The organism is Lewinellaceae bacterium (assembly GCA_020636135.1).
GTDB lineage: Bacteria > Bacteroidota > Bacteroidia > Chitinophagales > Saprospiraceae > JAGQXC01.
Map to the genome: position 1 here is coordinate 346,030 of JACJYK010000003.1, position 115,343 is coordinate 461,372.

At 47.3% G+C, this 115,343-nt stretch carries 101 protein-coding genes and 1 tRNA gene; 50 read left to right on the forward strand and 52 right to left on the reverse strand.

Annotation, left to right across the window (positions count from 1 at the left end; all coding sequences use genetic code 11):
* Positions 1-255: 255 nt before the first annotated feature.
* From H6570_20730 to H6570_20885, 32 genes are all read right to left on the reverse strand, one after another.
* Positions 256-1,206: an SDR family oxidoreductase gene (locus H6570_20730; protein MCB9321718.1), complete on the reverse strand. Its 951-nt coding sequence runs from the start codon at positions 1,204-1,206 to the stop codon at positions 256-258.
* 20 nt (positions 1,207-1,226) lie between these two features.
* The gene (locus tag H6570_20735) at positions 1,227-1,412 is read right to left on the reverse strand and encodes a four helix bundle protein (protein ID MCB9321719.1); all 186 of its coding nucleotides are present in this window, start codon (positions 1,410-1,412) and stop codon (positions 1,227-1,229) included.
* Positions 1,390-1,596 carry a four helix bundle protein gene (locus H6570_20740; protein MCB9321720.1) on the reverse strand — a complete coding sequence of 69 codons (207 nt, stop codon included), beginning with the start codon at positions 1,594-1,596 and terminating at the stop codon, positions 1,390-1,392. Before H6570_20740 ends, H6570_20735 begins: the two co-directional genes overlap by 23 nt.
* A gap of 85 nt (positions 1,597-1,681) precedes the next feature.
* Positions 1,682-2,776, reverse strand: a complete 1,095-nt coding sequence (locus H6570_20745; protein ID MCB9321721.1) for a hypothetical protein — start codon at positions 2,774-2,776, stop codon at positions 1,682-1,684.
* Positions 2,777-2,851: 75 nt separating this feature from the next.
* Positions 2,852-3,898, reverse strand: coding sequence for an NTP transferase domain-containing protein (locus tag H6570_20750; protein MCB9321722.1), 1,047 nt, complete (start codon positions 3,896-3,898; stop codon positions 2,852-2,854).
* Positions 3,895-4,530 carry an acetyltransferase gene (locus H6570_20755; GenBank protein MCB9321723.1) on the reverse strand — a complete coding sequence of 212 codons (636 nt, stop codon included), beginning with the start codon at positions 4,528-4,530 and terminating at the stop codon, positions 3,895-3,897. The genes H6570_20750 and H6570_20755 overlap by 4 nt, the downstream gene beginning before the upstream one ends.
* Before the next feature lie 66 nt (positions 4,531-4,596).
* Entirely contained in the window at positions 4,597-5,847 is a 1,251-nt protein-coding gene (locus tag H6570_20760) for a GTP-binding protein (protein MCB9321724.1), read from the reverse strand.
* A 75-nt stretch (positions 5,848-5,922) separates the two neighbouring features.
* On the reverse strand, positions 5,923-6,273 hold the full coding sequence (locus H6570_20765; GenBank protein MCB9321725.1) for a four helix bundle protein: 351 nt from the start codon (positions 6,271-6,273) through the stop codon (positions 5,923-5,925).
* A 45-nt stretch (positions 6,274-6,318) separates the two neighbouring features.
* On the reverse strand, positions 6,319-7,221 hold the full coding sequence (gene cysD, locus H6570_20770) for a sulfate adenylyltransferase subunit CysD (protein MCB9321726.1): 903 nt from the start codon (positions 7,219-7,221) through the stop codon (positions 6,319-6,321).
* 75 nt (positions 7,222-7,296) lie between these two features.
* Positions 7,297-8,322, reverse strand: a complete 1,026-nt coding sequence (gene cysC, locus H6570_20775) for an adenylyl-sulfate kinase (protein MCB9321727.1) — start codon at positions 8,320-8,322, stop codon at positions 7,297-7,299.
* A 128-nt stretch (positions 8,323-8,450) separates the two neighbouring features.
* Positions 8,451-8,729, reverse strand: a complete 279-nt coding sequence (locus H6570_20780) for a DUF2061 domain-containing protein (protein ID MCB9321728.1) — start codon at positions 8,727-8,729, stop codon at positions 8,451-8,453.
* Positions 8,730-8,820: 91 nt separating this feature from the next.
* Positions 8,821-10,113, reverse strand: a complete 1,293-nt coding sequence (locus H6570_20785; protein ID MCB9321729.1) for a nucleotide sugar dehydrogenase — start codon at positions 10,111-10,113, stop codon at positions 8,821-8,823.
* A 12-nt stretch (positions 10,114-10,125) separates the two neighbouring features.
* Positions 10,126-11,436, reverse strand: a complete 1,311-nt coding sequence (locus H6570_20790; GenBank protein ID MCB9321730.1) for a hypothetical protein — start codon at positions 11,434-11,436, stop codon at positions 10,126-10,128.
* Positions 11,433-12,401 carry a Gfo/Idh/MocA family oxidoreductase gene (locus H6570_20795; protein ID MCB9321731.1) on the reverse strand — a complete coding sequence of 323 codons (969 nt, stop codon included), beginning with the start codon at positions 12,399-12,401 and terminating at the stop codon, positions 11,433-11,435. The genes H6570_20790 and H6570_20795 overlap by 4 nt, the downstream gene beginning before the upstream one ends.
* Positions 12,402-12,473: 72 nt before the next feature.
* Complete coding sequence (locus H6570_20800; GenBank protein MCB9321732.1) at positions 12,474-13,172, reverse strand: N-acetyltransferase; 699 nt, start codon at positions 13,170-13,172, stop codon at positions 12,474-12,476.
* Between the two features lie 326 nt (positions 13,173-13,498).
* Positions 13,499-14,626: a DegT/DnrJ/EryC1/StrS family aminotransferase gene (locus tag H6570_20805; protein ID MCB9321733.1), complete on the reverse strand. Its 1,128-nt coding sequence runs from the start codon at positions 14,624-14,626 to the stop codon at positions 13,499-13,501.
* Between the two features lie 24 nt (positions 14,627-14,650).
* Positions 14,651-15,955: a UDP-glucose/GDP-mannose dehydrogenase family protein gene (locus tag H6570_20810; protein ID MCB9321734.1), complete on the reverse strand. Its 1,305-nt coding sequence runs from the start codon at positions 15,953-15,955 to the stop codon at positions 14,651-14,653.
* Positions 15,956-15,982: 27 nt separating this feature from the next.
* Positions 15,983-16,339, reverse strand: coding sequence for a four helix bundle protein (locus H6570_20815; GenBank protein MCB9321735.1), 357 nt, complete (start codon positions 16,337-16,339; stop codon positions 15,983-15,985).
* 116 nt (positions 16,340-16,455) lie between these two features.
* Positions 16,456-17,010, reverse strand: coding sequence for a UpxY family transcription antiterminator (locus H6570_20820; protein ID MCB9321736.1), 555 nt, complete (start codon positions 17,008-17,010; stop codon positions 16,456-16,458).
* Entirely contained in the window at positions 17,003-17,536 is a 534-nt protein-coding gene (locus tag H6570_20825; GenBank protein ID MCB9321737.1) for an ArsR family transcriptional regulator, read from the reverse strand. The genes H6570_20820 and H6570_20825 overlap by 8 nt, the downstream gene beginning before the upstream one ends.
* Before the next feature lie 45 nt (positions 17,537-17,581).
* Positions 17,582-18,673: a hypothetical protein gene (locus H6570_20830; GenBank protein MCB9321738.1), complete on the reverse strand. Its 1,092-nt coding sequence runs from the start codon at positions 18,671-18,673 to the stop codon at positions 17,582-17,584.
* Positions 18,674-18,686: 13 nt separating this feature from the next.
* Positions 18,687-21,389: an SLBB domain-containing protein gene (locus tag H6570_20835; protein ID MCB9321739.1), complete on the reverse strand. Its 2,703-nt coding sequence runs from the start codon at positions 21,387-21,389 to the stop codon at positions 18,687-18,689.
* 81 nt (positions 21,390-21,470) lie between these two features.
* Positions 21,471-25,178 carry a methionine synthase gene (gene metH, locus H6570_20840; GenBank protein MCB9321740.1) on the reverse strand — a complete coding sequence of 1,236 codons (3,708 nt, stop codon included), beginning with the start codon at positions 25,176-25,178 and terminating at the stop codon, positions 21,471-21,473.
* 3 nt (positions 25,179-25,181) lie between these two features.
* Positions 25,182-26,972, reverse strand: coding sequence for a hypothetical protein (locus tag H6570_20845; GenBank protein ID MCB9321741.1), 1,791 nt, complete (start codon positions 26,970-26,972; stop codon positions 25,182-25,184).
* Positions 26,917-27,987 carry a tetraacyldisaccharide 4'-kinase gene (lpxK, locus tag H6570_20850; GenBank protein ID MCB9321742.1) on the reverse strand — a complete coding sequence of 357 codons (1,071 nt, stop codon included), beginning with the start codon at positions 27,985-27,987 and terminating at the stop codon, positions 26,917-26,919. Before lpxK ends, H6570_20845 begins: the two co-directional genes overlap by 56 nt.
* A complete protein-coding gene (locus tag H6570_20855; protein ID MCB9321743.1) occupies positions 27,984-29,273 on the reverse strand; it encodes a DUF2851 family protein in 1,290 nt (429 codons plus the stop codon). The genes lpxK and H6570_20855 overlap by 4 nt, the downstream gene beginning before the upstream one ends.
* Positions 29,270-29,767: a dihydrofolate reductase gene (locus tag H6570_20860; protein MCB9321744.1), complete on the reverse strand. Its 498-nt coding sequence runs from the start codon at positions 29,765-29,767 to the stop codon at positions 29,270-29,272. The genes H6570_20855 and H6570_20860 overlap by 4 nt, the downstream gene beginning before the upstream one ends.
* Positions 29,764-31,602 (reverse strand): penicillin-binding protein 2, encoded by a 1,839-nt coding sequence (gene mrdA, locus H6570_20865; protein MCB9321745.1) that lies wholly within the window; start codon positions 31,600-31,602, stop codon positions 29,764-29,766. Before mrdA ends, H6570_20860 begins: the two co-directional genes overlap by 4 nt.
* Before the next feature lie 5 nt (positions 31,603-31,607).
* Positions 31,608-32,126 (reverse strand): rod shape-determining protein MreD, encoded by a 519-nt coding sequence (gene mreD, locus H6570_20870; protein MCB9321746.1) that lies wholly within the window; start codon positions 32,124-32,126, stop codon positions 31,608-31,610.
* Positions 32,116-32,949: a rod shape-determining protein MreC gene (gene mreC, locus H6570_20875; GenBank protein ID MCB9321747.1), complete on the reverse strand. Its 834-nt coding sequence runs from the start codon at positions 32,947-32,949 to the stop codon at positions 32,116-32,118. Before mreC ends, mreD begins: the two co-directional genes overlap by 11 nt.
* 12 nt (positions 32,950-32,961) lie before the next feature.
* Positions 32,962-33,993, reverse strand: a complete 1,032-nt coding sequence (locus H6570_20880; GenBank protein MCB9321748.1) for a rod shape-determining protein — start codon at positions 33,991-33,993, stop codon at positions 32,962-32,964.
* Between the two features lie 173 nt (positions 33,994-34,166).
* Positions 34,167-35,423 (reverse strand): insulinase family protein, encoded by a 1,257-nt coding sequence (locus H6570_20885; GenBank protein MCB9321749.1) that lies wholly within the window; start codon positions 35,421-35,423, stop codon positions 34,167-34,169.
* A gap of 123 nt (positions 35,424-35,546) precedes the next feature.
* On the opposite strand from H6570_20885, the gene dnaN reads away from it, so the two are divergent.
* A complete protein-coding gene (gene dnaN / locus H6570_20890) occupies positions 35,547-36,662 on the forward strand; it encodes a DNA polymerase III subunit beta (GenBank protein ID MCB9321750.1) in 1,116 nt (371 codons plus the stop codon).
* Positions 36,663-36,669: 7 nt separating this feature from the next.
* Positions 36,670-37,245, forward strand: a complete 576-nt coding sequence (locus tag H6570_20895) for a nicotinate-nucleotide adenylyltransferase (GenBank protein ID MCB9321751.1) — start codon at positions 36,670-36,672, stop codon at positions 37,243-37,245.
* Here H6570_20895 and H6570_20900 read toward each other — a convergent pair whose 3' ends face one another.
* Positions 37,246-39,963, reverse strand: a complete 2,718-nt coding sequence (locus tag H6570_20900) for a prolyl oligopeptidase family serine peptidase (protein ID MCB9321752.1) — start codon at positions 39,961-39,963, stop codon at positions 37,246-37,248.
* A gap of 45 nt (positions 39,964-40,008) precedes the next feature.
* Between H6570_20900 and H6570_20905 the strand changes: the two genes are divergently transcribed.
* Complete coding sequence (locus H6570_20905; GenBank protein MCB9321753.1) at positions 40,009-40,617, forward strand: ribonuclease HII; 609 nt, start codon at positions 40,009-40,011, stop codon at positions 40,615-40,617.
* Between the two features lie 104 nt (positions 40,618-40,721).
* Here the strand turns inward: H6570_20905 and H6570_20910 are convergent, their stop codons facing one another.
* Positions 40,722-41,360 (reverse strand): MBL fold metallo-hydrolase, encoded by a 639-nt coding sequence (locus H6570_20910; GenBank protein MCB9321754.1) that lies wholly within the window; start codon positions 41,358-41,360, stop codon positions 40,722-40,724.
* A 159-nt stretch (positions 41,361-41,519) separates the two neighbouring features.
* On the opposite strand from H6570_20910, the gene H6570_20915 reads away from it, so the two are divergent.
* Entirely contained in the window at positions 41,520-44,735 is a 3,216-nt protein-coding gene (locus H6570_20915) for a hypothetical protein (GenBank protein MCB9321755.1), read from the forward strand.
* 2 nt (positions 44,736-44,737) lie between these two features.
* Here H6570_20915 and prfA read toward each other — a convergent pair whose 3' ends face one another.
* The 4 genes from prfA to pdeM form a co-directional block, all read right to left on the reverse strand.
* Entirely contained in the window at positions 44,738-45,802 is a 1,065-nt protein-coding gene (prfA, locus tag H6570_20920; GenBank protein ID MCB9321756.1) for a peptide chain release factor 1, read from the reverse strand.
* 46 nt (positions 45,803-45,848) lie between these two features.
* Complete coding sequence (locus tag H6570_20925; protein ID MCB9321757.1) at positions 45,849-46,085, reverse strand: hypothetical protein; 237 nt, start codon at positions 46,083-46,085, stop codon at positions 45,849-45,851.
* Positions 46,086-46,187: 102 nt separating this feature from the next.
* Positions 46,188-46,817 (reverse strand): sigma-70 family RNA polymerase sigma factor, encoded by a 630-nt coding sequence (locus H6570_20930; protein MCB9321758.1) that lies wholly within the window; start codon positions 46,815-46,817, stop codon positions 46,188-46,190.
* 105 nt (positions 46,818-46,922) lie between these two features.
* A complete protein-coding gene (pdeM, locus tag H6570_20935) occupies positions 46,923-47,573 on the reverse strand; it encodes a ligase-associated DNA damage response endonuclease PdeM (GenBank protein ID MCB9321759.1) in 651 nt (216 codons plus the stop codon).
* A gap of 157 nt (positions 47,574-47,730) precedes the next feature.
* Between pdeM and H6570_20940 the strand changes: the two genes are divergently transcribed.
* The 7 genes from H6570_20940 (at position 47,731) to H6570_20970 (ending at position 59,500) form a co-directional block, all read left to right on the forward strand.
* Positions 47,731-48,933, forward strand: coding sequence for a low temperature requirement protein A (locus tag H6570_20940; protein MCB9321760.1), 1,203 nt, complete (start codon positions 47,731-47,733; stop codon positions 48,931-48,933).
* A 119-nt stretch (positions 48,934-49,052) separates the two neighbouring features.
* A tRNA-Val gene (locus tag H6570_20945) sits at positions 49,053-49,127 on the forward strand.
* A 418-nt stretch (positions 49,128-49,545) separates the two neighbouring features.
* The gene (locus H6570_20950) at positions 49,546-51,267 is read left to right on the forward strand and encodes an SAM-dependent DNA methyltransferase (protein MCB9321761.1); all 1,722 of its coding nucleotides are present in this window, start codon (positions 49,546-49,548) and stop codon (positions 51,265-51,267) included.
* A gap of 17 nt (positions 51,268-51,284) precedes the next feature.
* The gene (locus H6570_20955; protein MCB9321762.1) at positions 51,285-52,574 is read left to right on the forward strand and encodes a restriction endonuclease subunit S; all 1,290 of its coding nucleotides are present in this window, start codon (positions 51,285-51,287) and stop codon (positions 52,572-52,574) included.
* Positions 52,575-52,584: 10 nt separating this feature from the next.
* A complete protein-coding gene (locus H6570_20960; GenBank protein MCB9321763.1) occupies positions 52,585-55,578 on the forward strand; it encodes a type I restriction endonuclease subunit R in 2,994 nt (997 codons plus the stop codon).
* A 29-nt stretch (positions 55,579-55,607) separates the two neighbouring features.
* On the forward strand, positions 55,608-57,605 hold the full coding sequence (locus H6570_20965) for an AAA family ATPase (protein ID MCB9321764.1): 1,998 nt from the start codon (positions 55,608-55,610) through the stop codon (positions 57,603-57,605).
* A 5-nt stretch (positions 57,606-57,610) separates the two neighbouring features.
* Positions 57,611-59,500, forward strand: a complete 1,890-nt coding sequence (locus tag H6570_20970) for an ATP-dependent helicase (GenBank protein ID MCB9321765.1) — start codon at positions 57,611-57,613, stop codon at positions 59,498-59,500.
* Positions 59,501-59,537: 37 nt separating this feature from the next.
* On the opposite strand, the gene H6570_20975 is transcribed toward H6570_20970, so the two are convergent.
* Complete coding sequence (locus tag H6570_20975) at positions 59,538-59,762, reverse strand: helix-turn-helix transcriptional regulator (GenBank protein ID MCB9321766.1); 225 nt, start codon at positions 59,760-59,762, stop codon at positions 59,538-59,540.
* A 156-nt stretch (positions 59,763-59,918) separates the two neighbouring features.
* Here H6570_20975 and H6570_20980 point away from each other — a divergent pair, with 156 nt between their 5' ends.
* From H6570_20980 to H6570_20995, 4 genes are all read left to right on the forward strand, one after another.
* Complete coding sequence (locus H6570_20980) at positions 59,919-60,506, forward strand: hypothetical protein (GenBank protein ID MCB9321767.1); 588 nt, start codon at positions 59,919-59,921, stop codon at positions 60,504-60,506.
* A gap of 307 nt (positions 60,507-60,813) precedes the next feature.
* Positions 60,814-61,896, forward strand: a complete 1,083-nt coding sequence (locus H6570_20985; protein ID MCB9321768.1) for a Fic family protein — start codon at positions 60,814-60,816, stop codon at positions 61,894-61,896.
* A 149-nt stretch (positions 61,897-62,045) separates the two neighbouring features.
* Entirely contained in the window at positions 62,046-62,336 is a 291-nt protein-coding gene (locus H6570_20990; protein MCB9321769.1) for a type II toxin-antitoxin system ParD family antitoxin, read from the forward strand.
* 3 nt (positions 62,337-62,339) lie between these two features.
* Positions 62,340-62,630, forward strand: coding sequence for a type II toxin-antitoxin system RelE/ParE family toxin (locus H6570_20995; protein ID MCB9321770.1), 291 nt, complete (start codon positions 62,340-62,342; stop codon positions 62,628-62,630).
* A gap of 263 nt (positions 62,631-62,893) precedes the next feature.
* On the opposite strand, the gene H6570_21000 is transcribed toward H6570_20995, so the two are convergent.
* Entirely contained in the window at positions 62,894-64,540 is a 1,647-nt protein-coding gene (locus tag H6570_21000) for a carboxylesterase/lipase family protein (protein MCB9321771.1), read from the reverse strand.
* Between the two features lie 135 nt (positions 64,541-64,675).
* Between H6570_21000 and H6570_21005 the strand changes: the two genes are divergently transcribed.
* Genes H6570_21005 through arsB form a run of 3 tightly spaced genes read left to right on the forward strand, consistent with a single transcriptional unit; the run spans position 64,676 to position 66,750 of the window.
* A complete protein-coding gene (locus H6570_21005; GenBank protein ID MCB9321772.1) occupies positions 64,676-65,011 on the forward strand; it encodes a winged helix-turn-helix transcriptional regulator in 336 nt (111 codons plus the stop codon).
* Between the two features lie 57 nt (positions 65,012-65,068).
* Positions 65,069-65,692 (forward strand): protein-tyrosine-phosphatase, encoded by a 624-nt coding sequence (locus H6570_21010; protein MCB9321773.1) that lies wholly within the window; start codon positions 65,069-65,071, stop codon positions 65,690-65,692.
* A gap of 11 nt (positions 65,693-65,703) precedes the next feature.
* Positions 65,704-66,750: an ACR3 family arsenite efflux transporter gene (arsB, locus tag H6570_21015; GenBank protein ID MCB9321774.1), complete on the forward strand. Its 1,047-nt coding sequence runs from the start codon at positions 65,704-65,706 to the stop codon at positions 66,748-66,750.
* Between the two features lie 30 nt (positions 66,751-66,780).
* Here the strand turns inward: arsB and H6570_21020 are convergent, their stop codons facing one another.
* Complete coding sequence (locus H6570_21020) at positions 66,781-67,623, reverse strand: helix-turn-helix transcriptional regulator (protein MCB9321775.1); 843 nt, start codon at positions 67,621-67,623, stop codon at positions 66,781-66,783.
* A 156-nt stretch (positions 67,624-67,779) separates the two neighbouring features.
* On the opposite strand from H6570_21020, the gene H6570_21025 reads away from it, so the two are divergent.
* From H6570_21025 to H6570_21045, 5 genes are all read left to right on the forward strand, one after another.
* Positions 67,780-68,235, forward strand: a complete 456-nt coding sequence (locus H6570_21025; GenBank protein ID MCB9321776.1) for a cupin domain-containing protein — start codon at positions 67,780-67,782, stop codon at positions 68,233-68,235.
* Positions 68,236-68,286: 51 nt separating this feature from the next.
* Positions 68,287-69,144 (forward strand): aldo/keto reductase, encoded by an 858-nt coding sequence (locus tag H6570_21030; GenBank protein ID MCB9321777.1) that lies wholly within the window; start codon positions 68,287-68,289, stop codon positions 69,142-69,144.
* Positions 69,145-69,186: 42 nt separating this feature from the next.
* Positions 69,187-70,389: an esterase gene (locus tag H6570_21035; protein ID MCB9321778.1), complete on the forward strand. Its 1,203-nt coding sequence runs from the start codon at positions 69,187-69,189 to the stop codon at positions 70,387-70,389.
* A 51-nt stretch (positions 70,390-70,440) separates the two neighbouring features.
* Positions 70,441-70,836 carry a cupin domain-containing protein gene (locus H6570_21040; GenBank protein ID MCB9321779.1) on the forward strand — a complete coding sequence of 132 codons (396 nt, stop codon included), beginning with the start codon at positions 70,441-70,443 and terminating at the stop codon, positions 70,834-70,836.
* 232 nt (positions 70,837-71,068) lie between these two features.
* On the forward strand, positions 71,069-71,455 hold the full coding sequence (locus H6570_21045) for a DUF2255 family protein (protein ID MCB9321780.1): 387 nt from the start codon (positions 71,069-71,071) through the stop codon (positions 71,453-71,455).
* A gap of 84 nt (positions 71,456-71,539) precedes the next feature.
* Here H6570_21045 and H6570_21050 read toward each other — a convergent pair whose 3' ends face one another.
* Positions 71,540-72,445 carry a helix-turn-helix transcriptional regulator gene (locus H6570_21050; GenBank protein MCB9321781.1) on the reverse strand — a complete coding sequence of 302 codons (906 nt, stop codon included), beginning with the start codon at positions 72,443-72,445 and terminating at the stop codon, positions 71,540-71,542.
* A 150-nt stretch (positions 72,446-72,595) separates the two neighbouring features.
* Between H6570_21050 and H6570_21055 the strand changes: the two genes are divergently transcribed.
* The 4 genes from H6570_21055 (at position 72,596) to H6570_21070 (ending at position 76,657) form a co-directional block, all read left to right on the forward strand.
* The gene (locus H6570_21055; protein MCB9321782.1) at positions 72,596-73,447 is read left to right on the forward strand and encodes an aldo/keto reductase; all 852 of its coding nucleotides are present in this window, start codon (positions 72,596-72,598) and stop codon (positions 73,445-73,447) included.
* A 140-nt stretch (positions 73,448-73,587) separates the two neighbouring features.
* Positions 73,588-74,445, forward strand: coding sequence for an alpha/beta hydrolase (locus tag H6570_21060; GenBank protein MCB9321783.1), 858 nt, complete (start codon positions 73,588-73,590; stop codon positions 74,443-74,445).
* 12 nt (positions 74,446-74,457) lie between these two features.
* A complete protein-coding gene (locus H6570_21065) occupies positions 74,458-76,098 on the forward strand; it encodes a carboxylesterase family protein (protein ID MCB9321784.1) in 1,641 nt (546 codons plus the stop codon).
* Between the two features lie 103 nt (positions 76,099-76,201).
* Positions 76,202-76,657: a cupin domain-containing protein gene (locus H6570_21070; GenBank protein ID MCB9321785.1), complete on the forward strand. Its 456-nt coding sequence runs from the start codon at positions 76,202-76,204 to the stop codon at positions 76,655-76,657.
* Between the two features lie 32 nt (positions 76,658-76,689).
* Here the strand turns inward: H6570_21070 and H6570_21075 are convergent, their stop codons facing one another.
* On the reverse strand, positions 76,690-76,779 hold the full coding sequence (locus H6570_21075; GenBank protein ID MCB9321786.1) for a hypothetical protein: 90 nt from the start codon (positions 76,777-76,779) through the stop codon (positions 76,690-76,692).
* Between the two features lie 225 nt (positions 76,780-77,004).
* Complete coding sequence (locus tag H6570_21080; GenBank protein MCB9321787.1) at positions 77,005-77,838, reverse strand: AraC family transcriptional regulator; 834 nt, start codon at positions 77,836-77,838, stop codon at positions 77,005-77,007.
* Positions 77,839-78,143: 305 nt separating this feature from the next.
* Here H6570_21080 and H6570_21085 point away from each other — a divergent pair, with 305 nt between their 5' ends.
* The 4 genes from H6570_21085 to H6570_21100 are packed head-to-tail and all read left to right on the forward strand — an operon-like array spanning position 78,144 to position 81,916.
* Entirely contained in the window at positions 78,144-79,202 is a 1,059-nt protein-coding gene (locus H6570_21085; protein ID MCB9321788.1) for an aldo/keto reductase, read from the forward strand.
* 6 nt (positions 79,203-79,208) lie between these two features.
* Complete coding sequence (locus H6570_21090) at positions 79,209-80,315, forward strand: aldo/keto reductase (protein MCB9321789.1); 1,107 nt, start codon at positions 79,209-79,211, stop codon at positions 80,313-80,315.
* A gap of 8 nt (positions 80,316-80,323) precedes the next feature.
* Positions 80,324-81,373, forward strand: a complete 1,050-nt coding sequence (locus tag H6570_21095; GenBank protein ID MCB9321790.1) for a hypothetical protein — start codon at positions 80,324-80,326, stop codon at positions 81,371-81,373.
* Positions 81,374-81,400: 27 nt separating this feature from the next.
* The gene (locus H6570_21100) at positions 81,401-81,916 is read left to right on the forward strand and encodes a nuclear transport factor 2 family protein (protein ID MCB9321791.1); all 516 of its coding nucleotides are present in this window, start codon (positions 81,401-81,403) and stop codon (positions 81,914-81,916) included.
* A gap of 340 nt (positions 81,917-82,256) precedes the next feature.
* Here H6570_21100 and H6570_21105 read toward each other — a convergent pair whose 3' ends face one another.
* Positions 82,257-83,084 carry a DUF4249 family protein gene (locus H6570_21105; protein ID MCB9321792.1) on the reverse strand — a complete coding sequence of 276 codons (828 nt, stop codon included), beginning with the start codon at positions 83,082-83,084 and terminating at the stop codon, positions 82,257-82,259.
* Between the two features lie 40 nt (positions 83,085-83,124).
* Positions 83,125-85,845, reverse strand: coding sequence for a TonB-dependent receptor (locus tag H6570_21110; protein ID MCB9321793.1), 2,721 nt, complete (start codon positions 85,843-85,845; stop codon positions 83,125-83,127).
* 207 nt (positions 85,846-86,052) lie between these two features.
* Between H6570_21110 and H6570_21115 the strand changes: the two genes are divergently transcribed.
* Positions 86,053-86,796, forward strand: a complete 744-nt coding sequence (locus H6570_21115) for a hypothetical protein (GenBank protein MCB9321794.1) — start codon at positions 86,053-86,055, stop codon at positions 86,794-86,796.
* A gap of 43 nt (positions 86,797-86,839) precedes the next feature.
* Here the strand turns inward: H6570_21115 and H6570_21120 are convergent, their stop codons facing one another.
* Positions 86,840-87,838: a Gfo/Idh/MocA family oxidoreductase gene (locus H6570_21120; GenBank protein ID MCB9321795.1), complete on the reverse strand. Its 999-nt coding sequence runs from the start codon at positions 87,836-87,838 to the stop codon at positions 86,840-86,842.
* A 189-nt stretch (positions 87,839-88,027) separates the two neighbouring features.
* Here H6570_21120 and H6570_21125 point away from each other — a divergent pair, with 189 nt between their 5' ends.
* The 8 genes from H6570_21125 (at position 88,028) to H6570_21160 (ending at position 96,584) form a co-directional block, all read left to right on the forward strand.
* Entirely contained in the window at positions 88,028-89,455 is a 1,428-nt protein-coding gene (locus tag H6570_21125; protein MCB9321796.1) for an ankyrin repeat domain-containing protein, read from the forward strand.
* Positions 89,456-89,477: 22 nt separating this feature from the next.
* Positions 89,478-90,305, forward strand: coding sequence for a winged helix-turn-helix domain-containing protein (locus H6570_21130; protein MCB9321797.1), 828 nt, complete (start codon positions 89,478-89,480; stop codon positions 90,303-90,305).
* Between the two features lie 90 nt (positions 90,306-90,395).
* On the forward strand, positions 90,396-90,905 hold the full coding sequence (locus H6570_21135; GenBank protein ID MCB9321798.1) for an AAA family ATPase: 510 nt from the start codon (positions 90,396-90,398) through the stop codon (positions 90,903-90,905).
* Positions 90,902-91,903, forward strand: a complete 1,002-nt coding sequence (locus H6570_21140; protein MCB9321799.1) for a hypothetical protein — start codon at positions 90,902-90,904, stop codon at positions 91,901-91,903. Before H6570_21135 ends, H6570_21140 begins: the two co-directional genes overlap by 4 nt.
* A gap of 117 nt (positions 91,904-92,020) precedes the next feature.
* Complete coding sequence (locus H6570_21145; GenBank protein MCB9321800.1) at positions 92,021-92,794, forward strand: ThuA domain-containing protein; 774 nt, start codon at positions 92,021-92,023, stop codon at positions 92,792-92,794.
* A complete protein-coding gene (locus H6570_21150; protein ID MCB9321801.1) occupies positions 92,794-93,882 on the forward strand; it encodes an endo-1,4-beta-xylanase in 1,089 nt (362 codons plus the stop codon). Before H6570_21145 ends, H6570_21150 begins: the two co-directional genes overlap by 1 nt.
* An 81-nt stretch (positions 93,883-93,963) precedes the next feature.
* Entirely contained in the window at positions 93,964-94,425 is a 462-nt protein-coding gene (locus H6570_21155; GenBank protein MCB9321802.1) for a (2Fe-2S)-binding protein, read from the forward strand.
* A complete protein-coding gene (locus H6570_21160; protein MCB9321803.1) occupies positions 94,422-96,584 on the forward strand; it encodes a xanthine dehydrogenase family protein molybdopterin-binding subunit in 2,163 nt (720 codons plus the stop codon). Before H6570_21155 ends, H6570_21160 begins: the two co-directional genes overlap by 4 nt.
* A 9-nt stretch (positions 96,585-96,593) precedes the next feature.
* On the opposite strand, the gene H6570_21165 is transcribed toward H6570_21160, so the two are convergent.
* Entirely contained in the window at positions 96,594-97,826 is a 1,233-nt protein-coding gene (locus H6570_21165; protein MCB9321804.1) for a YcaQ family DNA glycosylase, read from the reverse strand.
* The gene (locus H6570_21170; protein MCB9321805.1) at positions 97,823-100,243 is read right to left on the reverse strand and encodes a glycoside hydrolase family 9 protein; all 2,421 of its coding nucleotides are present in this window, start codon (positions 100,241-100,243) and stop codon (positions 97,823-97,825) included. The genes H6570_21165 and H6570_21170 overlap by 4 nt, the downstream gene beginning before the upstream one ends.
* A 161-nt stretch (positions 100,244-100,404) precedes the next feature.
* On the opposite strand from H6570_21170, the gene mqnC reads away from it, so the two are divergent.
* Together mqnC and H6570_21180 are read left to right on the forward strand one after the other, a co-directional pair.
* The gene (mqnC, locus tag H6570_21175) at positions 100,405-101,541 is read left to right on the forward strand and encodes a dehypoxanthine futalosine cyclase (GenBank protein MCB9321806.1); all 1,137 of its coding nucleotides are present in this window, start codon (positions 100,405-100,407) and stop codon (positions 101,539-101,541) included.
* Between the two features lie 4 nt (positions 101,542-101,545).
* Positions 101,546-102,361: a purine-nucleoside phosphorylase gene (locus tag H6570_21180; protein MCB9321807.1), complete on the forward strand. Its 816-nt coding sequence runs from the start codon at positions 101,546-101,548 to the stop codon at positions 102,359-102,361.
* A 126-nt stretch (positions 102,362-102,487) separates the two neighbouring features.
* Here the strand turns inward: H6570_21180 and H6570_21185 are convergent, their stop codons facing one another.
* A complete protein-coding gene (locus tag H6570_21185; protein MCB9321808.1) occupies positions 102,488-103,078 on the reverse strand; it encodes a T9SS type A sorting domain-containing protein in 591 nt (196 codons plus the stop codon).
* 280 nt (positions 103,079-103,358) lie between these two features.
* On the opposite strand from H6570_21185, the gene uvrA reads away from it, so the two are divergent.
* The 5 genes from uvrA to crcB all read left to right on the forward strand — a co-directional run bounded on the left by uvrA (position 103,359) and on the right by crcB (position 110,457).
* Positions 103,359-106,235 (forward strand): excinuclease ABC subunit UvrA, encoded by a 2,877-nt coding sequence (gene uvrA / locus H6570_21190; GenBank protein MCB9321809.1) that lies wholly within the window; start codon positions 103,359-103,361, stop codon positions 106,233-106,235.
* Positions 106,236-106,996: 761 nt separating this feature from the next.
* Positions 106,997-108,487 (forward strand): hypothetical protein, encoded by a 1,491-nt coding sequence (locus H6570_21195; protein MCB9321810.1) that lies wholly within the window; start codon positions 106,997-106,999, stop codon positions 108,485-108,487.
* Positions 108,488-108,522: 35 nt separating this feature from the next.
* Positions 108,523-109,014, forward strand: a complete 492-nt coding sequence (locus H6570_21200; GenBank protein ID MCB9321811.1) for a hypothetical protein — start codon at positions 108,523-108,525, stop codon at positions 109,012-109,014.
* Between the two features lie 7 nt (positions 109,015-109,021).
* Complete coding sequence (locus H6570_21205; GenBank protein MCB9321812.1) at positions 109,022-110,083, forward strand: undecaprenyl/decaprenyl-phosphate alpha-N-acetylglucosaminyl 1-phosphate transferase; 1,062 nt, start codon at positions 109,022-109,024, stop codon at positions 110,081-110,083.
* Complete coding sequence (gene crcB, locus H6570_21210; GenBank protein MCB9321813.1) at positions 110,080-110,457, forward strand: fluoride efflux transporter CrcB; 378 nt, start codon at positions 110,080-110,082, stop codon at positions 110,455-110,457. The genes H6570_21205 and crcB overlap by 4 nt, the downstream gene beginning before the upstream one ends.
* Here crcB and H6570_21215 read toward each other — a convergent pair whose 3' ends face one another.
* Positions 110,458-111,147 carry a response regulator transcription factor gene (locus H6570_21215; protein ID MCB9321814.1) on the reverse strand — a complete coding sequence of 230 codons (690 nt, stop codon included), beginning with the start codon at positions 111,145-111,147 and terminating at the stop codon, positions 110,458-110,460.
* Between the two features lie 9 nt (positions 111,148-111,156).
* Positions 111,157-112,416, reverse strand: a complete 1,260-nt coding sequence (locus H6570_21220) for a HAMP domain-containing histidine kinase (protein MCB9321815.1) — start codon at positions 112,414-112,416, stop codon at positions 111,157-111,159.
* Positions 112,417-112,577: 161 nt separating this feature from the next.
* On the opposite strand from H6570_21220, the gene H6570_21225 reads away from it, so the two are divergent.
* The 3 genes from H6570_21225 (at position 112,578) to H6570_21235 (ending at position 115,269) form a co-directional block, all read left to right on the forward strand.
* Entirely contained in the window at positions 112,578-113,759 is a 1,182-nt protein-coding gene (locus H6570_21225; GenBank protein ID MCB9321816.1) for a DUF4271 domain-containing protein, read from the forward strand.
* An 18-nt stretch (positions 113,760-113,777) separates the two neighbouring features.
* Positions 113,778-114,554, forward strand: a complete 777-nt coding sequence (locus tag H6570_21230; GenBank protein ID MCB9321817.1) for a uroporphyrinogen-III synthase — start codon at positions 113,778-113,780, stop codon at positions 114,552-114,554.
* A 79-nt stretch (positions 114,555-114,633) separates the two neighbouring features.
* Positions 114,634-115,269: a CoA pyrophosphatase gene (locus H6570_21235; protein ID MCB9321818.1), complete on the forward strand. Its 636-nt coding sequence runs from the start codon at positions 114,634-114,636 to the stop codon at positions 115,267-115,269.
* The last annotated feature ends 74 nt before the right edge of the window (positions 115,270-115,343 follow it).

Genomic DNA, 115,343 nt, shown 5'->3' on the forward strand with positions numbered 1-115,343 from the left:
GTTGGAAAACTCAGGATACAAATTGCTGTTGACACAGATGTAACATGGAGTATCCGGAGCATCATGGTTAATGATATGTTGTAGGTATTCCTTGTGATGTCCTGATGACTGGATGTCGTAAAATAAAATAGAACCTTTGGAGGAATGCTGGTTCAATGGAGTTAAATCAGGAAAAAAGGTTAGGTGTTTATTAGGACACAGATTAACGCAGATAACACAGATGGAAGGTGTTTATAATCAGCGTAAGGAATAACCTCATACCATCACCGCATACTCCGGAGCTAATATTTCCAATCCCTCCCGGATCTTTACCAGGGGCACAAAACCCAGACCCTGCTTGATCTTCGAAATATCTGCAAGGCTGTGCTGCACATCGCCCAGACGACCGGGGCCATGTTTTGCCTGGAGGGAGGAGCCTGTTATTGCGGTGATGTAATCCCACAGCTCATTCAGACTGGTCTGCTCGCCGCAGGCTACGTTGTAGACCTGGTTGACAGCATTGGCATCCGTAGTAAACAGGGCCAGTTTATTGGCCTCTACGGCATTGGCGACATAAGTGAAGTCACGGGTCTGGCTACCATCGCCATTGATGGTCGGCGCGATGTTTTCCTGGACGGCCTTAAAAAACAACGGAATAACCGCTGCATAGGCGCCATTCGGATCCTGCCGGGGTCCAAAGACATTAAAGTAGCGCAACCCGATAAACTCCATGGCATATAATTTGGCAAATACCTGAGCATACAGCTCATTCACCAGCTTGGTGACCGCATACGGGGATATCGGGGAACCGATGATCTCTTCCTTCTTCGGCAGCTCCTTACTGTCTCCATAGGTGGAAGATGAAGCTGCATAAACAACCCGCTTGATCCCCAGATCCTTCGCCGCGGTAAAGATGTTCAGCGTGCCGCCGATGTTTACATTATTCGTCGTGAGCGGCTGTTTGATCGAGCGTGGTACCGATCCCAACGCCGCCTGGTGGGTGATCAGGTCGATATCTTTGCACGCATCAAAACACGTATTGTATTCCCGGATATCCCCCCACATGAACTCAAATTTGGGGTTGTTCATGAAGGGCTCGATGTTCAGCCGGTTGCCTGTGGCCAGGTTGTCCAGAACCCGGACATGAGAAACGCGGGGATCAGCAAGTAGCGCTTCAACAAGATGGCTGCCGATGAATCCGGCGCCGCCGGTGATTAGGATACGCATGATATAAAGGTGTTATGGTATTATGGTTTTTTGGTTTGAGGGGAATGACGAGTTTCGATCAACTTATACAACATGTGTGAAACATGCCGGTATTCTTCAATCAGAGATGGTACAATGTCTCGTTCGAGATATCCAATATCTTCATCAAGGACAAGAAAAGTTATCACCTCAGCACAGGAACCTTTAACAATGTAAAAATGCCTCACACTTTGTGCATTCGTACAACTCATCTCCTTCAACAATATTAGCCGCAATTGAAACAGCTGCACTTCTGAGCTGATCGCGGAAACGGAAATCTTCATTAATGGGAGAAGAATTCGTCAATCGGTAAATAATAGCAACAAGTTCCCTTGCTTTTTGCCATACCAATAGCTTTGTGAAATCTCCCATAATTTCTAAAGGCAATATCCATACCAAAACACTCCATCGGCCACAACACCATTATACCATAATACCGCAACACACTATTCCCTATCTATCCATACAACCTCATCCATTGCCCCAGCACCTGATCCCATCCGGACAATTGGCCTATCTCCGCTTCGAAATTTTGAGCCTTGGATTTACTCGCAATCAAATGATGAAGAATAGGAACAATCTCATCCAGGGTATCCACTTCATTCCAGGAAATACCCAGGTTCTTAAGATCCTGATACTCCAGCCAGCGACCGGCAATCACATGGGAGCCACAGAACAGGGCTTCCTGAAAGACAGCCGATAACTGATCGGTAACCGGAACATGAATCAGAATGTCGGTCACCATCCTCAACCGGGCGACGTCCTCGTGGCTGAGGTAATCGGTGAAAACACTGGATGTAAAGGGCGCTTCGGACAATAATTCTTTAATTTCTTCCACATAAGCATCCGAGGTGCTCCCATACGTTAATGTCAGGACCACATGATAAGCCGTGTCCGGGCGGTACGATTGGATCATCTGCCGCAGAACGGGAATATGCTGGTGAGCAGGGGTTGCATTGTATCCCAGGCAGACCACTGGTAAGTCGCGGGGCAAGCCCAGCACTTTCCGGCTCTCATATTCATGCTCCTGTGATCGTATTTTTCGGATGATATCCAGACTGATCAAACCAAAGCGGGCGAGATGAAGACGGCCTGCCAGCGTGGTGTATTTTTGAGCAAAAGCCTGCAGCGTACGGCTATTGGCAAATGAAATTTCATTCATCTTGCCGTAAAAGAGTCGAAAGATGCGATGTCTCCAGGCTGCAGTCCGGTAAAAATCACTGCCCCAGATCGTATGGACGAATGCAGAAGAAAAACGACGCCACCAATAATAAACCGGAAGATACACGATATGGGAATAGTGAAAATGCAGGGCATCAAAACCTTGCATTTTCTTTAGCTTGTTGCTGATGGCAAAAAAGCGCTTCAATAATTTGTCAGGACGCCTGTTTGAAACCGCCGGACTGGCCACTTCTCCATTGTGCTTAAGTTCCCCCGTTGCAATCAGGTAGTGATATACGTCATAGTCCTGTTGATGGAGCAGATAAGCCAATTGCGACAGATAAGGCCGGTCAACGATAAAAGACACCAGTAAAATGCGCTTTGACGGCATGGGTTAGACGTTCTGATATCAGAACGCGTGGTAAATTATTTATAGTATAGTGAGCAGGTATCGGATATCCGTCTGTTACAATCGTAAACGACCGATATCGTTCTGAGCTTTCTCAAAATCCTGATGACGTCCTATATCCAGCCAATAGCCCAGGATGGGGAAGTGCAGCACTTTTTTGCCATTTTCAATCAAAACATTCATTAAATCGGTTGCATCAAAATGCTGATTGGGAGGAATGAATTCCGTCATTTCTTTCCGGAACAGATAAATTCCCGCATTGGAATAATAGGTGTAGGTGGGTTTTTCCCGGAGCGACTTAATGTGATCACCTTCCGGTTCGATAACACCATAAGGAATCTTGACTTGGTAGGGTGTGGTAGCAATAATCATGTCACCTGATTTTTCTACCAGTTCACGATACAAATCTTCGAAATTTATATCCGTAAGCAGGTCTGAATTCATGACCAACACATAATCGTGTTCAAAGTGTTCCACCATTCGGATAGCTCCAATAGTACCCAGCGGTTCTTCTTCTTCGTAATACCGGACCTGGATCTTGCGGGAAGATCCATCTCCCAAATGATCCCGGATCTGCTGACCAAGGTATTTGATGGTTAACGTATAATTCCGGACACCATAAGAGATCAAACGTTCAATGTTGTAATCAATGATTGGCTTTCCGGCAACTTTTAATAATGCTTTGGGTGTGTTCAGGGTTAAGGGTCTCAGGCGCTGACCCATTCCACCAGCCATAATGACAGCATCAATCGGCAGATAGGAACGCTGGATCCTGAAATTTATAATATCAATAATGTGGTTGTCGTCGTCGAGCACCGGAATAACCCGGTAATTTTGTTCCCGCCAACTTGTCATTTGCTCCAATGTAAATTCTTTCCGCTTGAAATAACGCGGATTGGGTTGGAGGAAGGACAGGATTGGGTCTTCAAGCCCAAGTCCGCGGATAAGGCCTCTCCGGATATCGCCATCGGTCAGTGACCCCAGCAAACGGTCATTCCCGTCCACTAAAAAAAGAATGGCATCGGAGCCTAACTTTTCCAGTTTCTGAAGTATTTCCCGGATACTCAGGTCGCCGTGGATAAGATGTTTCTGGTAGTCGTTCATGGTAATATTCTGGCGGGGTTCCCTGCAATTTTTACTCCATCAGGTACATCGTGAAGGACAACCGAGCCTGCTCCGACGATCGCCCTGCGTCCAATGGTAACACCCGGGATAATCGTACTGCCGGCACCAATGAATGTTCCGTCTCCGATGGATACATTCCCGCATAATACCGATCCGGGTCCGATATGGACAAATTTATGGATTTGGCATTCGTGATCGATCTGGGCGCCGGTGTTTATGATCGACCCAATACCTACTGAACAGCCTGGTTGTATGATAGCTCCCGCGCCGACCACACAGCCGGGGTCAATTTGACTTGACGGTGAAATATGAGCGGATCTGGCAATGGCTTTTACCGGATGGAAATGAATCATGTCGTAGACATAGTGACTGACTTGTTCCCGGATTTTGTTGTTGCCAATGGCAACGAAATAACCGTTTTCCATCAATCTTGAAATTGAATTTTGATCCTGTTCCCAACCCCAATAGGGCAGATTCAAATAGCGGTTTTCTTCCGACTTTGGCGCCATATAAGCTACCGGTTGGAATCCCTGGGAGGTCAGTATCTCAAATATGACCAAAGCATGACCGGAATAACCGATAAGTATGATATCCCGATGATCGGCAGTCAAGGCTATTTATTGTTTAATCGGGGTAACAAACAACATCCGGAGTGGAATCAATTGCTTAATTACAAATCAAATAACCATTCCCGCCGCAACCGTATTGTTCGTTCCTTCGTCGACGAGAATGACACTGCCGGTAATGCGATTCTGGCGGTAGGGGTCCGAGAACAAGGGTTTGGTGGAGCGAATGGCTATGCGGGCAATGTCATTCATCTGTATCTGCGGTTGCTCCATGTCGCGGTGCAGCGTATTGATGTTCAGCCGGTACCGGATCTCTTTAACGACGCAGCGTGCCTCCTGGGTGGTATGGCGAATAAGGTATTTACCGCGTAATTGCAAAGGCTTCGACTGATCAAACCAGCAGATCATCAGGTCGAGGTCCTGGGATACTTCCGGTTGGTTGTTGACACGGACGATCATGTCACCCCGGCTGACGTCGATGTCATCCTCCAGGAGCATGGTCACACTCATCGGCGGGAAAGCTTCATCCACCTCCCCATCGAAGCTGTCGATCCTGGCGATGCGCGAGGTAAAGCCGGAAGGCAGGACGGCAATGTCGTCACCCTTGCGGAATACCCCACCGCCTACCCGTCCTGCATAGCCGCGGTAATCGTGGTATTCATCGGTGTTGGGCCGGATGACCTGCTGCACCGGAAATCGGCAATCGATGAGGTTGTAGTCGCTGGCGATGTGGACATTCTCCAGGTAATACATGAGGGTTGGTCCCTCGTACCAGTGCATGTTGACCGACCGGTCAACGACATTATCTCCTTTCAATGCCGAGATGGGCACAAACTGCATATCATTGATGTCCAGGCGACCGGCAAAATGTTCAAACTCATCGCGGATGGCCTCATAGACGTCCTGCTGGTAGTCCACCAGGTCCATTTTATTGATGCAGACCACCAGGTGCGGTATCTGCAGTATGGATGCGATGATGGCATGACGGCGCGTCTGTTCGACCACGCCGTGGCGCGCATCGATCAGGATCAGGGCCACATTAGCGGTGGAAGCGCCAGTCACCATGTTACGCGTGTACTGGATATGCCCGGGCGTATCGGCAATGATGAATTTGCGTTTGGGTGTGCTGAAATAGCGGTAGGCTACATCGATGGTGATGCCCTGCTCGCGTTCGGCCCGCAAGCCATCCGTCAGCAGCGCCAGGTTGACACCTTCTTCACCCCGGCGGGCACTGGCCTGCTCGATGGCTTCATACTGATCCTGAAAGATCGATTTACTGTCAAATAATAACCGTCCGATCAGGGTCGACTTTCCATCATCGACAGAACCAGCGGTGGTAAAACGGAGAAGTTCGGTACTCATAAGCTATATGGTATACGCTATTCGGTATACGCTATACGCGATTCGCCAAGGTAAAATGAAGAGCGTATTTGTTAATTAATTTAAACGGTTTATGAAGCTGGATACTTTCCTTTGCTCTTTATTGATGAGTTCAAATAATTCATCAAAATCAAGGTTTTCAATAGTATACCGTTGTTTCGTTAGAATTAGCTGAGTTTCGAGTTCATACAATGATCCTAGTGCAATTTCCAGAAATCTTTTAAATTCTTTTTCGCTTGATCTACCAGCCCCTTCTGCGATATTTGAAGGGACTGAAATTGCACTTCTGATCATTTGGCTTTGCAGGTTATACCTTTCAATTGATGGCATTTGGTCAACCAATTCATAAATAATACTGGCGATCTCCATTCCCAATCTCCATATTTCCAAATTTTTGTAATCTCGCATTTGATCACTATGCGAATCGCGAAAAGCGTATTGCGAAAAGCGGCCTTAAAAATAACCCTGCTTTTTCCGGTCCTCCATGCTCGTCTCACTCCGTTTATCATCGGCGCGGCCACCGCGTTCGGTGAGGCGGGTGGTAGCTACTTCCTCGATGATGTCTGCAATGGTGGACGCCGAAGAACGCCATACGCCGGTGCAGGTCATGTCGCCGATGGTGCGGCAGCGAACCAGTTCGGTGAAGGGCATTTCTTCCGGTTTTTTAGGTATGAAATCGCAGTCCGCCAGTAATATGCCATCGCGCTCCAGCACGGTACGCTCGTGGGCGAAGTACAGGGAAGGCAGCGGCACCTCTTCCTGGGCCAGGTATTGCCAGACATCAAGTTCTGTCCAGTTGGAGATGGGGAATACCCGGAAATGTTCGCCATGATGTTTGCGACCATTGAACAGATTCCAGAGTTCTGGACGCTGATTCTTAGGATCCCACTGACCGAATTCATCACGGTGTGAGAAAAATCGTTCTTTGGCCCGTGCTTTTTCTTCGTCACGACGGCCTCCACCCAGGGCGGCATCAAATTTGCCCTGCTCGATGGACTCCAGCAATACATGCGTCTGCAGGCTGTTGCGGCTGGCGTTATACCCTTTCTCCTCTGTCAATTCTCCCCGGTTGATGGCGTCCTGCACCGACCCGACCAATAATTTTAGACCATAATGTTCTACCAGCCAATCCCGGTAATCAAGGGTCTCCTGAAAATTATGTCCGGTATCGATGTGAAGTAGTGGAAAGGGCACGCGTGCAGGGTAAAACGCTTTCACCGCCAGATAGGTCATCAGGATGGAGTCCTTACCGCCAGAAAAGAGGATGACCGGATTTTCAAACTGTGCCGCGACCTCCCGGATGACGTAGATGGATTCAGACTCGAGTTCCTGTAAGTGTGTTATTTGGTAATTCATTAGTTAATTATTGAGGTGTGGTATGGGGTGTGTGGTATGGGGTATGAGAAAAGAAATCAAAATTGTGAAAATGATTCAGAACCCATGAGATTTTCGATATTGGATTAATTTTCCCAATTGCTGTAGTAACACAGATAAATCATTCAATATAGCATCGAGATCATTGAAAGTATATAATTCTTTAACGAACAATAGCTGTGTATGCAATTCAGATGCGGAGCCTTTTGCAATGAATAAATAACGAATAAATTCTTTATTACTTCCTCGATTATATCCTTCTGAGATATTAGATGCAATAGATACCGAAGACCTGATAATTTGATCCCTAAGACCGAATTCTTTAATTTCTTCGACCATTTTCAAAATTCGTGAAGTTATTTGCATAGCCTTCTGCCAGACGATGAGATTTTGAACACTTTTTTTATTGTATGGGGCATAGAAATCACTGGCTATTTTTTCCTCATCTTCCGTTAACTCCTCACTGCGCACCTCATACCCCATACCTCTCACCTCATACCCTGTGCTTCTCACTTCTGCCATTAATGCCTCCACCGCCTCCTTTACCTCCACCGCAGTTGTATCGATGCGGATCATAGGATTAACGGGTGCTTCGAATGGACTATCGATGCCGGTAAATCCCATGATCTCACCTTTACGAGCGCGCGCATACAGACCTTTGACGTCGCGTTGTTCACAGACTTCGAGGGGCGTATCCACAAAAACTTCAATGAAGTCGTCCGGACCAATGATGTTACGTGCTTGTTCACGCATGGCGATGGTCGGGCTGATGAATGAACAGATGGTGATGATGCCATTCTGACAAAATAATTTGGCTACTTCTGCGATGCGACGGATGTTTTCGGCGCGATCGGCTTCCGTAAAGGACAGATTGTTGTTGAGGCCGGTGCGAATGTTATCACCATCCAGCACTTCCACGACATACCCGTACTCGTACAGCGTCCGTTGAAAGGCTGTGGCTATGGTGCTCTTACCGGAACCTGACAGGCCGGTGAACCAGAATACCATACCACGTTGTACCAGCAGGTTTTCTTTTTCCTGCCGTGAAACGAGTGAATCGTGGATGGGATGAAGATTATTCACGGTTTCGAGGTATTAAGGTGTAATGTCACGATTTCAGAGTGTCAGATTTAAAATCCATCCCTTAATCCCCTCCGGAGGTGGGGACTCCGTTCCAAATAAATGGATATTCTTGAAACTCATTAATTGATCTACTTTTCCTTGCTGCCCCGCTTCATCCAACTCCTGATCGTACCGCGAGGTACCAGCATCCAGGCGCGTTCGTGGAGGTAATAGATGAATATCTTTCCGATGAACTCCAGGGCACCGACTTTTATGGCCGTATCGACCTTGCCGGTGATGAAATAGGTAATGGCAATGGTGGTGGAGGTAGCGACAATACGCCACGTAAATCCTTTCAGGATACTGCGCGCATGCGACTCTGTTCTGTATTCAGCCAAGAGATAATGATTTGATAGCCAGCCGGTCATGGCTGATGACGGAGAACCGGATGTTCAGATGCAGGTACAAATTAAGCCAGAATAGAAATTCAAATCAGGATCAGACCCGGAGTATTATCTATCAAAGTCTCCAGTAGACCAGATTGGGATCGGTAGGCCGGTCAAAGACCCCTTTAAGATCATACAGGATGGGCTGACCATTCATCAATGATCGCAGGTATTCCAAGGTCATCGTCCGGTACTCTTTATGACCCACGGCGACAATGATCGCATCGTAATTGCTGGACAACTCTTCCATCATCATCAGCTTGTATTCATGAGCCACCTCATTCGGTGAGGCGTGCGGATCCATCAAATGGACATTGATCGAATAATCCATCAACTCACGCACCAGGTTTACCACCTTGGAATTGCGGATATCGGCTACGTCTTCCTTGAAGGTTACACCCAGGACCAGTACTTTGGAATTACCGGGGTTCTTACCTTTCTGGATGATGGTCTGAACCAATTTTTTAGCGATAAAGTTAGGCATGTTGTCGTTGACCCTTCTTCCACTGGCGATCACCTGGGGTTCAATACCCAATTCGCGGGCACGGTGCAGCAGATAATAAGGATCTACCCCGATGCAGTGGCCGCCAACAAGTCCGGGATACAATTTCACGAAGTTCCACTTGGTACCGGCAGCCTCAATAACCTCTTTCGTGTCTATGCCCATGCGATCAAAAATGATCGACAATTCATTCATCAGGGATATGTTGATATCCCGCTGGGTGTTTTCAATCACTTTAGCCGCTTCGGCGACTTTTATGCTGGACGCCGGATAGACACCTGCTTCAATGATGTGTCCATACGTCTTGGCAATCTCACTGCGGCTTTCTTCGTCACATCCGGAGACGATCTTGAGGATCTTGGTCAGCGTCCGTACTTTTTCACCGGGCACGATGCGCTCAGGTGAATAGCCCAGTTTGAAATCCTGTCCCATTTTTAACCCGGAAAGCTGTTCCAGAATCGGCAGGCAATCTTCTTCGGTACATCCCGGATATACGGTGGATTCATATACGACATAATCGCCGGCTTTGAGGGCTTTCCCCACTGTTTCTGATGCCTTCTTCAGCGGGGTGAGGTTAGGAACCCGGTGCTCGTCGATGTCAGTCGGAACGGCAACGATAAAGAAATTTGCCTTTTTGAGCTCTTCAGGGTCGGCAGTAAAAGTAATGCTGGTATTGTCAAATGCAGAAGACTCCAATTCCTGGGATGGGTCGATGCCTTTTTGCATGAGACTGATCCTTTTTTCATTGATGTCGAAGCCAATGACGTCAAAATGGCGGGCAAATTCAAGCGCAATCGGTAATCCCACATAACCTAACCCGACTACGGCAATCCGTTTTTCCTTATTCAGAAGTTGCTGATACATGACACGATTGAATTAAAAGCTGTAAACTGCTTCAAAGACGGCATCGTAAGGTTTCCATTCCGGCAAATAAAAAGACGAGTTATGCCATAAAAAAACATAATCACCCTGGTACTTGCAGGTGGTTTCCCAAATAGATTGAACCAACCTGGTCGCAGTTTCGGTCGTCAAATTTTTCTTCGTCAAATGCCTATCCATCCAAAGCAATGGAAGCTCCCGGACCGGTATTTCGATGCCCTGCTTAAAGTCAAAAACAGGAAAAGCGGTACAACAACTGCACCGGAATCCCGGCTCCTCGGAATAGGCCATTGAACTATCTTCCTTTATGCAAGCATCGTGCCAATAGCGCCAGGTATCGGGGACGGTAAAATTTAAATAATGGGTACGACCGGCATCCACCCTGACCGGTAGAATTGTGTTTAGTTTTTCCAGCTCACGCAAAAATATTTCTTCGTTGCTGGCAGCGGCAATACCCGGATGAAATCCCAGCCGGTGACCGGCATTGACGATGCGTTTTAACCATTGCCGTAGGGTATTATCCTGCAGGGAATAGTCCACTTCATCGCTTCGTATGTAAAATGTCGCTGTCACATTTCTCACAGCCGCTTTTCCAATAAGCCGTTCAAGCGTGTGGTACGGATTGGATTTCAGTTTGCTAAATTCTTTCCACATCCAGCGGGTAAAGGTTAAATCACGCCGGACCAGGATATCACCGCCAATGGTACGCAGGCGGTGGTACCAGGTAGGCCATAATGAGATGTAATCGATGTCGTGGGAAGGTAAAAACCGAACCTCACGGGCAGGCAATTCCACCGGATAGCCGAGGGAACGAAGCACCTGGGCCAAAAAGAAGGCATATTCATTGACCAATGGCCGGTATTGCAACTCAAACCGGCAATTTACGGAAGCAGAAAAAGGGAATCTCCCAAACGCATCCCGGGTATCCACAACGTTTTCTTCCCACCGGGTCAGCATAAAAAACACCGAAGCAGTAATGTCCAGATGGCAATCCACCCGTTGCTCGGTAGAGCTTATTTTCGGAGACCCGTACAACGTAATCAGATCGCCTTCGGGAGCCAGCGGATGATTCAGGCGCACCGCTTGGACTGGTAGATTTTCAAAGGTATAAAGATGGTCAATGGTTTGGCTGCGGATAAAAAATGCATCGGCAAGCCAAAGCGTTCCCTGATCAAAGTGCAGCAGGTATCCGGATTGATCCTCGCTGACCTCAAATCGCACAGGCAATTGCAGCAACTCGCCCAGAAGATAATTCCAGACGTACTTTTTTTCTTCAATAAAATAAGGATTTAGCCGAATAACAATCACCGATAAAAAGGATGCGAGGGCACATCTTTTGCCGCAAAGGGATGTGCCTGATCCGGGATGTACCCGGCCGGTTTTGAATTACGAATGCTATATACCATGTTGATGGCCTGTCTGCAATCTTCCAGTCCAAAGCCGCCACCTGACAAGACATCCTCGTAACTGCGGGTGTGCAATTCGGTAAAGCCTTCACTGAATTCGAATTCCTGTCCATCGATCGTGATGGAACGGTAAGTCCTTTTACCGGAAGCTTTTACGTCTTCTGGCAGAGTATCGTAATTGATACTCAGAAACCACCGGACTTTGGCTTTTTCAAATTCAAGGTATCCGGCGGCCCGGTCATAAGCATGAATGTGCACGACGTTTTCCTGCAGTGCTCCGAAGAGCCAGTGGAGCATGTCAAAGAAATGAACACCAATGTTGGTGGCGATACCACCGGACTTGTTAACATCACCTTTCCAGCTGGTATAATACCAGTAACCACGGGAAGTGATGTAAGTCAGGTCGATCAGGTGTTTTTCCTTGGATGGATTGGCATCAATGTGTTTTTTCAGATTGATCACACTGTCGTGCAACCTCAGCTGAAGAATATTATAAATTCTTTTTCCGGTCTCCTCTTCGATTTCCTGTAGCGCATCCAGGTTCCATGGGTTAAGGACCAGTGGTTTCTCACAGATGACATCCGTCCCATGACGCAGCCCAAAACGGATGTGAGCATCATGGAGGTAGTTGGGTGAACAAATGCTGACGTAGTCAATCGGATGGTTGCGACGTTTTAATTTCTCAACATGCCGGTCAAAGCGCTCAAATTCGGTAAAAAAAGCTGCTTGCGGGAAATAGGAATCAATGATACCTACTGAATCATTGGTGTCCAGGGCGGCAACCAGGTCGTTGCCGGTATCTTTGATGGCTTTCATGTGCCGTGGTGCGATATACCCGGCAGCGCCAATCAATGCAAATGACTTCATATTAAAATTTAGGCGTTATTGGATCTGGGTAAAATGATCGGATTCCCAGTTTCCAGGTAGTAGTCTCAAATCTTATACCGGTTTTACGGTTCCCTCGTCCAACAGATAGGTGTCACCTGATCCGGGACAGATGGCTTTGTTATCCGGGCCAAAGTTAAGGCGATGGCCATGAGCGCTCATCCAGCCAATCTGACGGGCCGGATTTCCAACCAGCAAGGCATAATCAGGCACTTGTTTGGTCACCACAGCGCCGGCGCCAATAAATGCATAACGGCCAATATCATGTCCGCACACGATGGTGGCATTCGCACCAATAGAGGCTCCTTTTTTCACCAGAGTCCTGAGAAACTCATTCTTTCTGCTAACCGCACTGCGCGGGTTGGTTACATTGGTAAAGACAACAGAAGGGCCGATGAAGACATCATCCTCGCAGATCACCCCGGTATAAATGGAGACATTATTCTGGACTTTTACATTATTTCCCAGAATGACATCATCGGAAACCATCACATTCTGACCCAGGGAGCATCCTTTACCAATCACCGCCCGGCCCATAATATGGGAATAGTGCCAGATCCGGGTGTCTTTGCCAATGGATGCGCCTGCATCGATGGTAGCCGTCGGATGGAAATAGTAATCCAGTGCCTGAGGAGCAGTATCCGGATCGGGAGCATAACCGATTAAACTACTGGATAATTCCTTTGTCAGCTGGTTGATCTCATTAAGTCCGGCCAACAGTGAAGTATGAACATCGAAGGAAATGAAGTCCATCTGGTAGGCCAATTCGACCAGGCAAATGGCCTCCATGCAGTAATGACTGGCCTGCTTTAAATAGGGTAGCTTATCCTCATCAGGAATGTCTGAAGAAGCCTCCGCTAAGCTTGCAGTGGTGGAAATAATCGTTTGCCGTAGTTGTGCCGCCAATCCGGTCGATTCGGAAGTCGGGAAAGAACTGGTCAACACATAAATTTCCTTAGCAATCGCGGTCGATTTTTGCCATGCTACCATTTTCTCAATAGAACCGGTATATCTCATATTAATTAGAATACGTGAACACAATAGTCAGAAGATATAATTCAACAGCTAAGGTCACGTACTCAAAAAAAATTATTGACCACGCCTGAAATGTATTTTACCATGCTTTCGTCCATTTCGGTATGGATGGGTAAAGATATGACGGATTTACAAAGTTGGTCGGTCACCGGCAAGAAATCCACCAGACCCCGGAAGGGAGAAAATGCATTCTGTTTATACAATGGTACCGGGTAATAGATGGCGTGTGGTATGTGCTGTTCAGTCAGATATTTATCCAGAGCGTCCCGCTGGCCGTTGTTTACCTTCAGCGTATACTGATGATAGACATGTGATGTATAGGGCGCCTCATACGGCGTCGTGAGATGGGGATTACCTTCAAATTGGCGATGGTACCACTGCGCTGCCTGGTACCGGGCGTGACCATATTCATCCAGGTGGGCCAGCTTCACCAACAGGATCCCGGCCTGAAGAGCATCCAGACGAGAGTTAACCCCAATCACTTCATGATAATATCGTTGACTTTGTCCGTGGTTGGCAATCATTTTTATTTTTTTTGCCAACTCTGCATCACGGGTAAAGATGGCTCCACCGTCTCCATAACAACCGAGGTTCTTGGAAGGGAAGAAGGAGGTGCAGCCGATATGTCCCATGGTACCGGATTTCATCGTGCGACCATCCCGGAAGGTATAGTCTGCACCGATGGACTGGGCAGCGTCTTCAACCACCCAGATATTATGACGGCGGGCTAATTCCAGGATCGGTTCCAGATCAACATTCTGGCCGAATAAATGGACAGGAACGATGGCTTTGGTTCGGGGTGTGATGTGTGGTTCGATGAGTTCAGCGGTCACATTAAACGTATCAGGCTCCACATCGATCATGACCGGTGTAAGCTGTAGCAAAGCAATGACCTCGGCGGTGGCGACGTACGTAAAGGATGGTACTATAACCTCATCTCCCGGCTTCAGGTCCAGCGCCATCAGGGCAATCTGTAATGCATCGGTACCATTGGCACAGGGAATGACATAATCACAGGAGAGGTAATTGGCCAAAGCATCCGCAAACCGGTCTACCTTGGGGCCATTGATAAACTGAGTGGTATCCAGTGTTTCCTGGATCTCGGCCTGGATTTCATCCTGGATCCTGGCATATTGACCATGGAGGTCAACCATATGAAGGTTCTTAACCATTATGCTGTTTTATTGAAATTCAAATTATGGCCGGCCGATGCTTTCATAATGATAGCCCAAAGAATACATCTCTTCCGGATCAAATACATTACGGCCATCGAAGATCACTTTTCCTTTCATCAGGGATTCCATGCGTTCAAAATCGGGTGTGCGAAAGGCGTTCCATTCGGTGACCACCACCAGGGCATCTGCACCGTCAAGCGCCTCGTATGCCGATTCCGCAAGATGGATCCGGTCCTGATAACGCCTGCGGACATGGTCCATGGCTTCCGGGTCGTAAGCCCTGATCCTGACTCCCTGCTTCAGCAGGCTGTCAATGATCGATAAAGCTGGCGCTTCCCGGATGTCATCCGTGTTTGGCTTAAAAGCCAATCCCCAGATGGCTATGGTCGTATCATCAATTTTTGAGCCAAAATAATCGATGATTTTGGAGGCAAACCGCTCCCGCTGGTTTTGGTTAACCGCCATAACTGCATTGAGGATGGAGAAGTGGTATCCGGATGTTTCGGCAATCCTGGCCAAGGCTTGCACATCTTTCGGAAAACAACTACCCCCATAGCCGACGCCGGGAAATAAAAATCGCTTTCCGATCCGGGTATCGGTGCCTATGCCCCGTCGTACATGATCCACATTGGCGCCCACCTGCTCGCAAATATTGGCGATCTCATTCATAAAGCTGATGCGGGTTGCCAGATAAGCGTTGGCAGCATATTTGGTCATCTCTGCCGAACGGATATCCATATAAAGTATGGGATTGCCCTGTCTCACAAAAGGCTGGTACAAGGTATCTATGCGTTTTCTTGCCCGTTCTGAATCGGTGCCGATCACCACCCGGTCGGGTTTCATAAAATCATCGACAGCAGCTCCTTCGCGGAGAAACTCGGGATTGGATACGATATCAAACAGGTCTGTTGAGAGCTTCTGACTCATGAGTTCCTTTACCTGATCGGCCGTACCTACCGGAACGGTACTCTTATCCACGATAACCTTGTAGGTATCGATGAATGGGATCATGGCTTCTGCAACATGCAATAATGCAGAGAGGTCGGCAGAACCGTCAGCGCCGGGAGGGGTAGGCAAGGCCAGGAAAATGATGCTGCCGTGACGCACCCCTTCTTCCAGATCAGTGGTAAAGCGCAACCGGTTTTGTTCGATGTTACGGTCAAACAGGACATCGAGACCAGGCTCATAGATGGGGATCTCCCCCTGCTGCATACGGGCCACCTTTTCGGTGTCCACGTCAACGCACACCACCTGGTTGCCGGTTTCGGCAAAGCAGGTCCCGGTGACCAGTCCGACATATCCGGTTCCGATAACGGAAATTCTCATATTAATTGAAGATTGAAGATTCTGGATTTATGATTTAGATGATCGATTACTTGAAGTGTTTATCGCCGCAACGATGATGGCAATTAATTCATTGGTTTCTTTATTCAGTTCTTTTAGATTCTGATGATCAGAAATTCTTTCGGTTAATTCCAACCAATATAAAGTTTCATCAATTTCCTCTAAGACCACCTTAAGCTTATAAATGAAGTCGGCAGTTGATTTAGCACGACAGGCAGCCCGATAATTTGCTCCAGCAGACATGGAAGATCGTACAATCTGTTTCTTAATAACTTCAAACTCATATTCGGCAGGGAGTGTCTTATATAGGCTAATCAGACTCAGACTGAGTGAAACAAATCTTTCCGAGAGAATATATTTATCCATAGCAGGTAAGAATCTCAAATCATAAATCTCAATTCTCAAATTTTAATGGGCTCCGCCCATCATAAGTCGCAGCCTTATGTCCTAGTTGTGGATCCGATTTGAGTCCGGTACGGTGGTTAGGCCAGCCGGTACCGGGGTAGTGGGCGAATGTGAGCCGGGTCGACTTCCAGTCGCAGGGCGATGCCGATGTGTTCCAGTTCGATGAGCATGCCTTGTTTACCCAGCGTCTTGATTATTTTTCCTTTCAGACCGGTCAACTGACCCTGAATGATCTCCACCCAGTCGCCGGTTTCATATTGCGTTTGTACCACTTCCAGCGGATATAATTCGCCGGTGATTTGTTTTAACAGATCTATTTCATGATCCGGAATGCGTGCTTTTTCCTTTGCCTGGCGGACATAACCCAGGACATGGGGTGCCTGCAATGCCGCAGCATGCTGATTGGCTTCGATGCGGACAAAGACGTAACATCCGATCAGAGGGATATCATAGTGTTTGATCTTGCGGGTATATCGTTTGGTCCGGCGCAGTAGTGGTACATAGGCCTCGATACCGTGAGCTTCCAGATGTTTCTGAACCAGTTTTTCGCTTTTGTAGCGGACATAGAGGGCATACCAGGATTTGGTCTCCGTCTCTGAGCTACGGTAATATGTAGGCAGGGTGTTATTCATGCGACCACAATAATAAGGGTTCCGGCTTAAATGCCTCCCAATTGGGTAATAATGATTCTTCCGAAGTAAAGATGATGTAACGCACCTTCCGGTGGATCATATTTTCCACCCGTTCGATCAACTGAATCAGGAAAGTAGTGTTGATCTCCCCAATCAGGATCAGGTCGATAATGGGTCCATCCAGTCCTCTGGAAAACGTGCCGGTGAGGTAAACTTTTTGGATGCTGCCCAGCCGTTCGGTGATGGATTGGATCAGTTGATCCAGGCCCAGATGCTTCAGTAGGATGTTGTGAATTTCCAGGAACAGCGGGTGTGTGTTGTTGGCCTTGAACCACTTTTTATTGCCTTCTGTGAAAGAAGTGAGCAAGCCGGCCTGTTCGAAACGATTTAATTCAATACGGATTGCATTCGACGATTCACCAAACTCCTGCTCCAGTCCTCTGAGATAAGAAATGGTGTTGCTGTTGAGAAAAAATTTTAACAACAGCTTAATCCGGGTTTTCGATGATATCAGGGCCTCTATCATAACAATGAGTAACAATATTACTCAAACTCATAATTATTTCCAATATTATGTAGCCATGGCGTCCCGGTAAATTTTTCTCGATATGAAAAATCCACAGGACAAAAAGCCACCCAATATGCCACCGATCAGGATGGCTTTCAACAGTGATTTGGGTGAAGGCAAAATAGGAAATTGAGGTTCGTCGATGGTCTGAAAGAAAGGCATTTGGGATTGAAGGGCAAAGCTTGCAGTCTCCAGGTTTTTGATGACTTCACCATACATGATGGTTAGCAGGCTCACCTGCCGCTGGTATTGATCCCGCTGGACGACATCGGAAGAAAGATAAAGGTTCCGGTGCGTATCGTCGAACCGGGCGAGCCGTGCTTCTGCAGAGCTTAACGAAATTTTTAAGGAGTCCGCTTTGAGCTTCAGTGCATTGACGGCTTCCTGTTGTGGCTCGATCGATTTTTCTATATAATAGGAGCTGAGTACGTCATAAATGCGGGTCACCATGCCGGTGGCCAGATCCGGATTCAGAGCGGTGATATTCAGGTTGAGGATGGCAGTTTCTTCACCATAGCCGTTGCTCATCAGGGGATCGTTGTTCTTCTTTTCGTTACCTACAACCTGAATGTAAATAGAATTAAGTGCGATTCGACCGGTATTGTCCAGCTTAGCCTCATCGCCGGTCGTAAAAAAGTAATCCGGAAGTTTAGGGTCCTTGGAATCCTCCCACCGGTCATGAAAGTCATAAATCCGGATCAGGTGGTTGGCGATCAGATCTGCTTTACCGTCAACGATCACCGAATCCAATAAGACCGGATAAATGATCCGACGGGACCGGGAAAGTTCCAGGATGCGATCCAGGTTGTATTCACTTTTACCTCCTGAGCTGAAACCAAACTGACCGAGGACATTGGCGATGCCTCCCATATTTGACCCTTCATCTTCATTCACCATGAAGGTCAGCTTGGCCGGAAACTGAGAAGGAGACAGATAAGTGCGCAAAACCGAAAGAAAGGCAAGAACCAGTGAGAAAGCAATGATGTACCATTTGTTGGACCATAACAACCGCCAGAACTCCTGGATCTTCAGGATCAGATCCTTAAGGGTAATTTCGTCATCCTGGATGTAGACCGGTGTTTGCTGTTCTGTCATCGGTATCCCGGATTTAGTTGATGCGCTGAAGTAATAAAATCAGCGTGAGCAATGATGTGGCCTGGGCCAGACTGTCGGACAGCACTTTGCCCCAATCCACTTTACTGTTGTTTTGCTGGTCTTCCGGTGAGGTGGGTGGTTCGACCGGTTTTGCAGCAACCCGGATGGTAGAACCTTCCTTTACCTTGGGATAGACCTTGAACAATCCGAGATTGGTGGTTTTTTTCAGTTGACCGTTGGCCAGGCGAACCGAGATGGACTTTTTGGACCCGTTTTCTCCCACGCCAGCAGCATAATTATCAATGTACCACTTTGCGTTCTTGGCACCCTGATAGGCCGTATGGATGCTGGATCCGTCAATCAATTGGTCCGGATATAATTCACGGGCTTTGGTTACCCCTTCAATGGTCACCAGATCTTTGGTTTTCGGGATCATGATGCGGTCACCGGATTTCAGCACGATGTTGTAATTGGATCCGGGATCCTTTAAGGCCTCATCCAGGCGGGTAATGACATGTCCCACATTTTCGGATTCCCGGAAGATAACCATGCCCTGAGGAAAAGCCTCCGCTGTCAGGCCGCCGGCACGGGCGATCACATCCGAAAGACGCTCGTTATCCTTAATGATGGTATAGGTGCCAGGGAAGGTGACTTCGCCTTCTATGGTGATGTTTTGCTGTAATTCAAAATCCGGCACGGTGCGGACAAAGATCTGGTCATAAGGTTCCAGATGCAGACTCGACTCCTGGCCGGAGATGATGCGGTAAGAAGAATCGATCTGTACGGTAGCGATCACGATCCTGGTGGGTTCATTGGCCTTAATAAGCACGCGGGATATCTCAATCCGGTTCGTTGCGCCGGCAAGGGTAAGTCCGCCCGCCTGAAGCAGCACATCCGTCAGCGTCAGGGTCGGATCGTAGCGGTATTCTCCGGGATTCCGGATCGCCCCACCAACGCGGACATTGGCATTTTCCTGAAAGTAGTCGTTGGTGTAAATCCGCAATTCATCGTTCGGCAGGAGCGCAATGTTTTGATTGGAAGCAGGGTTCTGTACGATGTCCTGGATATTCAGACGGATGTATTCGATGTGATTGTCATCGCGGGGAGATTGACGATATAAATAAGCGATGGCTGAAGCATTTTCGGTTAACCCGCCGGCAAGTACTACCAGGTCACTCACATGCAATCCGGTCGCAGCATTGTAAGGATAGGAACGGGGATCACGGACAGCACCAGCTACAGAGATCTCTCCTGCATCGATGTAAGTACGTTGAGATAAGATCATCAGCTGATCGCCAGGCTCGATGGCCGTATTGGCCGTAGCGGCAGGATTGGCAATCACGGCAGCCAGATCGACCAGGTGGTAGCGCATGCTGCCATCCACATTGCGTTTTAACAGATAGGCAATATCCCTCCGGGCAGCCAGGGACAGCCTGCCCCGTGCCAACAGATCAGAAAGGCGCAGTCCGGACTCATATGCATATTCCCCGGGAAAATCCACGGCACCCTGTACAGTAACCACGTTCTCTGCGGTGGTAGGAATCGAAGGCACCACAATGACATCACCTGCATTCAGTGTGAAGTCGAGGCCCTGTTCCTGCAATTCGCGAAGATTCACATCAATCAGCGTTTGCTGGTCGTTGGCATAACGCCGGATCTGAATGTTATTCAGTGCAGCATTGTTTTTCAAACCGCCGGCCCATTTGAGCAAGGCGTTAAGCTGTTCGTCAGGCAGTAATTCAAAAATATAGGGACGGTTAACGGCTCCGCGGATGGTCACCGTACGCTGTGCGATGGGTACGTATAAAAAGTCATTATCCTGCATGTAAAGATCCTGCTGTACCGTTGGATCGTTGAGATAAGCATACAGGTCGATGACCTTTTCAGGGGAGCCACTGCGTATCAGCTTGATCTGCCGGACAGAAGCGATATTGGTCAAACCCTCCGCAGCCATAAGGGCATTAACAGCAGTATTGATTGCAGGCAACGTGTAACTCCCGGAGCGCTTTACTTCCCCCACAATGTTTATGGTAATACTGCGTGAGTAATTCAGGGTAACCATAAATTCATTTCGACCAAAAAAATACCGCTGGCCGTAGCGCTTTTGCAGCAACTCACGGGTTTCCGCAAGGGTAAGTCCATTGACATAGATCCGTGGCAGGTCACCAGGCTCGACGAAACCCTGACGGCTAACTTCCAGTACCTCATTTTTTAAGGAAGCGCCAAAGATGGAGACAACAAGCTGATCACCCGGGCCCAATAAATAGTTGTCCGGCGCCTTGACATCATCGGACTTGCGGAATACGGCGATGTTTTGATTTTCAAACAGGTGATGCCCGTAAATACGGTCTTTTTCCGGATCCTGGTCCGGGACATTCGTTGGAGTAACAGCTGGTGTTTCAGCTTTCACAGGAGGATTCTCAGTAGGTGGTGGGGTGGGCAGGTTACCGGCAGCGGCTTCTGTTTCCGTTTTATCTGGCGTATCGGGTTTGGCAGCTTTTTTCTCCGCTTCCAATTCGGCAATGGTCTCTTCAATGATTTGCTGGAACTGGGGTAATTGTTCGGGAGTGATGCGGTCCGGGTCCACACCCTTGGTCAACAGACGTTCACGCAGCTCTGCTTCAGTAATACCTCGTTTCTGCAGTTCTGACTGCACTTGTTGCTGGATGGCCGGAGAGATGGGCTGCTGTCCAATGCTGACAACGATGCCAACCATTACTATTGTTATGATAAAGGTGAGACGCTTCATCGAGATTTTCCGTTAACGAGGTATAAAAGTAATCAATCTCCCTGCAATTCAATCTTCCTGGTTGATCAATACTCCGGGTTCATAGGCCAGAGCTGCCGACAACCAACGCTCCATGGTAGAAATCGGAATGCCTTTTAAACGGGCATAGGTTGTCATTTGGTCTTTATCGATCAGGCCCAGGCCGAAATATTTGGCATCCGGATGCGCGAAATAATAGCCACAGACGGACGAAGCCGGATACATCGCCATGGAGTCGGTCAGCGAAATTGGGGTGTGGTCTTCAACCTGTAGCAGACGGAAGAGCGTTTGTTTTTCGGTATGGTCCGGGCAAGCCGGATAACCTGGTGCAGGACGTATGCCCTGGTATTTTTCTGCAATCAATTGTTCATTATTCAGCGTTTCCTGATGTGCATAGCCCCAATAGTCGGTGCGTACGCGCCAATGCAGCCACTCGGCAAAGGCTTCTGCAAGCCGGTCGGCCAGGGACTTAGCCAGGATCGCGTGGTAGTCATCGTGGTCCTTCTCGTAATGGTTTACCACTTCCTCCAGTCCTTCACCTGCCGTTACGGCAAAGCACCCCAGGAAGTCCTGTTTTCCGCTTGAAGCGGGAGCCAGATAATCGACCAGAGAAAAATTAGGAAGTCCGACGGCCTTTTTTCGCTGCTGCCGTAAGAAATAGAAGGTACCCAGGTGATGTTCACCATCGGGAGCCATCACTTCCACAGAATCATCTTCCTGCCGCATAACCGGGAAGATACCCCAGACGCCCCGGGGCTTGATGGTACGGTTCTTTACCCAGTCCTCCAATAGGCGCAGGGCATCCGTATGCAGTGACCGGGCTTGTTCTCCGACCACTTCATCGGACAGGATGCCGGGATATTTACCGGCTAGTTGCCAGCTGCTGAAGAAAGGAGACCAATCGATGAAAGGAATGAGGTCCTCCAGATTTGGGTTCGCGGTGTGAATGCCAAGCATCGCAGGCTTTGGTGGGTCGTAAGAAGTCCAGTCACCCTGCCAGCCGTTGGCAATGGCATCAGCATATGTTATCAGTTCCTTCGCGGCCATTTGGCGGGACCGGCGCTGACGGAGATCCTCGTATTCATTACGGATGTTTGACAAAAACTGGTCCCGTGCATTTTCGTCTGAGGATAATAACGTAGAAACGACCGGTACACTTCTTGAAGCGTCCAGGACGTGAATCGTAGGACCACTGTAGACAGGCTGGATCTTCAGGGCCGTATGTAGTTTGGATGTTGTAGCACCGCCGATCAACAGGGGAGTGGTCAACTTGCGGCTTTCCATTTCCTGAGCAACATAAACCATCTCATCCAGAGAAGGAGTTATCAGACCACTTAGTCCGATGACGTCTGCTTTCTCTTGTTCGGCGCGTTCCAGGATCCGGGTTAGCGGCACCATGACGCCCATGTCAATGACTTCGTAATTATTACACCCAAGTACGACGCCGACAATATTTTTTCCGATATCGTGGACATCGCCTTTGACGGTAGCCAGGAGTACTTTCCCTTTGGCACGACTGGCAGCAGCCTGCTTGGCGGCTTCCAGATAAGGAGTCAGGTATGCTACGGCTCGCTTCATAACCCGGGCGCTTTTGACCACCTGAGGTAAAAACATTTTACCAATACCGAACAGGTCACCAACCACATTCATCCCATCCATCAGAGGCCCTTCGATGATATCCAGAGGAGAATCGTAAACCTTCAGCGCTTCAGCCATGTCGTCTTCGATGAAACCATCGATACCGCTGACCAGGGCATGTTCGATTTTTTTAGGCAATGGATCTTCTCTCCAGGTCAGGTCCTGCGTACGTGATTTTCCTTTTCCTTTATTAGACTCTGCATAGGCAGTAAGGGCATCTGTTGCTTCCGTATGCCGATTGAAAAGCACATCTTCCACCAGTTTTAGTAAGTCTTTCGGGATGTCCGCATACACTTCGATCATGCCGGCATTGACGATGCCCATATCCATCCCTGCTGCAATGGCATGGTACAGGAATGCGGAATGCATGGCTTCACGGACGACATTATTTCCGCGAAAGCTGAAAGATAAATTGCTTACACCACCGGATATTTTCGCGCCGGGGCAGGTCTTCTTGATCTGCCGGCAAGCTTCGATGTAATACATGGCATAGTTGTCATGTTCGGCAATGCCTGTAGCGATGGCGAAAATGTTAGGATCAAAGATGATGTCCTCAGGTGGGAATCCTACCACTTCAGTAAGGATGCGGTAAGCACGCTGACAGATGCCCACCTTGCGTTCCACCGTGTCAGCCTGGCCATCCTCATCAAAAGCCATCACCACCACCGCAGCCCCATACCGGCGTACTTTTTTAGCCTGGGCCAGGAAATTCTCCTCCCCTTCTTTCAGAGAAATGGAGTTGACGATGCATTTACCCTGGACGCATTGCAGACCGGCCTCGATAACCTCAAATTTTGAGGAATCGATCATGAAGGGCAATTTGGCAATATTGGGTTCCGAGGCCATCAGATTCAGAAAATGGACCATGGCTGCTTTGGAATCAAGCAGGCCTTCATCCATGTTGATATCCAGGATCTGTGCTCCACCATCCACCTGTTGCTGGGCCACGGATAAGGCCTCAGCGAACTGGCCTTCTTTGATCAGCTTGGCGAATTTGGAAGAACCGGTCACATTGGTCCGCTCTCCGATGTTCACAAAATTAATTCCCGGGTAGAGAATCAATGGTTCCATACCACTGTACATGCTGTGGTGAGGCACAACCGGTATCTGACGAGGTTTTGCATTTTCAACCACGCTTCCCATGTACCGGATGTGTTCTGGCGTGGTACCACAACAACCACCGACGATATTCACCAGGCCTTCGTTTAAAAAGCGGTGGATATGCGATTGCATCTGTCCGGGGGTCTGGTCGTAACCACCAAGCTCATTGGGCAGGCCGGCGTTCGGATAGGCACTGATGTAACAGTCTGCTATGGAGGAGAGCGCTTTCAGGTAGGGATGTAATTCTTTGGCACCGAGTGCACAGTTTAGACCTACGCTGAGCAGGGGAGCATGTTTGACGGAAATCCAGAAAGCTTCGACCGTCTGACCGGAAAGAGTACGGCCGGAGGCATCCGTGATGGTCCCGGAGACCATAATGGGCATCTGCAAGTGCAGCTCCTCCATTAACTGGTCAATGCCATAGAGAGCCGCTTTGCAATTCAGGGTGTCGAATACCGTTTCGATCAGTATTATATCCACCCCACCATCCACCAATCCTTTTGCCTGGTCGTAATAAGCTTTTGCCAGCTGGTCAAAAGTGACTGACCGGTAGCCCGGACGATTGACATCCGGGGACAAAGAAGCAGACTTATTGGTTGGGCCCAGAGCACCGGCTACAAAACGAGGTTTGCCGGGATGAGCAGAAGTATATGTGTCCACTGCCTCACGGGCCAGGATGGCGGAAGATTTGTTGATTTCATAGACCAGGTCTTCCATGTGATAATCGGCAAGCGAAAAGCTATTCGCATTGAAGGTGTTGGTCTCAATGATATCGGATCCTACATCGAGGTATTGCAGGTGGATGTTGCGAATGATGTCGGGCTGCGTGAGGGATAACAAATCGTTGTTTCCACGGATTTCGTGCTCGAAATCTCTGAATCGCTCGCCCCGGTATCCATCTTCGGTGAGCCGGTGTTGCTGGATGAGGGTACCCATCGCACCATCCAGAAGCAGAATTCGTTCGCGCAGTAATTTATGTAATAGATCCAGTGTATTCATGTCTTATAGAATGACAGGCTGAAATAAACGATTCCAACAGATACCTATTCCAAAATAAGATTCAGATTGTTGAACAAGGCTTGATTTCTGATTCCGATACAAATAAAATCCTTGTAAAAACAGTCCTGGTTTGAATTCAAATTGAACATCAAAATTGCCCCAGAATACATCGGTATCAACGCCCTGGCCAACGGTATTTCCAAAATCCTGCTGGCGTGTCGTATAAGGTAACAAGATATTACTTCCCCAGTTTTCGCCAGGCCTGTCGAGACCCTGATTGGTTTTTGACAGTTTCAATTCCAATTTCCAGGCGGTAAACGGCCGGTAGTTAATGACAGCGAGTAGTTCATTAAAATTAGCACCTAAGGGATGAGCCAGGGGTTGAAAGAAATGAGAATAATTGCTCAGGCTGTCGCGGTGAGCGTAGGTATAGGGTCGTACACGGTTCCATTCCACCTGCAGATCCAGGTGATCGATACTGGCCACATTGGTGTATTCCATACCCAGTTGCCACCCTGATTTATTGCCCCACCATCCGCGATTGGCACGGATCTCTTTCAACCGGAATTCGTCAAGGATCAGTTGCCCGTACAGGCGTACCCGGTCCGCCACTATCCAGGAAGCATCCAGACCCAGTAGTACATTATCCGGGCTGCCCAGATTGTGTTCCACCGATCGGTAAAGGATCACCGGATTAAGATATTGCAATTCAAATTGCCGTGAACGGTTGAAGACAACAGTCTCATACAGGCCAACCTCAAGACGAGGGAGCACATTAAGTGAAAGATGATGCGCGGCGAAATATTTTTTTGGCAACAGGTCATCACCTCTTTTTCCATTGGCGCTCTCGGCAGCTAATTCACCAAACAAGTTCTGGTAATTGAATTTCCACACACGGGTATTCAGCTTTAAATACAGGTAGTTATTGGCGAAGTCCGAAAGAAATAGAGAGCGGATACCGTAGCCTACCGGATTCTGTCCGTAGCCGAACTGGCCCTGGATATGCCTGGTGATGTTAAACTGGATATTGGCCTGGGCATTCAGGTAATCGTAGCCATTTTTCACTCCAAAAAGGCTGCTGGAATAATTTTTATAAAGCCCCTGACCTGGAATGGTTTTAAACTTGCTGATCCACTGATTCAGATAAGTGGGAAAGAAGCTCTGTGACTCCAGGAAGGAGGTTTCCAGCCATATTTTCCGGTCGATGGATGCACGTACTTTAAGACCGCGATGATTTTCAAAGAGGTTGGAACTGCCGAGCATTCCGGTAAGGAGAGGTTGTACACGGAGGGTGAATGCGTCGTCGTCCACCTCATACAGAAATAATGGAGTACGGTAAAAGTGGCGCAGGATCGGTTTACGGCTTTCAATTCTCGGACTGCTCAGAGGCGCCGTTACGGGATGTTGTACCGTAGCATACTGTTGAAAGGTATGGGTCGAATCGATGTATTGCAGCTGTTCTGATTCTACGGGAGTGATGGAAGGCAACACATCGTTGTGTTCCATGAGTATATAACGAATATCCGATAACTCTACAGCAGATAATGGCCTGGTATTGACCAGGTTCCACGCCCATTGGGTAAGATCCTTTCGATTGGCCAGGCGGGCATCAAAATACCAGTCCTGCGGGTAGAGGATGGAATACCGGCGAATGATTTCGGTCGTACGCTCTCCGCTCAGTAAGTTCTGTTGCTGGGAATAAGCGCCCAATGCTGTTATCACCAGACCACCGATGAGGCTAAACCGTAAATGCCAGTAATTGCTGCTGAATGTAGTCCAAAAATGGTGTTTCATGCTGCTCATCTAAAAAGCGTACGCGGAGTGGTAGTACAAAGATGGGCAATTTCTGACCAATTAAATAGCTGTAATGGAGCTCAAGCCGGGTGGCATCCTTCTCAGTGGTTAAGATGATTTTCGAGGTTCCTTCCAGGGCATCAAAAGCAGCTTTCATCTGTCCCATATCGTACTTGGTGAAGTAGTGATGATCGGTAAATTCCAAATGCTTTACATCACGGCCACGTGGAGACAGGTATTCGGTCAGGTGGTCGGTATGTGCAATAGCACTGATCAACAGGATCTCGAGGTCCGGAGAGAACTGTAATCTGAATGAACTGTCCCAGAATGAATACGGCTGACCATACTCCAGGGTTGAGAAATACACTTTTTGCGATGCTTGTGGCCGGATTTTGTCCCGGATTTTTTCCATGGATAAGGTGTCAAGGTTAGGGGGACACTTGGTAACAACGATGGCGTCGGCCCTCCGTGCTCCACCACGCCACTCCCTCAGACGGCCAACAGGCAAGAGAAAATCCTGATAATAGGGACGGTTGTAGTCGGTCAGTAAAATCGAAAGGGCAGGTCGTATGGCCCTATGCTGATAGGCGTCATCGAGCAAAATCAGCTGGACTTCCGGGTTTGTTTTCAGAAGCTGCGGAATGCCCAGGGCACGATTCTCGGAAACGGCAACCGCGGTATCAGGAAACTTGCGTTTGATCTGGACGGGTTCATCGCCGCTGAGCTCAGCATGATCGTTGGTTTGTACCAGACGGTAACCCCGGGTGTTGCGGCCATAGCCCCTGCTCAGGACTCCTATCCGTACATATTCCTGCAAGTGCTGGATAAAATATTCAATATGCGGGGTCTTACCGGTGCCACCAACACTGAGATTGCCAATAGAAATAACCGGAAAGCTAAAGCGGATGCTTTTAAAAAACCCGATCTGGTAAAGCCCGTTACGTACCAGGACAGTTAATCCATATAAAAGGGCGAAAGGTGCTAAAAGGATCTTAATTAGCCATTGTTGGATCATGCTTCCGTTTGCTTTTGCTTAAGCAGGTGGTGACCGACACCACAATGAGCACAACGTTTGGCATCGCAATGTTGTTTTTTAAGTTGCAGTAAAGCTTGGGATTGCAATGCATTTTCAGCCTTCGGCCGGATCATGTTCCAATGGGTGATGATGGCGTTTTGCTCAGCAGGTAATGCCTGCAGCCAATCCAGCGCCTTATCCTGATAGCGGGTAAGTCCTTTGACTTTACCATATAAAAAGAGAAATGGTACCAGCACGTTGATGATGAGGTTTTGAATCAGCTGGCTGCCCAGGCGTTTCATTTTCTGGTTTGGTGAAGGCTTGTCGAATTGGTAGTGACTTGCCCAGTATTGATTGGCAGCATGACTAAACAGACTGTTGACTTCCCGGATCGATTCAGCGGCCAGTATTTTGCTGAAGAGGTGTTCCGTGGTATGGATGATACGGGCCAACTGGGCAATCCGTACAGTAGGGAAGTTGGATGGCCGCAGGCGCAGGAAATTCCAGTAGTGAGCGGACATCGGCATGAGCCCTAATTTCTTCTGCTGATAGGCGTATTCTTTTTGCAACCGCAGAGGGTAATCGTCCTGAAAATCGCCACTGAGCATGCCGGCCTGACCAAACAACACGGCTTCCAGCTGAAATAAGTTGTCCCGGTATTTGAGCAAAGTGGTCAAAGGAGTTCTGCGGGTAAGCTCAAGAAAGGCTTCTTTATTGACCTGCATACCAAGATGGGCGGCGAATAGCTGATAGAACACCGAATCCCAGTCCCAGTGACATGCTTCGAGCATGCGTTGGATTTCCAGGGTCTTCCGCTCCAGGCGTTCTATGACAATACGCTCAAGCCAGGCCGTCCAGATTATGGCATCAACCTGATCTAGAAAAGGCTGACAGGGGATCCAGGCACTATTGTCCATCAGCTGATCATAACGGATCATCATATCCGGGGCCAACTGTTCTTTAAGTTCCAGGGTAGGCAGGGGATCACGGCCGCTCACGGCCGCATCCGCATCCGCATCATAAACCACATGCAGGATGACATTCTGGTATTTGGGATCATTGGCGTGGAGATGCTTTATCCAGTCGGAGGCCAGGACATGGATCTCTACGTGACCGACCCAGAGCGTGTCACCAATTTTAATCTTTGCTTCCAGAAAATCCGGACCTGCATCCTGATTATACCGACCCGGATGGATGACCTGAACAGGCTGCTTGTCAATGGTGAATAACTGCAGCGGATCGTATTGCCTGGTACGCCAGGCATAGTGGAGTAATTCTTCTTTCATAACCGTTCATAAGTTACGAAAGTATAGTTATACGGATTGCGTTCATCAGAAAAATGAGGTTCTCGGGAGACCTCTTTCCACTCATTGAGGTCAAATTCCGGGAAAAAGGCATCGGCTCCGGTGACCGTGGTCTTGATCTCTGTAAGGTAGATTCGGTCACAATACTCCAGGGCCTGGCGATAGACTTCCTCACCACCGATGATAAAGAGTTCTTCTTCACCATTGGCTTCGGCAAAGGCAATGCCTTCTTCGAGGCTATGGACAACCACGATGCCCGTCGCGATAAAAAATGGATTACGGGTCATAACCATATTAACGCGGTGTTTCAGTGGACGGTTACCAATGCTGTTGAAGTTTCGGCGACCCATCAGGATGTGATGTCCTTTGGTCATCCGTTTAAAGAATTTGAAATCTTCCGGCATGTGCCAGGGAAGATCATTATCCTTCCCGATGGCCCGGTTGGTACTCATGGCAGCGATGGCAGAAATGATCATGACCGCGCATTTTTATGGATCAGATCAGTGTTTAGGATCTGAGCCTCCAGCGGTTTTTTCTGTGCGGAAATGGTGTCATTCAGGTAGCGCTCAATCAGGAGGCCGGCAACCGGAGCAGCGGTACGGCCACCACCTCCGGCATTCTCCACATATACTGCGATGGCTATTTTCGGGTTTTCCCGAGGGGCAAAGGATATGAACACCGAGTGGTCTTCTCCATGCGGATTTTGGACGGTGCCGGTTTTACCGCAGAGTTCTACTCCTGGTACCTGAGCCAGGCGCGCCGTTCCCGAAGTGACTACTGCAGTCATACCATCGATGATGGGGCCAAAATAGATCGGGTCGATGCGAACCAGTTTTTTCCGGTCGAAATCCGGATTAGGCAGCGTGGCCTGATTGCTGATCTGCTTAAGCAAGTGTGGCTGGATGTAAAAGCCGCGATTTCCCAGAATAGAGGCCAGGTTGGCCATCTGTAAAGTGGTCATGGACAGTTCTCCCTGCCCGATCCCTAACGAGACGATCGTCGTCGCATACCAGGGATCCCGTTTATATACATTGTCGTAATACGCCGAATTGGGTATGAAGCCGGTAGCCTCATAGTCGATCTCGGAAGTGAGTTTCTGCCCAAATCCGAAATTCGATAGATAGGTGTAAAAGTTATCGAGGCCATTTTCTACATCCCGAAAACCGTATTTGTTGACCAGGTCCTTGAACAAGGTAAAGAAGTAGGCATTACAGCTGTATTGCAGGGCGATGGAAATATTGGTGGGTGCCGGATGGCCGTGACATTTACGGATATCACCCGGGGCATTTACAAAACCTCCCCCACAACGGATGCTGCGGTTTGGCGTCGTTACCCCTTCCTGAAGTGCAATCAGACCGACCACCGTCTTGAAAATGGATCCTGGCGGATACTGAGCCAGTACGGTTCGGTCAAATAATGGTTTGAGGGAATCCTGAGCCAGAGCTGCGTAATAAGCTCCCCGGTTTTGATTGATGGTGAGGAGGTTGGGATCATAACTGGGAGAGCTGACCATGGCGAGGATCTCGCCGGTGTTGGGTTCGATGGCAGTGATGGCGCCGACTTTATTCGCCATCAGTTGCTCGGCATAGACCTGCAGGTTGATGTCCAGAGTGGATATCAGATCCGAGCCGGAAATGGCAGCGGAGTCGCGAACACCACCTTCAAACGGGCCAACTTCTCGTCCGATGTTGTCTTTCAGAATGTATTTCACCCCTTTGGCACCTCGCAGATAGGGCTCATAGGCTCTTTCCAGACCGCTGGTGCCGATGTAATCGCCAGACTCATAAATACCGTTGGAGGCGGTAATCTGATCTTTGCTGACCTCACTGATGTAACCCAACACGTGCGCCGCTCCATTTTGAGCATAGCCGCGGGCGCTTCTCAGGCGGGGTGAAAAACCCGGAAAATCAAATAAATGCTCACTGAATCTCGCCCAGGTCTGGGGTTGAATCTTAGAAAGGAAGACAAAAGGTACATTTTTGGAGAACTGTCCGCCCCAGGGTTTGGTCAGATTATCCACAAATTGCTCCCGGGTGATATCCAGTAACTGACAGAACCGCAGGGTATCCATATGCGGATCGATCTTATTGTAGACGACCATTAAATCGTAAATCGCGTCATTATAGACCAATAAGGTGCCATTGCGATCGTAAATCAGCCCCCTGGATGGGTATTGAACCTGTTTTTCAATAGCGGTTGCCTGAGCACGGGAACGCATCGATTTATCAAAAAGCTGCAGCTGGGCGACCTTTAACAAAAGTACCAGCGCCGCAATGATAAAAACGATCCGAATGATCACCGGTTTTTCCAAGGCAACTATTTTGGATTGAATAAGAATTGATACAACAAGATAAATACCATCGAGAAGATAAAGCTGAAGAATGACTTCAGGATGATCTCCTGGATATAAACAAAGGTAAATACATCCATGCTGACATAAAAGACAACATGAAGGGCTACCATAATAGCCAGGTAACGAATGAACCAGTTCATACCCAGATAATAACGAGTAGGGCTCGCATTAACATTGTATCCGCCCCGGGGTTCCAGCAGATTTAGTACATGGGCGCGGATGAAAGCAGTGAATACCAATGCACTGGTATGCACTCCGATGCTGTTGTAAAAAACATCGATGGCCATTCCCATCACAAAGGCGATCAGGATCAGCAGATTGCGGGGTATCCGGACGGGCAGGGTAATGATGGCGTAGGGATAGATCAGTACATGGATGTAGTTGAAAGTACCCAGCGGAAAATGGAGTTGCTTGAAAATCAATACCTGTAATAAGGTAAGCAGGATAATCCGCCCGATGTAACGCAAGATGTCATTGGTCATGGCTGCCCTCCTTTTCCGTTTCCTCGCGGTCTTCCTTCAGCAGGTTTCTGACGATCATCACATACTGGACGTTGGCCAGATCATTATTCAGCAGAACCGTGATGGTATAAAAGTTATTGCCGGGCTCCAGGGAGGCGGATTCGACCGTTCCTACCACGATGCCGGAAGGGTATATCGCCGAATAGCCGGTGGTGATAAGTGTATCGCCCCGCTCGACCCGCACATGTTTCGGAATAGCCTCCAAACTCATGTGCAATGGATCGGAGTCGTTCCAGACCAGGTTTCCAAAATAACCGTTGCGTTTTAAGGCTACCGACGTATTGGACTTGCTGTTCAGAAGTGAAATGACCGTTGCATAATATTTTCCGACCTGATCGACGACACCCACGACTCCGTTAGTCATGATTACGCCCATATCCTGTTTTACACCGGAAGTAGACCCTTTATCCAGTGTGATGATATTGTTGTGGAGTGTGATACTGTTGCTGACGACGCGGGCTGGAATGAAAGCATATTGCTGGAGATAGACGGAGTCCCGAACGCGGGTAGCACTGTCGTTCTGGACGTATAAATTTTCTTTCAGCGAGGCTTTCAGCCTGGCGTTTTCCAGCTGCATGCTGTCCAGCACTCTGGGTAGCCGCAATACAGTGACCACATTATTGTATTTCCTGGCCAGGGTACCGGTAAATAAATTGGAAGAATTGAGAAATATATCCCGCTGGTTCTGATTGTATTGGATGATCAGATAAAAACAGAGAAGTTCCAGCAAGACAAAGAGAAAAAATGCGGAATATTTAACAAGGATCGCAAAGAATTGCTGCATGATGATTGCCCATTATACGCTCTTTCGATCGATGAGAAATGAGAACCGGTGCGTGTTCTTCAAGGCGATTCCGGTACCTTTAACCACGGCACGTAAAGGTTCAGATGCAATGTGAACGGGTAGTTTGGTCTTGGCAGAGATCCGTTTATCCAAACCACGCAATAAGGCACCACCACCGGTCAGATAAAGACCTCTTTTGTAAATGTCAGAAGCCAATTCCGGTGGAGTACTTTCCAGCGCTTTCAAAATAGCCTCTTCAATCTTGGAGATGGACTCGTCGAGGGCTGAGGCGATCTCGGTATATGAAACGGTGATCTGACGCGGAATACCGGTCATCAGGTCCCGGCCATTGACGGCAAAGTCCTCCGGCGGGCTTTCCAGATGTTCCAGTGCAGAACCTACCTTTATTTTTAACAACTCAGCGGTACGCTCCCCAATCAGGATGTTATGGGCGCGCTTCATGTAATTCATGATGTCGGTACTGAATTCATCGCCGGCGGTGCGTATGGACTGATCACATACGATACCGGACAGTGCGATCACCGCAATTTCGGTGGTACCGCCCCCGATGTCGACAATCAGATTGCCTTCCGGTTCTTCGACATCCAGTCCGATACCCAGGGCTGCAGCCATGGGTTCATGAATCAGGTACGTTTCTTTGGAGTCCACATGATCCGCCGAGTCAAAGACTGCGCGTTTTTCCACCTCCGTAATTCCGGAAGGGATGCAGATCACCATTTTAAGATGGGTGAAAAACCGGCGACGGTTGCCAATCATATTGATCAAACCCTCGATCAGGCTTTCAGCAGCCTGGAAGTCGGCAATAACCCCATCTTTCAGCGGCCGGACCGTTTTGATGTTTTCGTGGGTCTTTTCATGCATTTGCATGGCACGGGTTCCCACGGCAATGGTCTGACCGGATTTACGGTCAATGGCAACAATGGATGGCTCGTCCACCACGATCTCATCATCGTGAATGATCAGGGTGTTGGCCGTTCCAAGGTCAATTGCTAATTCCTGTGAAAAAAAGTTTAACCACTTCATCTCAAATGCAAAACTAAGCTAAAAGTAAGGACTCGAAAAACTTTCGCTTTTGTAAAAAATCACGTGAAGTTAGATAAACCACACTGATACCTTATGCTTTAAAAGAAAATTATACGGAAAGCCGTTTGACTCAAGTCCATGGATCAGGCCGCAAGGTAATTATTTTCTCAGGCTTAACCTACGATCACTGTAGTTAAGGTCCCGGGATCCAAATACCGTTGAGCCAGATCCTGAATATCTCGGGGTGTGATACTCAAAAGCTGTTCCAACAAGTGTGAAGTGGCCCGCCAATCGGATCCTTCGGACAAGGATTGACGCAGCCAATCTGATACCATCAGGGCATTATCCAGTTGCGAAGAAAGCTGGCCAGCCAGATAATTTTTGATCATCCTTAACTCTGAATCCGGTACGAGGTCTTGTTTTAGGATATCCATTTCCTGCCTGATCCGGGTTTTTGCCAGGTTGACCTTCCGGTGACTGGTTTCACAACCGATGTAAAAAAAGGAAGCATACCGGTAGCTGTCGTAAGAGCTGTAAATATTATAGGTGTACCCCTTCTTCTCGCGGATTTGCTGCACCAGACGGGAGCCAAAATAGCCGCCCACCAGTGTATTCAGGATCAGCAAACCAGGATGATCCGGATGATGAATCCCGGGCCAGATACGACCAATTTTCAATGACGTTTGACTTTTTCCGCCAACCGACTGAATAATTTCTGCTTCCATGGGTTTTGGCGAAGGGGGGATTTCAGCGTCCCAGGCATGGAAATTCCAGTCCAGGGTGTGTTGCTCAAGCCGTTTGAGAATTTTTTTGAGGTCGCTGCCCATGATCAGGATATGGGGTGCCCGCCGGATGTAATAGTTCTGGTAAAATTCTTTTAAAGAAGCGGTAGTCAATTCCCGGTAAAGCGTTTCCGTACTGTTGTACCCGTAGGGGTGATCTTCTCCGAAAAGTAGCGCCGTAAGGACCCGGTAGGATACGGCATCGGTCTGTTCCAGGTCCACATTCAAGTCCTGGATGTGAGATTCGGTAAACAATTGCAGATCCTCCTCCCGGAATACTGCCTCCCGGACACAATGCATCAACAAGGGGATCAGCCGGTCCAGATGACGTTCCGCGCCCAGAAGTTGCAACGTGCCAATGTCAAAACTGGCGGATGGTTGTAACGAGGCTCCATAATAGTCAATGCGCTGGGCAATTTGCGGTCCGGTGTAGCGGGTTGTTCGCTCCGTGAGCAGGCTATTGGCCGCATAAGCACTGAGCCGCACGGTTTCCTGGGGCCTTCCGGCGAGAAAATTTAATTCAACCTTGCATGGTCCGGGATAGGGCGCCGCTACAAAGGTATAGGGAATGCCATTGGCAAGCTGTCCTTCCAGGACGGGAGGCAGCGCCAAAGAATCGATGGCATGTATTTGTGATTTTGGCTTCAAGGAAACATAGGATTGGAAGCGGGCGCAAAATACGATTTGTCCATTGTACTGTGCAGCTTATTGATTAGGAAATAAGTTGAGATGGATTATTTTTGTGTCGGTAACTTTATCAATCGGTGTAATATGAAATTCAGTGTATCCTCGGCAACTCTGCTAAAAGTATTGCAAAAGACCAGCGGAGCCGTAGGTTCTAATCCGGTCCTTCCTATCCTGGAAGACTTCCTCTTTACGCTGGAAGGAGATCAATTGACAGTCGCATCAACCGACCTGGAAACCTCCATAACCGCTACCATTGACGTTACAGGTGAAGAAAATGGCGTCGTGGCCATTCCGGCCAAGATCCTGTTGGATACCTTAAAAGCCCTTCCTGAGCAACCCATCACGCTGTATGTCGATGAGGAGAATTTTGGTATTGAACTGACCTCATCGTACGGTAAATACAAGATGGCCGGAGACAATCCCGATGACTTTCCCAAGATCGCCAGCGCTGCGGAAGAAGATTCCATCACACTCGATGCTTCCGTGATCACCCATGCCATCGCGAACACCTTGTTTGCTACCAGCAATGATGAGATGCGTCTGGCCATGACCGGTGTCCTCGTACAGGTGGATTTTAACAAGGTAACGTTTGTGGCTACCGATGCCCACAAGCTGGTAAAGTACAGTTTGCACAACATCTCTAGTGATGTCTCCCAATCCTTCATCCTGCCCAAAAAGGCATGTACGCTGTTAAAGAACATCCTGCCTTCCGGTGGAGATGTGGTTGTATCCTTCAACCGCTCGCACGCTTTTTTTGACACCGATCACACCAAACTGGTTTGCCGCCTGATCGATGCCAAATATCCCGATTACAACGGCGTCATCCCAGCCAATAACCCGTTCAACCTCTCCGTCCACCGGGGTGATTTTCTCAACTCCCTGCGCCGGATCGTGATCTACTCGAACAAGACCACCAATCAGGTGATCCTCAAGATCAATGAAGGGAGCCTGAACATATCCGCTCAGGATCTGGACTTTTCCAATGAAGCCACCGAGCAGATGAGCTGCACCTACGAAGGGGACCCGATCATCATTGGATTCAATGCAAAATTCCTGATCGAAATGTTGGGGGTACTGCACGGTGACGATGTCCGTATGGAGCTATCAAGTCCAAACCGGGCTGGCCTGTTGCTTCCGGGCGTACAGGATGACAATGAGGAAATTACGATGTTGGTGATGCCGGTGATGCTCAATCAATAGAGCCGGCATGAAAGTCGGTTTGTTTTTCGGGTCTTTTAATCCTGTTCATACCGGTCATATGATCATCGCCCACTACATGGCGGAATACACGGACCTCGAACAGGTTTGGATCATCGTATCACCACAAAATCCCTTCAAGAAAAAAGATACCCTTGCTAACGATTACGACCGGCTGCACCTGGTCCATCTGGCTATCGGGGACCATCTTCATCTGCGTGCTTCTAACATCGAATTCAATCTGCCCAAGCCTTCTTATACCATCGATACACTGACTTATCTGCACGAGAAGTATCCGGAGCATGAATTCTGCCTGATCATGGGTGGTGATAATCTCGCGAGCCTGCCGAAATGGAAAAATTATGAGCAAATCCTGAATCATCATGACATCTACGTGTACAGTCGTCCCAATATCGACCCGGGGCCATTGGTGAGCCATCCGCGGGTGACGATGGCTGAAGCGCCCCTCCTTGACATTTCAGCCAGCTTTATCCGTCACTGCATCCGTGCCGGTAAGTCCGTCCAGTACATGGTTCCGGATGCGGTTTATGCTTACCTCAAGGATACCAATCTATACCGTAATTGATCATTTTAGATCCAGCACAACCCGGAATCCGGCTTTATCGCGCTTGACCGGGACGGCAGGATCATTCGGGTCCACATAATCTTTGACATCAAATCCATAGGTCATACCGGTTCGCCCGAAGTACTCGGCGGCATTGCCTCCAAGGTCATAAATTTCTGCTTTTCCGATCTTCACCGGAGGGAATGAGCCAACTTCTTTGTACCAGACTCCGGAGTAGCTTTCGAGCTTGGATTGTAATCGCTGCACATCTGCCGGGCTGATTTCATAACCTGCCCAGTAATTGAGGGTGTTTTCCTTGGCGCCGACGGCTATGGCTTTCTTTTGTAATGCTTTCGCTTCCTCTTCAACAGGCAGCCGGTACGATTTTCCGGATAACTTGATAAGCCACAAGAGGTAATATTTGGCCTGGGAAATGGTAACTACAGCGGGGAGATTAGCCTGGTTTGCCGGATACTGGAATTTGGGATCAAAGGCCTGGAATTGAGCATTGGTTACCTCAAAGCGACCGATGGCCATGGAGTCGGCATAGGCTGTAACCACCTCGGGGACCAGGTATTTATCCAGGGTGGTTCCGTATAATCCGCCCTGCTGGGCAGCTTGTTGCTTCTTCAGGGCCAGGTCCAGCGGACTCCCTTCCTTGAAAGCCTCATTCTTATCGGGACGTTTACCAAACAGGTAGGTGTCGATCCAGGTGATCTCCTCATTCATTTTGCGCAATTGGTGGGTGATCTTTTGCAGGCCGTGAGGCTGTCCCGGAAACCAGAGAAAGCGTACGGGTGCTTTCCCAACCTGCTGCAATCCGCGGTAATATTCCCATCCCTGATCACGGGGAACTGAGCGGTCTTCACTTCCATGAAAGATGAGGGTAGGCGTGCGGATCTTTTCTATTTCAAACAAGGGGGACTGGGCAATGTACGTCTCATTATACCATTTGCCGTTCACATCATCCCAGGGAGCCCCGCCAAAGTAACTTTCGTCAAACGATACCCCAAACGAACAGGTTCCGAAGTCCGAAGTCCAGTTGACGTCTCCGGCTCCGGCGCAGGCTACCCGGAACATTTCCGGAAATCGTACTGTAAGCATGGTGGTCAGGATTGCACCATTGGACCATCCCATGGCACCCAGGGAATCACGGTTTACTTTTCCTTCAGATACCAGCATATTGATTCCATTGGTAATGTCCGTGAGCTCCGGAGTGTAATAATTCTTTTTAATGGACTCGATGAAAGCCAGGCCATGATTGGAAGAGCCGTGATAATTGGGCATCAGAATAAATGTTCCTTTTTGAGCCAGAATCTGCGGATAATAGGACCAGCGTTCCCTCCAGGCATCCATGTCGACTCCGGTAGGTCCGCCATGGATAGCCACCATTAAAGGATAGGTCCGGCCCGGCTGGTAATCACGTGGATAATACAGGATACCATCCACGGTATCGTCGTTGTAACCCTTCCAGGTCATCACTTCCGACCGGGTGGTTCCTTTCTTGCGCAGGGCTTCATTCAGACGAACCCATTCCAGGGGATTGTCATTCCGTAGTTCTCCATTGGTTCCGATCAGGTCACTCACGTAATATTCCGGTAATTTGGATGCCGTCGAATAGGAATAGGCCATCTTTGTTCCATCTTCGGATATTGCCTGTACATCGATGTGGTCACTCATGGTGCCGAAGTCCAGCATCTGGCGGGTCCAGGAAGCACCCTGCTTACGGTAATAAGCCAGCTTGTTGGTAGCACCGTTAGGTAAAGTGACCATTATACCGGATCCTGCTATCGTATAGTCACCCTGGGAATCGTTAGCCCAGTCCAGGGGCACCTGGGTAACCTGCTGACTGGCCAGATCAAAATAATAGATATCCTGGACGCCTGAGCCATTCCACTGCATGTCCGACGAACGGAGGGAAACAAAATAAAATCCCTGATGATCGGGAGTAAACTGAAAGTTGCCATTGACCTGGTGATCCGTCAGGATGCGCTCACTGGTTCCGGCGGAAAGGTCTTGCAGGAAATACCACGGATCCGGCTGCTGGTCGCTGCCAAAATGGCGGCTGCGGATCAACGTGGTGATCATCCATTTACCATCACGTGAAAGGGCTACATCCGATACGGGATAGTGATTCGTGGTAAGTCGCTGCTGGGTTTTCGTCTTTAAATCAAAAGAATAGACACGGTCTATATCCCAATGGACCGAGTCCTCAACCACCACGACATTGTCTTTATTTTCTTCATTCTGGGTTTCGTAGAGGGTCTTTCCATCCTGGGATACCAGGGCCAGGGTGTTGCTGTCAATCCAGGTTATGCTGCTGATCCCCTCTTTGAAGGTTTGGATCTCTTCCGGCTCCCCGCCCAGCAAATTGAAGCGCCAGAGTTTATTGCCTTCTTCCCGGGAAGACAGGAAGTAGAGGTATTTGCCGTCTCTGGAAAACAAGGGGGAGAAATTGCTTTCCTCTCCCTGTGTCATCTGAATGGTCACGGGTTTTCCACCCTCCTGCACGGACAAGCGGGTCAGGTATACATCCGAACCAAAACGATCTTTTTTCTTGACCATTTTACGCTTGGTCCAGGCCATCATGGTGTGATCCGGTGAAAAGACCAGACCACTCACGGATTCGGTCCCGATGATGTCTTCCGGAGTCCAGGCTTCCTGCGCTGTGGCGGTATAAGCAGCTATCAGTATTGTGAGTGATAATAAGATGGAAAATGGTTTCATGTCAATGGTCATTTTGATGGAGGCCGATGAAGTTAGGAATCCTTTTTATTTTTGACAATGCTCAAAACCGGTTACCACATTACCCAGGTCGAGGCAGGGTGTGATGAAGCAGGCAGAGGATGTCTGGCCGGTCCGGTATTTGCAGCTGCCGTAATCCTGCCAAAGCGGTATAAGAATGCTGAACTGAACGACAGTAAAAAACTGAATCATACCACCCGTAATGCACTTCGCACCATCATCGAGAGGGACGCTCTGGCAACCGCAGTCATCGCGGTGCACCCGGAAGAGATTGACCGTATCAACATTTTGCGGGCTTCAATTCGGGCTATGCACCGGGCCATCGATGCACTGTCCATCCGACCGGATCACCTGTTGATCGACGGGAATTTTTTTGAACCCTATCCGGGAATCCCGCACACGACGGTAATCCGGGGTGATGGCATTTATGCCGCCATCGCCGCCGCATCAATATTGGCTAAGACTTACCGGGATGATTATATGGAAGAAATGCATGCCCGGTATCCGGAATACGGCTGGGACCACAACAAGGGCTATCCCACTGAAGCGCACCGGAAAGCGATTTTTGACCTGGGGCCTACACCCATTCACCGGCAATCATTCAGGTTGCTGCCCGATCCGGAACAATTAAGTCTTTTTGAAGACTGATGTGGTGATTGCAGATTGGCGAGTTCAGATTCCAGATTAGGTAACCCCCGATACCCACCCTGAGGCCCAGAAAACCCGATGCTCAGAAAACATGACGTTGATTCTTACCTTAGAAAGGGGTTGTGACGGCGCTCATGGCCTATGGTCGTATGGGGACCATGACCGGGATAGACCAAAGTATCATCCGGCAAAACGAAAAGCTCCTCGCGTATACTCTTGAGTAAAGTAGCCATATTGCCACCGGGCAGGTCGGTACGGCCGATGCTTTCCTGAAACAGCACATCTCCGGCGATCAGGAATCCCTGTTTCTCACAATAGAGGGAGACACTGGCCGGTGAATGGCCGGGAGTAAACAATACAGTAAGTTCATCGTCTCCCAGCTGAACCGGTATTCCGGGGAGCAGGGTGTGTATTGGTGCCGGTGAAGGCTTCATAGGAATGCCGTACAGGTGGCTCATGCTCAGCGCCTGGTCCAGTACGATTTGTTCTCCCGGATGGATCTCCACCTGAAGACCGTAGGTTTTAGCGATAAATGCATTGCCGAATACGTGGTCCAGATGGCAGTGCGTATTCAGCAGGCGTACGGGATTCAGGCGCTCCTTATCCAGGAATGAGACCAGCTCCTGCTCTTCGTCTTCAGTATAACAACCGGGGTCAATCACGATCGCCGAACCATCTTCGGCGGCCAGGATATAGGTGTTTTCCTGAAATGGATTAAATGTGAAATAGTGTAACCGGATCATCAAGATGTTTTAACTTGTAAACAAAAATAAGGGGTCTGGCCGTTATTACAGAGATGAAGGGCCAAGAGGTAAAATTCCCAATTGATTGTTATAAAGCTCGGATCTTTGTTGTTTGCGAACCAAAATAGAACACCATCCTTTCTTTTTCTGATTGGTTTTATGTTGTCGGCCACCTTTGTCCGGGCTCAGGCACTGCAGGAGACGTTTGGCAAGAATCGCATTCAATACCACGACGATTTTGACGACTGGTGGCAGTACGAGACGGATAACTTCATCACGCACTGGTACGGCAAATCCCGTGAGGTAGGGATCTCTGCCATGCAGCTGGCGGAATACGATTATTACGACATCCAGAATATCCTCGAGCACCGCATCAACGATAAGATCGAGATCCTGGTCTACACCGATCAGACTGATGTCAAGCAAAGCAATCTTGGTGAATCCGAGGCGTTCAACAGTCAAACCGGACGGACCACGGTCGCGGGCAATAAGATATTCGTCTATTTTGATGGAGACCATCTTGATTTGCGCAAACAGATTCGTCAGGGCATTGCTCAGGTTTATCTGGATGCCATCCTGTTTGGCAGCAACCTCCAGGAAATGGTACAGAATACGGTTTCCCTGAAAGTGCCGGCGTGGTATAAAGAAGGGCTGATCTCATTTATCGGCGATGAATGGAACGAGACCATCGACTCCCGGCTGAGGGAACTTTTCCTGAAAACGAAAAAAAAGAAATTTGACCAGATGGCTGCGCGCTATCCGGTCGAAATGGGTCATGCCTTCTGGTATTATGTATCGAAGGTGTATGGAAAATCTTCCCTGGCCAACATCCTTTACCTGACCAGGATCCATAAGACACCGAAAAAGGCTTTCCTTTTTATCCTGGGAATCCCATTTAAGCAGGTAGCTACCGATTGCTATGCATTTTATAAGGACCGGTATCAGCATGAGATCAATGGGTTTGAACCTTTGCCGCTGGATGCTACCGTCAAGACGAAGCTGAAAAAATACCAGAAGTACAGCAGGGTCAAATGGAGTCCGGATGGTGCTTATCTTGCCTACGTCACCAATGATATCGGCAAGACCAGGGTTTGGCTCTATAACCGTGCCACTCAAAAGCAAACCGTACTCATGACGACCGGTTCCCGTAATAACATACAGGAGACCGACTTTAATTATCCGGTCATCTGCTGGGAGCATACCGGCCACGGACTGATGGTTATCTATGAAGCCCGGGATGTCATCAAGCTTTCGCATTTTGATCTTGATCGTTCCGAACGGACGGATGATCTGTTATCTCCGGATCTCATGCGGGTCTATGATGCAGCATTTTGGGATAAAGGCCATCTGGTTATTGCAGCCACCAAATCTGGATACAGCGATCTCTACATGTATAATTTGCGCTACCGCCGGGCCGAACCCATCCTGGAGGACAAATTCGATGATCTGGAAGTAACGGTTCAGTATACGGGAGACCGTCAAAGAGTATTATGGGCGTCCAACCGTGGTATTCCCGGAGATACGATCAATCCCGACTCCATTTTGCCCATCCGTCACATGGACTTGTATGCCATGACCCTGCAGGATGATTACAAACCTCAAACCATTGAACGGCTTACCTTCACGCCAAATGCCGAAGAGAGACAGCCTATCCCCGACGACGAAGGCAATATCTATTATTTAACCAATGAAACGGGGGTAATCAACCGGAAACTGATGCGGCCCGATAAATCCAGCTATTTTCTGACGAATTACAGCCACAATATCCTGTTGCACGATGCGGTGGGTACTAACCTGATCGAAGTCATTGATCAGGATATGAAGCCTGGATTTTATCTCATGCGGGAGCAGTCCGATCCGGTTAAGCCGGCCTTTACGACTTACTTCAGCCAGCGGTTTCCCGACAACATCCGCCAGGGCCAGGAAACATTCATACCGGATGAGCCGGAGCATTACGACACCCTCCAGATCGGTCGTGATGATAAACCCTATTATTTCCAATCGGAGTTTGCCGATCCACCGAAAAATGTGTTTGAAAAACTGGACCTGAACGAGCCCAAACTGGAAGCTCCTGCAGAGCAGGTTCAGGATGAGATTCCCGGATACGGAGACATCGTTCAGTTTCATTACAGCAGGATGGTGGCTTCCCGGATCAAATTCCGGGTCAACCGGCTGACTTCCAATCTGGATAATGAATTGTTGTTTAACGGACTTAACACCTACGCCGGTACTTCTACGCGCGGCTTTGAGTACCCTCCGGTTGGCTTCCTCTTAAAAGCTAATATTAAAGACCTCTTTGAGGATTATGTGGTCGAGGGGGGAGCGCGCTTTCCTACTTCTTTCGACGGGTCTGAATACTTCCTCATTTTCGACAATAAAAAAAGAAGGATCGATAAGCGATATGCCTTTTACCGCAAGTCGAAATACGATGATGTTCCTTTGCCGACAGGATTTTCAAACCGGAATCACCTCACCACGGTCATTGGACTGTCACAATGGTCCTACCCCTTTGATGTTTATCAGAGCCTCAGGGCTACCGCGACGATCCGGCTTGACAAAACTTCTTTGCTGGCATCCGACCGTGCTTCCCTGGAGACACCGGATCAGACCGCCCAGCGGGTAGGACTGCGACTGGAATATGTATTCGACAATGCTCTGGATATTGACCTCAATCTGCGCAATGGATCCCTCTTTAAGGTTTACGGAGAGATGGTTAAGAAAATGGATATTGCCGTTTTTAATCCATGGTCCTTTAATTTCAATAAAGGATTTATGACCATTCTGGGTTTTGAGGGCCGCCATTATCAACGCCTTGACCGGCAATCCATCTTTGCCTCCCGTTTGGTCGGAGCAACCTCGTTTGGGTCGGAGCAGATCCTCTATTTTATGGGTGGTGTGGATAATTGGCTGTTTGCCCAGTACGATGAAAATGTTCCCATTCCTCCTTCCGGTAAATTTGCCTACAATGGCCTGGCTGCCCATATGCGCGGCTTCAAGCAAAATATCCGCAATGGAACTTCTTATCTGCTTTACAATGGTGAGTTACGGGTGCCGGTATTCAAATACCTGATCCCGGAATATTCCAGTTCTGGCTTTTTCCGCAATTTCCAGTTAACGGCCTTCACAGATATCGGTACCGCATGGCATGGTAAGAGTCCATTTGACGCAGACAACCCGCTGAACGTCCTTACGGTGTCCAATCCACTGGTAACCATCAATGTGAATTACGATCGTTTTCCGATCATCATGGGTTATGGCGCCGGGGTCCGCCTTTATTTATTGGGATATCTGATCCGTGCCGATTATGCCTGGGGTATCGAAAACGGGGTGGTGAACCGGCCCCGGTTGTACCTGAGCTTTGGGGCTGATTTTTAGATCTACTCGGTTACCATCTTTTCCGCATTATAGGCGATCTGTAGCGCTTCGATGATTTCGGTGATGTCCCCATTCATGATCGCATCCAGGTTGTACAGCGTCAGATTGATGCGGTGATCGGTGACCCGGTTTTGCGGATAATTGTAGGTGCGGATCTTGTCGGAGCGGTCTCCGGACCCGACCAGGGACCTGCGCTGGCTGGCGACTTTGTTTTCATGTTCCTGGACCTGGGCATCGCGTATCTTGGCATACAGGCGCTGTAGAGCGATCTCGCGGTTCTGGATTTGGGACCTACCATCCGTACTTTCAGACACAATGCCGGTAGGCAAGTGTGTAAATCGAACACCCGATTCGGTCTTATTGACATGCTGCCCGCCGGCGCCGCTCGAGCGGAAGGTATCTACTTTGAGGTCTTCCTTACGGATATTGATGTCCTCCATCTCCAGTTTGGGCATCACGACCACGGTAGCTGCTGAAGTATGGATACGGCCTTGTGATTCTGTTTTTGGCACCCGTTGCACCCGGTGGGCTCCGGATTCAAATTTAAGTTTGCCAAACACATCAGAGCCCGAGATCTCAAGGACGATCTTGCTGTAACCGCCGACCGTACCTTCACTCAGTGAGACGGTTTCAACCGCCCAGCCTTGTTCTTCAAAATACCGGGAATACATCCGGTAGAGGTCACCGGCAAAGATCGAAGCTTCGTCGCCGCCAGTGCCGGCACGGATCTCGAAGATGACATCTTTCTCATCTTCCGGATCCTTGGGGATGAGCATGATCTTCAGTGCTTCCTCCAGGCTTTCCTGTTCTCCTTCCAGCGTTTCGATCTCTTCCCGGGCCATCGCAATGAGATCGGGGTCGCGCTCTGTGCGGATGATTTCCCGGGCTGAACGGATATGGTCCAGTACGGTACGGTATTCATCCGATTTGCTGACGATGTCAGTGAGTTCCTTGTATTCTTTATGGATTTTGGAATAGCGCTTATTGTCGGCAATCACTTCCGGATCCGAAAGTTGCTCTTCCAACCGCATATAGCGATCCTTGATGGCCTCCAATTTTTCGATCATTGCCCGCGTGCTAATTGGCGGCAAAGGTAAGGAAAGTAAAATGAAGCTATAAGACCCGGATTTTATTTTTAATGTTCTGGATGAGGTGGGGAGACACATGTGTCCGCTGTATGTTATTGCGGATCAGATCCCGGAAATTTTTCTCACTGGCATAAAGCCGGGAGCAGTCGGGATCATCGTGAACTTGATTCAGGAAAGCTTGTTCGTCTTCTTTGGGCAGGGCATTATCAAGGTACATGTTCATTTTCTCATGAAACTCCTGAAAAGCATCAAGATTATTCATATCGGTTGAAATTTAGCAGTCCAATAAATGGCTATTAGGTATGTCCCTGGGAAAAAGAAGATGGAAGGTGCTAAAATAGTTAATGATCGGAGATCGCCAAATTTATTTCTTGGCAGATTTATTTTTTGAACGTTTGTCCCTAAATCCCAATCCTTCGGCATACTCCTTCAACTTGTCTTTTAACAAATTCCTGGCGCGGAACAGCCGAGACCTCACGGTGCCGATCGGCACATCGATGATCTTGGCGATTTCCTCGTATGTAAAACCTTCTACATCACACAGCAGGATCACGGTGCGAAAATCCAGTGGCAGAGAATTGATGGCACTCGTGACTTCATCACCCATCATGCTGTTAAACAATTCCTCCCTGAGGTCGGTGTACTTACCCACCTTGTCGGAATCGCTGTCATGGTAACTGATGATCTCCTCAAAGTCGACCTGTGTCGGCTTCTTGGTCTTACGCCGGTACTCGTTGATGTAGGCGTTTTTCAGGATTTTAAACAACCACGCTTTGGCATTAGTTCCTTCATCGTACTTATCGATAAAGCGGTAGGCTTTCATGTACGTTTCCTGGACCAGATCGCTGGCGTCGTCTTCGTTGTAAGTCAAGTGATAGGCAAAGGTGTGCAGGGCATCGATATGAGGAAGAAACTCATTTTCGAAGATTCGCACATACTTTTCTTTGTCGTGTACCTGGCTCAATCTAATTGGTTTATATGTTTTGGACTGCATCATATCTAATAGACGCAATCCGGGTACAAAGTGACTCTTATGACTTTGTTAAAGTTTTAAAACGCGTTTCTATACAAAAATAGTAAAACCTGACAGGAAACAAGACTACTCTGCCGCTCCGGCAGGAATGATTTCATCATCAGCAACCATAAAGATGCGGTCCCCTCTGCGCGGACGTATGACACCGGTTCCGGTGAAGGCTCCGAAGGCCGGGAGGATGGCCTGTGTTTCTCCAAAATAAAAACAGGGGACCCGCAATCCCTGGTAAGCCTGACCCCGCAGGCGCACTGCGGGATGGATATGACCACAGACTGGATACCAGTCTTCCGGCACCTCTTCCAGGGGATGGTGGCTGAACAGGAATGGTGCCCACTCGAGGTATGGCTCATGCAAAAGCAGACCCAGATCCTGATAATGCTTGTCATCCAGAATGTCGTGATTGCCCATGATCAAATGAAATCGTGTCCCGGGAAAAGTCCGGAGGAAACGGCCCAGGATGTCCCATTCGATGTTGTACTGGCTGTGAAAGAGATCTCCCAGGAACAACACATCGCGGGGATGGTACCGGTCCAGTAATTCATATAGATGCTCCCAGTTGGCGTCGGTCACGGCTTCCGGTACCGCAATGCCGGCCCGGTTGAAGTGGGATGCTTTCCCCAGGTGCAAATCAGCAATCCACAGGGCTCTTCGCCGCTGCCAGTAGACACTTTTATAAGGGTGTAACTCCAGTTCTTCTCCAGCTACCCGGATGTTCATAACCTGATTTCCACTGCTCAAAGTTGTAAAAAGCAATCCAATTCAGGAGGACATTGCATCTCATTTTATCTATCCTGATTGATGTGACCCGGGTACCGCGACCAGTGGTCCGTTTAAATCTGTATTTTAGTTGGATCAATTACAAATCGCACCGAGTATGTCGCTTCATCCGCTTACCTCGCAATGGTGGGGGCCTCCCAAAAGATTTGATGTTCAGGAAAAGGACCGCCGGGTAAGCTGGCTGGAGCTTTTTTACGATCTGGTCTATGTGATTGCCATAGCCAGGATCACCCATCATCTGGCTCATCATGTCACCCTGGGGAGTTTCCTGGAATACACGGGATTATTTGCGCTGATTTTTTGGGGATGGCTGAACGGCAGTTTGTATCACGACATCCATGGCAATGAAGGTTTGCGGACCCGGCTGATGACACTGTGGCAGATGATGATCCTGGCAGCCCTGGCAATCATGCTGGACCGGCCGGCGACGACGAATTTCACCGGAATCACGATTGTCCTGATGATCATGCAATTGTACCTCACCTACCTATGGTGGAGTGTCGGGTTTTACGATCAATCGCACCGGCGATACAACCGTCCGTATACGGTCCTGTATCTGGTTGCCCTGGCATTGATGGGCGTCAGTCTGTTTCTCCCGGAGCAGGCATTGAGATGGATTGTCCCGCTGGCCATTCTATGTAATTATCTGCCACCGTTTATCTCTTCCCGGTTGTTGGGGCGATCTTCCATGGACCTGGATATGTCTTCCAGCATGTTTGAGCGACTGGGACTCTTTACCATCATTGTTTTTGGAGAGCTGGTACTGGGCGTCGTCAACGGCATCAGCGCCATCCAAGAGTTGGATGCTAGTGCCTGGATCAATTTTGCGTTGGCCATCTCCATCGTCTTTACCCTGTGGTGGATTTTCTTCACCCTGGTTTCGCGCCGGGAACCCAAGAAAGGTTTTGTGAAAGCCTCATTGCTGGAGTTACTTTACGTTCCGGCTTTGATCGCACTCGGCTTATTGGCAGTAAGCTTTACCTCGCTTTTTGAGGGACACGAAGACTTTGCGTCCATGCGATTTGTATTTCAGATAGCCATTGCGGTCTTCCTGATCAGTATAAGCCTGATGAACGGGTTGCTGGAGTTTCCGGATAATTTGCTGAAGATTAAGCGTCCTATGCAGCGGTCACTCCTGGTGGTTGCGGCCCTGTTTCTGGTGACGGCACCGCTTCAGCTGCACGTGAAGTCCATGTATTACCTGATCGGGGTGGTCGTTTTGTTGTTGCTGGAGATCCTTTATCTGAATTCGCGGTATTATCGCGCTATCCGGGTATCGGATGGGGAGAAGCGTGGTTGAAAACTTGATAATTGCAAGCCGGAGTGGCCAAATGAAAGCCTGCAGAGATTTTTTAAAGGGTTGTTGGAAGAATAGCGGGGAGAATGTATATTTGCATCCGCTTTTTAGTGAAGCATAAGGGGCGATTAGCTCAGCTGGTTTAGAGCACCTGCCTTACAAGCAGGGGGTCCTTGGTTCGAATCCATGATCGCCCACTTTGATTTTCAAGGAGTTATGAGAATTTTCTCATAGCTCCTTTTAAGTTTTGCAAACTATTTGCAAACAAATACCACTTTCTATCCAGCCATATAACTTTCAAACCAAGCATTAGGAACTTTCCGAGTCGAGCAAATCCATGATTGTGATATCGATAACTCAACTCTCTTGACAATATTCGAGATGGAATTTGCTGATACAAATCATCTTTTAAAAACTCATTCTTGTATCAATCCTGGAGAGAAGAGGGCATTTCGCCATCCAGGACCTGGATGATGTCTTTAATTAGGCCATCTACGAATAGATTATAAAAAATAATCATCTGTCGGTATGGTATTTGCAGCGATTAACAACTATTATCTTTAGGTCTGATAGGGAGTTCTTTCCCTAACCTTTCAAAACCTTGGATGCATGGATATGATCAACTTTCGGGAAACCGCTAATTTCATATGGAGCGTTGCCGATCTTCTCAGGGGTGATTACAAACAAAGCGATTATGGCAAGATCATTCTTCCCCTTACTGTCTTAAGAAGGCTGGATTGTGTTCTGGAGCCAACCAAGGAAAAGGTGCTGGCCTATCTGCCAAAGGTTCAGACAACCAATGTCCAGAACATCGATCCTATCCTGAATAAAGTTGCCGGGCATAATTTTCACAACCGATCCAAATATGATTTTAACAAGCTGATCGCCGATCCTGATCATATTGCGGCTAATCTCAGGAACTATATCAACGGGTTTTCAGAAAACGCGCGGGAGATCATCGAATATTTTGATTTTGACAAACAGATCGACCGGCTGGAAAAATCCAATCTTCTTTACCTGGTCTTAAAGAGATTTCAGGAAACGGACCTTCATCCCAAAAAGGTGAGCAATGTTGAGGCCGGTTATCTCTTTGAAGAGCTGATCAGGAAATTTGCCGAACTTTCCAATGAGACGGCAGGGGAACATTTCACTCCCCGGGAGGTGATCCGGCTCATGGTAGATATGCTCTTCATTGCAGACAAAGATATCCTTACCAAGAAAGGAATTGTCAAAACCCTTTATGATCCTGCAGGGGGGACCGGAGGAATGCTGACGGTTGCCGATGAATATGTCAGAAGCCTGAATGAAGATGCCCGGCTTGAATTATTCGGCCAGGAAATCAACCCTGAGAGTTACGCGATTTTCAAAGCGGATATGCTGATAAAGGGCCAGAATGCCTCGAACGTAAAGTTTGGTAACTCATTTACTGAAGATGGCCTGGAAGGCAATAAATTTGATTACATGCTTTCCAATCCGCCATTCGGTGTGTCCTGGAAGAAAGTCGAAAAGAAAATCAAACACGAGGCTGAAAGCTTAGGCCATGCAGGGCGCTTTGGGGCAGGGACCCCAAGGGTCAGTGATGGATCACTATTGTTCCTGCAGCACATGATTTCCAAAATGACGCAAACAGGGCAGGGGAGCCGGATTGGTATTGTCTTTAACGGATCACCATTATTTACCGGATCAGCCGGCAGCGGCGAAAGCGATATCAGGAAATGGATCATTGAAAATGATATGCTCGAAGCCATCATTGCTCTTCCTGATCAGCTTTTTTACAATACAGGCATTTCAACTTACATCTGGATTGTCGATAACCGCAAAAGACCTGAGCGCAAAGGCAAGGTCCAGCTCATCAATGCTGTCTCATTCTTTGAAAAGATGAGTAAAAGTCTGGGTAACAAACGTAATCTGATCAGTACAGTTCAAATTGAGAAGATCACAAAGCTCTATGGTGATTTTGAAGAAAACAAATATTCCAAAATCTTCGATAATGAAGATTTCGGCTATCACAAAGTGACTGTTGAACGGCCTAAAAGAAAAAAAGATGGCACAATCATTAAGGACACCAACGGCAACCCAAAAGTTGACAGTTCCCTGCGGGATTACGAGAGCATTCCCTTAAAAGAGGATATCGAAGAATACTTCAAAAGAGAGGTTCTTCCCCATGTCCCGGATGCCTGGATTGATCATTCAAAAACCAAAGTTGGCTATGAAATAAACTTCACCAGGTATTTCTATGAATACACTCCCCTTCGATCAACCGAAGAAATCAGAGCAGACATTCTCAAGCTTAAGGAAGAGATGGAGGATTTAACAATGAAAGTTGTGAGCCCATGAGCATAATTTCAGAGCCTATGATTTCATCGTGGACAGGACCATTACCCAAACATTGGAATACGGCAAAATTAAAATGGCTATCGAAAATCTATGCGGGAGGAACACCAGATAAAAGCAACAGCGCTTACTGGGAAAATGGCACAATTCCATGGCTTAATTCCGGCACGGTAAATCAAGGAATAATAACTGAATATTCCCATTTGATAACTGAGCAAGGATTCAATAACTCAAGTGCCAAATGGATAGAAAAGGGAAATCTAATTATTGCATTGGCAGGACAAGGAAAAACAAAGGGAATGGTTGGCTTAACCACCTTCCGAACAACTTGTAATCAATCGCTCGGAGTAATATCTCCGGGTCAAAAGATTTACAGTAAATTTATTTATTACTACCTAAAGAGGAGTTACAAAAACATAAGAGGCTTAGCGGGAGATGGTAAAAGGGACGGTTTGAACTTAGAAATGATTGGAAGTATCTATGTACCGATACCACCATTTGATGAACAAGTTGCTATAGTAGAATTCTTAGATATAAAAACTTCACAAATTGACCAGTCAATTGAAAAAAGAACTTTATTAATTCAACTACTCCAAGAAGAAAAATCAGCAGTTATCAATGAAGCCGTTACAAGAGGAATAAATTCAAGAGTTCCAATGAAGGGATCGGGCATTGAATGGCTACGTGAAATGCCTAAGCATTGGGAACTAGCTAAAATGAAGTATTTAGGAAAGATAAAATATGGCCTTGGACAACCTCCTAAACAACTAGAGAACGGTTTACCATTGATTAGAGCCACAAATATTGAAAGAGGCAAGATAGTTGAAGCAAATATGGTCTATGTTGACCCTGACGATGTTCCGTATGAGAGAGATCCAGTGTTAAGAGAAAATGACATTATTGTCGTGAGGAGTGGTGCATATACTGCCGACAGTGCCATTATTCCAAACAAATATGATGGTGCGATTACAGGGTACGATATGGTTTTTAGACCAACAACCGTAAATGCCAAATTTATTTCATATGGGTTACTGAGTAACTATATTTTATATAATCAATTATACGTGCATAGGCTTAGAGCCGCACAGCCTCATTTGAATGCAGAAGAATTAGGGGATACCATTGTGTTAATACCTTCCTTAGAAGAGCAAGAAGAGATTGTTAGTCACATTGAATCTGAGATATCTCGTATAGATAAGGAAATTGAGCTAGCCCAAAAAGAGATAGAACTCCTGAAGGAATATCGTGGGGCATTGATTTCAGAAGCCGTTACCGGAAAAATAGATGTACGTGATTACCCCTTGAACTAAGATAAACCCTATGGTCAAAGCCATCCATACTGAAGAAACCTTTGAAGAAGCTATCGAGCAATCCCTGATAGAGGAGGGGGGCTATCAAAAGGGAAATCCATCTGACTATGATCCAGTTTTGGCCTTAGACCCCGTTATTTTATTTGAATTCATTCAAACCACACAGCCCAGGAAATGGGAAAAAATCTCTAAAATCCATGGCTCTTCAGTAGAGGAAAAACTCCTCAGACGATTAACCAAGGAAATCGATCAAAGAGGGATGATCGATGTGATCCGTAAAGGAATTACCGATTACGGGGTAAAATTCGATCTGGCTTATTTCAGGCCGGAAACCTCCCTCAACCCAGAAACGGAAAAGCTTTATCATCAGAATATCCTGACAGTGACCCGGCAGGTCTATTATTCCACAAAGCACAGGAACTCCCTGGATATGCTTTTATCGATCAATGGCCTTCCCATTGTCAGTATTGAGCTTAAAAACCAGTTCACTGGTCAAACAGTGGAAAATGCCAAAAAGCAGTTCCGTTTTGATAGGGATTATAAAGAATTACTGTTCCAGTTTAAGAAAAGAGCCCTGGTTCATTTTGCGGTGGATACTGATGAAGCCTACATGACCACAAAGCTCAATGGTCCAAAGACCTATTACTTGCCATTTAATCAGGGATTTAATAACGGCAAGGGCAATCCTCCTAATCCGGGTGGATACAGAACCTCCTATCTCTGGGAGGATATCTGGAGCAAGGACTCCCTGATGGAGATTGTCGGCAAATTCATTCACCTGGAAACCGAGGAAATCGAGATCGATGGCAGGCTATCGAAAAAGGAGATCATGTTCTTCCCGCGGTATCATCAGTTGGAAGTGGTTCGAAAGCTAGTCCGATATGTAAGAGTTGAACAAGCAGGGGAGAATTATCTTATCCAGCATTCCGCAGGTAGTGGAAAGAGTAAATCCATTGCCTGGCTATCTTACCAGCTCTTCAGCCTGCATAACCAGGATAACAAGCGCATTTATAATGCTGTCATCGTGATCACGGACAGGAAGGTCCTGGATACACAGCTCCAGAACACGATTTACCAGATCGAGCATAAACATGGGGTGGTCCAGAAAATCGATAAGAATTCCGGGCAGCTCGCAGAAACCCTCAGCAAAGGGGGAAGTATCATTATTACCACGCTTCAGAAGTTTCCATTCATCCTGGATAAGGTTGATGACCTTCCTGATCGAAATTATGCGGTCATTATTGATGAAGCCCACTCTTCCCAGGGCGGTGAGGCCAGCAAGAAAATGAAGGAAGTTTTGGCCAGCAATAGCCTGGAAGAAGCTGAAAGACTGGAAATGAACGAGGAGGAGGATTCCTCACTTGATGAGGTCAGAAAATCCATGATGGCAAGGGGCAAACAGACCAATATGAGCTTCTTTGCTTTTACAGCCACGCCCAAGGCAAAGACACTGGAAGTGTTTGGAACGCCGGGTGCCGATGGAAAACCCAGACCATTTCATTTGTATTCCATGCGCCAGGCAATTGAAGAGGGCTTCATTCTTGATGTTCTGGCGAATTACACGACCTATAAAACCTATTTCAAACTATCCAAAGCAATAGAGGACGATCCCGAGGTTAATAAGAAAAAAGCCGCCCGGGCTATTGGCCGGTTTTTATCGCTCCATCCGCACAACCTGGCGCAAAAGACTGAAATCATCATCGAACATTTCAGGCAGGTGGTGAGTAAGAAGATAGGAGGGAAGGCCAAGGCCATGGTAGTGACAGGCTCTCGGCTTCATGCTGTCCGCTATAAACGGGAATTTGACCACTATCTAAAAGAAAAAGGATACAATAAAGGGGATAGAGCAATAAAAGCCTTGGTGGCTTTTTCAGGGAAGGTCATTGATGAAGGGGTGGAGTTTACCGAACCTGGCATGAATGGTTTTGGGTACAAGGCGCTTCCCGGGAAATTTGCAACCGATGAATATCAGCTTTTGCTTGTGGCAGATAAATACCAGACAGGATTTGATCAGCCGTTACTTCACACTATGTACGTCGATAAGAAATTATCAGGGGTAAAAGCAGTTCAAACGCTATCCAGATTGAACAGAACGGCGCCAGGCAAAGAGGATACTTTCGTCCTGGATTTTGTCAATGACCGGGAAACGATCCTTAGCTCGTTCCAGCCTTATTTTGAGATCACAACTATTGAGGAAAACACTGATCCCAATCATCTTTATGATCTCAAAACAGAAATTGAAAAATATCAGGTAATCTGGCCGGTAGAGATTGATAACTTTATTGAGGTTTATTTTGCCAATACCAAGGTCCTGAATGTGAAAGATCAGGCAAAACTCAACGCCTTTATCGATCCGGCGGTGGAGAGATTTAAAGGGCTTGAGGAAGAGGCTCAGGATGAGCTGAAAAACTCAGTGATTGCCTTTGTGAGATTATATTCCTTTCTGTCCCAGATCATGCCTTTTCACGATATTGAGCTGGAAAAGCTTTTCAATTACTTACGCTATTTCAAGAAAAAACTTCCAAAACCAACATTAGGAGAGCGTTTCCAACTCACTGATGAGGTCGCCCTGGAATACTACCGTCTGCAAAAGATCGAAGAGGGTAAGATATCGCTGCAATATGGAGAAGAAAGCGAGCTTTCAGTAGTCCGGGAAGCAGGCGTCAGGTATCAAAAGGAGGAAAAAGCCCCGATTTCAGAGATTATCCAGGTCCTTAATGATAAATTAGGAACAGATTTCACACCGGCAGACCAGTTGTTTTTCGATCAGATTGAGGAAGAAATGGTCCAGGATGAAACCCTGGCTAAACAGGCGCAATCCAATACGATTGAAAACTTCAAGTATGGATTTGAGGACAAGTTTATGGATGTGGTGATTGATCGGATGGAACAGAATAAGGAACTCTTTGCCAAGCTCATGGATGATGAGAGAATGGCCGGGATCGTGAAGGAAATCCTGCTGGAAAACGTGTTTAACAGGCTGAGAGATCAAGCGCAATTATAATATATCTTCTATTAAGAAATATTAAGTTCATGAAAGCCACTAAAATCAAATTAAAGAATTTTCGTTCTTTTGGTCCTGAAGTTACCGTTATAGATTTACAAGACGGTCTAACAGGAATTGTAGGCGCTAATAGCGCAGGCAAAACTGCACTTCTAGAAGCATTGAAAAAAGTTTTTGACCCATCACACTCGGAAAGAAATATCTTCAAATCGGATTTTCATATCCCTGGGAACTCAGAGCCAAATGAAATTGACGAAATCGAAATGTACATAGAAATAGTCTTTGATTTCGATGGAATTTTTACCGAGGAAGAAGGCAAAGATAATGAAAATGGAGTTCCTGATTATTTTGATCAAATGACTGTCAGTGATCCTGGTGGATCTCCATATATTAGGATAAGGCTTCAATCAACTTGGAAAAAAGATCCTATTAACCCAGAAGGTAGTATTGAAACTAATTTAATTTTTATTACCTGTCCTGAGGAAGAAAAGGAAACTGATGCCAATACTCCTCTCTTTCCAAATCACAAACGATCACTAATCCAATCATTTTATGTCCCGGCGATCAGAAGGCCCTCTGATCAGCTAAGATATGCTTCCGGTTCTATGCTATTTCGATTGTTGAAAAGGATAAAATGGCCAGATGATTTTAATGAAAGATTCAATGAACAGCTCGAAGAGATGAATATGCTTTTTGAGGACGTTGAGAATTTTGAAAAGATAAAATGCAACCTTTCTTCTCTTTGGCAGGAATACAATAAGGACTCACGTTATTATAATGCAGACATAACATTCGGGAGTTCGGATTTTGAATCCATTCTGAAAAAACTTGAAATTGAGTTTACGCCAACTGATAGTGACCGGCCTTTTTCGATTTCTGAATTAGGTGAAGGTTATCGATCCCTGTTCTATTTAACTTTAGTATCTACCCTTCTAAAAATGGAAGAAGAATTAGAGATTGAGGCAGGTGAAAAACCCCTTTTGACATTACTATTAATAGAAGAGCCTGAAAACCACATTGCGCCTCAACTATTAGGCAGAGTTCTAAATAACTTAAAATCTCTTTCTGAACAACAGAATGTCCAAGTAATCCTAACTTCTCACACGCCTTCTATCATCCAGAGAATTGATCCAGAAGGTATAAGGCATTTACGTCTTGACAACACAGAACATAAGACAATTGTGAGCAATATTATCCTTCCAAAAAAGACCGCAGATGCCTATAAATATGTGAAAGAGGCTGTCCGCAATTTTCCCGAAATATATTTTTCAAGGTTGGTCGTTATTGGAGAAGGGGATAGTGAAGAAATTATATTTGATCGATTGTCACGAGTTTACGACAATGATTTTGACGACCACTACATATCATTTGCACCACTGGGAGGTCGGTATGTAAACCATATTTGGAAACTGTTAAATCAGCTGGATATTCCGTATGTTACACTTCTCGATTTAGACCGAGAACGGGAAGGAGGTGGATGGGGACGTATTAAATATGCAATTAAGCAAATTATTTTGAATAGACCGGCCTTAAAAACGAAACTTTTAACTTTAAATGGAGGTGAACTCTTATCTGATAAACGTTTTGAGGCTATGCATAATTGGGATGTTAAGGAGGTCAAAATAATGGATGGCTGGATTTCTATGTTGGAGGAATATAACATATTCTTTAGCTATCCATTGGATTTAGACTTCATGATGCTCTCATATTTAGAGCTTGAATATGAAGCAACTGCCACCGAAGGCCCACAAGTGCCTGACAAAGAACTGGACCCGGTCGGATTTGGTGAGAAGCTAAAAAATGGAATACAAGCCACTTTAAAATCTTCAAATGCAACTGCTGAAACTTATTCAGAAGATGAAAAAGAATTAATGATTTGGTATAATTATCTTTTCCTTGGCCGTGGTAAACCATCAACACACATTGAAGCCCTATCGGAAATTTCAGATGAAGATTTAGCTGAAAATATACCGGAAGTCCTTGAGAGGATTTTCGATAGAATAATGGAAATACTAGCCAAGAACTAAATGATATGCATCAATTTGTTCGGCCCGATGATTGGATACCTGCAGATGGATTTGATTTAGAAGATAACGCTCTAATGGCGGTCAAAAGCGACAAAAACTACCTTGTTGTTGCGGGCCCGGGAGCAGGTAAAACAGAATTACTTGCTCAAAGAGCCTGTTATCTATTACAAACTAATCTTTGCAAGAATCCCAATAAGATTTTGGCTATCTCCTTCAAAAGGGATGCAGCGTTCAACTTGGCTGCAAGGGTTGAAAAACGCGTTGGAAGAGATCTTTCTCGCAGGTTTACTTCATTGACTTTTGATGCTTTTTCCAAAGGTTTAGTTGATAGATTCCGAAATGGTATTCCTGAACAATACCGCCCAAATAAAACTTATAAAATTGATACTACTCCTAATTCACCATATTTATTGTCTCTATTTGAGGAATTTGACCCATTTATATCAAAAGGGTATTTCAGAACGGCAAAGGCAAATGTAAAAGCAGCGAACATTGAATCACTTTACGAACAAGCTTATCCTATTCATTCTTCGGATTCTATAAAACTTGCAATATTAGATGCAATGCTTAAAAGAGAAGGACAAGAAACAGTTATTTTCCCTGTATTGTCAAGGTTGGCACAATACCTACTAGGGACAAACCCAAGGATTGTTTCATATCTGCGACAAACATATTCGCATGTCTTCCTTGATGAATTTCAGGACACGACCAATTTGCAATACGATCTATTAAGAACAGCATTTGGAAATAGCGAATGTACTCTCACTGCAGTAGGAGATACCAAACAAAGAATTATGCTTTGGGCTGGGGCGATGGACTACATATTTGAAGAATATCTGGATGACTTTGACGCTTATCCTCCTCTTAATTTACTAATGAATTTCCGTTCCGCACCGAGACTTGTGAGGTTGCAAAATCATTTAACAGCTACTTTAATGGGAAGTGATATTGAGTGTATTCCAAGGAAGGACCGCAATGAAGATGAGGGCATCGCTGAGTTTTGGATTTTCGATAGCGAGGGCCAGGAAGCTCAATTATTGGCTGCTGATATAAAACACAAAATTGAAGTTGAACAGATTGACCCAAGAGAAATTTGCCTGCTTTACAAGCAAAGGCCGGATCATTATGGAGCAGTCCTCCAAGAGGCTCTTTCAAACGTTAATATCAAATCAAGGGTTGAAAATGACATCCAGGATTTATTGGTTGAACCAATAATAAAATTCTGTACAAATTTTATCCGCTCTGCGTTGGATAACTCAAGCATTGACGGAAGAAAATTTATTTTAGATGAGTATTGCAAATTCAAAAAAGTTTTCGATGATAGTGGTTTGCTCGCTGTTGAACGAGAAACAGTAAAAAAATTGAAATCTTTTAAGAAGGCAGTTGAAAAAGTGTCTGATTGGGATGAAATTCAGCGATTAATAGAGAATGAAATTAATGAGATATCTTTTTCTATATTCAGCTCTTATTATCCGCAGTATAATGAACAAAGTTACTTCAATGATTGTATATCCAGATTTTTTGAATTAATGCAGCTTGAATATGAGCAAAACGAAGACCTATTGTTAGCTGTTGAGAAATTTTCAGGAAAAGACTGTGTTCCCATCATGACGGTTCATAAAAGTAAGGGTCTTGAGTTCTCCGTTGTATACTTCATAGGGTTTGAAGATCAAAATTTTTGGAACTTCAAGTTTCAACCAAAAGAAGATACTTGTTCATTTTTTGTGGCACTTTCGCGGGCAAAAGACGCCGTGTATTTTACATTTTCAAGTCAACGGACTAATAATTTTGGAGATTTGGAGAGGCGATCGATTGAAAAAATAAATCCTCTCTTTGAAGCTTTAAAATCTTCAAACTTGGTTTATAGAAAAGATTTCCGGATGGTAGATCGGTAGCTAGTTTAGATATATTGATTAATATATTTCTAATTGCTTATTGATAGTCTATCAAATCTATGACGTCCATCTCCAGGACATTGGCAATATCACACAGCTTTTGTAGAGTGACATTGTATTTGGCGTTTTCGATATAGCTCATATACGTCCTATCGATATCGCATAAGTGAGCCAGGGTTTCCTGCGACATGCCTTTCTCCTTCCGGAACTTGCGGATGTTCCGGCCTACCTGAATCAGAATCTCCGGGTAGTTGTTCTTCATTCGTCGCATTTATGCGACAAAAAGTAGGGCAGTTTCATGGCAAAACACTTCGCATATATTCGAGGTATTACGTATATTGTCGAGAATATACGAAATATTTGCTTTTTCATGCCTAGAAATGATATAAAGAGTCCGAGCAGGAAAGGACTTATGGTTATGAAGACCAGTTTTAAACAGGCCATAATGGGTTTAAGCGCCGGCGCGATGATAGCGCTGCCGGGGTTCCTGCGCGCGCAGAAAACGGCCTCCACCGGCAATCCTGCCCAGGAGATCACCGCCCGCTACAACAAATCCGCCGCGAATGATGACGGCAAGACGTATTACCCGGAACCCGGGAAGGGGAAATACCCCTATACCATTAAATACTGTGATCTGAGCAATCCAAAAGAGAATGGCGTGAATGAGGCTGGAGATTATTCATTCGAGAATAAAGAATTTGTCATCTTTATGCGCCGTGGCCGGGATGCCAAATACACCGCTGAACAATACTGCCAGCTTGTGAAAGACAAAATCTTTTCTGGTGAGAACGATATTCCCATTACGTTCATGATCGGCAAAGAAGGTGCGGGTGTTAATCCCCTGATGGACGTTTACATTGATGGACATTTAGGTAAGGACCCCGAGAATGGGGATGACTTATTCTTGCCAGGCGAACTTGCCAAGAACGCACATCATTTTGTTGAGAGGTACTGGAATAATCATGGGGGCAAGCAGGTTACAGGAACCTGCGAACCTATACTTTAAAAGGTAGTTCTAATGCCCGTGCCTGCGAATGCCGGGAGTGTCCTAGGTTCGAATCCATGATCGCCCACGAAGGAGTCCGACAGAATTACAGCTGGACTTATTCAATTAAAGCTTCTCCAATCCTCCAACATTTACTTTTTCACGAATGTGAAAGGGGTATAATCGTCTGGTGTAATGTGTAGAAAAGAAACAATGGAACAAGGACAATAATGGCCCATAATATTTGAACGAGGGCAAATATTTGCTATTTTTACCTTCGTATACGAAACAGGTGAAAAAAACGCCCTTGCATGAAAAATAAATGTAAATGGCCTATAATCCAGACTTGCCGTACAATGAACTGCCGCTTTTACCACCTGAAGTTGAGATAGAAACTACCGCTATTCTCAAAAAGACAATTGAAGCCAGCCGGGCGCTTGCAGAGCTAAAAGGCGCCATTACCAACTTGCCCAATCCTACCTTATTTATTGATACCATCCAATTGCAGGAAGCGCGAGCCAGCTCGGCCATCGAAAACATCATAACCACACATGATGAGTTATTCAAACAATCCGTTGCCGATAAAAAAATAGACAACTCTGCCGTAAAGGAAGTACTGCATTACAAAGATGCCCTATGGTATGGGTTGGAGGAAATGAAGCAAAAGCCCTTGCTTACTACCAACTTGTTTGTCAAACTGGTGCAGGTGATAAAAGCAAACAGTGCCAGCATTCGCAATTCAATAGGCACCCAGTTGAAGAACCCGGTCTCCGGTAAAGTGGTATATACCCCACCCGAAGGCGAAGCCGTAATAAGGGAAAAATTAAAAAACCTGGAAGATTTCATCCATGCCGAAGATGAGATAGACCCGCTGGTAAAAATGGCCATCATCCACTACCAGTTTGAGGCCATCCACCCGTTTTTTGATGGTAATGGTCGAACAGGAAGGATCATTTTGCTTCTCTATTTGAAATTAACCGGCTTACTGGACTTACCAGCCTTGTTTCTGAGCGGTTATATTATGGAAAAAAAGGATGCTTATTTTAAAAAACTGCGGGCAGTAACCGAGAAAAATGACTGGCAGGGATGGATATACTACATGCTGGACATGATTGAAACCACTGCAAAAAAGGACCGCCAACGCATTGCACAGATCGAAAAACTAATGGGCACAATGGGTGCTGAAATACAAGCCAAATTGCCCAAAGTGTATTCCAAAGACCTGATGGAAGTACTGTTCAGGCTGCCCTATAGTAAAAGGCAGTTTTTGGAAGAAGCCGGCTTGGGGAATTTGAAAACAGTAGGTAATTATTTAAAAGAATTGGAAGATGCCGGGTATCTGAAAAGTGAACAAGTTGGTAAGGAGAAATTGTACCTGAATCATCAATTGTTGGAAATTTTAAAAAGCTGATGCCTGGTAATAAGGAGACATTATTTCAAGGTCTGGATTGAAAAACCAGGCTTTTTTGTCCCCAGGTGGAAACCTGGGGTTACAGCATTTTGGAACTATTTCTTACCAATTACTGTACATTTACTGTAGTTGAGTTAAACAATAAGGCTATGGCAAGAATAGATATTGATGATCCCTATACTTCTTTTTTAGAAAGTCAGGTAAAAGCCGGCCTTTACAATACGATCTCGGAAGCAGCGAGGGACGCCATCAGAAAGCAAATGGAAGTTCATGAACAAAGACGATTGTCTTCCATTGCGTTGGAGATTGCAAAAGGAGAAGCCAGCATCCAGGAAGGACGAGAAGTACCCTATTCAACAGGATTACTAACCGAAATAGCTGATAAGGGGAAAGCAGCCTCACTTGCAGGCCATCCTTACCGGGACGAAATTAAGCCATAGGCTATGCATCGGCTTATTCTCTCCGGTGAAGCTTATGATGATCTGGTGGATATACAAAACTATACGCATTCGGAGTTTGGTGAAGAGCTATGGGATAGATACAAGAACATATTGGACAAATCGCTCCAGCAATTGATGCGTAATCCATTGAGTGGACCTTATCGAGAAGACCTTCCCCAACCATATAGAGCGTTATCTACAGGCCAACATGTGCTGGTCTACCGTATTCAGGATGAAACCATCTATGTAATCAGAGTTTTGCATCAAAGAATGGACTTTACGTACAGATTTTAATAAGGTATTTGATATAAGAACATTTTGGTTCTGTTTCAATACCCCGAGTATCAACCTCCCACAGGATACATATCCATTGATCGCCCACGAAGAATGCTTACTTTTGAAAACCAACTATTTCATTGATATGGTCCGATCAGTATTTCGATCGCAGTCCAATAGATAGCAGCTAACCACGGTCTCCATTTGGATTCTGTTAAGTATAAACCGCTAGAAAACCACTTTGTGAACCTGGATTGCAAATAATAAATGCCACCATTCTGTTACTCAAGTCTTCCAATGGATCTCCACATGGCCAGTTCCTGCTTATACCGGTCTTCGATCACCGTACACGTCGTATCAATCCGCATGGTTGGCCTGGTCTTCAAGTTATACCCCGGCCACTCCGGAACATCTTGCGCGGCGGGTACTCCGGTACGGGCAAAAGTGGTCCATAATTCAGCCATATGCTGCGAGGCGATGTAACGTTCCGGACGGCTGCCACCTAAACCTGATCTTACCTGCCCTCCTTTGTCGGGAGGCACCTCAATGTTGAATTTGAAGGTGATATCCATGGCATGAGGCGTGCCTAACGGAAAGTCCGTGCCCGGTAGCTTTACCTCCGATTTATAGCCGAAATTGTATAAATACACAGGTGCTCCACCTTGTTTTGCTTTCTTTTCCGCGATGACAATGGATCCCAGCCCCATCATATTGATTGAGGAAATGGCGATGAAGATCTCTGGAGCAGAGGCAGTGGGCATAGCCTGCCGATAGGTATCAACAATCTTGGATGTGTCCGTTCCGAATTGGGGTTCCAGTTTTGCCTGCAAGGTGTTGAATTCCAGTGTGGTAAAGCTGGTATCCTGGTTTTGCCAGGCGAAGAAGGTAAACTCATCTTCATTCCAGCCAACCATCAGCGGTTTGTCATGGGATATCTTCGGAGCTCGCGGGTCGAAGGGATGATGTAGCAAGGCGTAGCCATCCACCACCGGTCCAAAACCGGTTGGTACGACTTTCGTACGTTTAGACTTTTGCAGCATGGGTGCGACGGAAGCAATTTTGTTTTGGATTGCCAATAAATCGCTTGCTGGCACATCCAATAGTTTTTTCCAGTTGCCGGGGGAAAGATTCAATTCCTTCAATACCAGGGCTGTGGTGGCTGCCGCAGATTCTTTGGTGGTCATCCGTACTCCCGGTCCACTTTCTATGGAGGCTTTATTGAAATAAGGTGATGCTTCAGGCATGGCATACAAGCAGGATGTTTTGCCGCCGCCACCCGATTCGCCAAAAATCATCACATTATCCGGGTCGCCGCCAAATGCGGCGATGTTTTCATGAACCCATCGCAGACCGGCAATGATATCCAGTAAACCCATATTACCGGATCCTTCGAAGTCCGCTCCGGGTAATTCATCGAGATATAGAAAACCCAGCAATCCCAGCCGGTGGTTGGTTTCCACCACGACTACATCAAAAAAACGGGCCAGATTGGCTCCGTCCTGCCAGGAGGATGATCCCGATCCGATCACATACCCCCCACCGTGATTGTAAAACATGACCGGCCGTTTTTTCTGGTCATTCGCCGGGGTCCAGATGTTCAGGAACAGGCAGTCTTCCGCGGGAGCGGGCTCATTTTGCCTCGGCGCCTGGATGGAAGGAGGTCCAAACTGGACAGCCTCTCGAACCCCGGTCCACGGTTCCAGCGGCGCCGGGCGTCGAAACCGGTTCGCCCCGGAAACTTTTCCTGCATACGGGACTCCCTTGAAAATATTTACGCCGGTTGTCCGTATACCGCGAATTTTCCCGTAGCTCGTCTCCGTATCCACATAATCATTCCCGGAAATAGATTTTGCCACAGAAGCTAAAACCGGATAGCTCAAATAGGGCAAAGCCAGGGAGGTGGCCACAGTACGGGACATTTGTTTCATGAAATACCTTCGATCCATCATATCGGTAAACTTTCGTAAAGTCAAAGTACAAATAAATAGTGCAATATTATTCTGCCAGAATGCTGTAAATTCCGAGATGAATTATCGTAATATTGCAATATTATTTTTATAATTATGGGCGTAACGCGGACCGATCTTTTCACCGACATACAGAATGAAATCGCTATGGCGGCCAAGGCATTTGACCACCCTGCGCGGGTAGCCATCATTCAGTATCTCCTCAAAACGAATGCCTGCATCAATGGGGACCTGGTGCAGGAATTGGGCCTGGCGCAGGCAACCATCAGCCAGCACCTCCGGGAACTGAGGGATATCGGGATCATCCAGGGCACTATTGAAGGTACCCGCATCAGCTATTGCATCAATCCGGACCGTTGGGAAGTTATCAAAGCGCTGTTCAATGACCTATTCAGTCAATTCGAATCACCGGCTTCAGGCGATTGTTGTTAAAGAAATTTACGGATTTACACTGCAATGACACAAAGACAACTCAGTCAATCGATAACCATGGATATGCAACTCCTCAAACAGTACATCCGTAAGGCTGAATCGGAATTTGACCAAATTCCTCCGGAAAGGAAAGTCCTACTGCATCAATTGACGGCATTTGTACAGGCAGGACTAAAAGAGACCGGTAAATCGGATCTGTTGTTTATCTGTACGCACAACTCCAGAAGGAGTCACCTGGCACAGGTGTGGGCGCAGGTGGCTGCCTTTCACTATGGAATTAAGACCATCAATACGTATTCCGGAGGCACCGAGGTTACCGCTATGTTTCCTATGATAGCAACTACGCTGAAGAAAGCCGGACTGGACATCCAAAAACACGGCGAGGGTAACAATCCGGTCTATGCCATAAAATATCATCCGAACGAGCCGGCCATCATTGGTTTTTCAAAAACCTATGATGATCCATTCAATGTCCAGACTGGATTTGCGGCTGTCATGACCTGTGCTCATGCGGATGAAAACTGTCCCTTTATTCCAACTGCAGCATCCAGGATCTCCCTTCCGTTTGAAGATCCCAAAGCCTACGACAACACCCTTCTCCAAGAGGAGAAGTACGATGAACGCTGCCTGGATATCGCCCGGGAAATGCTGTTTGTTTTCTCCAGTTTGAATAAGCCTTAAAATACCCGAAAGTGACCCAGAAAAAACTGAGTTTCCTGGACCAATACCTCACGCTGTGGATATTTTTCGCCATGATCACGGGAGTAGGCATTGGGTATTTATTCCCTTCGGCATCAAATTTTATCAATTCATTTCGCAGGGGCAGCACGAACATACCCATCGCCATCGGGTTGATCCTGATGATGTACCCGCCGTTGGCCAAAGTCAATTACAAACTGTTGCCCCAGGTTTTCCGGAACGGGAAGATACTCTCCATCTCCCTGCTGCTCAACTGGATCGTCGGACCGGTTTTGATGTTTGTACTGGCCCTCTTATTTCTCCGCGATTACCCGGATTATATGGCGGGTCTGATCCTGATCGGGCTGGCCAGATGTATTGCCATGGTGCTGGTCTGGAATGACCTGGCTGAAGGCAGCAGTGAGTATGGTGCAGGCCTGGTTGCCCTGAACAGTATCTTCCAGGTATTTGGCTACAGCTTTTATGCCTGGCTCTTCATAACCAAGCTCCCGCCATTATTCGGATTCCAGGGAGCCATTGTGGACATATCCATTAAGACCATTGCTGCAAGTGTCTCCATTTATCTCGGCATTCCGTTTCTGGCAGGACTGCTGAGCCGGATGATCCTGGTAAAAGCAAAAGGCGAAGCGTGGTACCAAAATAAATTCATCCCCGCCATTTCACCGATGACCTTAATTGCTCTACTGTTTACCATTGTGGTCATGTTTTCCCTCAAAGGGGAACTGATCGTTCAAATTCCAATGGATGTAATACGGATTGCCATTCCCCTGCTGGTCTATTTTGCATTGATGTTCCTGATCGGGTTCTTTGTCACCAAGGCTATGGGAGCTGATTACGACAAAACTGCCGCTATTGCGTTTACAGCCGCTGGAAATAACTTTGAACTGGCGATAGCTGTTGCCATTGCCGTATTTGGAATTAATTCGGGACAGGCATTTGCAGGAGTAATCGGACCGTTGGTGGAGGTACCCGCATTGGTATTGCTGGTCAGGGTTGCCTTCTGGTTCCGGAAAAAATACTTCACGGAAAAAGGGGTTTAAATTCTGGGTATTTTTGAATGTAATTTGGATTTAATTCAATCGTTCCCGGTAATCCTTTGGGGTAACACCCAATAATTTTTTCACGTAACGGGTAAAATAGGACCGGCTGGAAAATTCCATTTCATCGGCTATCTCTGCGATATTCAGATTTTTATTTTGCAATAAAACGATCACCCTTTCCCGGGTATAACGCAATATCCATTGGGAAGCACTGCTACCCGTATTTGTTTTGCAGATGTGATTGAGGTATTTGGCGGTAATGTGAAGCTGGTCGGCATAATATTGTACTTCTCGTTCCCGCATGCAATTTTCCTCCACCAGTTGGATAAAGCGCTCATACAAGGTTCCGGTCTGCAAACTACGCTTGTGATGTTCGTAGGCATTGGCAAAGGTGTGCCACATTTCCAGGATAAAGATTTGCATTTGCAGTTTCAGCACTTCTTCGTAAAAACGGTGATCAAACTCCTGAAACCGGTTATGCAGATTTTTGAAGTTGGATAAAATCCGCTGTTTGTCTTCTTTCGTTACGGTCTTTACCGGATGCTCCCGGGAATACAACAGCGAATCGATGGTCCAGCCCTGATCAGGGTTGTTATCGATCAGAAAATCTTTCTCCACCAGCAGGACAGAAGCTTTAAAATGCGCGGTACAATGGATCGCTCCCAGCTTGCTATCCGCAAACCAGAATAAAAACTCTCCACTATGACAGGTCAATTGCCGGTCATTGAATAAAAACCGGATGTCTCCACGGTGACAAAACAGATGCGTATGGTAATGCCCGTGAAAAAATTTTAGATGGTCTTCAAAAAACTCCAATCCGTTATCCACCTCAAAAAGGAGGATACGAGGATCTTTTTTATCCCCTGTCTTCACGCGAAATCCACTTTGCACTAAAATACGTAAAATGTGACATTATGCGTGTACAATGTGTAACAAATCACATACGTACCCCACGTATCTTTGTATGGTAGAATAAATAACATGACACCTACAAAATTATTCGTAACGATCTGGGTAACCCTACAAATAATGGCATGTACCCCAAATGGTAATCAAGCAGGTAATGAGGATCCGATTGCCGATGGTTCACAAGATCTTGTCTCAGCGATCTTTCCCAGGGGCGATAAGGGACCTTCCGAATTTTTTACCGGGAATGCCTATAACTATGGACTGGTACCCAGTGATTCCACCTATAACCTGCTGGTTGGTAATGTTTATTTCGAGCCCGGAGCCCGTAGCAATTGGCATACGCATCCGGCCGGTCAGATTCTGATCATTACGGATGGTGTCGGTTACCACCAGATCGAGGGACAACCAAAACAGGTTCTGCGGAAAGGGGATGTCGTCAAGTGCCCGCCCAACGTCCGGCACTGGCATGGAGCAAGTGCAGATACCGCATTACAACAGCTCTATCTTATTCCGAACACCGAAAAAGGAATTGTGGAATGGATGGAGCCGGTCACCGATGAAGTTTATTTCAATTAAGAAAGAATCAGGAGATATCAATCCATTATTAAATTTCAAAAAATCAAAAAAATGATCTTACAGGAAAATTATAAATTATCAAACCGGGTTGAAATTCCCAAACTCGGTCTGGGAACGTGGATGATCGATAATGACCACGTCGTAGCGGCCGTTATAGCAGCCATAACATTAGGTTACCGGCATATTGATACCGCCCAGGCTTATCAAAATGAGGCCGGAGTTGGTCTGGGTATCCGCGAAAGTGGTGTGGACAGAAATGACCTTTTTGTCACCACCAAACTGGCAGCGGAAATAAAAACGTACGACGAAGCGGTAAAGGCAATCCATGGATCGATAGAAGCCCTTGGACTCGACTACATAGATCTGATGATCATTCACAGTCCCAAACCCTGGATGAAATACCTGGGTGAAGACCGTTACTACGAAGGAAACCGCGAAGCATGGCGGGCCCTCGAGGAGGCGTATAAGGCCGGCAAACTACGTTCTATCGGACTATCGAACTTCGTCGAGGATGACATCGAAAATATATTGTCCGGGTGCACGGTAAAACCCATGGTCAACCAGATTTTGGCTCACATCAGCAACACGCCATCCGAATTGATCCGGTATTGTCAGGATAATGACATCCTGGTGGAAGCCTACTCCCCGGTAGGCCATGGTGAGTTACTGAAAAACCAGCAGATTGCGGAAATGGCAGCATCGTACGGTGTTTCCATACCGCAATTGGGTATTCGTTACGACCTGCAACTTGGCTTGCTTCCATTACCCAAAACGGCTAATCCGGAACACATGAAAATCAATGCTGCAGTAGATTTTGTGATCACGGATGCAGACATGGAAATATTAATAAATATGGATCGTATCAAGGATTACGGTACGTCAAGCCATTTTCCAGTTTATGCCGGATGAAAATTTAAAAAAATCTCTCCCTTCTATCAAAAAACTTCAATTATGAAACGTTTAATTTTCTTCATTTTAAGCGGATTAATTGCCTGTTCGGTATTCGCACAACAGGACCTCTTCAATGAGAATCCCATTATTTCCCCGGAGATCAATGCAGATCATTCCGTGACTTTCCGGGTAAAAGCACCTGAAGCGGAAATGGTGCAGGTTTCCGGCAGCCTCGATGGGGCCCATGCATTTGCTCCCATTACATATGACATGGAAAAGGGAGAAGATGGTGTCTGGAGCTATACGACTTTGGTGTTGCCTTCAGAATTTTATCGGTACTTTTTTGTCATTGATGGTGCACGAACAACGGATCCCAGCAATGCTTTTGCCATTCGGGATGTAGGTAATCTTTCCAGCGTGTTCCTTCTGGGAGGCGGGCAGGCTGACCTTTATAAAGTCCAGGATGTTCCTCACGGCACCGTGGCCTACCGGTGGTATGATTCCCCGGGTAATGACAAAATGCGAAGAATGACGGTTTATACCCCGCCGGGTTATGAAAACAATACAGAAAAATACCCTGTCCTCTATTTACTACACGGGGTAGGTGGCGACGAACTGGCCTGGACAGGTTCAGGCAGAGCTGCTGAAATTCTTGATAATCTCATTGCCCAGGGCAAAGCCAAACCCATGATCGTGGTAATGACGAATGGAAATGTTTCACAAGAGGCAGCTCCGGGTGAAGGTAGTGACGGGTTTGTAAAGCCGACCTTCATGCTCCCGCACACCATGGACGGGAAGTTTGAAGAAACGTTTATTGACGTCATGAAATTTGTGGAAGGGAATTACCGGACCCTCAATGCCAAAGAAAGCCGGGCAATCGCAGGTTTATCCATGGGTGGTTTTCATACTGCAAACATCGCCTTGAATTATCCCAATACGTTTGATTACATCGGCTTATTTTCTTCAGCCTTAGGGGTCAGGCCCATGAATAACACACCCTCTCCTATCTATGAAAATACGGATGAAAAATTAAAAACCCAGCTGGATAACGGGTATCAACTGTACTGGATGGCTATCGGGAATGCAGACATGGAAATGATCCTGAATGGCAACAAGGCTTTCCGGGATAAAATGGACAGTATGGGCATGAAATACGAATACCTGGAGACTGAAGGGGGTCATACCTGGAACAACTGGCGTAATTATCTGGCGATTTTTGCACAAAAACTTTTTAAATATAAAATGCATCCGGAGATTCTATAACAACCTTTGAGTGCATAATACTTTATCCTTAAAACACATCAAACAACAATTATGGAAATCATTAAAAATGGAATACTCCCATCGATCAAAGGACCCGGTGACTGGTTTACCGGTGATGTTCGTATTGATCCTTTGTTTCAAAAACAAGAATCGACAAAGGCAGCGGGAGCGCTGGTCACGTTTGAACCTGGTGCCCGGACAGCCTGGCATACCCATCCTGCCGGCCAGACTTTGATCGTCCAGTCGGGATTAGGCTGGGTGCAGCGGGAAGGAGGTCCTATCGAAGAGATCCGTCCCGGTGACGTGGTTTGGTTCGCTCCAAACGAAAAACACTGGCACGGAGCTTCACCTCAGAAAGCCATGAGTCATATTGCCATCCAGGAGGAAAAGGATGGAAGTGCAGTGACCTGGATGGAGAAGGTTACGGATGAGCAATACGTAAAATAACAAACGGGCAAAGCCAGAGACTGTTGCCGAGATAGATTAACAGGTAAATTTGGGAGCGCGGTTCGCTATACGCCGTTCGCTTTTCGCTTTTCGTGGAACCAGGACTAGCTTTTCGGCACAAACTGAAATAAGGATAAACAAAACTGCTTTACCAGCGCGCAACTACAACCATTTTAATCCTTGCCAATTTTAATTGGATTTTATCTCTAAAATGAATAATACCATGCAGATCATGAATCATTCCAGCCAAAAATTCAATCCTGAAGAATTGAACCAAATGATCGAAGCGGATGACCTAAAGATTTCAGTTCTCCGGGATAACGGATTAAGCTACGGTACACCTACGTGGATTTGGGTAGTAGCTATAAACGGCGACATGTACGTACGCGCCTACAACGGTGTTCGTTCAAGCTGGTATAAAGCAGCCCAAACTCAAAAAACCGGTAGGATCTATGCCGCCGGAATGGTCAAAGAGGTGGTATTTGAAACAGACATAGCACCAGAATTGGAAGCTCTAATTGACCATGCATACAAACAAAAATACAGCGGCAGTCCTTATTTGTCGCCCATGGTAAGTGCACGCGCCAAAGCAGCTACCGTGCGGATTTTGCCCCAATAATCTGTAAAAAGTGAACCGACCAAATCAGCTTGCCATTTTTACGGCTAATGTCATCTTCGGGCTGAATATACCGGTTACCAAACCTCAATTCAAACTCCTGAATTCATTGGGCGTGACACCTGTTTTCTGCTTAAAAAGTCGTGTGAAATGTTGCGGATATTTAAAGCCCAGATCGTAGGCGATCTCACTGATGGATTTATTCCGGTCGAAAATTAATTTCTTAGCTACTTTGATTACTTTTAATTGGATGTATTCCTGGGCGGATACCCCCGTTTCTTTTTTGATCAGGTCCCCGAAATAGTTGGCAGATAAATGAAGTTCGTCGGCACACCAGGCTACGGAAGGAACACCCAGGCTATGCGGTTCATCCGAACTAAAATAGCGATCCAATAATTGTTCAAACCGTTCCAGTATTCCTTTATTCACGACATCCCGGGTGATGAACTGCCGGTCGTAAAAACGGGTGCAGTAATTGAGGAAGAGTTCAATATTGGATATAATTAGTCGCTTGCTGTGTTTGTCTATACCATGGGAAAGTTCGTAATGAATTTTTTCAAAGATGTCCAGGACGATCTGCCGTTCCTTCTGGGACATATGCAATGCCTCGTGCAATTCATACGAGAAAAAAGTATAGTTATCCATGTTATTCCCCAGGTGAGTCCCCCAGAGCAAATCGGGATGAAATAGAAGTGCGTAACCGGAAGGCTTAAAATCAGCTTCGACGTTTCCAATGTTTACGACTTGTCCCGGGCCAACAAAGACCAGGGTCCCGTCCTGGTAATCGTAATTTTGCCGCCCATAGGATATGGTACACTGCTGACCTTGCTTCAGGAAAACGGCATAAAAATGATAGCGAACCGCTTCGGCGATTTCCTGTTTGGGCCAGGTACCTTCCGATACATCCAGGACACTAACCAGCGGATGGAGAGCGGATAACTTTAGCCCGGAGCAGTAATCATTGACCGTAACCAGATCTTTTATTTCGCTCATATCGAATAACGTATACCCGAAATTAGTAATTGATCCGGTTTAAATCCTGTTGTTTTCAGGCAATCCGTAATTATGGTAGGGATATCCGTAATTGGGGTAAGTGATATCGATAAACGCCGATGTAATTTTGGATCATTAATAAATAAAAACATGCAAACGGTAAAACTCAACAATGGGGTTGACATGCCCATCCTGGGATTTGGGGTATTCCAAATGGCGGACCAACAGGAATGCGAACGATGTGTACTGGAAGCCATCGCAACCGGATATCGGTTGATCGATACCGCCGCATCGTATATGAATGAAACGGCAGTGGGCAATGCCATTGCAAAGAGTGCCGTACCAAGAGAAGAGCTGTTCATTACCACCAAATGCTGGGTCCAGGATAACGGTTATGATAAAACCAAACTGGCTTTCGAAAAATCATTGAACAAACTGCAACTCGATTATCTGGATCTCTACCTGATCCATCAACCCTATGGGGACGTACACGGATCTTGGCGAGCCATGGAAGAACTGTATAAGGCGGGGAAGATTAAAGCCATTGGTGTGAGCAATTTTCAACCGGACCGGGTCATGGATATGATCACCTTTAACGAAGTGCCTCCGGCGATCAACCAGATAGAAACGCATCCATTCAATCAGCAAATTGAAACGCAGCAGTTTTTAATCGAAAATGGGGTTCAGATCGAGTCCTGGGGGCCATTTGCCGAAGGAAGGAATATCCTTTTTCAGAATGAATTACTCCTGGCTATTGCTGCCAAATACAAAAGAAGCGTGGCGCAGGTGGTACTCCGCTGGCTCATCCAAAGGGGAATTGTAGCGATCCCGAAATCGGTCAAAACAGAAAGGATCAAGGAAAATTTCAATGTATTCGATTTTGAGATACGTGAAGAAGACATGACGGCTATTGCAGCGCTGGACCTAAAAACCAGCAGCTTTTTTGATCACCGGGATCCCGGAATCGTGAAGTGGATGGGTAGCCGAATACTTGATTTATGATTCACCCGATCATCTGGCTTTTGCACTTCATCCCATTGCGTTGTACCAGTGACAAAACACTCATTACTGAACAGCATGATCGCACAGGAGAATCAAAAGAAGCTGGAACCATGCACAGCCATCTGACGATCGACCACTCGATACGGGATGTGGTAAATCATCCGGCTTTCAGGGGTTTTGGTGAATTATTGCTGCCCCGTGATGATAATTCCGGTTACTATAACCGGCGGCTCCAAGAAGCCGGTAGCCTGATGCCGTATCATGGTCATGTAGACCCTGAAGTAGTTGTCGAAGCCCTGAACCATATGATCGACGAGGTGGAGCATGGCCGGACCCTTTTTTACGATTTCTACTCCCGGGAACAAAAGCAGCAAGACTCACGTAAAAGTAATACCGGACTGTTTTTCTTCCGGGGGGATCCGGGAGCTCCTTTCGCGTTGATTTGTCCCGGAGGAGGGTTTTCTTACGTGGGTTCTCTGCATGAGGGATTTCCGTTGGCAGTGGCCATCAGTCAAAAAGGATACAATGCTTTTGTTATTCGCTATCGCATCGGCAGTGGACAATGGGCTACCGAAGATCTCGCTGCAGCGATAGCTTATATATTCCAAAATGCTGAAGTGCTGCACATCTCCACCAGGGATTATTCCCTGTGGGGAGTATCGGCTGGAGCCCGCATGGTAGGCAACATAGCACTGGATGGTTTGGCTCACTATGGTGGGGGCGATTTACCCAAACCGGCAATGGCAGTCATGGCCTATACCGGCCAATCCACTTATTCACCGGACTTCCCACCGACCTTTATTACGGTGGCAGCCAACGATGGAATTGCCAATGTCCATACTGTTGAAACTCGTGTAACACATTTAAGAAATGCCGGAGTTACTGTTGAATACCGTCGTTATGAGACCGCTGGACATGGATTTGGTTTGGGTACGGGTACCGACGCAGAAGGTTGGCTGGATCACGCGGTTCGCTTCTGGCAAAAAAATATCAAATAGTAAAAACTGCATATGAAAAGACTCATGATTGGCCTCGCCCTAATCGCTGTTTGGAGCTTGCAGGCCCAACAAAAGGATATCAATACCACACCGGTGGTCCATATTGCTTCCGGGGACCTGCGGGGAGTATCAGACGGGCAAGTTGAAAGCTTTAAAGGGATCCCCTTTGCGGCACCGCCGGTAGGCGAATTTCGCTGGCGTCCGCCGCAACCGGTAGCTGCCTGGGAGGGCGTGCGTGATGCCAGTGCGTTTGGACCCAACTGCGCACAGTCCGGCTGGGGATCGGCTCCGGGTACCATCCAGGAAGGCTCTTCGGAAGATTGCCTTTATCTTAATGTATGGACACCTGCCGGGTACAAAGCAGATGCCAGGATGCCTGTCATGGTTTGGATCCATGGCGGAGGTTTTACCGGAGGCTCCGGTTCAAGTCCCCAACTTGACGGAAGTCATTTTGCCCAACAGGGTGTACTACTGGTCACCATCAACTACCGGCTTGGACGCCTCGGGCATTTTGCATTTCTGGCATTGAGTGCTGAGCATCCTGAGGAGTTTAAGGGCAGTTATGCTTACATGGATCAGATTGCTGCCCTGCAATGGGTACGCGATAACATTGCTGCCTTTGGTGGTGACCCGGGTAATGTGACTATTTTTGGCTTTTCCGCCGGTGGCGTATCGGTCCATTCCATGATGACCATTCCGGCGGCCCGGGGATTGTTTCAAAAAGCCATTGCGGAGTCGAGCGGAGGCCGGAATGGCGTACTGACCGGCAGACCCATCAATCAAGAAAATGCTGATCCGCTTTATCCTGTTTCTGCCGAAGCGATCGGAATAAACTTTGCCAGGAAGCACGGAATCGAAGGCACCGATGCAGCCGCACTCGCCAAACTTCGTGCGCTGCCTGTGGAAGAAATTGTGGACGGTGGCCAGGAAACCGATGGGCAAGGTGGTCCAAGAACCTATTCCGGGCCTATTCTCGATGGAAAACTGGTGGTGGAAACGGCGGAAAGTGCCTACCAGGCTGGCCACCAGGCTAAGATTCCGCTGATTATCGGAAATTGCAGTGCCGAGGTTGGTGGTGCGTTTGTTAGTATAGCCACCACGAAGGAAGAGTTATTCTCCAAGTTCGGTGATTTGGAAAAGGAGGCACAAGCAGCCTACGATCCAGACGGCAACAAGGAATTTGAAGAAGTGCAGACTTTCTTTAATACCGACTGGGTGTGGGGTGAACCGGCACGGATGACAGCCCGGTATTTTGTCGAACGAGGAGAACCTACCTATGTATACCAGTTTGGATACATCCCGGCTGCTTTTAAACAGTGGGCACGTTATGGTGCCGGACACGGCAGTGAAGTAGGCTTTGTATTCAATAATCTGGGGGTTGGGGGATTTGGGCCTCCGCCACCGCCTCCTACCGAAGAGGAAAAAGAGGTTGCCAAAGTCATGCATGCCTATTGGGTTAACTTTGCCAAAACCGGTAACCCGAATGGAACCGGATTGCCGGAATGGCCCCTATATTCCAGCGAAACAAATGAGATTCTGGATGTACAGCCCGATGGAAAAGCGGTCGCCAAGCCGGACCCCAGAAAAGCGCGGCTGGACGTGATTGAAAAGGCCTTTAAGATGCGGGCCCAACTGCAATCTCGGGGCATTTAGATTTCTCCGCTACGGCTCATTCTTCGCCTTCGGTCGAAATGACAATAGGACTTTGTTCAGAGGAAACGCAATTATTAATAATCAAAAATCGAAAATGATATACATGAAAAAGATCACATTAATAATCCTGTTCGGGGTCCTTGCACTGATGGATCATTCAGTAGCCCAGGGAAGTTTTTACCCCAAAGGTGAGAAAGCAGCCAATGTGCACCACACCGGAGATGTATGGTTAACCCATGTCAGCAACGCGGATGCTACCTTCGATTACAACATTGCTTATGCTTTTTTTGCACCGGGCGCCAAACTGGACTGGCACATGCATCCCAAGGGACAGCAGCTGATCATTACGGAAGGCGAAGGATATTACCAGGAACGGGGTAAACCAATCCAATTGGTTAAAAAAGGAGAAGTTGTCAAATGTCAACCCGGGGTGGAACACTGGCATGCGGCCACTCCGGACAGTGAATTTGCCTATCTCGCGATGACTGGGAATGTACCTACCGTTTGGCTGGAAAAATTAACCGAAGAAGATTACCGTAGTTATAAGGGAAAGGAATAATACGACTCTATGTGGAGAAAATACATTCACTTCTAAGTAAACCTTGCACGATACTCAGTAGGAGAAAGACTCAAGGCTTTTTTCACATATCGACTGAAAAATGATTGGCTAGAAAAATTCATCGTATCAGCAATTTCGGTAAAGGTTAAGTTCTAAAAAGGTGATGTGATCAAATGTCAACCGGGGGTGGAACACTAAAATACGGCCACTCTGGATAGCTAATTTGCTTATCCTGCCATGACCGGGAATGTACCCACCGGTTGGTTGGAAAAACTGACCATCGAAGCCAACCACAGTTACAAGGGAAAGGAATGATACGACTCTATGTGGAGAAAATACATTCACTTCTAAGTAAACCTTGCACGATACTCAGTAGGAGAAAGACCCAAGACTTTTTTCACATATCGACTGAAAAATGATTGGCTAGAAAAATTCATCGTATCAGCAATTTCGGTAAAGGTTAAGTTCTCGTTGCGAAGTAAAAGGATAAGGTTGGTCGTGGTAAAATTCTGAATCCATTCCGACGCATTTTTTCCACTGGTTTTCTTGCAAATTTCTGAGAGGTATTTTGGAGTGATGAATAGCTGATTTGCATAGAATTCTACTTCCCGGTGCTCCAAACAATGCAATTGTACTAATTGCATGAATCGCTGGAATAGTGACCCTTTCTCATTACTTTTAATTAGACGTTCCATTTTGTCGGCAAAAACATTCCACATTTCCATGACGAATATTTGTAGTTGCAAATTGATAATTTCAGTGCGGAACAGATGATCAGTATCCTCATATCTTCCTTTTAGAAGAAGAAAATCATGTTTACATTTTTGAGCAACACTTTCTTCCAAACTTACAACAGGATTTTCTTTTGAAAACAAATAACCTCTGATTCCCCAGCCAATATCAGGGTTATTTTTGCTCATTAAGTCAAAAGATACCAAGAGGAAGGTAGCCCTGAAATCGGGCGTAAACATCAAATCACGGACTTCTGCATTTGGTAGAAAAAGGACTATATCATTCTTCCTGATAGACCATTTCCTTTCGCTCATGCTAAACTGACCACCACCATCCTGGCATAGGATGTGCGTGAAATAAGTCTGCATAAAGTCAGGAGGAATGACATCACTTCCCAGACTTTCGACTACCAATATTTCCTTTTCGTATACTTTCTTTTCCAGTAGCATTGAATCCGGCATTTGTGTCTATTGTATTATGCAAAAACAGCGATAAAGTTCTTTAGGGTCCACGTGAAGGCAAAAATACAGAAATATGTGCAAGTAACACCGAAAAATATGTCGTATTGCTTTGTGCCGTTCATCTTACCTTTGTTTTGTACAAAATGATTCAGGTGATGTCGACAAACAAGCATATTAATCGCAGAGATTTCATCCTCCAATCCAGCTTAGCAGGGCTAGGATTAACAATTAATAATCCATTATCAGGGATGAGTAGCGCTATGCCAAACTCGCTGTTTTCTAGTGCTCTAGAAATACGAACCAGAAAACTAGGTGAATTAGAGGTTACTGAGCTAGGGTTTGGTTGTATGAATATCGCCTGGGCTTACGGAAATCTTCCAAGAAGAGAAGATTCGATTCAACTTATCCGGATAGCTTACGAAGCAGGTATTCGCTTTTTTGATACCGCCGAGATTTATGGGCCGCATAAAAGCGAAGAAATAACCGGTGAGGCTTTAAAACCCTACCGAAACGAAGTGGTCATTGCTTCCAAAATTGGATTCGACATTGACTTCAATACTGGTGAAATGAAAGGTGGCTTGAATAGTCGGCCGGAACACGTTAAACAGGCAGTTGATTACATGCTCAAACGATTACATACCGATTACATTGATTTACTATACCAGCACCGCGTTGACCCACAAGTTCCTATTGAAGATGTTGCAGGCGCTATGGCAGATTTGATTAATGCAGGTAAAATACGCCACTACGGATTATCAGAAGCAGGAGCAGCCACCATTCGCCGGGCACACAAAGAACATCCAGTAACAGCCATTCAAAACGAATACTCTTTCTGGACAAGAGACCCGGAAGGGGAAGTCATTCCGGTATGTGAAGAATTGGGTATCGGCTTTGTTCCGTGGAGCCCCTTGGGTATGGGTTATCTTACCGGCAAGGTTACACCCGACTATCCCTTTGCCGAAGGCGACATTCGCAAAAACTTAAACTTTCCACGCTTCACAAAAGAAGCATTGGCAAAAAACAAAGGGCTTGTTGACCTGTTGCAAAAAATAGGCAACCGTTACAATGCTACTTCCGGTCAGATAGCACTTGCGTGGCTGCTGGCAAAGAAGCCTTTTATTGTTCCCATTCCCGGCACAAGGCTCATTCCGCACATGCAGGAAAACTTAGGTGCTGCAAAGGTGAAACTTTCTGCCGCTGATATAGCCGAACTGGAAGCAGGGTTTGCATCCATCGGCGTATTTGGAGACAGGGCACCTGAAAATTTAAAAGTATCACATGATATAGGAACAAGCCTTGGAACATCGTCTAAAGGAACAAATGGCAAAACACCATTACCAAAAAATAAATAGTCAACCATGAGCAAAGAAATAAACCGGAGAAAATTTTTGCAGAATACAGTCATTGCAACCACGGGGATAGCTCTGGGTGCCTCGATATTGTCTTCCTGTGCCACAAGTAAAGGAACTATGCCAGCCGCTTCTGAAAGTAAGAAGAAACGCAAAATAGGCAGTCTGGAAGTGTCGCCTATTGGCTTGGGCTGCATGAGCATGGCAGGCGTGTACAACCCACCCCAACCCAAGGAAGAAATGATTAAAGTTATTCGCACCGCAGTTGACAACGGCGTTGATTTTTTTGACACTGCCGAAGTGTATGGACCGTTTTACAGCGAAGAGATTGTAGGCGAAGCCCTGAAGCCTTACCGCAATAAAGTGAAGATTGCTTCCAAGTTTGGTTTTGATTTCAACGGCAATCAAACTACTGGTAAAAACAGCCAACCGGCGCACATTCGTTCAGCCGTGGAAGGCATGTTGAAACGCCTTCAAACCGACCACATTGATTTGCTCTACCTGCACCGCATGGACCCGAATGTGCCCATCGAAGACATTGCAGGAACCGTAAAAGACCTTATTCAACAAGGCAAGGTGCGGAACTTTGGCGTATCGGAAGTATCGCCTGCCACTATTCGCAAAGCCCACGCAGTGCAGCCCGTTACCGCATTGCAATCAGAATACTCCATGCTGGAAAGAGTAATGGAACACGAAATGCTGCCGCTTTGCGAAGAATTAGGCATTGCTTTCGTACCCTGGGGACCGTTGTGCCGTGGGATGCTTACTGAACGGTTTGATAAAAATTATAAACCTGAACAAGGTTTTCGCCGGGCAGGTGTTCCTTACTTCACACCGGAAGCATTAGAAGCCAACCTGAAAGTAACAGAGTTGGCAAAGACGTGGGGTGAAAAAAAGAACGCAACATCGGCACAGATTTCATTAGCATGGTTATTGGCGCAAAAGCCGTTCATTGTTCCCATTCCAGGCACTACCAATCCGGCTCACTTGATGGAAAACATCGGCGGAAGAAACGTTGAGTTTACCAATGCCGAACTAACCCAATTGCGACAAGAATTGGAAGCCATCCCGGTTATCGGCTTCCGTTCGCCACAATCTGTTCACACAAACTTGTAATGGCTGTCATGCAAAAAATCTCATTGCTAATAAGCTTCATTTTTATCTGCACTTTTTCTTTTGCCCAAAAATGGAGTGACATTAAAACGGATGCAGAGCCGTTGGTGCTGAAATCTGTGGGCAGCTTTTATGTGGGTGGAGAAACCGAACTGCAAACCCGTTCAGAGATGGGTAATTTCTTTCCGGAAGGGCATATTACCGTCAACCAGATGTATGTGAATTTTATGGTGCCGCAAAAACAGGTGGACAGCACGTCATTTGTTTTTATCCACGGCATCACACTAAGCGGAAAAACCTACGAAACAACTCCCGACGGTCGCATGGGCTGGAACGAATATTTTGCCCGAAAAGGACACGCCACCTTTGTAGTTGACCAGGTAGGCATTGGGCGTTCCGGCTTCAATGCCAAAGCCTACAATCGTGCAAGAAACAAAGAGATTGAACCATCTGAACTACCGCTCCTTTTCCGTATTTCCGATGAAAATACATTGTTGAATTTCCGTTTTGCCGACAGTTTGAAGAAGGCTTTAGTAGCCTCAAAATTTCCTGCAGAAGCCTACACCGAATTTTCAAAACAAAGCATTCCGTTCACGGCAGCAACAGTCACCAGTCCTGACGTCAATTTCAGGAACCTGTCTCTTTTGGCAAAAGACTTGAAACACACAGTGCTGGTCAGCCATTCGCAATCGGGTGCATTTCCGGTACAAACTGCCTTGCTTAATCCCGAAGGGATAGATGCCCTTGTTTTGATTGAGCCGGGCGGCACCGGCGCCAACTATACCGATGCACAGGTAGCGAAACTAAAGAACATACCCGTGCTTCTGGTATTTGGCGACAATATAGAAGCGGAAACAGGCGTTCCGGGTCATAGCTGGAAAGAAGCCTACGACGGATGGAACAGCCTTATAGAGCGGCTAAAGAAAAGGGGTGGTAAAGCAGAGACTTTTTTCCTGCCACAAATGGGCATCAAGGGCAACAGTCACATGCTGATGATGGATACGAACAATCAGCAGATAGCCGATTTAATTCTGGCCTGGTTCGCAACAAACAAAAATTAATTCATTGCAGAATAAACACCCATCAACATGAAAGGATATCTAACTTCTTTATTAATTCTTTTAGCTCCAATTCTATCAATAGCACAAGACATGAATAAGACTATAGAACAACGATTAACCGCCATTGAGGACAAGAGGGCGATCAAATATGTAGCCGATGAATTCTCCAACCTTGCCGATACCAAAGATATAGACCAGCAGGTGTTGCTGTTTACCGAAGATGGCGAAGTGGAAAGCATATCCAACGGGCAAAGCAGTGTGTTGAAGGGGCGGGAACAGTTAAAGCAGGCGTTCTCAGGTTTCCTCTCCAACTTCCATACGGTGTACCACCAAAACGGTCAGCAAACCATTGTTGATTTAACTGAAAATACGGCAACAGCCACCTCTTATTGTCGGGTGATCCTTATTGGTGAGCAAGATGGGAAGCAAATGAAGACTACGTTGTACACCATCTACAAGGATGAGTTTGTAAAGGAAGGAAACAAATGGCTTATCAAGCACCGGCTATCCAATTTCGTTCATCGGGAGGTAGAATCGCTCTGAAGAAACACACTGCCACCCAACTGAATTAACTCATTCATTTGGTTCACAAAGTTGATGTTGTTATATATAAGGAAAGGAGTAATTAGTAATTATTCCCAATCTTGGTAAAATGACTGAAAAAATGGACGAAGTAATTATTCATTCGACGATTACGTGTCCCGAATGTGGTTTTCAGAAAGAAGAATCCATGCCTACCGATGCGTGTCAGTTTTTTTATGAATGTGAAAATTGCCACACAATTTTGAAACCGCAACCAGGAGATTGCTGCGTTTTCTGTTCATATGGTACCGTGAAATGCCCTCCGGTGCAAATGGGGAATAATGATTCTTGCTGTGGCTAATTATTTCTTCACCACATTCAAATATACCGTATCGCTGCTGATGCCGGTCCAGATGCCTAAGCCGTTTTCTACATTGGTGGGTGGCTGTGTGATGTTTTGGGTTGAGGTACTCGATAATTCATAGAGAGCGGCATATTCCGGGTTGACCCGGAAGATCACCACCCGATGCAATCCGAACTGAGTGAGATCCCGGAAGGCATTGATGGCATAAAAATCAGTGATCTGGGGGCGGCTGATCATGCGAAACCGGCCTGGTCCGCCATTGCCGTTTTCGAACTCGGCAAACCGCTCGTTGATGTATTCGGGGTCTTCAGCAGTATTTTCAATCACCACATAATAATAGTCACCCTCCGTGTTATCCCAGGTGATTTCGACCGGGTCAACCTCAATGCTACCGGGATTCGGGAAGGATCCGGCGGCAATTTGCTGCACCGCAATCTCATCCTGGGATATAACAGCTGTTTTCATTTCCGGTACATAGGTCTGAGCCCGGATCGTTTCACCATTCCATTCAAATTCAATGGCGTAAGTTTTTTTTGCCTCAATGATGTAGGTGGTATCCTGGTAATAGCCCGATCCTACCGGCGTCAGCATCGTTTCATGATCACCCGAAGAAACCCGGACCTGCAAGTCATCCAGAGTAATCAGATTGGTATCTGCCCGGGCATAGGAGTAACTCAAAGTGATCCGTACAGAATCCAGGGGTGCTCCGGCGTTCAAATAGCCTTCGATCACTGGTGTTTCAGTGTCCAGTGTGGTGATGTCGTCACGGGAGCACTGCACGAAAAGGGCAGGAAGTATGAGGAAGAAGATCCATTTGGTTTGCATAGGTGAAAATTGTTAGGTCATCAAACAAATACGGCATCAATCAGTGCAGGGTCCAGTTCAAAAATAAACTCGGCGTGAATCCCAGCAAGCTGACATTCGTTTCATACAGGCTGCCCTCAATCACTTCATACTCCTTGTACCAGACATTTTTATGATTGTATACATTGAAGAGCGTCAGGCCGGCATTGGCTTTGGACTGGCCAATGCGAAAATCCATGGTGGCAGAAATGTCCAGCCGGTGGTAATCTGGATAACGGAACGCATTTTTACCGCTGACTTCAAAAAAATCTCCGGTACTACCATTCAGGAGCCGGACTTCATAAAAACCAACAGGAGCCGTGTAAGGCTTGCCGGTAGCATAAATAAAGGTGCCTCCCAGCGTCAGACGGCCGATCCGGTACGTGCTGACGATTTTAAATTCGTGGGTCTGGTCCTGATTGGCCGGATAAGGATCATCACCAAATTGATCAAACTGGTACTTGACCGATCCGAGCGTGTATCCGATCCACCCGTTCCAGGCGCCATATTTCTTCTGGACCAGCCATTCGATCCCTTTGGCAATACCATCACCGGTATAGAAAAACTCTTCGTAATTGAGGCTGCGGTCGGGCCCGAAACCGGAAGGCACAAACCGCGTTGAATATTCGGATAATCCGGTCATCGGTTTGTAGTAAGCCTCCATGTCAAAGAGCCAGTTGGTGTTCTCATAGCTCGCCCCAAGGATGTAATGATAGGCCTGGCTGATTGGCACCTTTGTTTCGTCCGCAAGAAGCCAGAAGTCGCGGCTGCCCTGCTGGATGTCCTCCCGTATGATGCGTGTGGCAAACTGGTGGTAGTTGCCAAATGCAGCCTTCAGCTTCAACTGGTCATTGACCAGATAGGTTAAAGAAACTCTGGGTTCCAGGTACCATTTTTGAGTGACCGTATAATAATTCCCGCGTAATCCGGCTTTAACAATGGCCCTTTCACCCAGAGTCAACCGGTCCTGTGCATAAACAGCGTAGGTCCAGCCCTTATTCAAGCGATCCAATATGGTGGAAGTATCGTTTTGAGTATACTGATACCGTATATCATTATAGGAACCCTCCGCACCAAACTCCATCCAGTTCCATTTGTCGATTTGCCACTCATTCTCCAGCTTGAAATGATAATCCTTCAGGTCGTTGTATTCATAATTTCCATTGATATTGGTGAATGTGGAATCATCGCGCGTTACAGTTGTGCTGGAAGAGCGGTCCCGCTCACTGTAATAATTGGAGTAGGACATCTGGTATTTGGAGTAAAAGGCTTCATTCCATTTCCTGGACCATTTAAAACTGGTGCCCCAGTTTCCCCAGTTGGTCAGGTCGGTGTTTTGCTGATTAAAGGCCAGATTGCCGCTCCCGCCAAAGGGTCTTCCGAATGAATTTTGGTCGGAATTGCGGGAGTTGTCCAGGTCATCCTGGCCATTGTAAAAACTTAATGAAAGGACATCTTTGGTCCCTGGCTTATAGGTCAGCTTGGCATTCAGGTCATAGAAATAGGTATTTGGCTGGACCGTTTGCTGGCCAAAACCAAACCCGCCCGGGCCACCTTGCCGGTCCTGTGGCAGATCGGACTGACTTGACCCGGTGTAGGCATTGAATAGATTCCGGTAAAATTTACTCTGAAAGGACCGTCTCCCGGCTATCAGAAAAGTACCCTTCCCTTTCGCGAAAGGAGACTCAACAAATGCATTGGCTGCCAGAAGGCTGACACCGGCGCCAGCATTAAACTGTTCGGAATTGCCGTCCTTGCCGGTTAATTCCACAACGCTGGAGATACGTCCGCCAAATTTTGCATCAAATCCGCCCTTATACAATTGCACATCCTTGATGGCATTGCTGTTGAAAGCACTGAAAAACCCAAACAAATGATCCACATGGTAGACGGTAAATCCATCAAACAGGATCAGGTTTTGATCGGGGGTGCCCCCACGCACATAGAGTCCGGACGAGCTCTCATTGCTTCCGCTGACCCCGGGTAAAAGCTGCAGAGACCGGAAGATGTCCTGTTCTCCATAGCTGGGTAATTTGGCCATCATGGATGGTGCCATACTGATCCTGCTAATCCCGGAAGAAGCATTGGCCGCCTGTTTTTCTTCTGCGGCGGTGACCACGACTTCATCGAGCCGGACACCGGCATTTTCCAGTCCAATCACCAGGTTCGTGACATCCAGATCCGGATCCAGCCGAAAATGTTTGGTGGCGAATCCCAGGTAGCTGACGTCCAGCAGCATGGTATCATTCGGGACACCCAATAAGGTGAAATAGCCGTCGACATTGGTGGTTGTTCCGAATGAAGTGCCGTGAATCATGACCGTGGCAAAGGGCAGAGACTCACCGGTAAGGGCATCCTTGATAATACCCGATGCTGTCAGGTCGCTCCTTTTGGGTTCTTTGCCGGAAGAAAGGATGACTTCCTCTTTGTCACTGGTGTTAAAAAGGTAGACCGTATCCGGGTCTTCCAGCCGGTATCCGATACCGGTGCCATCGAACAATACATTCAGCACTTTTTCAATGGGCCAGTTACCGGTCACTACATCATCAATTCGCTTGCCATCGATCAGCTCCTTGTCGTAGACAAAGTTGAGTTTGTAGTTGATCTCCAGGTCGAGCAGGATCAGATAAACCGGCTTGTCCTGATAGTCAATTTTGATCTTTTTCTGGGCCAGATCCTGCCCGAATATTGGATGGATAAGCAGAATAGTAAAAGAAAGGAAAATGAGGCGAATTCTAATCATATCCTTGTATTGAGGTTAACCGTCAACCGGTATAATACCTGAGTGTAGGATTTGTACTCAATCAAAGTCCTCTAAAATGGAACTGCGGGATAAGTTTTTCTCAACACAGTCTTTTTCGGGACCAGGCAGTCTATTCCTTCCTTTCTGGTTTGAACCAGGCGACTGTTTGTTGGTTTACCTTCTGTTCATTAAAGCAAAACCCGGTTTATGCGTTTGTTTCCATTCCTCTTTGTTGTCATTTCGATCTTCTTCTCCGCTTGTCAGCAGCCCGCGGAAGACCCGTCTACAGTGGTCATCGATGAGGCCATAGCCGCTCAGGGGGGTGATCAAATTGAACATTCAACCATTGATTTCGACTTCCGCAACCGGCATTACCGTTCGATCCGCGATGGCGGTAATTATCAGTACGAACGAATCTTTACCATCGATACGATCGGGCAGGTCAGGGATGTGCTCACCAATGCAGGGCTCATCCGCTATATTGATGATGCCGTCATGCCCTTGTCACATAAGGATAGCGCTGCCTATTCCAACTCGGTCAATTCGGTCATCTATTTTGCGCTGTTGCCTTATTACCTCAGGGATCCGGCGGTGAAAACGGCTTACCTGGACTCCGTAAGTATCCACGGGCAACCCTATGATAAAATCAAAGTGACGTTCGGACAGGATAAAGGAGGAAAGGATTTTGAAGATGAATTCGTGTATTGGTTTCACCGGAAATCCCACACCATGGATTACTTTGCCTACAACTACCAAACCGATGGCGGCGGAGCCCGGTTTCGCCAAGCATTCAATCAAAGGACCATCGCCGGCATTCGTTTTTCCGATTACTACAACTTCGAACCACTCAATGGCACACTGAATATTGAAAATTTCGACCGGCTATTCGAACAGGACAGCATGAAACTGCTTTCGGAGATCAACACAGAAAATATTGAGGTCGACAATTGATTTTTTATCAACACCCCATACCCCATACCTCGCACCCCATACCCTACACCTCACCCCCATACACCAATTTTTCCATAACCCAATTCGTCCGGGCTCCGCTTTCACCCATACTGGGGCAGGTTCCTGCGCCCTGCAGTGCAGCGACAATGGATTGAATCAACGGCTGTTGGATATGCGGCGGATATGCAAATGTGAATACTTCATCGGGATGCCCATCCCTGCGCAGAGTGACGGTAGGATCACCGAAATAGGCAAAGGAAATGTCGCCCTCATCACCTACGATGCGGGTACGCTCCATACGTGAGGTGACGCCGGTCGTGAAACACCACATGCCCTGGCCGATGACGCCATTGGCAAAGCGGAAGTGACCGGTCACCAGATCTTCCGCCGGGTAGATGCCGGCCTGATTGACTGCCAGACCTCGGGCTTCTTCAACCGGTCCGAAAACATAATCCAGAAAATCCAGTTGGTGGGAAGCCAAATCATAAAAATGACCTCCACCGGAGATTCCGGGCGTCAACCGCCAATTTGTTTCGTCCATCGGATTACCCTGCCAGTCCTGATGCAAGGGTTTGAACAACTTAATGTCCACAAAACGTACCTGACCGATCGCCTGGTCCTCCAGCAGTTCTCTGATCTTTAGAAAATTAGGAAGTGCGCGGCGGTAGTAAGCCACAAACAGGGGTACCTGGTGTTCTTTACAAACCCGGATCATATCGAGGCATTCAGCATGTGTCCGGGCCATGGGTTTTTCCACATAGACAGGCTTCCCCGCCTCGGCAGCCATGCGGGTATAATGAGCGTGCGTGTCCGGAGGTGTGGCAATATAAATCGCATTGATGTCCGGATCATCAATCAGTGCCTGACCGTCATCGTACCACTTCGGTACGCCATGCCTTTTAGCGAAGTCCATGGCTTTGTCCCCGTTTCTGCGCATAACTGCTATCAGCTCGGAGCCCGCCACTTTTTGGAATGCAGGCCCGCTTTTCCGTTCACAAACATCACCCACCCCAATGATGCCCCAACGTATCGTGTTTTCCATTTCTGATGGTATTTGAAATTCCATGTTTCCTGAATATACGTGAGATTCTGAACCTGATCTGAATCCGGATGAAATGCGTTAAATTTTTCTGTTGAAGCATTCACTAAGGAAAAACTAAGCCATTTATAAGTCCCGATGCGATATCATGTCTGCTGGCCTTGCTTACTATTGAATGCAAAAGCGTAATTCATGAAATCAAGAAGAAAATTTCTCAAAGTCGGGACAACGGCACTGCTGTTATCGGGATCATCTTCAATTTCCTCGCTCATCCATCTGCTCAATAACGATGAGCAACAATTTTTCAAGGCTTGTGCAGATGGCGAGCTGGACTTGGTTAAAAGATTAGTAGCTAAAAATTCTGTGCTGCTTCATGCAAAAGACGAGAAAGACAGGTCCGGCTATGCATTGGCCTTGCTTGGTTATCACCCCGAGTTGGCAGAATTTCTGAAAGCCTCAGGATATCAGGCAGACCTCCATGAAGCCGCATTAGGGTTGGACTGGGAGCGGTTCTCCGAATTAACAGGGAATGAGACTGCTGACACACAAGCCATGGTAAATGCCGACCACCCTGTCGGAGGATCTGCTATGTGGGCAGCCGCTGCCGGGGGCGCCGGTTCGGACATCTGGCGCGTTTATGCGCCCAGCGGAGATCCCAATGGTAACCCCAGAGGCATCACGGGCTCCTTCCCGCTTCAGCAGGCACTGCACCATCCCAACCTGGAGGTGGCCGAATTGACGGCAGCCAGTTTGCTCAGCAATTATGCGGACTCTGATCCTCCCAGCAATGTGGATCTGCCACCTTTGCACCTGGCCGCCCGGCGGGGAAGTCTGGAGTTGGTTGAAATGCTGGTAAGGCTTGGTGCCAATCCCGATCGCAAAGATGAGAACGGGAAAAAACCGATCGACCATGCTCGTGAAAAAGGGAATACCGGCATCGTTAAGCTATTGGAAGTTCATACCACCATTGCCCGTACCTGGAGGACCTCCCAAACAGCCATCACTGCCGATGGGTCTCCTTATATTGTCCCGGAGGATCTGGGATCTATCCCTCAGTATTTGCGCTCTCATTTAGTGGGTAATGCGCATGGCAACCTGGATTTTGTAAAGAATGCTGTTACCAACGACCCCCGCATGGCACACAGCGTAGCTACCACCGGTGAACATGCCGTGGAAGCCTGTGCTCATACCGGCAGGAAAGAACTGGTCGATTTTCTGCTTAGTCAGGGTGCGCCCTATTCTCTCCCAACGGCGGTCATGATGAATGATTTTACGACGGTACGGCGATTGCTGGATGAAGATCCCCGGCGCATTCAGGAGCGGGGTGCACACGACTTTGCATTACTCTGGTATCCGGTGATCGGAAACTGTGATGTTTCCATGATGCAATTGTTGCTTGATCGGGGAGCAAAAGTAGAACAACAGCATTTCCTGGGAACTACAGCCTTGCATTGGGCTTGCCTTCGCGGACAATTGAATGTAGTGGAGCTATTGGTTGAAAATGGTGCTGATGTAAACCGGGTTGGGCGCAAATTCAAAGCCAGTGGAGAATCGCCGCTGCAAATGACCAAGGATGATAAAATTTCAGACTTCCTAAGAAGTAAAGGTGCCCGGTCGTAGCCTTTCTGTTTATCTTAAGCGGGTGGATAACGAAATTCGCTTCAGTCATTTTACTTTTTTACCGGAATCCGGCGATTTGATTTGGCCAGAACCCGGTGGGCAAAAAGCCATCAACCGGCTGGCCCCGCAGCCTTCCAGATTACTCGCATTGCTGATCAACCGATATCCCGATATGGTCAGCCATGAAGAGATTAAACAGGAGGTCTGGCCCGACGTGGAGGTGGATTTCGAACGCAGCCTGCACTTCTGCATCCGGCAGATCAGGGCGGCTTTACAGGACAATGCCAATGACCCGGTTTACATACAGACCATTTCGCGGCGTGGCTATCGCTGGCTCGTTAAGCCTGATGTCCAAACAACAGGATCAAATCCTGCTAAATTTCGCAGATATCTTCGGGCGGTGTCACCGATCATTATTTTGATAGCTTTGTCAGCATTTTTCTGGTTTCGCTACAACCAGGAGACTGAACCGGCAAACACCATAGTGCCCGTATTGAGGATTGCCGTTTTACCGTTCCAGACACCGGATTCCAGTCTCACCGGATGGAGTGCTTCCATTGCCCTGGGGCTGGTCGAAGCGTTTACCAACCAGCCTGGTACGAACCACCAGGTTATAGGCCCAACCACCACGATATCTTACCTGCCGGATCATGTTCCTGAGCTGATCCAGGATTACGATATCGACTATGTGATCAATGGCAGGGCTATAACCCGGAATGATACGGCCGGGGTTTTGGCCGAAGTTATCCGGGCCACCGATGGGGCACATGTATGGGTTCGTTATTTCACGCCCGAGACCAAAGCGGACTCGGCTGTGGCCCGTATACAAAGAGGTTTATCCCGGCAATGAGGATGGATTTCATAATCCGTAATAATGGCAAACCAGGCAGATACTTAACTCTTCCGGGTTACCGCTGTTAGTTTTATAGAATCATAACCAATGCTGATCGTTGTTTTCGGACTGCCTGGTACCGGTAAAACCACATTCGGTAAGCTATTGGCTCACCGTTTGAAGGGCATCCATCTGAACAGCGATGTTATCCGTACGTTCATGGGTTTAAGGGGAAACTATGATCCGGCCAGTAAAGCCAGGGTCTATGAAGCACTACTCAGGGAAACGGAAAATCAATTAATGCACGAAAGAACCGTTGTTCTGGATGCCAGCTTTTACCGGACGGCATTACGAGGAGAAGTTACTGAACTGGCAGCACACCTGGCCAAACCGCTGTACTGGATTGAATTGCAGGCCCGTGAAGATTCCATTAAGAAGCGCGTATCCCGGCCGCGACCGGATAGCGAAGCGGACTTTAGCGTTTACCAGCGTTTACAAGCGCAGTTCGAACCGATGACGGAGGACCATCTGATCCTGTGGAGCGATCGGCAGCCTATGGAAGAGATGCTGGAAGCTGCTTGCCGTTACATTGGAAAAAGCCAAAATTATCTGGAATGAAACAGCTTGATATCGACCGGTTGTTACATTCCTTTCCAGCAGCCAAGTTGCTGGAAACCCACATCTCCTGGATCATCCTGACCGGCAATTACGCGTATAAGATCAAAAAACCGGTGCGGTTTTCTTTTCTGGATTTTTCTACCTTGGAAAAAAGGCGGTTTTATTGTTACCGGGAGCTGGCATTAAATCAACGGCTGACCAGTGACATTTATCTGGAAGTAATACCAGTAACTACCTTTGATGATGCGATAACGCTGGATTCAAAAGATGGTCAATTGATCGATTATGCGGTTAAGATGCGGCGTTTGGCCGAGGATCGGCATATGGCTTACCTTCTTGATCATCAATTGGTTACTGACCAGGATGTGTGTCAGATTGCCAGGGTGATTGCCCCGTTCCACCAGAATGCAGAGCGATTGTCCCAACCACCCGATCTGAAACGCAGGTTGGAAGAATTCCGGGATGTTCGTTCCGTCGCATCCTTCCTGGCAGAACAATATGGCCCGGAGGTTTCGGAGGTCATTGAGGCGGCAATAACGACTGTCGAAAATACACTGCCTCACTATGAATCCCGGCTGCACAAACGGTGGGAAGCAGGTTTTTATATTGACGGGCATGGTGACCTCCACTCGGGAAATATTTTTCTGCTTGAACAGCCGGTCTTGTTTGACTGCATTGAATTCAATGACCAGTTTCGCCAACTGGATGTGTTGGATGAAATTGCTTTTTTCTGTCTGGACTTAGCCTACTATCACCAGGAACAGCTAGAAATGCCCTTCCTGAATTGTTATCAGGAAATTTACCCGTGTTTGCTGACCAGGGAAGATCACTGGCTCTTTGCATTTTACAAATGTTACCGGGCTAACGTCAAAATGAAAGTCCAGACCTTAAAAGCCATGCAAGCCACCCAACTGAAAGAACGAACTGAGCGGCTCAGCCGGGCATCCGGATATTATCAACTTTTCAGGAAATACCACGAGGAGCTGCTCTCCAGGTAGGCTGGTACCACTGGGAATCTCCGGATTTCATTTTGTAATAATGGTTTTGGGAAGCACATTTATTCAAGAATTGTATCTTGTACGAATAATATATTGGTGTATAAAAACTTATTCGATATGCGCTTTCATTCGTCCCTAACCTGCGGAATTGTAACGCTATTTTGTTTTATCAGCAGCGTTCTCAGTGCACAACAGTTCCGCGCATTATTGTTTACCAAGACCAATGGCTTTCATCATGTCAGCATCAATGAGGGAGTGGATGCCATCCGTGAGCTTGGTAACCGGCACCTGTTTAATGTAGACTGGCAGGAAGACCCCAGTGTCTTTAATGACAACCGGTTGAAAAATGTCGACGTGATCATCTTCCTGAATACCACCGGTGATATCCTCAACGATGAACAGCAAGCAGCTGTCGAGCGGTTTATCCAGTCTGGTAAAGGATTCGTCGGTATTCATAGCGCCGCGGATACGGAATACGACTGGCCCTGGTACACCCAGCTGGTAGGTCGAATGTTTCATATACACCCCCAGATTCAGACGGCCGTCATTCATGTCGAGAATAAGCAGTTTCCCGGGACCGAACAGATTCCTGATAATTGGCTCTGGACGGATGAGTGGTACCAGTACGACGAGGAAAAAACCGATGGATTGAAATACATCCTTTCTCTGGACGAAACCACTTATGATCCCAACGTTCAGTGGGGAGAGAAAAAAGGTGGACCCATGGGATTTCACCCTATGGCCTGGTATCATGATTTTGACGGAGGCCGTGCCTTTTATACCGGGTTGGGTCATATGCCGGAATGCTACAGCGACCCCGTTTTTCGCAATTTTCTCTATGGGGGCATTTATTGGGCAGCTACCGGAAAAGGCATGAATAAGAAAATGTAATGTTCCGCCAGGGGTTACGAATATTGGGAATTTTAGGTCTCTGGTCTTCCTTCTTGACCGCTCAGAATGATTCCCGTGGCCTCAAAGATTATTTTGCCGGCTATTTTTTTGTGGGCGCATCGATCGCACCTCAGGAAACGGAAGGCGCGGTGGCGCAACTTATCTTAAAAGAGTTCAATACCATTACGGCTGAAAATGCCATGAAAATGGGTCCGATCCACCCGGCTGAAGATCATTATGCCTGGGAAGGAGCAGATCAAATTGTGGATTTTGCCCGAAAGAATGGCCTTAAAATGCGGGGCCATACCCTATGCTGGCACAACCAGACGCCTGGCTGGTTATTTCTTGATGATGCCGGCAACCAGGTTTCAAAAGCAATATTATTAGACCGGCTGAAGGCACACATCACCACGGTAATGCACCGTTATCAGGATGCCGTTTATGCCTGGGATGTAGTCAATGAGGCGATATCGGAACAGCCCGATGAATACTTTCGTACTTCGCCCTGGTATACCATTTGCGGGGAAGAATACATTGCCAGGGCTTTCCAATATGCTCATGAAGCAGATCCCGGGGCATTGCTTTTCTACAACGATTACAATGCCTGGCAACCACAAAAAAGGGCCAAGATCATCCGGCTGATCAGGTCACTGCGACAGCAGGGCGTGCCCATTCACGGTATTGGTATTCAGGGACACTGGTCGCTCTACGGCCCGGATGAAGCGGAGCTGGAAGCAGCGCTGGATGAATACCGGTCTTTGGGTCTGATCATCCACATCACCGAACTCGATGTTTCAGTCTATCCTCCGGAATCTGGCAGGCGGGATAAAAAACCTGATGAAGATGATACGTTTACGCCTGAAAAAGTAAAACTACAGGAACAACAATACGAACGGATATTCCGGGTGCTGGCAAATCACAAAGACGACATCCAGTCGGTCACGTTCTGGAATGTTTCGGACCAACGCACCTGGCTGGATCGGTTTCCGGTTCGGGGTCGGAAAAATTACCCCTTATTATTCGATACCGATCTGCAGAGGAAAACGGCTTATTGGCGGGTAATTGCCGGCCTGACAGGTGAAAACTGAAGAAATTCCTCCTATTACTGGATTTCGGGGCTAAAATGAATTAATTTATTTCACTTTAAAGTGTCTCATAATCAATCAATAATGAGTGTCAATTTTGAATTGAACGGAGAAATGGTCCAGGTGGATGCCGAGCCGGATGCCCTCCTGCTCTGGGTATTGCGGGAAGATCTCAAATTAACAGGAACCAAGTTCGGATGTGGCATTGCGGCTTGTGGTGCTTGTACAGTCCACGTTAACGGTGATCCGGTACGATCCTGCATGACCACCATGAAAATGGTCAGTGGTAAAAAAGTAACCACCATTGAAGGTTTGGGCAAAGGTGAACTGCACCCTGTCCAGCGGGCATGGATTGAGGAGCAGGTTCCCCAGTGCGGGTATTGCCAGTCCGGACAGATCATGCAGGCGGCAGCATTACTGGAAAAAAACAAACAGCCGTCACGGGCAGATATTGTAGAACATATGAACGGGGTACTGTGTCGCTGCGGTACCTATCACCGCATCCAGAAAGCAATCGTTCGCGCAGCAAAAGATATGGGATCATGAATGAGAATCAGTCAACTTCATCAATCTCCCGCAGGTCATTCCTGCGCACCGCAGGAGGAGCCACTTTTGCCATTGCACTCTCTCCGGTATTGGCCCTGGCCAGAGAATCGTATAGCGGAAATATAGCCAATGGGCAGGTGTCCGCCTGGGTACATCTGGATGGCGATGGTAAGATTACCATTTTTAATCCGGCGGCGGAGATGGGTCAGGGCTCAATGACGGCGCTGGCTGCCATCATAGCGGAAGAAATGGATGCGAAATGGGAAGATGTCACCATCGAATTTTCACCCATTGAACCGGAAACATATGGTTTGCAGTGGGGCGGCCAACTGGGAGGACCGATGATAACCGTGGGATCACGGACCGTAAAAGGGTATTACCAGGCTTTACGGCAGGCAGGCGCCGAGGTTCGATGGATATTGCGCTGGAATGCGGCCAGGAGCTGGAATGCCCCGGTAGAAGATACCACTACCACACCAGGTCTCGTCAGACAATTGTCCACCGGAAATACCATCTCTTACGGTGATCTTGCGAAAGCCGGGATAACCAGGCCGGATGATATCCCTTCGCAGGAACTTAAAGATCCGTCACAATTTCATCTGGTCGGACAGAACATTCCGAGGACGGACATTGCGGCCAAAACAGACGGTTCGGCAATGTACTCCATGGACATTCATGTGCCCGGGATGGTCTACGCCATCATGGAGCGAGGCTTGGTACATGGTGCCAGACCTATATTGAAGAACAGGCAGGTGGTCTTGAAACGGCCCGGGGTGATCGATATCGTCGAAATGGATCACGGTGTCGGTATTGTTGCTGCATCGGTCGAAACGGCTTTTTCTACCCGGGGATACCTGAAAATTGATTGGAACCTGGACAATTCAGCCGCAGGATACGACAGCAACAAGGCGCTTGAAGATTATTCCACGCAAGCCGAACACCCGGAACAAGGCAAGACACTGGAGGAAAAAGGAGATGTGAAACTGGCATTTCAGCAAGCCGCCAAAGTGATAGAAGCCGAATACCGCAATGATTTTGTCTACCATGCCCAGATGGAACCGCTGAATGCAGTTATAGCAGTAGCTCCGGATGGTAAATCGGCAGAAGCCTGGGTAGGATCCCAGGCACCGGACAGCGCCCGGCAGCAAATTGCCAAATCACTTGGAATAGGCTTCAATGATGTTGTCTTCCATCCGTGTTATCTGGGCGGTGGATTTGGACGCAGGTCTATGACGGATTATGTGGAAGAGGCAACAATCATGGCCAGGCAGGTAAAGCGGCCCGTGAAGTTGATCTGGACGCGTGAAGATGATTTGCAGTACGGTGCTTATCGTCCGATCAGCGTACAAAAATTACGGGTTGCAGTAAATTCAGAGGGCCTCATCCAGGGTTGGGAACATCATGTGGTTGGGACTGGTGATGGATTGCTGGCTTCAGGTGTGGGTGTTGAATACTACGATTTTCCCAATCAATACCTGACCTTGCAGAGCATGGACCAGCATGTACGCACCAAACATTGGCGATCAGTTGGGCATGGACCCAATAAATATGCCATCGAGGCGATCATCGACGAGATCGCCCGAGAGCTGGGGACAGACCCGGTGGACCTCAGACTTCGGCACATGCAATCCGATCAACGGGCTGCTCAGGTTGTCAGGACGGCCGCTGAAATGGCTGCCTGGCATGAACCCTCGCCAGCCGGCCGGGCAAAGGGGATCGCATTTGCTGAGCGCAGCGGCGCCCGGACCGCCGCCGTAGTTGAGATCTCCGTAGATAACGGCACGGGAAAGATCACTGTTCATAAATGCTGGATGGCTATGGATGCCGGCGTTATCGTCCAGCCGGACAATGCCATTGCCCAGCTGGAAGGAGGATTTCTGATGGGGCTCAGCAGTGTGCTTTATGAAAGCATCACCATTGAGGATGGCCAGGTTCAGCAAAATAATTTTGACGATTATCAGCTGCTGCGGATGGAAGACACGCCCGAAATCATGGAAGTTAAGTTGATCCTTTCCGCTGAAAAACCGGAAGGGGTGGGAGAGGCAAGCACCCCGGTTGTGGGGGGCGCGGTAGCCAATGCATTCCTTGCACTGACCGGGAAATCACTGAGGAACATGCCATTTACACCGGAAAAAGTGCTACGTGTATTGAATAGTTGATATCTCGGGTCAGGTATTGCCGATGGTATCGGGTATGCTGAGGCGGGGATCAAAGCATACTTCTTCACAGCCATTGAATTTGGAGAAGTCCCGTAAGACACGGTCCAAAACACCAAAGTGAGATTCAGGTTTGCGTACCCAGGGTTCCCATCTTAAATTCCGGATGAGCAGTCGTTTTTCTTTTCGCTCCGCCTTAATGTCCAGCTGAGCGATGAACCGTGTACCGGACAACAGGGGCAGGCTGAAATAGCCGAACTGTCTCTTTGCTGCCGGCACATAACACTCCAGGGTGTATTTGAAGTCGAATAATTTTTCTGCCCGGTCGCGCTGGATGATCAGATTGTCAAAAGGGGAGAGCAGTACAGCCCTGGAACGGAAAGCTTCTTGAATGAAGGCTTCCCACATCAATGGATCTGCGTAGAAGAGTTCACCATCCAGTTCACGAATCGTCACTTCCATCAATATTCCGGAACGGATAAGTTTTTTGATTTCAGCACCGACTTCAGCGACCGATACCGGCCGTAAGTAGGATGGTTGTTGGGGTTGGATCAGCCCATGTGCCTGAAGGTGCTGATGGATCAGATGATGGAGGTATTCCTGCCGGGTGGGGACCCGTGTATCAACCGAATCCGGAAGTAATCGTTCAGCCAGATCATAAACCTTTTGGAATCCCTCCCGACCGGTGACCATGATCTTTCCTTCCATAAACAGTTGGCGGAATGCCCTCTTAATCGGATCCCCGGCCCAGGACTTGTCCATTTCTTTTTCGACGGTAGCAATTTTACCGCTCCTGGCCGCCACCGGTCCGGCATCTTCTTCCCATTTTTCGACATCGCGTGAGCGCAGCGGCCCTTCCAGCCTGATACGGTCCAGCAGGAATTGCATAGCTTGTTTTTCTTTGGCATACCAGTGCCCGGGACCGGACTCGATGTGGTTTTTGTGAAACAAGGTAAACCGGTAGTCCTGCATAGGCAGATAGGCCGCCGCATGCGCCCAGTACTCAAAGATCTGGCGTTCCTGTTCCAGCTTTTCAAGATAGCCTGGATTATAATTTGGCACCCGGGACCATACCACGTGATGATGTGCCCGTTCGACGACCGAGATGGTATCGATCTGGATGTATCCCAATCGTTCGATCGTAGAAAGAACTCCCGCTTTGTTTCTCAAACCATGGCCACTGGCCAGAAATTGGGTGGAGAGGATGAATTTTCGGGCCTCCTCAAGGGATATTTCCATCATCATTCCTCCATTATTTTCGAAAGTAGCCATAGGACCCCTGCAGTCGTATGGGTCCAGATTTCTTTGTAGGTCGCGTTGACCTGCATAGGCATATAGGGCTCATCGTCATTTTCGAAGGTCTCAATACCGACCGGTACTGCGCCGACCACATCTCCGGCATATGCTCCATATAGGGGTGGATAGTCATATCCTACGCCATAAATGGTGCTCATGGCAAAAGGGTTGTAGCCGATAATGTACTCCAGTTGGCGGGTGCCAATGGCTCTCAGCTGGTCATCCTGAAGCAGATCAGCCAAAATCAACGCGGCCTTGGCCTTGGCAATCAGAATGGCATGAAAACCTCTGAACTGATAGGCTACCGGAAATTTCCGCAGATAGAAGTCGCCGCCGAGATGGATTCCGTTCTTAACCTGCGCATTGTATTCAGCCATGGAAGGCATGCCGACCTGGTCTCCTTCGTGATAGATCCCTGCAAATTCCGCATTGTTTAATTCATAGACAGCAGCCGGAAGTATTCCGTAAGGTTCAATGACCGTAGACAGATCCTTGAGGTAATCGGCGTAAGCCTGGCAGGAAGCCACCCATTTTGGTGCATCGGCATGGTTGGGCTGGTCGGTGAGGAGCATGGACAAGCCCTGGATCATCAACTGCTCATCACTGCGGTGGAAATATTCCAGGATTCGCTTCTGTGCCCGGGATTCATAAAAGAAGCCATGCAGTGGTATGGCCCAGTCGGTCCTGCGATCCATTTGCTGCCCATCCATGACAATACGGGCGTACCGTACAGCCCAGTCCAGATATTCATTTTGTCCGGTCAGGCGATACAGATGCATGGCCGTGACCATTGCCCGGGCATACAGTTCGATCTCATTTTTTTGATTGACTTCCTGGCCGAGTAATTCATTGGCAAACTGAAAATCTTCCACGGCCGATCGGTAACACCAACCGGCGAAAACCGGATCTTCCGTCTGGTACAGGGGTGCGGCCAGGGCACAATATGAAGCTGCAATAAAATTATCACCGGGATGATTGCTTGCTTTACCCTGCATGTCATCTTTGGTCCCTGCCTCATTGTCCGTCCAGATGCCGATAATCAATCCACCTTCCCGGTAACCGTCACCAAATCGTGTTTGCATCGTCCAGTTGAGACCCCAGCGTGCCTCTTCGAGCAGCCGGCGGTATAGTTCGGGTTGTTTATCCCGGACCGTTTTGGCCAGTTCCAGCATGGCGATTCCTCCCCTTGCTGTGTTGCCCACACCCTGGGTCAGATCTGCCGCATCGTGCCAGCCACCACCTACCGAGATCTTCCGGCCATCGGGATGGACGCAAAATACATCCTGGTGACAGGCTTGGTGGATGCCAGGCTGATCAAAACCACAGCGTTCGGCAAAGAAGAAATTTAAGGTGTGCCAGGCGGTACTCAGATAAGCCTCCTGACCGATGGGGAAAGGTTTGGTCTTTAATTTGCCAGCTTCCAACGTATACCAGCCCGGTGTCTCAAAAGCACTGAAATCAAGGAGTGCAAAGGAATTATCCAATGCAGTGGTTTTGCCCTGGAATGCAACTTTTCCTTCATTGTTGATCAGCTGGAATAGGGAACCGGTATGATGCTGAACGAGGGCTTGCTTGGTTGCTTGAGTCAGGTATCCGCAGTGTGCGTAGGCGATGGATCCCTCCCGGAGATCAAATCCCCGGGTATTTTCCGGCCTGACTTTTTCGAGTCGCATATCATCGATGAACAAGTTCAATTCTGGTGAAGCACCTTTGGGAGGACCAGTTAACATAATGCTCACCGAAAAGCCGGTGACGGCATCCCGGTACAAATCCGGTATCTCCCAAATGACATGCTGCCACTGGCCGGGATAGATCGTGACAAAATGTTGGCCTTCAAAACGGCCCGGCGTGGGCATGATGTGTTCACCCTCATTGTAGAGTGTACAGCCGACGAAATAGGAATAATATCCGGGCGCATCGGCATAAACCCATACGGAAAAACGGTTGTAGTCTTCCAGATTTTCATGCTGCAACGGCCTGATCATTTCGGCGAAAGCATAAGCACGATTGGATGGGTTCTTCTCACCCAACGCACTGGGGGTGGTCAATAAAATGCTGCCTTTGCCGGAGATAGTACGACTCCTGTCAATTTGAATGGTGCCCGGACCAGTATTCTTCAGGGCATCAAAATCTTCAACCAATGGAAGCTGCCTGGTTTTTTCGACCGGCTTTTCCAGCCAGCGGGTATAACCCATGTTTGCGGAATCGGCAGTCATCACATTCGACAGATATCTACTGGCATTCAGTTGTTGCTGCAGGAGTTCAGGTTGTGCAGTGGCTTTTAATGTCAACAGGCTTGAAGCAAGTAGGAAAATTGCGTTGAAGTTGCTGAACAACCGATAATCTGAAGCAACGGATGATTTCATGTTTTGAAAGCAGACTTGATTGGCAAAGAACATCATGAACCCGGCCAGGCTTCCAATGTTCCGGAATTTGGTTTACATCCAAATATAGTCTTCAACTTCGAATCATTCCAAATGGACTATCTTTGTAAGACATACAATCGGATCGCATCGTGACGCAACAAATTGAAACATTACTGCAGCGTGCCTTAAACCTGGATTGGCTGTTGGCTGAAGAAGGGGTATTTCTCTTTGAAAATGCAGCAACGGCTGATTTGATGTATGTGGGCAATCATCTGAGGCAGCACCACGTCCCCGGCAATATTGTCACCTGGATCATTGACCGGAACTCGAACACTACCAATGTTTGCATCGCCAACTGCAAGTTCTGTAATTTTTATCGCCGTCCCGGCCATGAGGAGTCCTACATCACCACGATCGAAGAATACAAACAAAAGATTGATGAGCTATTTCGCTTTGGTGGGGAACAGTTGTTGTTGCAGGGCGGTCACCATCCGGATCTCGGCCTGGATTACTACACCACCTTATTCCGGGAATTGAAATCGTTGTATCCAGACCTGAAATTACATGCTTTGGGCCCTCCGGAAGTAGCACACATCACCAAGCTGGAACAATCCACGCACTCCGAAGTCCTGAAAGCCTTGAAAGAGGCCGGACTGGACTCCCTCCCCGGTGCCGGTGCGGAGATCCTCAGTGATCGGGTACGCCGGCTGATCTCCAAAGGCAAATGTTCGGGGCAGGAATGGCTGGATGTCATGGCCGCCGCCCATCAGCTGGATATTACTACTTCTTCCACCATGATGTTTGGTCATGTGGAAACCAATATGGAACGATTTGAGCATCTGGTCGCTATGCGGGAGGTACAGTCGCGAAAGCCGGCACATGCCAAAGGATTTCTTGCATTTATTCCCTGGCCATTCCAGGATGAGGGCACCTTGCTTCAAAAACTCAAGCGGGCACGCAATCAATGTACCGGAGACGAATATGTGCGGATGATCGCCATGAGCCGGATCATGCTACCCAATATCACGAACATCCAGGCTTCCTGGTTGACGGTGGGCAAACAGGTCGCTCAGGTCTGCCTGTATGCCGGCGCCAACGACTGGGGTTCGATCATGATCGAAGAAAATGTAGTCTCAGCAGCAGGTGCTGCCTTCCGCTTTACCGCCCAGGGAATCCAGGATGCCATCCGGGAAGCCGGTTTTGAGCCTCGCCTGCGGGATCAGCAATATGCATTCCGTCAGCTACCGCCACAAATCGAACAACAGGTTTTGGATCGTGCGGCGCTCATTGTAGATTAGCCTCATGAATTACACCTATGAGCAAGCGGAGGAGACTGCCGCATTTATTAATCCCTATCTGGAAGATGAAGCCTACCTGGCAATTACGCTGGGATCCGGTTTTGATGCCTGTCTCGGCCAGGTTAAAATGACCCAGAGCATTCCTTATAGCGAATTGCCCCACTTTCCGGTTACGAGTGTTATGGGACACCAGGGCATCCTGCACATCGGAAAATGGGCCAAGAAACATGTCTTGATCTGGTCCGGACGGTTTCATTATTATGAGGGGCATTCGATGCAGACCATTACGTTTCCGGTTCGGGTCACAAAGCTTTTAGGCATCCATGATTTGCTATTGACTAATGCTGCCGGAGGTTTGCTGGAGTCCATGCAACCCGGTTCGCTGATGTTTATCCGGGATCACATCAATTACCAACCTGAAAATCCATTACGCGGACCGCACGATCCACGCTGGGGTCCCCGGTTTCCGGATATGAATCACGTTTATGATTCGGAATGGATCACGAGCTGGTCCCATCTGGCTAAACAACTCAACATACCGTATCACATCGGTGTTTACCTGGGCTTGCAGGGTCCCAGTCTGGAGACCCCGGCCGAATACAGCTGGTTCCATCAGGCGGGCGCCCATGCAGTAGGAATGTCGACGGTTCCGGAAGCCATTGTAGCCCGGCAGATGGGCATGCGCATCGGCGGGATATCCATTATCAGCAATGTCTTTAATCCTTACGAATTGACGGAGACGACACACGAGGGTGTATTACAGGTTGTACGCACCGCCGCTGATCGCACCGCCAGGCTGATATCCCAGTGGCTGGGCTAAATGAAAAAACCCGGCAAAGATATTACCGGGTTTTAAGCTACGTGGGGGGCCTCTTTAATGGCGTTTTACAACAAGATTGGTATTCTATAAAGACTCAGAAGTTCCCCCAGAGACTTCTGGCTTTGGTTATTGCTTCAATATGGAAGTGGATTTCTCCAACTTCCCGTCAACCCAAAACTGGATGACATACATTCCTGCCTGCAGCTGCTCCACGGGGGTGATTTCAAAACTGACGGTTTTAGGCGCTACGTTTTGTGAAGCGACTGCCCGACCGTACATATCGTTGATGCGGATTTGAATATCCCGGGCATGCTGACAGGCATCCGGCAGATTGGCATAGACCTCGCTGACCACCGGATTGGGGTAAACCTTTATTTCAAAGGGAACCCTGGGGGTTTCCAGATTCAGTTCATTCGAGAGCATTTGTTGCCCGTCAACCCGTACAGCCCGGACGCGGTAAAGTTTAACACTTTGAGCGATTGTTGGTTGGTCAAAGCTGTATTGCCGGTTTGTCTGGGGAGCGAGTATTGCAATGGACTCAAAAGTTTGGCCTACTTTTTGCTCAACATAAATGGCTTCAATATTTGGATCTGCGTCCATGTTCCACTGCAGGTACATATTCGCATCATCAACATAGCCAGTTAAGGTGATGACATCAGAAGCCAAGGTCATCGTAATACTACAAAACGCGATTAACAGGGCAACGACTGCTCTCATGATTGGTTGGTTTAAGTTTAATAAGACAAGAATAAAACAAGTAATTGCTATCTCCTAAAAGAAGTAGTTATAATACGGGGGGAAACTTAGTTATTGAATAGTAATCTCGGAGACGAAAGGAATGCGGCGACCGCATGTGCATTGAAAACGTATCCTTATTTTAGTTTATTATCCAATTGTTAAAGAAAATTAAAGATTTTTTTTCAACCCACCAAGCCTCAGCCCCAATTTTGTAATTCACCGGCAAACTTCTCATCTTGTAAGCTGTTTGGCTAGCAACATGAATACAGGCAAAAACAACAGTAATTCCGGTGTGATTGAAGTGACCGGTGCCCGGGAACACAATCTGAAAAACATCCACGTAAACATACCAAAAAACAGACTGGTAGTCATCACCGGCATCAGCGGTAGTGGTAAATCTTCCTTGGCTTTTGATACGATCTATGCTGAAGGCCAGCGGCGTTACATGGAAACATTTTCCTCGTATGCGCGGCAGTTCATCGGGAAAATGGAACGCCCGGACGTGGAGCATATCCAGGGGTTAAGCCCTGTAATTTCCATAGAACAGAAGACGACCGGATGGAACCCGCGTTCTACGGTGGGTACGATTACCGAATTGTATGATTTTGTCCGGTTACTGTTTGCCCGCATCGGGGAGGCGTACTCATACGCTTCCGGACTCAAGATGGTACGTTACAGCGAGGCACAAATCATCGATCACCTGCTGGAACATTATCAGGGGCAGAAAATTGTCTTGCTTGCTCCACTGGTAAGGGGCAGAAAAGGACACTACCGGGAGTTGTTTGATCAGATCCGTAAACAGGGCTATACCAAAGTCCGCCTGGACGGCGAGATACTGGATCTGAAACCCGGGATGCAAGCCGACCGCTATAAAGTCCACGATATCGAGGTAATCATCGACCGGCTGCAGGTAGCCACGGACCGCAAGGATCGACTGGCAGCATCGATTCAAATAGCCTTAAAAATGGGTAACGATATGCTTTTTGTGATGGAGCATGCAGATAACCACATCACGCCGTTTAGCAAACACCTGATGGACCCGGAGAATAACATCTCCTACGAAGAACCTTCCCCAAACTCCTTTTCATTCAATTCGCCCTACGGTTCTTGTCCGGTTTGCAATGGTCTGGGAAACATCAATCAGGTGGATCTGGACAAAGTCATTCCCGATCCGGATAAAAGCATCAATGAGGAGGGGATCCGTCCCTTTGGTGAAGTCCGCGACAACATCACCTTTAAGCAGCTAAGGTCCATCGCCAAAACCTACCGCTTTACTTTTTCTACTCCGGTCAAGGATATACCCAAAGAAGCATTGGATACCATATTATATGGCGGCAATGAAAAGTTTCCGGTAGACCTGGGGTACAACAAGCATGATTTTGTCTACAATCTGGCTTACGAAGGTCTGGTCAATATGCTAAAGAGGTGGTATGAGGATACCACTTCGGAAAAGATCCGCTCCTGGGCAGAACACTTTATGACTGTCACGACCTGCCCTGAATGTCATGGATTACGATTAAAGAAAGAATCGCTGCATTTTAAGATCCATGATAGGAACATTGGTGAGCTAGCCACCATGGACCTGGACCAACTGCTGGAATGGTTTGAAGATCTTCCGCAATACCTGACTACCAGGCAAAAAGCCATTGCCCAGGACATCCTGAAAGAAATACGTCTGCGGCTGGTATTTCTCCTGCATGTAGGATTGGATTATCTCCAGATGAACCGTCCTGCCAATACGCTGAGCGGAGGGGAAGCCCAACGCACCCGGCTGGCAACCCAGATCGGATCCCAGCTAACCGGCATAACCTATATTCTGGATGAGCCGAGTATCGGTCTCCATCCCCGGGACAACAACCGGTTGATCAAGGCGCTGAAGGAATTAACCAGGATAGGAAATTCTGTGTTGGTTGTAGAACACGATAAAGACATCATGCTGGCCTCGGACTACCTTATTGACCTGGGACCCGGCGCCGGACATCACGGAGGCCGGCTGGTCGCTGCGGGAACGCCGGAGGACTTTTTGGGTGAAGATTCCCTAACCGCAAAGTATCTGAAAGAAACCGTGCGTATACCGGTCCCGAAACAACGACGCAATGGAACAGGTCATGTGCTGGAGTTGATTGGAGCATCCGGGAATAACCTGGATACCATTGATGTCACCTTTCCATTGGGAACATTGATCTGTGTGACCGGTGTGTCCGGGAGCGGTAAATCTTCCCTGATCAATGACACACTTTATCCGATCCTCCGGCAGCATTTTTACAACAGTTTGCAGAAACCCTTACCCTACCAGGAGATTCGGGGCCTGGAGCACATCGATAAAGTCATTGAGATAGATCAATCACCGATCGGACGGACTCCCCGGTCCAACCCGGCAACATATACCGGATTGATGACCGAAATCCGTAATCTTTACGCCAATCTGCCGGAGTCCAAGATCAGAGGCTACAAGCCTGGTCGTTTTTCCTTTAATGTCAAAGGAGGCCGTTGCGAAACTTGTGAAGGAGCGGGTATGCGGTTGATCGAGATGAATTTTTTACCGGATGTACTGGTGGAATGTGAGACCTGCCTGGGCAGGCGATACAACCGGGAGACCCTGGAAGTTCTTTATAAGGGTAAATCCATATCCGACGTGCTCAACATGTCGGTGGAGGAAGCTGCCGGTTTTTTCGAGAGCATACCCAAGATACACCGCAAGCTGAAAACACTGCGGGATGTTGGCCTGGGATACATCACACTTGGCCAGCAGGCGACAACTCTATCCGGTGGCGAGGCTCAGAGAGTCAAATTATCGGAAGAGTTAAGCAAGCGGGATACTGGCAACACCTTTTATATTTTGGATGAACCAACCACTGGATTGCACTTTGAAGATGTCATGCACCTCATCCGGGTATTGGATCGACTGGTACAACGCGGGAATACGGTCGTGATCATTGAACACAATCTGGATGTGGTCAAGGTTGCGGACTACCTGATTGATATAGGTCCGGAAGGAGGTCGTGGAGGTGGAAAGGTGGTGTTTTCCGGTACCCCGGAGGCGATCACCCAATGTGCAGAAAGTCATACTGGCAGATACCTGATCAAAGAATTGGAACCGGCTACGGCTAAAAAGAAAAAGTCTTCAAAAAGCTAACTGAGGATAGTGTAGCCTTTGAAGACTTTGTTATAACACCCAAATAAATAAGAGATTCAATTGTATTATTTCAAAAATCGTACCAACTATTTGGATGTCAGAACTTTATACTTAATAAAATAAAAAAAACCCTCATTCCGCTGAAGGATATGAAGGTTTTTTGTTTTTCGTGGGTACTGCTATTTCTGCATACCCAAGTTGTATAAAAAAACGCCCAAAGAGTAAGCTTATTAAAAAGAAGGACCCCTTTTGGATATCCGGATAGAAGAACCGCACGAAGGCGTGCAGAAGGAACAGTGAAAAAAAGGGGTCGCTCCTAATTTATATATGGGTTGTGCTATTCTGTCTATTAGAAACCACCAAGCTGCTCGGTGATAATATTGCAAGTAACGTCGATTATTTGATTGGCATTCATGACTCAGAATTTTCGTTTGTTTAATAATAACGTAAAACTAAGTCGGAATTGCACTACCTGCTATAACAAAAACCCAGACAATGTGACAGCAATAATAACATTTTATTATTGACATCTATCCACTAACACATTGATTATCAACGCTCTTTTTATAAAAGACTTCGAAAAAGAGCTTTTCATCTACTTACAATACAAATTTGCACGGTTTTGGATAGTAATGTGTAAACAAAAACATGTAGTTTGTGACAAGCGAATACCGTATATATCATTTAAATCATTACCATAAATAATTGAATATTAAATTATTACATTAAAATAACCGCCATAATTATAATAACATCAAACCATGAATAACCTCGGTCCACTGCTTCAATACCTCCGGGATAACAATGTAAAAGCGCTTCCGAAACCCTATCAATCATCGGAAGAACCGGAAACTCAAATGGAACAATTATTTCTCAGAATGGCAGAACTTGGCTCCGACGAAGACCCAAAACTGCAACTTGAGTTTTTTGGAAAAGGCCAGAAAGCCAATGCAAATTACCGCAAAGCAAAAAGCCGACTCTACCAACAAATGTTGAATGCCGTCCTGATCGCAACACCGGAGCGTGCCCAGATCTCCGGTATTGACAAAGCCTATTTGCAGGCATTACGTCATATGATGGCTGGCTACATCATATCCATGTACAGCAACCCTCACCATGGGATCCTGTATTTTAAGGAGTGCCTCAAGCTATCCCAGAAATTCGAACTGAGCGTTCCGGCCTATCTCAGCAGCCAGCAGTTATCCGGATACTATGGCCTGAACCTGATGAACGCCAAGGAATTTAAAAGGTACCATAAGATCGAACAGCAGACACTGAATGATGTAGTCACCGAAAACAAGCTGAGCTCCATCTATTCAGAGATTTATTCCGTACTGGAACACAAGATGATCTCGTACGATAATAAACAATTGCTGAAAGAAAAATTTGAAGAGACCAAAAGTCTGAAAGGCAAATCCAAAACAGCCAGGTCCACGCGTTTCTACTACAATATCCTGGCGGTCATCAGTTATTTTGAGAAAGATTATCAGCAGACGATAACCATTTGCAATCAGGCTATTGAACGTCTAAAAAAGTATCCCTATAAGCTGGATTTTCACATCTTCACCTTTCAGCTAAAACGGCTGATGGCCCTGATCCAGATCGAAAGCTGGAAGACTGCCATCGAACTATGTACCTATTATAAGATAACCAGGATCAGTGATCAGACCACCTTCATCGCACAGTACTATTTGTTCATCATCTACATGCGTACCGGAAAATACGATCTGGCACGGGAGGTCCTACGTGATGAAATGGGGCCCTTGCTGGAAAAGATGAAACAACCTATCTACGATGAAAACTTTCAGATATTCAATACCTATATCCAGTTTTTGGAACAACGCGGGATCCTCGATGCCACGCAGAAACGCTTCCGCATCCAACGGTTTCTGAATGATGTGCCGACCTATTCCAAGGATAAACAAGGTTTGAACTCGTCCGTCTTAATTCTTCAGATCCTTTTCTTTCTACATCAGAAGAATTACTCCAGCATCATAGACCGGGTAGATGCCTTGAAACAATACAGCTACCGCTACCTGCGCAAGGATGAAACCCTCCGCACGAATCTATTCATCAAGATGCTTAATAATCTGGTACGGGCTGATTTCAACCGCATACGCACCGAGCGCTATGTAGAACCGATGTGGGAGCAACTGCAAAGTGTACCCATCAATATATCGGAGCAGGGTATTGAAGTGGAAATACTTCCATTTGAACAACTATGGCCGATGGTCCTTGAAATGCTGGACTAACCATTGCCTTAGGTGAGGAGTAAAATGGTATTTTCGTGCGTATGTTGAACAAAGACCACATGGTGAGGAAGTTTTTCTGGATCGTCATCCTGTTCATTATTACAAGTTGTCAATCCCACCAGGATTGTCCATCCGGGAGTGATGCTTTTTTGAATGATTATCATCAGCTGATGCAGGATGTCAGTAAACTGGACCGGTACATCAGTACCAGAGAATGGGAACCCTATGATAGACGATTTGAACAGCTGATCATCCAATGCTATCCTGAAATCCAGCCTGAACTTACCGACTCACTGGACCGGGCGGTTTGGCTGGATGCCATCACCTTTGCCATGAACCGGCACCGTTACGATGTACAGAAGATTATTCAGGACACCACGGATCAAACGCTGATCGTCATCAGGGATCATATGCGAAAATTGTGGGATAACCCTTACAGCGCCTTTGAGGAGATCTTTCGCAGACAGACGGGTCAGGAGTTTATGGATGCCCTTAAGGAAGTAAAAAAGGACAGCACCAGCCAATAACGAAGCGATGTACGACGTCTTACTCAGTTTCATCACCTCCTTTACATTGACTTTCGTGGCCATCCCTTCCATCATCAATGTAGCCAGGGTAAAACATCTGATGGATGAACCCGGTGAACGGCGTTCCCATTCGGACAGCATACCTACGCTAGGAGGGATCGGGATCTTTGCCGGGGTCATATTTTCGATTGTATTATGGACACCATTTGGCGTGTTTCAGGATCTTCAGTACATCTTATGTGCCTTTGTCATCATTTTCCTCATCGGAGTGAAAGATGATCTGGTACCCATGTCTCCCTGGCGCAAACTGGCCGGGCAGCTGTTTGCGGCCTTTATCCTGGTCTATAAAGCCAATGTGCGGCTGACCAGCTTTTATGGACTTTTTGGATTGACCCTGTTACCGGATTGGGTCAGTTATTCAATATCCATCTTTACCATTCTGGTCATCATCAATGCGTTTAACCTAATCGATGGTATCAACGGACTGACGGGCAGCATCAGTACATTGATCTCACTGGTCCTGGGCGTGTGGTTCTTTCTGGTTGACCGCATCGATCTGGCGATTGTTGCGTTTGCCCTGGCCGGATCAGTGTTGGCCTTTATGCGGTATAATGTCACCCCGGCAAAAATATTTATGGGCGATACCGGATCGCTTTTTGTCGGTCTGGTCTGTGCAATTCTTGCCATTAAATTTATCGAAGCACACCGGGAGTTACCCGACTCCATTTATGCGGTGAATTCCGCGCCTGCCGTGGCCATCGGAATCCTTATTCTTCCTTTGTTTGACACGCTGCGTGTATTTACCATCCGCATCCTGCGCGGCCATTCTCCGTTGTCTCCTGACCGCAGGCACATCCACCACATGATGATTGATGCAGGATTTAGCCATATGCAGGCTACCGGTATCCTGATCATCAGCAACATTCTATTTATCCTAATTGCGCTTAAGTTCCAGAACCTGGGCAATTTCATCCTGCTGATCATCATCCTCGGACTTGCCCTGGTTTTAACTGCTATCCTGCATTTTTATGTACGCAGGAAGAAAGCGCAACAACGCAAATTAATATGATCAAATACCTGATCCTCGTATTTATTGGTGGCGGTTTTGGCAGCCTGCTGCGTTACCTGCTTAGCCTGTGGATGCCCTGGAATGAAACTTCAATTCCCTGGGCAACGTTTCTGACAAATTTTTTGGCCTGTATGATCATTGGGGTCTTATGGATGCTGGGCACACGCAATATCCTGGATGCTCACATGCGGCTGTTGCTGATCACTGGATTTTGCGGAGGATTCAGCACCTTCTCCACCTTCGCCAATGAGATCTTTTTGCTGGGAGAAGAAAGCCGCTGGATGACGGCGAGCCTTTACGTGGTGGGCAGCCTGGTATTTGGCTGGTTGGGTGTAGGGATCGGTATCTGGACGGCGGGACAACTTACATCCTGATCACTCGGGGCATTTCAGTTTAAATCCCACACCATGAATATTTTCAATCTTCAATCGCTGATCGTATTTGCAATATTTTCGTAACCGTGATATAAAGACATCCAGGCTGCGCCCGAGGAAATAATCGTCCTCACCCCACAAAGCTTCCAGGATATCGCTCCGGCGCAGGACCTGATTCCGGTTTTTCCAGAGATACATCAGCAGGTCGGCTTCCCGCTGGGTCAGGGTTATTTCTTCCTTACCTACGTGCAGGATCAAATTCTGATATTCAAATTCCAGATCCCCGATGCGAACCACTTCAGCCACCGTATGCTGGCGGACTTTGCTCCGGCGCAGGAACACATCTATTTTCAATAGTAGTTCTTCCATGCTGTACGGCTTGGTAATAAAGTCGTCGGCCCCGATCTTCAATCCGTGGATGCGGTCTTCTTTCATGGATTTTGCGGATAGAAACAGGATGGGGGTATCCACATCTTTTCGCCGGATGTTGGTTGCAAGGTCAAAGCCATCAATCTCGGGCAGCATAACATCCAGGATATAGAGGTCAAAGTCTTTCGACTGTATGGCTTCCAGCGCATTGCGTCCGTTACCTACATGGGTGACCTGGTATCCCTGTTGCTCCAGGTGTTCCTGGGTTAACATGCTTAAGGTTTCATCATCTTCAACATACAGGATGTGTGCTCTTTTCATGGTTCGTAATTAGTGAAAGTAAATCGTAACAATGGTCCCGTTTCCCGGTTTGCTTTCCATCAGGATATGCCATTTGTGCGCATCACAGATCAGCTTGACATAATACAAACCAAGACCGAATCCCTTGACATTGTGGACATTGCCGGTCGAGACACGATAAAACTTGGTAAATAGCTTGGTCATTTGTTCTTCCGGAACGCCTATGCCCTGATCCTGGATACGCAGAACCAGGGTGTTTTTTTCCATGTGGGTACTAATGCGGATTGACAGGTTGTCCCCTGAATACTTGATGGCATTATCCAGTAAATTGGAGATGACATTTTGCAGGTGACTGCTGTCCGCCTGTATGACCGGATCGCTGGCATCCAGTGAACAGGTCAGAGAGCCTTTCTTCTGTTCGATTTGAGCTTCAAATAGCGGGAGTGTTTCCCGGAGCATATCGTGCAGATTGACGGTTTCCAGTTTTAGGGTAATGCTTTCTTTTTCCAGTTTGGCCAGATCCAGGATCTTATCGATGTGTTCCTGCAGGCGGTCATTTTGTTGGCCAATGATCTGTAGGTAACGATTCACTTTCGGTTCTGCCTGTACGTAGGGATTGGCTATCAGTGACTCGGTGGCGATCTTCATCGAAGACAGCGGTGTTTTAAATTCATGGGTCAGGTTGTTGATGAAATCGGATTGCAGCTGGGCTATTTTTTGCTGCCTTAACAGCAGGACTACCGATGAAATGAAAAACAGCAGGGCCAGGACTGTGATGCCGCTAAAGATGAGAGAGGGCATCATGTTGGTAAAGATCGTACCGACCAAGCCGGGAAACTTTACCCCGAAGTAATACGTGAACTCCTCGTATTTCGGAAGATTGCCAAGGTCAGCCTCGTAATCTTTTTTGGAAATACTGCAGAAGTCGCCGTACACCATCTCATCGCTGCTACAGTCGTAAATGGCATACTCGAAATCCATATTGATTTCCCTGGCTTGAAGTTCATCGATGAGGAAGCGCTCCAGCACGTTGGCATCAATGCTGTTGTTGATGTTGACCACGTAATAATTGGATGAGACGGATTTAATCAGGTCCCGGGTAGGCAAGGTCACCTGATCAAATTTTGCCAATTTTTCCGCGACGTTATAAAGGGCAATATATATAGACTGGCGGGTCTTCGAGCTTTCACTGGACCAGGAATAGGCGACCCAATACGACTGGAAGGCCAGCATGCCCATGACCAGAATGGCGCCCAGAATGAATACCCAAATGATGGCTTTTTGTCGCATAAAGGTTCACAAAGCATAAATTTAACACCAAATACCGCCTTCCTCTTTCCGCTTAACAACCATTTAACAATCAACAGCCGGGATAACCTTTAAGTTAATGTGCAGGCGGGGTCTTATTTGGACTATAAAGTATTTGTAATTTTGCAGGCCAAACAGCATTCGTGCGATTGACCATCAGTAAACTTACTTTAATCATCGTTATTCTGACAGTGGTTGCTGGACAGGCACAGAATCCATTTGACATTAAGCGCAAAGATACCACCCAGAAGAAGGAGACCGTCAAGCCGGTAAAATCGCCGTTGGAAACGGCTACCAAACCAGTAACGACCAAACCAGCGGATACCACCGGTAAGAAGCCGGTCAATCAAGATACGGTAACGCAGAAAAAAGACTCTAAAGCGAACATTCCTGCCGGCCAGAATCCGTTTGACCTGAATGCCCGTCCGTCGGACCCCAATGGAGCTGTGCGTCCTCCGAATCTGACCACAAAGCAAGAAACGCCAGGCATCCTGCAGGATACAGCCACCCCGAAGATCATCCAGTCACCGGCCGCGGATACCGCGATCAATCCATCCGGACAAAGCAAGTCCATTTTTGAGATCACCAAAAAAGATCAGAAAGACGAGGCTAAAGACAAAGCAGTGACCGGTAATCAGGAAAACAAGAAAGAAACCAATAAACAGGTTGAAACGTACTTTGAACGGATTACTGGCAGCCTTTCTTTCTGGGTGTTGTTTATATGCCTGCTGGGGGTGACAGCCGTAGTAAATCTCAACCGGTCCTTCATGGCTGAGTTGACACAATCACTGATCAGCGAGAACTTTTTCAGACTGACCTATCGCGAGTTTAGTAAAGGGATATCCCAGTATTTGCACATTGCACTCTACCTGGTCTTCTTCCTGCAGGGAGCGTTGTTTATCAACTTCATCCTGCGGTATTGGAGCAATTTTGAGCTTTCATACTGGTGGATACTGATCATCTTCGGAGCCCTGTATTTTACCAAACACTTTGTTCTTTGGCTCCTGGCTTCGTTGTTTCCGGTCGAAAAGGAAACGGCACAATACAGTTTTTCGACGATGCAGTTCAATATCTTTTTAGGATTGATCCTGTTTGCGATCAACTGGTTGTTGGCATTCGGGCCGGCAAATTTGCATAACGGATTGATTCTTACCGGGATCGGAGCATTTGTTGTTTTGTATCTGTTGCGCCAATTCCGGGGACTCCTGATTGGTGTTAGATTGGCATCACTATATAAGTTTCAATTTTTTCTTTACCTTTGCGCGATCGAAATCGGACCTATATTATTGATTTATAGGCAGATCTCGCTGCAATTATTTTCCTAATCAGAAGTAATTGGTCCTATGTCGGGAAATGTTAAGACTGAAAAATTGAAGGAAGTTAAAACCATTTTAATTTCTCAACCGCAGCCCAGCAATAAGTCTCCATATCATGAACTGGAGACGCGATATGGGATCACGATTGATTTCAGACCTTTTATCCATGTCGAGCCGGTCTCTGAGAAAGAGTTCCGCAAGCAGCGCATCCGGCTGGATGAATACGAATGTGTCATCTTCACCAGTAAGAATGCCATTGAGAATTTCTTCAGACTTTCTGAAGAGACCCGGGTGAAAGTCTCTGCGGAAACCAAATATTTCTGCCTTTCAGAGGCCATAGCCAACTACCTTCAGAAGTTCATCATCTATCGCAAACGCAAAGTTTTCGTAGGACGGAAGACCATTGAAGACCTTACCTCTTCCATTCTAAAGCACAAATCCGGCAACCGGTTTTTGTTGCCTTGTTCCAATTTGGGTGCCCTGCCGGTGGTAGAGTTTTTGAAAAAAAGTCAGATCAACTTTGTCGAGTCCATGATGTACCGTACGGTAAGCAGTGACCTGTCAGACCTGGCGGACATCAAGTATGACATTCTGGTCTTCTTTTCCCCATTGGGTATTCAATCCCTATATGAGAACTTCCCGGATTTTTCACAGGATGAGACCCGGATCGCCGTCTTTGGGAACAGCACTTCCAGGGCTGTGGAGGAGCGTGGACTGACCATCAACATTCAAGCTCCGGTTCCGGATGCTCCGTCTATGCCCATGGCACTTGAGAACTACATCAAACTTTCCAATAAGGTTTAAGGATCACCATCCACTTTTTATCCATCCCATGCATCGCACGTATTTTGGTTAAATTGAGCAAGGGTCAATAGGCAACAGAATGGCATCAACGCCTGACATATCCGTAATCCGGGCAATTGAAAATCATTTGCAGACAACCTCACTGCCTGGAGAAGCGGCGCACCAAAAGATGTCAATAAGACATCGTATCCCGTCATTTCAGCATGCACACCCACCTAAGGAAGCTTCGGTACTTCTGTTATTGTATCCCGGTGGTGAAGATTGGGAAGTTATCTATACCAAGCGTACAGATACGGCAGGTGACCGCCATAAAGGGCAAATCAGTTTTCCCGGCGGGCGCCGGGAAGCAGGTGATGCAGATGCCCTGGCCACCGCATTACGTGAGACCGAAGAGGAGATCGGTGTGGCAGCAAACGCCATCACACCCCTAGGTGCGCTTACTTCATTGTACATTCCCGTAAGTAACTTCCAGGTACAGCCATTCGTAGGCTTTTTAAGGGAAACACCGCAATTTCAGTTGGATCCCATAGAAATCGAACGCATCATCTCCATACCATTGTATTACCTGCAGACAGAAGGGGTCGTCAAACGAACGGCAATTACGGTCAGGGGACAATACTCGTTGCCGGATGTACCTTATTTTGACTTACATGGTGAAGTGATGTGGGGAGCGACTGCAATGATAACGGCTGAGTTTCTGGAAGTAATTGGCTAAAAACAAAAAAAGCATTGACCCTATCCTGACTACCTCTGATTCTGCGCCCCGGGTCAATGCTTGATCAACCGTAT

What these genes read in the sequence shown, in the direction of transcription:
- H6570_21220 (MCB9321815.1), bottom strand. Translation starts at nt 112,416, where the DNA reads ATGCGACAAAAAGCCATCATTTGGGTATTCATTCTGGGCGCCATTCTG.
- mreD (MCB9321746.1), bottom strand. Translation starts at nt 32,126, where the DNA reads ATGACCAATGACATCTTGCGTTACATCGGGCGGATTATCCTGCTTACC.
- H6570_20765 (MCB9321725.1), bottom strand. Translation starts at nt 6,273, where the DNA reads ATGCGAGATTACAAAAATTTGGAAATATGGAGATTGGGAATGGAGATC.
- H6570_21030 (MCB9321777.1), top strand. Translation starts at nt 68,287, where the DNA reads ATGATCTTACAGGAAAATTATAAATTATCAAACCGGGTTGAAATTCCC.
- H6570_21050 (MCB9321781.1), bottom strand. Translation starts at nt 72,445, where the DNA reads ATGAGCGAAATAAAAGATCTGGTTACGGTCAATGATTACTGCTCCGGG.
- H6570_21100 (MCB9321791.1), top strand. Translation starts at nt 81,401, where the DNA reads ATGAAAGGATATCTAACTTCTTTATTAATTCTTTTAGCTCCAATTCTA.
- H6570_21155 (MCB9321802.1), top strand. Translation starts at nt 93,964, where the DNA reads ATGAGTGTCAATTTTGAATTGAACGGAGAAATGGTCCAGGTGGATGCC.
- H6570_20905 (MCB9321753.1), top strand. Translation starts at nt 40,009, where the DNA reads ATGCTCAAAACCGGTTACCACATTACCCAGGTCGAGGCAGGGTGTGAT.
- H6570_21215 (MCB9321814.1), bottom strand. Translation starts at nt 111,147, where the DNA reads ATGAAAAGAGCACACATCCTGTATGTTGAAGATGATGAAACCTTAAGC.
- H6570_21095 (MCB9321790.1), top strand. Translation starts at nt 80,324, where the DNA reads ATGCAAAAAATCTCATTGCTAATAAGCTTCATTTTTATCTGCACTTTT.
- H6570_20990 (MCB9321769.1), top strand. Translation starts at nt 62,046, where the DNA reads ATGGCAAGAATAGATATTGATGATCCCTATACTTCTTTTTTAGAAAGT.
- H6570_21090 (MCB9321789.1), top strand. Translation starts at nt 79,209, where the DNA reads ATGAGCAAAGAAATAAACCGGAGAAAATTTTTGCAGAATACAGTCATT.
- H6570_20975 (MCB9321766.1), bottom strand. Translation starts at nt 59,762, where the DNA reads ATGAAGAACAACTACCCGGAGATTCTGATTCAGGTAGGCCGGAACATC.
- H6570_20745 (MCB9321721.1), bottom strand. Translation starts at nt 2,776, where the DNA reads ATGCCGTCAAAGCGCATTTTACTGGTGTCTTTTATCGTTGACCGGCCT.
- H6570_21075 (MCB9321786.1), bottom strand. Translation starts at nt 76,779, where the DNA reads ATGAATTTTTCTAGCCAATCATTTTTCAGTCGATATGTGAAAAAAGCC.
- H6570_21035 (MCB9321778.1), top strand. Translation starts at nt 69,187, where the DNA reads ATGAAACGTTTAATTTTCTTCATTTTAAGCGGATTAATTGCCTGTTCG.
- H6570_21110 (MCB9321793.1), bottom strand. Translation starts at nt 85,845, where the DNA reads ATGATTAGAATTCGCCTCATTTTCCTTTCTTTTACTATTCTGCTTATC.
- H6570_20825 (MCB9321737.1), bottom strand. Translation starts at nt 17,536, where the DNA reads ATGATAGAGGCCCTGATATCATCGAAAACCCGGATTAAGCTGTTGTTA.
- H6570_20740 (MCB9321720.1), bottom strand. Translation starts at nt 1,596, where the DNA reads ATGGGAGATTTCACAAAGCTATTGGTATGGCAAAAAGCAAGGGAACTT.
- H6570_20815 (MCB9321735.1), bottom strand. Translation starts at nt 16,339, where the DNA reads ATGGATAAATATATTCTCTCGGAAAGATTTGTTTCACTCAGTCTGAGT.
- H6570_21235 (MCB9321818.1), top strand. Translation starts at nt 114,634, where the DNA reads ATGGCATCAACGCCTGACATATCCGTAATCCGGGCAATTGAAAATCAT.
- H6570_20845 (MCB9321741.1), bottom strand. Translation starts at nt 26,972, where the DNA reads ATGAAACACCATTTTTGGACTACATTCAGCAGCAATTACTGGCATTTA.
- prfA (MCB9321756.1), bottom strand. Translation starts at nt 45,802, where the DNA reads ATGATCGAAAAATTGGAGGCCATCAAGGATCGCTATATGCGGTTGGAA.
- crcB (MCB9321813.1), top strand. Translation starts at nt 110,080, where the DNA reads ATGATCAAATACCTGATCCTCGTATTTATTGGTGGCGGTTTTGGCAGC.
- H6570_20940 (MCB9321760.1), top strand. Translation starts at nt 47,731, where the DNA reads ATGTCGCTTCATCCGCTTACCTCGCAATGGTGGGGGCCTCCCAAAAGA.
- uvrA (MCB9321809.1), top strand. Translation starts at nt 103,359, where the DNA reads ATGAATACAGGCAAAAACAACAGTAATTCCGGTGTGATTGAAGTGACC.
- H6570_20730 (MCB9321718.1), bottom strand. Translation starts at nt 1,206, where the DNA reads ATGCGTATCCTAATCACCGGCGGCGCCGGATTCATCGGCAGCCATCTT.
- H6570_20980 (MCB9321767.1), top strand. Translation starts at nt 59,919, where the DNA reads ATGAAGACCAGTTTTAAACAGGCCATAATGGGTTTAAGCGCCGGCGCG.
- dnaN (MCB9321750.1), top strand. Translation starts at nt 35,547, where the DNA reads ATGAAATTCAGTGTATCCTCGGCAACTCTGCTAAAAGTATTGCAAAAG.
- H6570_21125 (MCB9321796.1), top strand. Translation starts at nt 88,028, where the DNA reads ATGAAATCAAGAAGAAAATTTCTCAAAGTCGGGACAACGGCACTGCTG.
- H6570_20950 (MCB9321761.1), top strand. Translation starts at nt 49,546, where the DNA reads ATGATCAACTTTCGGGAAACCGCTAATTTCATATGGAGCGTTGCCGAT.
- H6570_20760 (MCB9321724.1), bottom strand. Translation starts at nt 5,847, where the DNA reads ATGAGTACCGAACTTCTCCGTTTTACCACCGCTGGTTCTGTCGATGAT.
- H6570_21115 (MCB9321794.1), top strand. Translation starts at nt 86,053, where the DNA reads ATGCGTTTGTTTCCATTCCTCTTTGTTGTCATTTCGATCTTCTTCTCC.
- H6570_21080 (MCB9321787.1), bottom strand. Translation starts at nt 77,838, where the DNA reads ATGCTACTGGAAAAGAAAGTATACGAAAAGGAAATATTGGTAGTCGAA.
- cysD (MCB9321726.1), bottom strand. Translation starts at nt 7,221, where the DNA reads ATGAATTACCAAATAACACACTTACAGGAACTCGAGTCTGAATCCATC.
- H6570_20925 (MCB9321757.1), bottom strand. Translation starts at nt 46,085, where the DNA reads ATGAATAATCTTGATGCTTTTCAGGAGTTTCATGAGAAAATGAACATG.
- H6570_20930 (MCB9321758.1), bottom strand. Translation starts at nt 46,817, where the DNA reads ATGCAGTCCAAAACATATAAACCAATTAGATTGAGCCAGGTACACGAC.
- H6570_21195 (MCB9321810.1), top strand. Translation starts at nt 106,997, where the DNA reads ATGAATAACCTCGGTCCACTGCTTCAATACCTCCGGGATAACAATGTA.
- H6570_20795 (MCB9321731.1), bottom strand. Translation starts at nt 12,401, where the DNA reads ATGAAGTCATTTGCATTGATTGGCGCTGCCGGGTATATCGCACCACGG.
- H6570_21005 (MCB9321772.1), top strand. Translation starts at nt 64,676, where the DNA reads ATGGGCGTAACGCGGACCGATCTTTTCACCGACATACAGAATGAAATC.
- H6570_20805 (MCB9321733.1), bottom strand. Translation starts at nt 14,626, where the DNA reads ATGGTTAAGAACCTTCATATGGTTGACCTCCATGGTCAATATGCCAGG.
- H6570_21165 (MCB9321804.1), bottom strand. Translation starts at nt 97,826, where the DNA reads ATGATGATGGAAATATCCCTTGAGGAGGCCCGAAAATTCATCCTCTCC.
- H6570_20855 (MCB9321743.1), bottom strand. Translation starts at nt 29,273, where the DNA reads ATGAAAGAAGAATTACTCCACTATGCCTGGCGTACCAGGCAATACGAT.
- H6570_20900 (MCB9321752.1), bottom strand. Translation starts at nt 39,963, where the DNA reads ATGACCATTGACATGAAACCATTTTCCATCTTATTATCACTCACAATA.
- H6570_20820 (MCB9321736.1), bottom strand. Translation starts at nt 17,010, where the DNA reads ATGAATAACACCCTGCCTACATATTACCGTAGCTCAGAGACGGAGACC.
- H6570_20830 (MCB9321738.1), bottom strand. Translation starts at nt 18,673, where the DNA reads ATGACAGAACAGCAAACACCGGTCTACATCCAGGATGACGAAATTACC.
- H6570_21180 (MCB9321807.1), top strand. Translation starts at nt 101,546, where the DNA reads ATGAATTACACCTATGAGCAAGCGGAGGAGACTGCCGCATTTATTAAT.
- H6570_20880 (MCB9321748.1), bottom strand. Translation starts at nt 33,993, where the DNA reads ATGAAGTGGTTAAACTTTTTTTCACAGGAATTAGCAATTGACCTTGGA.
- H6570_21055 (MCB9321782.1), top strand. Translation starts at nt 72,596, where the DNA reads ATGCAAACGGTAAAACTCAACAATGGGGTTGACATGCCCATCCTGGGA.
- H6570_20835 (MCB9321739.1), bottom strand. Translation starts at nt 21,389, where the DNA reads ATGGTTGGCATCGTTGTCAGCATTGGACAGCAGCCCATCTCTCCGGCC.
- H6570_20955 (MCB9321762.1), top strand. Translation starts at nt 51,285, where the DNA reads ATGATTTCATCGTGGACAGGACCATTACCCAAACATTGGAATACGGCA.
- H6570_20895 (MCB9321751.1), top strand. Translation starts at nt 36,670, where the DNA reads ATGAAAGTCGGTTTGTTTTTCGGGTCTTTTAATCCTGTTCATACCGGT.
- H6570_21145 (MCB9321800.1), top strand. Translation starts at nt 92,021, where the DNA reads ATGCGCTTTCATTCGTCCCTAACCTGCGGAATTGTAACGCTATTTTGT.
- H6570_20860 (MCB9321744.1), bottom strand. Translation starts at nt 29,767, where the DNA reads ATGATCATTTCTGCCATCGCTGCCATGAGTACCAACCGGGCCATCGGG.
- H6570_21045 (MCB9321780.1), top strand. Translation starts at nt 71,069, where the DNA reads ATGAATCATTCCAGCCAAAAATTCAATCCTGAAGAATTGAACCAAATG.
- H6570_21150 (MCB9321801.1), top strand. Translation starts at nt 92,794, where the DNA reads ATGTTCCGCCAGGGGTTACGAATATTGGGAATTTTAGGTCTCTGGTCT.
- lpxK (MCB9321742.1), bottom strand. Translation starts at nt 27,987, where the DNA reads ATGATCCAACAATGGCTAATTAAGATCCTTTTAGCACCTTTCGCCCTT.
- H6570_21025 (MCB9321776.1), top strand. Translation starts at nt 67,780, where the DNA reads ATGGCATGTACCCCAAATGGTAATCAAGCAGGTAATGAGGATCCGATT.
- pdeM (MCB9321759.1), bottom strand. Translation starts at nt 47,573, where the DNA reads ATGAACATCCGGGTAGCTGGAGAAGAACTGGAGTTACACCCTTATAAA.
- H6570_20810 (MCB9321734.1), bottom strand. Translation starts at nt 15,955, where the DNA reads ATGAGAATTTCCGTTATCGGAACCGGATATGTCGGACTGGTCACCGGG.
- H6570_21040 (MCB9321779.1), top strand. Translation starts at nt 70,441, where the DNA reads ATGGAAATCATTAAAAATGGAATACTCCCATCGATCAAAGGACCCGGT.
- H6570_21170 (MCB9321805.1), bottom strand. Translation starts at nt 100,243, where the DNA reads ATGAAATCATCCGTTGCTTCAGATTATCGGTTGTTCAGCAACTTCAAC.
- mreC (MCB9321747.1), bottom strand. Translation starts at nt 32,949, where the DNA reads ATGCAGCAATTCTTTGCGATCCTTGTTAAATATTCCGCATTTTTTCTC.
- H6570_21065 (MCB9321784.1), top strand. Translation starts at nt 74,458, where the DNA reads ATGAAAAGACTCATGATTGGCCTCGCCCTAATCGCTGTTTGGAGCTTG.
- H6570_20780 (MCB9321728.1), bottom strand. Translation starts at nt 8,729, where the DNA reads ATGACCGGCTGGCTATCAAATCATTATCTCTTGGCTGAATACAGAACA.
- H6570_20995 (MCB9321770.1), top strand. Translation starts at nt 62,340, where the DNA reads ATGCATCGGCTTATTCTCTCCGGTGAAGCTTATGATGATCTGGTGGAT.
- H6570_20785 (MCB9321729.1), bottom strand. Translation starts at nt 10,113, where the DNA reads ATGTATCAGCAACTTCTGAATAAGGAAAAACGGATTGCCGTAGTCGGG.
- H6570_21140 (MCB9321799.1), top strand. Translation starts at nt 90,902, where the DNA reads ATGAAACAGCTTGATATCGACCGGTTGTTACATTCCTTTCCAGCAGCC.
- H6570_21230 (MCB9321817.1), top strand. Translation starts at nt 113,778, where the DNA reads ATGTCGGGAAATGTTAAGACTGAAAAATTGAAGGAAGTTAAAACCATT.
- H6570_21105 (MCB9321792.1), bottom strand. Translation starts at nt 83,084, where the DNA reads ATGCAAACCAAATGGATCTTCTTCCTCATACTTCCTGCCCTTTTCGTG.
- H6570_21000 (MCB9321771.1), bottom strand. Translation starts at nt 64,540, where the DNA reads ATGAAACAAATGTCCCGTACTGTGGCCACCTCCCTGGCTTTGCCCTAT.
- H6570_20970 (MCB9321765.1), top strand. Translation starts at nt 57,611, where the DNA reads ATGCATCAATTTGTTCGGCCCGATGATTGGATACCTGCAGATGGATTT.
- H6570_20910 (MCB9321754.1), bottom strand. Translation starts at nt 41,360, where the DNA reads ATGATCCGGTTACACTATTTCACATTTAATCCATTTCAGGAAAACACC.
- H6570_20960 (MCB9321763.1), top strand. Translation starts at nt 52,585, where the DNA reads ATGGTCAAAGCCATCCATACTGAAGAAACCTTTGAAGAAGCTATCGAG.
- H6570_20800 (MCB9321732.1), bottom strand. Translation starts at nt 13,172, where the DNA reads ATGGACTTCATTTCCTTCGATGTTCATACTTCACTGTTGGCCGGACTT.
- metH (MCB9321740.1), bottom strand. Translation starts at nt 25,178, where the DNA reads ATGAATACACTGGATCTATTACATAAATTACTGCGCGAACGAATTCTG.
- H6570_20750 (MCB9321722.1), bottom strand. Translation starts at nt 3,898, where the DNA reads ATGAACGACTACCAGAAACATCTTATCCACGGCGACCTGAGTATCCGG.
- H6570_21205 (MCB9321812.1), top strand. Translation starts at nt 109,022, where the DNA reads ATGTACGACGTCTTACTCAGTTTCATCACCTCCTTTACATTGACTTTC.
- H6570_21070 (MCB9321785.1), top strand. Translation starts at nt 76,202, where the DNA reads ATGAAAAAGATCACATTAATAATCCTGTTCGGGGTCCTTGCACTGATG.
- H6570_20965 (MCB9321764.1), top strand. Translation starts at nt 55,608, where the DNA reads ATGAAAGCCACTAAAATCAAATTAAAGAATTTTCGTTCTTTTGGTCCT.
- H6570_20915 (MCB9321755.1), top strand. Translation starts at nt 41,520, where the DNA reads ATGTTGTCGGCCACCTTTGTCCGGGCTCAGGCACTGCAGGAGACGTTT.
- H6570_21160 (MCB9321803.1), top strand. Translation starts at nt 94,422, where the DNA reads ATGAATGAGAATCAGTCAACTTCATCAATCTCCCGCAGGTCATTCCTG.
- H6570_21010 (MCB9321773.1), top strand. Translation starts at nt 65,069, where the DNA reads ATGGATATGCAACTCCTCAAACAGTACATCCGTAAGGCTGAATCGGAA.
- H6570_21120 (MCB9321795.1), bottom strand. Translation starts at nt 87,838, where the DNA reads ATGGAAAACACGATACGTTGGGGCATCATTGGGGTGGGTGATGTTTGT.
- H6570_20985 (MCB9321768.1), top strand. Translation starts at nt 60,814, where the DNA reads ATGGCCTATAATCCAGACTTGCCGTACAATGAACTGCCGCTTTTACCA.
- H6570_21185 (MCB9321808.1), bottom strand. Translation starts at nt 103,078, where the DNA reads ATGAGAGCAGTCGTTGCCCTGTTAATCGCGTTTTGTAGTATTACGATG.
- H6570_21135 (MCB9321798.1), top strand. Translation starts at nt 90,396, where the DNA reads ATGCTGATCGTTGTTTTCGGACTGCCTGGTACCGGTAAAACCACATTC.